The organism is Leptospira sp. B5-022, assembly GCF_000347035.1.
Taxonomy (GTDB): Bacteria; Spirochaetota; Leptospiria; order Leptospirales; family Leptospiraceae; genus Leptospira_B; species Leptospira_B cinconiae.
Genome location: NZ_ANIJ01000018.1, coordinates 114,339 through 227,159 on the forward strand (window position 1 = coordinate 114,339; position 112,821 = coordinate 227,159).

The following is a 112,821-nucleotide window of genomic DNA, read 5'->3' on the forward strand; positions in this document are numbered from 1 at the left end:
AATAATCTCATCAATTGAGCTAGTATTACGCTCGCAACGAATATAAATGCAATTTTGATGATTTCGGTGGAAGCGCTTATATTATAAGGAAGTTTCGCTTCTTCCGGATCCATTACGAAACCTGCACCATTTTTAAGAGCGCATACAAGAGCGACTATCGCACCCGCGGTGGAGAATGCCCCAACTACCAAAACAAAAATCCTTTCTCCCAATAGGCAGGAGTAGATCATTATATAAAAATAAATGAAGAATAATACGACGTTCTTCAAAGTTCCAGCCGCTACATCCGGAGAAACGAAAGTGTCCAAGATCAAGGTCGCACTTAGGACATTCACATCGAATAATACGAAAAGTTTATGAAATCCAATGGACATATTCTTTTTGCGATTTGCCACAAAATTGAAAATGCAGTATAGACCCATAAAAGCCGTACCGCCTGCGTGAACCATAAATTGTAAGGGTTGAAAACTCTTATAGGCTCCCGCCAAAGAAACGATAAAAAGTAAGACTAGCCCGAGCCGTATCCGGTTGATTACGATAGCCCCGTTCTTCCAGATTTGCAGGATCGTGGACTCCGCTTTTATATAGGAAATTTCCATTCTTACCTCGACTAAGAGCATTATCGGAGGCAGATGTTCATGTCTGAATATGAAGGGCCCCGAAAGATCTTTTAGAATAGACGGAATTTACCTAATCAGACTAACGTTGGGGGTCCGTTTATTCGTAAGAATGCCCGCTGAATATACGTTACATATCTTAAGAAAGGGAAGATCTTACTTCATCCAGGATACGATCCATTTCCAAGATACCGGCTTCGAATAAGGCAGGTCCCGGCTGTAAAATAATCGCAGGGTCCATCTCGAAAATTTTATCGTTTTTGATCGCCGGAATGTCTTTCCATTCTTCTCTGGTTCGAACCCATTCAAAATCCATTGGTTTTCCGCACCAGCTTCCGATGATCAGGTCCGGTTTTGTGTCCGCCACTTCATGAAGGCTAACGATCCTGTCTTTGGCTAAAGATTTTTCTTTTAAATGTCCGAAACAATCAACTGCTCCAACGATCTCTAATAGCTCGGAAACCCATCGGATCCCTGTTATGATCGGATGATCCCATTCTTGGAAAAAAACCTTGAGTTTAGGTTTAGAAGAAGAACGTTCTTTGATCTCCTTTAATTTTTTCTCATAAGATTTCACGAGTTTGGAAACCTGTTCCGACTTTCCTATCAGCGATCCCACCATTAATATGGTCTGAAAAATTTCGTCCAAACTTCTTTGGTTGGTGATCAATACATTCAGACCTTCTTTTACCAGATCATGAGAAAGTTGAGCCTGAATATCCGAGAAACCGATGATCAGATCAGGACCTAGATCTTTGATCTTCTTGATGTTTCCGTTAATGAAAGCGGAAACCCTGGGTTTTTCCTCTTTTGCTCGTGAAGGTCTCTCCGTATATGCCGAGATCCCTACGATTCTATCTTCTTCTCCTAATAAATAGAGAAGTTCCGTAGTTTCTTCAGTTAAACATACGATTCTTTGCGGACCAATTCTACTCAACTGTGATACTTCTTCTTATCTTCTATTAATTTTTCGACTACACTTGGATCCGCTAATGTGGAGATATCTCCTAACCCTTCGAATTCACCCGAAGCGATCTTACGAAGGATCCTTCTCATAATTTTTCCGGATCTGGTTTTAGGAAGTCCAGGCGCCCAGTGGATGACATCCGGTCTTGCGATCTTTCCGATCATTTTTTCGACAGTGGTTATCAGATCTTTTTTTAGAGAATCGTTTGTTGCTACTCCTTCCTTCACTGTGACATAGGCATAAATTCCCTGGCCTTTGATGTCATGTGGAAATCCAACAACTGCAGCTTCTGCAACGGAAAGATTTTCCACAAGAGCGCTTTCCACTTCTGCAGAACCGATTCTATGACCGGAAACGTTAATCACATCGTCTACACGACCTGTGATCCAATAATATCCATCCTTATCTCTTCTTGCTCCATCTCCCGTAAAATAATACCCTTTATAAATGGAGAAGTAGGTATCGAAAAATCTTTTCGAGTCTTTATACACTCCTCTCATCATAGAAGGCCAGGGAGATTTGATGGCCAGATTGCCTGAGACTTCTCCCTTAGAATTGATCTCTTTTCCTTCATCATCTAACAGAACAGGCTGCACTCCGAAGAATGGAAGAGTTGCAGATCCGGGTTTTTGTGCGATTGCCCCAGGTAGCGGAGAGATCATAATCGCACCGGTCTCCGTCTGCCACCAAGTGTCTACGATAGGACATTTGGACTTTCCTACATATTTAAAATACCATTCCCAAGCTTCCGGATTAATAGGTTCTCCTACCGATCCGATCAATCTAAGAGTGTTTAAGTTTCTTTTTTCGATAGGATCTGTTCCTTCTCTCATTAAAGAACGAATAGCAGTAGGAGCAGTGTAGAATATTGTAACACCGTGTTTATCGATCACATCCCAAAATCTTCCTACATCAGGATAGGTAGGAACTCCTTCAAACATAACGGAAGTAGCTCCATTAGAGAGAGGACCGTATACCAAATAACTATGACCTGTCACCCAACCGATATCGGCAGTACACCAATATGTATCCGTAGGTTTGATATCGAAGATATAATGAAAGGTCATATTGACCCCGAGAAGATATCCTCCTGTCGTATGAAGAACTCCTTTCGGTTTTCCGGTAGAACCGGAAGTGTATAGAATGAACAAAGGATCTTCCGAGTCCATTTGTTCCGGTTTACAATATGCAGGAAGTTCGGGATCGTTCATCAGATAATGCCACCAATGATCCCTTCCTTCTTTCCAATTCAGTTCCGTTTCTTGACCTGTCCTTCTCACTACGATCACATTATTTACTTTTTCAGAAGATTGATCCAAAGCGGTGTCGACCGCCTTTTTTAGATCCAGAATTTTGCCACCCCTATAACCTCCATCGGAAGTTACGATCAATCTCGGTTTACAATCTTCTATCCGGCTTTGCAAGGCTTCCGGGGAAAAACCTCCGAATACTACCGAATGGATCGCACCGATACGAGTACATGCAAGAATTGTAATGGCGAGCTCGGGAATCATGGGCAGGTATACCATGACCACGTCACCTTTTCTGATCCCGGAACTTTTTAGAACATTTGCAAGTTTGTTCACTTCCCGATACAAATCAAAATACGTATACGTTTTGGACTCGTGGGGATTGTCTCCTTCCCAAATGATTGCTGCCTTATTTTTTAAGGGTGAATCCAGATGACGGTCCAAACAATTGTAAGAGACATTGATCTTGCCTCCTTCGAACCATTTTACTTTTGCATTCTTAAAATCGTGATCTAAAACTTTGTTCCATTTTTTAAACCAGGTCAACCGGGTGGAAGCTTCTCTTGCCCAAAACTTTTTAGGATTTTCGATGGATTCTTTGTATAATGCCTTATAATCCTTGAGGTTGATATTCGCCGTTTTTTTAAAATGAACGAACGGCTGGACGATTCTTTCTTTCGACATGGCTTCTTCCTTCGCAATCGAATACCAAACTTTTTTATTTCCGTATTGTCCACTCATTCTCGAACCGACCATGGAAACATTGCGAAAACCGAGTTTTCTATGGGGCGCTCGAGATTCACTTGGGGTGTCTTCGATTACGCCTCTGGCTATCTCAGACAATCTCGCTTCCTATGGGGCGCTCGATTGGTTGCAAAAAAGTTGAACATTTGTTTTGAATTTTCAAATTTTATCTTACAGTTCTTGCTTAGGTTTTTCACATAAAATTATGATTGTTATGAAAAAAAGAATGCCCCCCGACCGTATTTTAGCAGGCTCGCCTCAATGTCAGAAAAATCGGATACCCGGGAAAGTTGGAAGCGTAGGTTTCTCGTATGGTTAGTACCTACTCTAGTAGTTTTTTTACAAAGGATCATCGGACTCACCTCAAGAAAGGTGGAATTGGGAAAGGAGCATTTTAATTCTCTATATCCTTTGAAGAAGCCGTTTATCCTTTCCGTTTGGCATACGAACGTTCTTTATTCACCGTACTTGAATAAGAATCGCAAGTTAGCCGTTTTAATCTCTGAGTCTAAAGACGGCGATTTTATTACCGGAGTGGTGCATAAATTCGGTAACGGAAGTATTCGTGGGAGTTCCTCCAAAGGTGGTTCGAAAGCTCTTAAGGCAATGATCGTTCATCTCAGAAAAAATCTTCCTGCAGCGTTTACTCCGGACGGACCGAGAGGTCCCGCTTGGATCGTTCAGCCGGGGGTCATCGCCGCCGCTCAGGTCTCTCAGGTACCGATCTTACCTTTTCATTATGAATGTACAAAACAATGGATTGCAGAAAAGTCTTGGGATAAACATAGGATCCCGAAACCTTTCACAACCTTTGTAATCTCTTACGGGGAGCCCATCATGATCCCTAGAGATCTGGATGAGGCCGGCTTCGAAAGAGAAAGACTGAGAGTAGAGAAAGCAATGCTCGAAAATAAACTTCGAGCAGAACAAAAGGCGGAAGAACTTAGAGGTAAAACCTCTCTTAGGTCGAACCTGTCCGAATTAGATCTAGAAACTCGCTCCTAGTTACCATATTCGTTTTAAATTCTCCGAGCATACAAGAAGTGAAAAGTTCGGAGTTTTGTTTTTCCACTCCTCTCATCATCATACAAAGATGTTTTGCCTTGATGACTACGGCAACGCCCAAAGGATCGAGGACTTCCATGAGGGCGTATGCAATTTGTTCGGTCATTCTTTCCTGAACCTGTAACCTTCTCGCAAATACGTCCACAATACGTGGGATCTTGGAAATCCCGATGATCTTTTTATTCGGAATATAACCTACGTGAGCCTTTCCAAAAAAAGGAAGAAGATGATGCTCGCAAAGAGAATACATTTCGATGTCCCGGACAAGAACCATACCTTGGCTGTCTTCTTCGAAAATAGCTCCGTTTACAATCGTATCAATGTCCGCCTTATAACCGGATGTCAGGAATTCGTAAGCTTTTCGGACTCTTTTAGGAGTGTTTAAAAGTCCTTCTCGACTCGGATCTTCTCCGATAGCTTTTAATATACTCGTTACTTCGTTTTCCAAGGTGTCTCTCCGTTCTTCGCTTTGAAAAATGTATGTAGTTAGACTCGTCTGGACAAGTCTCGGCAGTTTCCTTCTCTTTTCAAGGGGAAAAGCGATTGGCTTGCCATTCCGACTTCATCCTATACGATGGTTTAAATTTTCCATGAAGCTCAGTAGGATCAAAATCGGATTCGATGCAAGGATGATTGCCCATTCAGGGATCGGTTCCAGGATCAAAGGACTTTTACATTGGCTTGGAGATACCGCAGCTAAAAAAGGGATCGATATTGTTCTTTTGGGAAATCCCGATCTTATAAAAAAGAACCTATCCCCTAAGGTTTTATCTACTTACGAGATCTTAGAATATAATGCAGGGATCTATTCTATCAAAGAATGGTTCGGGTTCCCTGAGATGAAAGAATTCGATCTATTGGATATTCCCCATTTTAACGCTCCCTTAAAATTCATAGATCGTTGTGTGGTAACTATCCACGATATTATTCCGTTTAGAATGAAACAGTTTCATTCTTCCTTTTTGAAACAAGTCTATTTGAAACTTGTATTTTTGCTCATTCGGAAGAAGGCTAAAAGGATTATCACTGTTTCCGATTTTACCGCAAAGGATATTATCGAAGTTTTTTCTTTTTCTCCGTTTCAGATTCGCACCATTTATAACGGTTTGGACTCTAAAATTTTTTCTCCTAAAAGTGATCCGGAAAAGAAGAAGTTCCTAAAACGATATGGACTAAAACCCGGATACTTACTCAGTGTTGGGATCGGAAAGGAGCATAAAAATTTAGGATTTGTACTTCGTTCTCTCAAAAAACTTTGGTCCGAAAAAAAGTTCAAAATAGATTGGGTGATCGCGGGTTCAGGCGGAAAACTTCCGGAATATTTGGCGGAAGAAGCAAAAGGGTGGGAAGATAGAATTAAATTAGTTCCGTATTTGTCCGAACAGGAACTGGCCGCTCTATATTCTGCAGCCAAGTTACTTGTTTACCCATCTTTATACGAAGGATTCGGTTTTCCGCCTATTGAAGCTCAGTCTTGCGGTTGTCCTGTTTATTCTTCTAACTCGAGCGTTCTTCCTGAAATATTAGAAGATACTGCATTCTTCTTTGATCCCAAAGATTCCGCTTCTTTCGAAATAGGTTTGGTTCAGTTATTGGATTCCCCTAAACTTCTGAATTCCAAGACCAAAGCAGGATTAAAAAATTCTAAACGATTTGATTGGAAAAAATCCGCAACCGATATTGTAGAAGAATATTTGCGACTGATGAATAGCGGATCTAAGGATTTTTAAAACGAGATTTTCCGAGGGAAATTTTTCTTTCTTCTATTTCGAGTCGGATCGATTTTCTTTCGTCTTCCGAATACATAGTCCATCTTCCGATCTCTTCTAAGGTCCGATAACAACCTTCGCAGAGACCGGTTTCATGATCCATATTGCATATTTTTATACAAGGAGAACGAACAATCATCCTAAGAACTACTTGGCCTTTTGGACCTTCTTCTTATTGGACGTTGTTTTTTTAGGTTTCGCTTTTGCGGATTTTGCAATTGAGACGCTTCCATTTACGTCTACCATTCCGGACAATTCGGTAAATAGGGAAAGTCCTGAAATTTTTCCCGGAACGATCACGTGGGCCGCTCCGTTATTTCTGAGAACTTCCGCTTCTTTCGGGTCATCCGTAGTTAGAATGATCTTAGGCTGGTGATGTCGACAGATACTTTTCAAGGACTCAAGCAGCCTGCGGTTGGTAGTTCCTTTTAGGATCATATCGGAAACCGTACAGACAATATATCTTGCCTCTTCTATTCCTAAATGATGAAGGCTTTCAGGGTTCGCTAGATCTCCGTACGCCCAGCGGATACCTTTGGATTCCAAAGTTTGTCTATAGATCGGATTAAAATCCACAACCAATATTCTTTTTAACCAAGAAGGTTTATCTTCTTCTATCCCGTCGATCAAACCTTGGGCTATTCTGAAATATCCTAAGACTACGATATCCCTTTTGGTCTCTCCGGTGACTTGGGATTCTAATGGTTCTTTGTTTTCCTTTACCCCAAAGATGGATAAGAAGGAGATGATTCCTCTTGCGATCTTATCGTTAAATAGGATCACATAAGTGGAGATGATGGAAGCGATGATCATAGAAGTCAGAACAATCGCTTGTAGATCTTTTCCGATATGTTCTTTTTGCACTCCGAGCGCCAAGATCACCAAAGAGAATTCCGAAATTTGTGCTAAGTTCAGACCCGCAACAATTCCGGCTCTTAAACCTTTTCCGGAGAGGAATACGGTAGGCGCAATAATCAAAACCCGGCTCACTAAAACGAACCCAACCGCTAAGAATGCAAGACCTAAGTCGCTTGCACTTGGAGCTTGGATTTTCATCCCGAGAGCCACGAAAAATAATGTAATGAAGAAGTCTCGGATCCCGGAAAGTTTACTGATCACATCCGCGCCATAAGGGAAGGCGGCTATACTCACGCCTGCGATCAATGCTCCCATCTCTTTGGAAAGTTCTAACTTTTCCGCAACACCGCATAAGAAGAAACACCAGGCGATAGAAGTGATCAAAACCAATTCAGGCTTGGATGCAGCAAACAAGAAAAGTTTGGATAGAATAAAACGGCTGATTAAAAAGGAGAACGCTACAAGAGCTATACCTTTTACCAACGATGTAAGCACATTGAGTATCTGCGGATCCTGTAAATCGGGCTGTATTCCCATAAAAAGAATAGCCCAGATATCCTGTAAGACCAAAACCCCTATCGTAAGTCGCCCTGCTACCGTGCTGATCTCAAACTTATCGTGAAGCAACTTGACCACGATCATTGTGGAACTGAGAGAGAGTGCGATTGCAAAGTAGAGAAGATCAAAATTTCCGGGAGCAGGCGGGAAGAAGGAGCGGAATACAAACCAAGCGGCCGCAACTCCTAAGAAGAATTGTAGGACCCCCAATGCGAACATGGATTTTCCCATTCTTGCTAATTCTTTCAGATCGATCTCTAAACCGATGATGAATAACAAAAGGATCAAACCGATCTCGGAGATCAGTTCTATACTTTCTTCACTTTTAACGTAACCTATGGTCAGCTTTCCACCAACATAAGGTCCGAACAATGGGCCGATGACTAACCCGGCGACCACGTAACCTAAAACCAGAGGTTGTTTGAATGCTTTCGCTATAATTGCGAACATGGTCGCGAAAATGATACTAAGAGCAATATCAACTAATAAAGTAAGCGAATGATGTTCCATCTTGCCGGTCCGGATTCTCCTTAGATGATTTTTGGGGAAAGGATATTACAAAAAGAAATTATTAAATGAATATAGTCCATTCTCTTTTGGCACGGATTTTTACATCCAAATAATGAGGGAGACAGGCTTCTCGGAAAATTTCAGTCGTTGGACTTAAATAAGTCCTTCACTGCGTCTTTTGCTTTGGACAAGGTATAATCGTCCCTATCGATCAACACGAAATCCAAATTTTCTTTTTCTATTCGAGCCAAAACTTTGGCGATATCGGCGGGGGATTTTAAGTTGGTGGCCAGATATTTGAATTTGGTGCCACATTCAGGACAAGACTTATCCTTAGTATAATTTAAACCCAGATGTTTACACTTTCCGCAAGTCCCGTACAGATCATCGATGATCATTAACTGAGAAGAAACTTCGCTTACGCTCAGTTTTTTCCAGACCCGGATGTATTTTTTATCTTCGGCCGACATTCTTTTAAAAAAACGAATTCGAAGGATTAGTCAAGGGTTTTACGGATCGTTTGCAGAATGAGAGAAGTCGCTTCTTCCAATTCGGATTTGGAAATACAAAGAGGAGGAGCAAAACGGATCGTATGATCATGAGTTTGTTTCGCGAGAATTCCGAACTCTAAAAGTTTGTAACAGATCTTTTTCGCTCTCGGGCCAGTTTCATCCGGGAAAAATTCCACTGCGTTTAACAATCCTTTTCCTCGGATCTCTTTTATTTTACCGGTATATTCGCTCTTCAGGCTTTCCAGAGAAGAACGGAATTCTATCCCTCTCATCTCCGAGTTCTCCGAGAGATTTTCCTCTAATAATACTTGCACGGCGGTTTTGGCAACTGCTGCGGCTAACGGATTCCCTCCGAATGTGGAACCGTGGGTTCCGGGTTTTAATGTAAGAATGATCTCGTCGGAACCTAAAACAGCGGAAACGGGAAGCGTTCCGCCGGATAATGCTTTGCCTAATACGAGTAGATCCGGTTTTACATTCTCATGATCCGCTGCTAAAAGTTTTCCCGTTCTGCCAAGTCCGGTTTGTACCTCGTCTAGGATCAAGAGCACATTATACTCTGAACAAAGTTTGCGGACTTCTTTGAGATAACCTTCTTTCGGAACGATTACTCCTGCTTCTCCTTGGATGGGCTCTACCATAAATGCAGCTACATTAGGATCTTCTAATTCTTTTTTTAAAGTTTCCGTATCGTCGAATGGAATAATGGAAAATCCCGGAACAAAAGGCCCAAAGTCTCCTCTGCTAGTAGGATCAGTAGAAGCGGAAATCGCACCGATACTTCTTCCCCAAAAGTTTCCGGAAGCAAAAACGATCTTCGCTTTGTCCGTTGGAATTTTTTTGACTTGGTATCCCCATCTTCTTGCAAGCTTGACTGAAGTTTCGGCTGCTTCTACACCTGTGTTCATAGGGACCATTCTATCGAATCCGAATGTGTCACATAAAAATTTTTCCATAGGACCGAGTTGGTCATTATAGAATGCTCTGGAGGTGAGAGTTAGTTTTTCGGATTGGGTCTTTAAGGTTTCTATAATTTTAGGATGGCAATGACCTTGGTTCACAGCGCTGTATGCGGATAAAAAATCGAAATATTTTTTTCCATCCGTATCCCAAAGAAAGATACCTTTCCCTCTCTCCAACACAACGGGAAGAGGTTCGTAATTAAATGCTCCGTACTCTTTCTCGGTATCGAAGTAAAATTGGGATGTTTGCGTATGCATCGTACTCGATTCTAACCGGTTCAAGAGTCACACAAGGAGATTTCGGTATTTTACCTTGACTTTTATGTTTCAACTTGTTGAAATTTATTACATGCAATTCTCTTTTCGAAAAATATCCGCTTCTGTCCCCATTGTTTTTGCGATTATGTTCCTTACGAACTGCCTTTATACGAATATCAAATCTCCAGGCTGGTATTATTCTCAAAGTTATTCGGACGTAAGAGGAATGGAACCTGTAGGAAAATTGGAAGGCCTGTCCTGCGGAACTAGCTGGCTTTGGATGGTTTACACAGGGGATGAGAGTTATGAAACCGCAGTCCAAAATGCGATCAAGGACAAGGCGGATCTTCTTTTTGACGTTCAAACGGATTATAGTTATAAATCTTTTATATTCGCTCTTTATTTTGAAAAATGTACCAGGGTGACCGGGATCGGAGTGAAACTGCCTCAAAGACTTTTGAAAAAAGAATGAAACTCATTCCTTACAAACGGATCTTTTTTCTAATTCTGATCTTCGCAGAGTTGGTTGGTTGTATTCAAATGGGAGGGGCAAACAGGGCCTTGGTCCGCAGGAATCCGGAACCTTATCCTACCGGGATCGGTATTCCTCCAGACAACGATGTTCATCTGAACGGTGCAAATTTCAGGGACCCTTCCATCCATTATGGAGAATCCTCCACTAAGTTGCGAACAGGTGGTTTTGACGGTTATATCCGAGCTACTACTTCTCTTCCTCATAAGGATATGTTCCATGCATCGTTAGATGGTTGGGATTGGTCGGAACATAGGATCGTAAGATTCGTAGGAGAAAGTAAGGGATGCCAATTCGGGGTACGTTTGTTTCTTCCCATTAAACGAGGATCTAACGATGCATTCATTCCGATCCACTTTACTTTCGGGAACAAAAGTTTTTACGAAGAATTGGGTGAGCAGATGAAGTTGAATTCTATTGAAGCCTTATTCGATAGTAGGCTGGACGTAGAGTACACCGCCTATATTTTCGGATTATTCAGAAGAAAATGTCTGAGGTTTCAAAGTTATGGCATCCAAAAATTCTAATTCTATTCCATTATTCTTATCTTCGATATTAGGTTTTTTAGCAGTGGCAATTGGAGCATTCGGGGCCCATGGATTAAAATCAGTATTAGCTCCGGACTTGCTTACCATTTACGAAACTGGAGCAAGATATCATCTCATCCATGCGGTAGTTTTACTCGTATTAGCACTGAGCGGAAAACTTTCGGAATCCAAGTTCAGAAGGATCGGATTTTGGCTCATCTTCAGCGGGATCTTGGTCTTCTCCGGTTCCTTATATGCACTTTCCTTAACTGGGATCAGAGTTTTAGGTGCGATTACACCCTTCGGTGGATTAGCATTTTTAAGCGGCTGGGTATCCATCGCTTATTCCGCTTTTTCAGAGAAAGAATAAGTTCTATCTGGTAATATGGAAATTAAAATTCGTATTACCGAAAGTTCCGTACAATCTCAACCAGATGGGCAATAGCATTTCGGTTGCTCTTGCCCCTGTAATATCTCCGAGATCGATAATATTCTTCCAGCCAAAATCGTTCGCTAAAAGATCCGAGACTTCTTTCTTTGCTTCCGAGTCGTTTCCACAAACGAACACATCATGTTCTCCCGGAACTCCCGAAGCATTAACCATAATGGTACAATTCATCGTGTTTAATGTTTTGATCACTTTCAGGTCCGGAAAAGATTTTTGGATGGTCTCTCCTAACGAATCATTCGTTCCAAAAATTAAACCTGGCGGTTTTCCTTTGGAAAAATCGAGTGCGTTAGCAAGATCCACTAAAATTTTTCCTTTAAGGGTTTCTTCTCCGACGGATCTTAAAACTTCTACACTGATTTCACCTTTTGTACAATTGAATAGAATATCACCGAAAGATGCTGCATCCTTAAAGGTTCCTTGAGAAGCCTTGCTTCCGGATTTGGAAACCCATTGGGCCGCTTTTTCATTTGTGGCGGAACGAGATCCCATTTTTACCTCGTGCCCTTTTTCGATTAGTTTACTTCCGATGGTCTCTCCTACCATCCCGGTGCCTAAAACTCCGATTTTCATTTATTTCTCCGAAAGTACGACCTCAAAATCGTTAAACCGGATCAGTTTAACTGATCTTAGACAAAAGATCCAATGTATTGTTCTTTCTGTATTGGAAAAAAGAAATAAAACTGTCACTGTATTCCTTTTTAAAAATAGGGAATGATATTTATAAACATGAAAACCGAATATACGATTTTCCAAATAGATGCATTTACAGATTCCTTATTTAAAGGAAATCCTGCAGCGGTGGTTCCTTGGCAAGGAGAATGGTTGCCCGACTCCAAACTCATCGAGTTAGCAATGGAGAATAATGTATCGGAAACCGCATTCTTCCGTCCTAGAAAGGAAAAAGGGGAGTATGATCTAAGATGGTTTACTCCAAATGTCGAAGTCGACCTATGCGGTCATGCGACTTTGGCGACTGCATTTGCAATTCATGAAGTATTGGAGAATGGATCGGATGTTTCCTCTTTAAAATTTCATACTAAGAGTGGGATCTTGGAAGTGTTTCGGGAGAATGGAAAATACTATTTGGATTTTCCTGCAAGGCCGCCCGTCGAAACCGAATATTCTCCGGAAGATCTAATATCTTGTTTTAATATAAAGGCTAAAGAAATTTTAAAAGCCCGAGATATCCTATTCGTTTTTGAAAAAGAATCAGAGGTCCGCAATTTGCTCGCAAACCATGATGCTTTGACAAAACTTCCATTCTTTGCTGCGATTGTAACGGCTCCCGCCGATAGTGGGAAGTCCTACGATTTTGTTTCCAGATTTTTTGCTCCTGCTAAAGGAGTTCCGGAAGATCCAGTGACCGGTTCTTCTCATTGTACATTGATCCCCTTTTGGTCTGAAAGATTTAAGAAGAAAGAACTGAATGCATACCAAGCCTCGGCGAGAGGAGGTAATTTGGTTTGCGAGAATCGAGGAGAAAGAGTTCGTATCGGAGGGAACTGCAAACTATATCTGAAAGGCTTATTTTATCTGGAGTAAAATTTTACTTATAGGATTTATTCTTCAGGCCTGAATCTAAAATTTGTAATATCTTCTCCGCTTCTTGTAGAGCGTTATTCTTATCTATCTGCAATAAAGGGTTATTCAGTTGGCATTCGTTTAGAAGAACTGAATACCCATGAACCAAAGACCAGGCAGCAGTTGCCATTTCTCTTGCTTGGAACTTATTGATCTTTTGGGATTCACAGATCAGGATCGTTTCCCAAAGTTTTAAAAAGGAATTTTTACCTGCTTCCATAAGATCTTCCAGGTCGCCCACAGGCCCCAGATCAATATGCCACATGGCCCTGTAGTAGCCTACATTCTCCAAACAAAAAGAAATATAAGCGAGGCCTAGTCTTTTCAATCGATCGAACGGATCGGAAGGAGAAGAGGCCTTCTCCGCTTTCGTAAATTCTTCCGTTATTTTTATAAATCCGTCTTTGGAAATTTGAGCGAGAAGGTCCCTATGAGAAGGAAAATGTCTATAAGCGGCCGCATGACTGACTCCAGCTTCTCTTGCGATCTCTCTAATGGTAAAAGCGGAATCTTTGCTGCTCTCTAAACGTTTTAACGCCAGTGTTTTTAGGGTCTCCGCTAAATTCCCATGGTGATAGGAACCTTCCGGTTTTTTCATTTTTTTCTTTGCAGGCATAAAAATTTCCTAAAAAATGTTGACGTTGGTAACATTTGGTGTTACCAATAGTAACATTGTTGGACTGAGTCCAATATTTTTCAAGTAAATCCCGGAGTAGAACGGGAAAGGACGAGGTTTTATGACTCCAGAACTAACATTCAAGTTAGCCAGCAATTTTACGATTGTCGGCTGGTTATTGCTCGCCGGTCTTCCAAATGCGAGGATCACCAAACTATTGGTAAGAAACGGGGTTTGGCCCTTGGTACTTTCCGTATTGTACTTGTTGATATTAGCATTGAACACAAAGGGAGGTTTCGATTTCGGATCCTTGGAAGGTGTGACCAAACTATTTTCCGACCCTTGGGTCTTGCTTGCAGGTTGGGTGCATTATCTTGCCTTCGATTTATTCATAGGGATCTGGGAAACAAAAGAAGCGGAAACATTGGGAATATCCAGGTGGATCTTGATACCTTGTTTATTCTTCACGCTGATGATCGGGCCGGTCGGCTACTTATTATTTCAAATCGTTCGTTGGAAAAAAGGAGGAAGTCATGCAAGCATCTAACGTATTAAATCCGGCTAATTTTCATTCGGAAGGGTTTTTCTATACTTTAAGAAAGAACAGAGGCTTAAGTTTTTATACTGGGCTAGTATCTTTCCTTTTAATACCGGTCTACATTCTTCTTTCCCAAATCGATCCAAGGATGGTTGTGGGGGCGAATACTTGGATCAAACCATTAAAATTTGCTGTTTCTATCGGGATCTTTCTATGGACCATGGCTTGGTTTTTGGAATTGTTGGGAGATTTTCCGAAATTCAGAGATAGAGCAGAAAAATATTTTGTGATCTCTACCATAGTGGAGTTGGTGCTCATCACTTTACAATCAGCAAGAGGAGTGCAATCACACTTCAACCAATCTTCTGCACTTGATGGAGCGATCTACAGTATCATGGGAATGTTTATCTTCCCTATGATACCTGTTTCGATCTGGATGGATAAGAAGTTCAGACTTCTTGGTTCCAAATTGGATCCTCGTATATTAACTGCCGTTCGATTCTCTCTTTGGATCTTTGCAATCGCTTCCGTGGTCGGAGTTTTTATGTCTGCGAGATTAGCTCATGCTGTCGGCGTCCCTGACGGAGGTCCAGGACTGCCTATCGTGAATTGGAGTACGAACGGAGGAGATATCCGTATCGCTCATTTTGTCGGGATACATGCCTTACAAATTCTTCCTCTGTTTGCGTTTTTAACGATCAAACAAAGTTGGAATGTTTTAAGTGTTAAAATTGTTTCAATAGGTTATGCGATCTTGGTTGGGGCAGTTTTTGTAAATGCAATGCTCGGTCGTCCATTGATCTAAGAGATTCCGGATCCGAACCTGTCATATTTTGATTTGGTTCGGATTACTTTACGACTTATCCTCTTTCCGTTCCGAAATAAAATTTTCCTTGTTTACGAATCAGATTTCTGCTGATCAACCCGTCTGCAATAATGAGTAATCCTTGTGCTGCTGCATGTTTTTTTTCTTCAGGGACATCGTTCTGTTTGGACATCAACTCGTGAACATAAGCCCTACGTTTTGCATCCATAACTCCTAGCATGGAGCCGCAAACTTTTTTATCTCCGACCAAGAATGCTAGTGCCAAGGTTTGAGGTGGAGTTTCGTTACACAAATAAAACAACGCCAGGTTATCAAAGAAGGACAATTCTTCGAAAGATTTTAAAGTTAATTCTTCCTTATCTTCTCCGCTCATATTGCCTCCTGTTCTTTGATCTTAGAATCCAAATATTCCACTAAGTATTTGGAATTCGGTTCTTCTCCGGTTGCCTGTCGGATCAGTTCCTTTGCCTCTAGACTTCTGCCCTTACTATGAACATGTTTTCTGAGCCAATTAAGGAGAGAAGAAGTTTCTCTGTTTTTTAATTCATCCTTAAACTTAGGATTCTGTTTCAAGAAGGCCGAATAGAGTTGGGCCGCATAAATATTTCCCAAGGAGTACGTTGGAAAATAACCGAAGGCTCCACCGCTCCAATGAACATCCTGTAAAAATCCTTTGGAATCATCCGTAACGTCAACGCCTAGCAAAGATCTCATTCCATCTTTCCAAGCGCCTGAAAGATCCTTCAATACGAGTTCTTTTTTGAAAATCGCTCTTTCAATTTGAAATCTCAGGATAATATGAAGATTGTAAGTGATTTGGTCGGCTTCTACTCGGATCAATGAAGGTTTGGATCTATTCACAAAAGAATACAATGTAGGAAAAGGAAGAGAAGATTCGGAAATACCTAAGTTTTTCAAAAACAAAGGATAGATCCCTTCCCAAAATTCCTTGGACCTTCCCACTTGATTTTCCCAAAGACGGCTTTGAGATTCGTGAACACCCAAAGAAACGGAATCCTTTAAAGGAGAAGGACCTCCTGCAATCAACGAGATTCCCGCCTCATACAAAGCATGACCTGTTTCATGCAAAACCGAATACACGGAAGAAAGCGGATCCGATTCTTCATAACGTGTGGTAATCCTTTTATCAAAAGAACCTAAAGAAGTAGAGAATGGGTGTGCGCTAGAATCCAATCGAAATCCCGATTCAGGCAAGCCCAAAAGAACCGGAAGACTCTTATTAAAAGGAATTTGAGAATCGATCGGAAATTTTCCCTGAAAAGGAAAGTCCGCGTCTTTTGCCTTTGCGATGAGAGGCACTAATGATTTTCTGAGATCCACAAATAGGACTTCTAAGTCGGCAGCTTTTGCTTCCGGTTCGTATTCATCTAAAAGAGCGTCATACGCTTCCGTAGAATAACCGAAATAATCCGCCTTCTGAAAAACAAGATCCACGATCTTTTGTAAGATAGGAAGAAAGGAGGAAGCATCATTCTTCTTTCTGGCGTCGACCCAGATAGAATGTGCCTGGCTTGTTACCTTAGAAAATTCTTCCACCCAAGAAATCGGCAAACAAGAAGAACGATCCAGATCTTTGAATAATAAATTCAGCTCTCTTTCTCGGAGAGATTTTCCAGGAAGATCGGTGCGAGAATTTTCTTCCCTGGCTTTCTCCGCCAAACTGCGAAAAGATTCTCCGATAAAAGATTTATGGGCAAGTCCGGAAAGAAAACTAAGTTGATCGCCCCTTTCCGCTAAGCCGTCACTTGGGATACCGATTTCCATATCCCAATGCAATACACTGCCAATGTTTCTAAGATGATAAATATTACGGAATTCATCCCGGTAGGCCTTGAACGCCGGAAGGATATTTTCCCAATTTTGAAGCTCGGATTCCCACATACGTAAAAAACATTCTTTTCGATTGACATCTCGCCCACCAACCAAAAACTGACTTTTATCTATCGCGGGCATGGTGTAATGGCTAGCACCGTAGCCTTCCAAGCTTCTAGTGAGGGTTCGAGTCCCTCTGCCCGCAAAAATTTCCCCCTTAATTTAAACAGTAGAATAAACGAATCCCAGAAAATTTGAGGGACTCGAACGGTTTCATCTGTAAGCAAAAATAGCGACCCATAGGGAGCGTATATTTTTGCGCACGAGACACAAGGATGTGCCGAGTCGGATGAAACACGCCTCGGAGCCAAATTTCGCAGGATGCGAAATTACGAAGAGGTCGAGTCAACCTTCCTTAGTATTACACTGATCAAATTTGTAACAACGCTTGAGCGAAGCGAAAGTGCGCATCAGACAAACAAAAAAATTTCGTACTAAATAAACCAAAGATACAATCCTTCCGCAATAGAATTTCTAAATCTTTTTTTGTCGGAAAGTTTTTTCTGGACTTGTTTTTACTTCGGTTTTAGATCTGACCTCATTCTTTGGATTGGTGGAGAGTTATGGATCGAATTCCAAAATATATTTCTATTCTTTTGATTCTATTATTTGCGGGGATTTTATCCGCACAAAACGATACGTATACCGTAACCGCAAATTCTTGGCCTTCCGATTTTTCTTCTTTCGAATCGTTTAGAGATACAAATGCAAGTACTTCCCAAGGAGCGGTTATTGTTCTTTTGGCTGCGCTTTCTATCTATTCCAAAAATGCGGAAGAAGGTAAGAAGGCGTTGATTATCTGTTTGGACGCGAACTCTTTGATCGCAGATACTTCTCCGAATGGTTATAAAGGTTTTAATATCAATCGGAACACGATCGATTTAGTAAAAAGACAGTTAGAGCAACATCCTTATTTGATCGGTTCTTATCTTCCCGGTTCTTCTTTCCAAAACGGTTATAAACCTTCCAATCCTCCTTATACTTTTACTCTGACTTCCAATCGTTTCAGCGGAACGGAAGAGTCAGGGCAGAAAAAATTGTTTCTTCCTTCTTCCGGAGCCGATACTCCAAGGCCAGTGACAGTAAAAAGGAACGCGAAAGGTATATGGAAGGCTTCCGAGTTTTCCAGTTTGCTAGTCGGTATTAAAAAGCCCGCGACTTCTAATCCTGCGGACGATCTTTGATCGTCCTTAAGAAGCTTCTTTCTGCAGCATATCCGCAGCAAAAGCTTCTTCCAATTGACGGACTGCGTTTTTGGAATAGGCGATCAGTTCTTTTTCATTATGTCTGAGTTTGAATTGATCCTTAACCATTGCTTCATCGTAATCCCTGAATTTTTGGATGAAGTATTTTACTTCCGAAGGTAAAAATCCCAGATCTTTTAGAGTTTCTTCCGCAAGCTCTAAGGAAGAGGCGAAGGTATCTCTTCGTATCGTTTCAATCCCAAGTTCCATTAGATCGAAATAGTGGGATCTATTTCTGGCTCTTGCGATAATCCTTAAATTCGGAAAATTCTCCTTAGCCATCTTTGCGATCTTTAAAGATAATTCCGCGTCTTGGATCGCAAGTACAAGTATCTCCGCATGAGCTGCCCCTGCTGCGGTCAATAGATCCAATCTACTTGCATCACCGTAATAGATCTTATGTCCGAATTTTCTGGCTGCATTAACCTGGTCAGCATTATGTTCTAAGGCAGTGAATCTTATCTTATGCAGATATAACATCCTGGAAATGATCTGTCCAACCCTTCCGAAACCTGCAATAATAACGCGGTTTTTTTCATAAATCGGATCAGCCGGTCTTTCTTCTTCCTCGTGTATGTAAGGATCTATTATCTTTTCCTTAATAATCCCTATAAACGGAGTAAGAATCATAGAGGCAGTAACGATCACGATAGAATAATCGGTAGTTTCTTTGGAAAGAACACTCAGCTGTGCCGCTACATTCAGGATTACGAATGCAAATTCTCCACCTTGGGAAATACTAACGGCAAGATTGGAAGAAGAATCGGAAGTAAGATTTGCGATCTTTCCTAATACAAAAAGAACTATTCCTTTGACGGACATTAATCCGAGTGCAAGACCGAAGATCAAGAATGGATGATTGATAAGGATTTCCAAATTCATGGACATTCCAACTGCGAGGAAGAATAGACCTAAAAGTAATCCTTTAAAAGGTTCTAAGTTTGCCTCTAGCTCGTGTCTGTATTCCGAATCTGCGAGTAGTACTCCGCCTAAAAAAGAACCGAGTGCCATGGATAAGCCTACTTTCTCCATGGCAAAAGAAACTCCCAGTACCAATGCCAAAGAAAGTGCTACGAAAATTTCGTGATTACCCGTAGCAGCGATCATTCTAAAAAGAGGTCTCATCAAAAAACGTCCGCTTAAGATCACCACAATGATTGCCGTAATCGCCGTTCCTAATTTATAAAAATTGAATCCACCATGAGCGGCTTGCCCAGGCTCCAAAGCCGCTAAAGGAAGAATTGCCATAACGGGGATCACCGCCAAATCCTGAAAAAGAAGGATTGCAAAGGCGGATCTTCCGTACGAAGTGTTGAGTTGGTTTTTTTCCGCCAAAGACTGAAGAGCAAATGCAGTGGAGGAAAGTGACAAACTCACCCCTAATATAACGGAAGAAAGAAATCCTAATTGGAATAGATAACCGATCAATCCGCCTAACAAAAGTGAAGACACCGCTACTTGGAAAAATCCCATTCCGAAAACCGGTTTTCTCAGTACCCAAAGAGTTTGGGGTCGGAGTTCCAAACCTATTAAAAAAAGAAGAAGAACCACTCCGAATTCCGCAAAATGCATGATCTCAGTCCCGCCGGTCACAAGTCGGATCCCGTGAGGTCCGATCAAAATTCCTCCAACCACATAACCGATAATGGAACCGATCCCTAATTTTTTGAAAATCGGAACGCATAGAACTGCTGTGCTAAGTAAAATAATTGCCGTAACGAGTAAACTTTTCTCTTCCATCAATGCTCTTCCTTTCGATTCGGATCAATTTTCATTAGACATTTTGCGGATAGGGAATAAAACCACTTTTCCTAAGTATGATTCTTGTTCTTAAACTGGAAAATGCCATAATTATTTAGTATGGATGCGGGGAAAATCAGCTTTCTTAATAGGAACTTGCCGCAAATGTCTCCACTCTTGAAGCCCATTATTTGGTATCGATTGAAGACTTAAATTTTAGGATATACTGTAAGATTTGCGTTAAGAAATAACTTTCAGTCAAAAATGTGTGGATAATAATCAATTCTAAAAAAAACAAAAATTTATGATTCGCGAATTCAGGTTTTCCAAACTTATTTTTTTGCTCTGTGTTTATTCGTTTTCGGGGGCACTCTTTTCAGAAGAACCTAACACTCAAGAGACCTCAGGTAAACCCAGAGAGAAGATTATTCAAAGTAAAGAAGAGAATCTTAAAGCCGATACTCAAAAATTAACGGAAGCAAAGGATGAAGAGGAATGGGGTCTTAAAAAGGAAGAACTGACCCCTAAAAAGAAAGAAGATCGTGCTCCTCCGATCGAATTCGGTTTTTTTATAGATGGGTACTATAATGCAAGCTTAAACCGACCGTCATCAAAAGAACTATTATATACAACACAATCTACTCGAACGAACGAATACAATATCAACCTGGCTTATCTGGATGCTAAGGTAGAGACGGATAAATTTAGAGGACGATTCGCAGTTCAATTCGGTACTTCAGTTATAGCGAATTATTCGGGTGAAGGGACCACAGGAAAAACGTCTAACGAAACATCTATCCGGAACATGCAAGAAGCCTATGGAGGGGTTCGATTAGGAAAATCCACCTGGTTAGATGCAGGAATTTATTTCGGACATTTAGGATACGAGTCTTGGATCTCTCACGAAAATTTTATTTATACTCGAGCATTTTCTTCGGACTACGTACCATATTACGTTTCCGGAGCAAGATTGAGTGGAAAGATCAGCGATAAAGTTTCTTATCAACTTCATTTGAATAATGGATACCAAGTAGTAACGGATAATAATAAAGATATCTCGGGAGGTTTCCGATTGGAATGGAATCCTTTGAGCAACCTGATGTTCCGCTGGAATACTTTTATAGGGAATGAACAACCGACTCCTACTCCTAAAGAAACCAGATATTATAATAACTTTATAACAGAATGGAAACCGTTCCAACGACTGATATTGGCTTCTTCTTTTGATGTAGCTTATCAGGAAAGAGCGAGTAGAGAAGATTTAATCTATACTCCCGAAGGTCCGATCTACATTCGTCGAGATGGGGCTGCCTTTAGACAAACCTATGCAGGAAATTTTTGGGTAGCGTATCGATTCTTACCGGATTGGAGGATCGGTGTTCGTTTAGAAAGATACTTGGATCGAGAGCAGATGATCCTTGTAACCAATACTAAGGACGGTTTCCAAACAAGCGGTGCGACTGCCACTTTGGACTATCTTCCTGATCCTGCCATTTTGGTGAGATTTACATACCAATATAGAAGATCTATGGATTCTATCTATCCGCACGAGAATAATACTTCCAAACTAGACCGTATGTTCATTTTCTCCCTTTCTCTCAAGATCTGATTTTTTCGGAAGGTGTTAAATTTGGAACGAAGGAAATTTTAGAATTTTTCTAAAAAAGATTGAACAAAATTAAATTGTATGCAATCTATTTATTACGTAACCAGGAGGTGCCCACCGTGGCCCAAAATTTGTACGAGCTAACCGCTACCTTAAACAACGGAACTGAAAAGAAATTACAAGACTATAAAGGAAAGGTCTTATTGATCGTAAACACCGCAAGCCAATGCGGATTTACTCCTCAATACAAAGGATTACAGGAAATGTACGACAAGTACAAGGGAAAAGGTCTGGAAATATTAGGCTTCCCCTGCGACCAATTCGGTCATCAAGAACCAGGCAGTGATGCTGAGATCCAAAGTTTCTGCCAGGTGAATTTCGGGGTGAATTTCCCTCTTTTCAAAAAGATAGAAGTAAACGGCGACGGTACTCATCCAGTTTACCAATATCTTAAAAAACAAGCTCCCGGTCTTTTGGGGAAATCCATTAAATGGAATTTTACCAAGTTCTTGATAGATAAACAAGGAAATGTGATCAAAAGATTCGCTCCTATGACCCCTCCCGAAAAACTGGACAAACAGATCGAGGAACTTCTTTCCAAGTGAATTACGAATCCTTAAAGTTAGAGAAACAGATCTGTTTCCCGCTTTACGCTTCTTCCAGAGCGGTGACTGCTTTATACAGACCGCTCTTGGAAGAGTTTGATCTTACTTATCCTCAATATCTTGTTCTTCTGGTCCTTTGGGAAACCGATAAGATCCCTCTAAAAGAAATAGGGGAAAAATTATTTCTGGATTCAGGTACCCTAACTCCTCTTCTAAAAAAAATGGAATCATCCGGCCTTTTGACTAGAGATAGATCCGATCAAGACGAACGTTCTCTCGTGGTTAGCCTGACCACAAAAGGAAAAAAATTGCAAAAAAAAGCGGTTTGTATTCCGGAACGATTGTTGGAAGAATCAGGTCTTACTATGGAAAAAGTGCAAGGCCTGAAACGGGACCTCGACGACCTTCTAATTATCCTAGAACAAAAATTAAGAAATTCGGCGTGACAAATCCGTTTTATCAAAAACTATAGAGCGGCTTTTTTAAGTTGTGCACTTGCGCTAAGGAGTTAAGAATGAAACGCCAATTATCAGCAATATCGTTTGCTGCGGTACTTATTTTCGGAGCTTGTTCTTCCGAGCAAAAAAAATCGGAGGCTGCCTATGTTCCGAACTCGGATATTCGTGTTGTAGAAGCGAATATGATTAAAGAAGGAGATAAAAGGATTAAAGCCGAAGCAGTTTTGGGAACTCCTACTTTCGAAGAAAATACCCAAGATGGATCCGTTTTAGAATGGTACTTAGAATCCACCACCTACCAAAAAAATTCCTACAAAACTTTGTCAGAAAAACCTTCCAGAGTGGATGAAAGCACTAAGTATATCAAAGTGATCGTTGATAAAAAAGGTGTGATCAAAAAATACGAATACAAACTTTAATTCGAATTTAAGACCCGCATCTATAAAAAGGCCGTCTCTATAGCGGCCTTTTTTTTAGATATCGTCTTCCATCAGATCGATTCCCGCAAATCCTAATAGAAAATCCAGAAATTCCCCAAAATTAAATCCTAGTCTGATACCATATCGAATGGAGATATAAAGTTCTACTTCGAATAAAAACGCGGAAGGATAATCGTCTTTGTTTTTTGGATTTTGAGCCAGGAAAGTCTGAATTGCTTCATTTCTTCTTTGGGGGTCTAAACTTTCTAAGTATTTCCGAAAGAAGGCTTCCTTTTTCGCCTTTCTTCTTTCCGAAACCGGATTATTATAAAAACGTAGATATCGAATTTCGTAACTTTTAGAGTTTAGTCTTTCGTCGGAAAGTTCTGGGGTAGGATTCGGATCCTGTTCCGATTCGGGCGCTTCCGGAAGTAGTAAAAAATTACTATCCTTTTGCGAATTCGATCCAGGGGCTGTTTTGTTTCCTTCTTTTTGCGGAGAAGATTCAGTAGAAGGCATTGAGTGGAATTTCTCCCCGCCTAAAAATCCGAAAATCAATTGTTGGGATCTATAAGGTCCGTACGTTCCGCCTCTAAGTCCGTATCCTGTCCCTAAATCCCTTTTTCCGGGTTCCGATTCTCCACCTTGAAAAACAAATCCGGTTGCAAGAGGTCCTAATCTGACTCCGACTCCATATCCCGGAGTTTCAATTCCTGCGGTAAAGACGTCCGCTAAATCTTTTTTTCTATGAGACCAGTAAGTTGAACAATCGATCACGATCAGCCCCGGAAGTAAAATACAGAAAAAATGTATGCTGAGTTTTTTTTTCATTTCGGGATAAAGTCTGACTTTAGTCACCAAGATCGGCTTTCCGCTAAGCTCTCCGTTTCATCAGGAAACGCAATCGTAAAAGTGGAGAAATTTTATTGGTTTTCTTCCACTAGTCTTATTGAAAAGTATCCCCGATATAAGCGCCTGTCCCAATGATCCAGGCTCTTGAAGCCCGAAATTAGTTATTTATCGATAACTAATATTTTTATACGTACTATAAAAAAAATTGGAATGAAGAGATGAATGAATCGGAAGAAACTCGAGTCCATCATAAAAACATCGCTGTCTTCGGAGGCGGGCCGATGGGAGTTCATCTTGCCGTATCCTTAGCAGAAAGAGCGGATCGACTTTTTCTTTGGTATTCCGATAAAAAGAAGGCGGATCGTCTTCAAAAAGATAGGTCTGCAGAATTGTTGGAAGAATTTGTTCCGCTTGCGAATAACATTATCGTAACGAACGATTTCGATTTTTTATCGCAAGGCTCTTGGGTCATAGTTATCGCCGTTCCTTCCAGGCAAATGGAAAATGTGATCGATAGGCTCTCTTCTTATCTTTCCGAACAGGAAGAACATACTATCATTTCTTTTACCAAAGGTTTGGTTTCCACTTCGACCCGTAAAAAAACAAACGCTATTACTTTCTCAGACTATGTGATTAAAGTTAGGGAGATGAAAGAAAGTCTGAACATGGAATACGTTGCCGTGGCAGGACCTAACCTTCTCTCGGAAATGGCAAAGGGGAAACACAGCTTTTTTTCCATTGCTTCCACTGGAGAAAGAGCTTCCGAGGTCATGGAAGATCTTTTTTTCGGACCTAGAAATCATATTAAAACTTTTGAAGATATTCGAACTCTTGAATTATTCGGAGTGATGAAAAATCCGATCGCAATCGCCTGCGGTCTTGTGAACGGGATCCCGGAATGTGGATCCAATTTTGAAGGAGAGCTGATCAGCTTAGGCTTCTCAGAAATTCTAACTTTATTAAATATATTGGAACTTCCTGTAAAACCAGCGATGGAATTCGGGCTCGCGGATTTAATTACGACTGCAACTTCCAGATCTAGTAGAAATAGAGCTTATGGACAAAGATTTATCCGCAAGCTTATCTCCGGAGAAGACTCTCCGAATCTACTGGAACGGATCGAACTTTTCCTAAACCCGAAAGAATTTATCCAAAAAGAAGTGAGTCAGAGTGAAACACATGTAGAAGGAGCTTATGCTCTTTCCACTATTCTGGATTTAGCGGAAGAGAAAAAGGTAGAACTTCCGCTTTTTACTACACTCTTCGAAGTTCTCACTAGAAAAGTTTCTCCAACGGAAATGGTTCGATTTGTCTCCAAATCCACTAGTGATGATATACGAAATATTTCCAGAACCGCTCGTAAAAGATTCGGATTATCTTTAGCATCCGGGAAGGAATTCCAACAAGCGTTACGAAGAAGAGTACTTCGTCATGTTCATTCCCAACCTGGATTGACGGATCGGATCTTAAAACAATCCGGATTGCAGATCAAGTCGTTGGAAAAAAGATATTCTGAAGCAGTGGAAACCGGAGCCGGAACGGATTTGATGCTTCTTCCCAAAGAAATCGATCTATGGAAAGAAGCTGAGCTTGCGTATGAAAACGGAAAAAGTAGAAATCTCGATCGACTGGTTGAGTTTTATGTTTCAGAAATCGCGGACGAATACAGTCCGCTTTTTCGGGAATCTCTCATCCATTTAGTTGCCCCTGCACGTTTTGCGATCGGGGGTTTTAAACCGGGTGGAGGGCTTCCTAAGATCGGCGGTAATATAAAAGAGATCAAAGCGCTCGCTTCTAGATACGATATCCTATATACTCCGACTCATAGATCGCATTTGGATTCTATCGAAGTTGCTTTCGGTCTAAGATGGCTGGGGCTTCCGGTTCCGAGATATGCTGCGGATAAAAAAGTAATGGGGACTCCCGGACTTGCCCGGATTTTAAAAGCCTTAGGAGCCTACATGGTGGACCGAAAAAGAAATCGGAATCTTCTCTACTTGGAATGTTTGACCCAATATTCTACCATGATGTTGGAAGCTGGGATTCCTACATTGGTGTATCCGGAAGGGACTAGGTCGAGAACGGGCGGTATCATTCCGATCAAAACAGGAATTCTTTCCACATCTGTGGACGCATTTAAACATACAGGAAGCGAAGTGATCGTAGTTCCTATCGTTCTTTCCTATGAGAATGTTCCGGAAGATGTCGAGTTTGCCGGAAAAGACACACATCTTTCCTTTAAGGATTTTTTATTCAAAAGAACGGAAGTGTATATGGATCTTTGCGAACCGATTCCTGTTTCAAGATATATACAAGAAGATGATCCTACTCTTTCTATTTCCATGGAGATCTCGAGGGCATGGCAGGCGCATCATAAAATTCTTCCCAACCATATAGTCGCAAAATTTTTAATGGAAGCCGGAGGAGAGATTAGTTATTCAGATCTCAGCAAGATGATCGAAGAAATGATCCTGACTAGAAAAGGAAATTATTTGACCGAAGATGTACCGGAAATTTTAGATCGTGGGATCAAAGTTCTAATTTCCAGAAAGTTTATCAAAAAAGAAAACGGTCAGATTCAAGCCTTAGAGCCCGAACTTTTGCAATATTACGGAAACATGGTACCCGACCCGACTTGATCGGGCCGGACGTATATTAATCCACTTTGATCTTTGATGCGATCAGTACTGCTCTTTTTCGAAGCATGGAAATGGATTCTTCCTTTTCCGAATAAGTAAGTGCCACTCCCATTCTTCTGTATTTTTTAGTGATCGGTTTTCCGAAAATTCTCAGATCGGATTCAGGCATCTCGCATGCTTTGTCTAGTCCTTGGATATTCGGGACTTGGCCTTCCGATTGAGCAAGGATAACTGCGCTTGCTCCTCTTCTTACTAAAAGAATTTCAGGGATCGGAAGACCTAAAACGGTTCTCGCATGTAATTCGAATTCGTTAAAACTTTGTGTACCTGCCAAGGTTACCATTCCGGTATCATGGGGTCTGGGAGAAAGTTCGGAAAAATAAACATCGTCTTTCGTTAGGAAAAATTCAACTCCCCAGATACCTGCACCACCTAATTCTTTGGTGACTTTATCCGCCATTTCTTGAGCGGACTTAAGTTGAGAATCGCTAATCTCTGCTGGTTGCCAACTTTCTTGGTAGTCTCCTCGTTCTTGTCGATGACCAATCGGAGGACAGAATAAAGTTCTTCCTGACTTTTGTGTAACCGTCAATAATGTGATTTCGGATTCGAAAGAAATAAATTCTTCGACTATAATCTCGGAAGCGCCGGTCCTACCTTTCGTTTGGGAGGCGATCCAAGCCGTCTCGATATCGGATTCCGTTTTAATAACGGATTGCCCTTTTCCGGAAGAAGACATCAAAGGTTTTACAACACAAGGAATACCTATCGTTGAGATTGCTTCTTTCAATCCTTCCAACGTGGAAGCATATTTATATTTTGCGGTTTTTAAACCTAAGGTCTGGGAAGCAAGGTCTCTGATCGCCTTGCGGTTCATCGTAAAGTTAGCCGCTTTTGCGCTTGGAACTACTTGATACCCTTGTTTTTCGTATTCGTAAAATCTATCGGTTCGGATCGCTTCTATTTCCGGAACGATCAGGTCCGGTTTATGTTTTGCTACGACTCGATCCAATGCGTCTCCATCCAACATATCAATGACTTCTTGTTCATGAGCGACTTGCATTGCAGGAGCGCCGTCATAACTATCGACTGCGACCACATATTGGCCTATTCTTTGAGCTGCGATTACGAATTCTTTTCCCAGCTCACCGGAGCCGAGCAGAAGTATTTTTTTTCTCATAGGTTCTCTTGGGAGAATTTCCGGACTGGAAGAAGAATGGAAAGGAAAAAATGAGAACTCGGCCGATTTGTATAAATACAAACCGGCCTACAGAAGATTAAAGTTTAGTTTACTTTTTCTTTTTGGTAACTACGTCGAAGTTTTTATATTGAATATATTCCACTTCGGAAACATCCAAGCGGAAGATCCCTTTGGTAGAATGTACCAGCATCGTATTTCCGACCTGAGCTACGACAGCTCCGTGTAAAACGGTTTTGTCCAGCTTATGTACGGATTCCAGTACGCTGTAATATGTTTTGATCTCTTCTTCGGAGTTCAGTCTTTGAGAACCTGCTTCGGATTCTAATTTATCAAAAGCGATATTCAGTTTTTCGGTTTGGTCCTTCTCTATTTCCTTTGCTAGCGATTTATTGTCCAAACTTCCGGAAATAAGTTCCTCGTCTACTTTTACTAAAGTTTCCAGGTCCGCACGTTCTCTCGGGTCTTTTTCGAATTTTTCTTTTTGAACAGTGCGCACTAGATCGGTTCTGAAATTTTCAATACTTTGGGCAATGGCTGCATCATCGAGTCGATTCAAAATTGTTTGAGCCAGCTGGTCGAATTCAGGTTTAACTTCCGCTTCTTCTTGTTCCGAGATCACGATCTCGTTTTGTTCCAATAGTTTTTGGAGTTTTTGAAAGTTCGGATTTTCTGCAATTTTGTCCGCAGGGATTACCTGGCTGACAGGAGCCTTTAGAGTCATGGCCACCATACCTTCATACACTTTGATCTTTGGTAGCGTGCCCTGTACTACTTCGAAAGAGAATGCGGTTCCTCGAACACCGGCGATCGCGGTCGGTGTGGAAATTTTGAACTGCTCTTTCTGACTTAACTTATTCGTTTTTACAAGTAGAAGTCCCGTTTTAACTGCGAGGGAAGTTTCTTCCGAACCGTCTCCATGCAAAGAATCGATGCTCAAATTTGTATATGATTTTAAACGGATTACATGCCCGAGACTGGTTTGCAGATCCAAGGTCCCACTGTTCGTTTTAATAATATCGTCCTTTTGTAGGACACTCCCTAAAGATATAGGGATTAATTTTCCGTTTCTCTGCACCTCTACCTTGCCGGTTAGAAATATGATCACTAGTCCGGTTTTGGATTTAGTAACTTTGGAGCAGGAGTTTGAGGACCCAATGAATGTTACAATTAGTAACAAAAGGAAGAGTTTTCGATTCATTTGTTTATTCCGCCTGGAAATAAAAAATAGACGGTTCGAATAAATTTTTGACCGTATGAAATATATTTCCAGTCATATTAACAACTTGAAACTCTGTTTTTTTCATAAATATCGCAATTTCGTTTTTCTCTTCCTGTTTCCGATAATTCCCCTTGATTCGCTGGATACGGGAAAGATCAAATATAACGGCACCGCTTACGATCTGGAAACCGGCAATTTATTGTACAAGGATTTTCACGAGGAAACCTGGGAGAATGGCAGACATATCAGTTCCATAATCACATATAAGGATCCCGAAGGAAAAACGTTCGCGAAAAAAAGGATCAGTTTTTCAAAAAGCAGAACACTTCCCGAATTCCAATTAGAAGATTACAGAGACGGATATCTGGAAGGAGGGGCATTACGGAATGAAAACACCGTAAAATTATTCTTCCGCAGAAAATTTGAGGATTCCATCCAAGAAAAAACAATAGGTAGCGGAGGACTATCCGCCTTGGACGGAGGTTTTGATTATTTCGTAATCGATCATTGGGACGAACTTATGTCCGGCAAAAAAATAAAATTCAACTTTTTGGTTCCTGTAGAAAGGGATAAGTTCGAATTCCTTGCTGAAAAAACCAAGGAAGGGGAATACAATGGTAAGCCTGCTTTATATCTAAGGTTGAAAATAGCGAGTTCAATTCTCTCCGTATTCGTAAAACCGATCGATTTGGTTTACGATATCCAGTCGAAAAGAATTATGGAATTTCGCGGAACTAGTAATATCAACGACGAGAATGGAAAAAGTTATAAGGTAAAAATCGTTTATGGATTCAGATAAAATCCTAAAATCCCAGCCTCCAGAACGCCAATCCCTTTAATTTTACATTTTTTGCATATTCTTCCCAGAGTTTTAGATCCAGGATCAGACTACCTTCTCCTATTTCAGTACGAATCAGATAAATTCCTTCTTTTTCTTTTCCGTGCTGGATTACGAAGTTTTTATCTGAGGTTTGAGTTAAGAGCTTAGGTTTTTTCATATCCTTCTTCCAATAATAACCGTACAGAGGGAGACCGAGCCAGATCTGTTCCGGTTTATATGTTTTAAGTAGAAGGTCCATATTTCGTTTTGCCCAACCGAATTCTGTCACCGGCCCTGGAGAAGTTTTGGGAGAATGCAGATCATAAGCCATAAGTACAATCTCGTCTGCGAGATTTTCCCGATAAATTCCAGAATGAAAACCGGAAAGTTCTGGATTCAATCCTTCTTTAGGAAAGACCGCTAACGTAAGAAGTTTTCCTTTCTTTTTTAGGGCCGGTTGGAGTTCCAGCAACAGCTCTTTATAATGAATAGAATATTCGGGACCTAAACCTTCAAAATCCAAATGGATCCCCGAATAGAAGGAATGATCTTCCAGAAAGAGTCCTAAATTTCGAGCGAGAGTTTTTCGGAGTTGGGGAGACCTAAGGACCTTCTTCCCCGTATCAACTGAGCGAAAAGTGATGAGTGGAAACCATCTGGTCCCATTCTCCTTTGCGATTGTTTGGAGTGCAGAAGGAACCGAGGTCCCGGAAATTTCTCCATTCGCTCCGATAAAAGTCCCCGTAAAACATATACTGGTTCCGGGCTTGGAGATATTCTCCCAATAAGCCGAGGGTTTAGAGTTTAGATCCCGGCCTAGAGTATACTTCCATATTCTCTCTTGGGCCGATAAGGGACATAGGGAAATACATATTACGCAGAGAATAATGGCTCCAAGTCTGGAAAAGATCTTCATTTATCCGTCCTGTAATATTAAGGAAACCGATCCTTGATTTTTCTTCAATCCTGAAGGTTTGATCTCCGATTTTAATTACACAGCCAGGGTCGAAGACAAGTAGGATGCGAATGATGGCAATCACGAATACGGGAATGGGTGAGTTGATCCGGGACGGATTAGATCGTCTCGGTATTTTATCCTCCTCCAAAAAGGCGGAGATTACCCTCCATTCTACCAGCTTGTTCGAGCTATATAAGGCAAGGTTGCCTGACGGTTCTCAGCTAGCCATCAAGATCATTCCTAAAAAAGAAATGGCGGAAACGGAAGCGGAAGGTCTGGAACAACTTTGTAAACTGGGTGTCCGAGTTCCGGAATATCTGGGTACAGTTCATTTAGGAAAAGTTTCCCTTCTCGCTATGGAATTTATACAAACAGGTTCTTCCGCAGGGTTCAGGGAAGATTTGATCGCTAGTTTAAAAAATTTATACAAAAATGAATTCGGTTCTTGGGGTTGGAAAAGGGATAATTATATAGGTTCTCTCAATCAAGCCAATGGATGGTTCTCAACCTTTCGAGAATTCTATTGGGAAAGAAGACTAAAGCCGCAGATAGAGCTTGCACAGATGAGAAAACTTTTAACGGAAAAAGATTCTTCAGCCATCCGAGGAATCTTCGGTAAGTTTTCGGAAGAATGGGGGTTAGATCATATAAAGCCTAGAATGATTCATGGAGATCTTTGGTCTGGAAACGTTTTACAAGGTAAAAACGGTTTTGCATATTTAATAGATCCATCCGTGGCTTATTCTCATCCGGAACAAGACCTTGCCATGTTGCAATTGTTCGGAAGTCCTTTAAATCTGGAAGAGATGCAGGATATTCTAGCTACGGCAGGTTTGGATGATCCGGCTAATTTAAAGGACAGAATCCAATTCTGGCAATTGTATCCTGTCCTTGTTCATATCAATTTATTCGGTGCGTCTTACCTGACTAGCCTTCGGCACATTCTTCGCTATTACGGCGTGAAATAGTTTTCTTGATAGAATCCAAGTTTTCTGTTCTTTAGTAAGAAACCGACTTAGGACCGGGGAATGTCTTTGCCCAAAATAGCGAAAAAGAAAAAGCCAGCTTCCTCTAGGCAAAAAGAGAAAAACTCTAAGTTAAATCTGAGAAAATCACCTTCTCAAAAAAGAGCTATAGAGAGGGTTCAGTATATCCTGGATATAGTGGCGGATCTTTTGGACGAAGTCGGAACGGAAGGACTTACTACAAACCTGATCGCTCAAAGAGCAGAGATACCTATCGGTTCTTTATACCAATATTTTCCGAATAAACACGCAATCTTAAAGGCTGTGGGACAAAGACATTTGGAAAGAGTGAATTCCATGATCCTGAATTTTCTGGATACACATCCGAGCAAAACGGATTGGGAAAATCTGGTGGATAAACTCATAGATGCATTCGCTCAACTTTATAAATCGGAGCCAGGGTTTATCCCTATGTGGTCCAATAAAAATTTAGATCCCGAACTTGTGGCTATAGATAGGGAGAACAACCGAGCAATCGCTAATTTTATCGCGGAGTTATTTTTCGGGGTCATTCCTTGGATGAAGAAAAAAGAAGAAATGATGGTCATGTCCAGGATCATGGTAGAAGTATCCGATTCCGTTCTAAGTCGCTGGCTTCGAGAAAGACAGGACAAGGCTCTCGCGGACGGGATCTTACAAGAACTCAAGACCATGCTTAAAGCTTATATGAATTATTATATCCAGAGAGGATCTAAATGAAGGCCTTTCTATTCGAATTTCCTCTGACTGCTTTTGTCGTAGTGCTGATCAGTATCTCCCAGATCTTTCTTACGGTATTTGTTCCTGAAGAAATTCTAAATTCATTTTTTATCAGTCGTCCCGGAGAATTTTATCCTTGGAAATGGATCGGAATGGTCTTTCTTCACGCGGATATCACTCACTTGTTTTGGAATATGATCTTTCTATTTTTTTTAGGAAGGATCGTAGAGTATAAAGTAGGCCAAGCCGAATGGCTTCTTTTCTTTTTTATGGGAGCGCTAGTTTCAGGCGGTTTAGATTCTTTCGTAAGAGGATTGCTCTTAGGAGAAAGCCAAGCTGCTATCGGAGCATCCGGTGCAGTGTCCGGTTTATCCGCCGTCGCTGCATTACTTTCTCCTTTTTCTATTCGGGTCAGAAAGAGAAGTTATCCTTTTCCTGTTTTCGCAGTGGCTTGGCTTATGGTATATTCCGATATTACCAATTTGTTCTCCAAGGACCAAGTGGCACACTGGGCACACTTAGGTGGATTTATTTCAGTGGTCTTTACCGCATATTTTCTGAATAATAAGATCAAACGAGAATTGCATACCGGATTTGCATTAAACTTGGTATTTGTAGTTCTACTTCTGATTTTGGGATTTTTTGTCGGGGCAAGATAATTGATCGAAGTTCGTTTCACCGCTTACGAATATAACTCGAACGATTCTTTCACCAATTCAGTATATGAAATGAAAGGTTCGGAAGAATCCGGCTGGCAAATATTAAGAAATTCTTCACCTTATTTGGAACTTGGAAAAGGTTATCGACTTCTCAAAACGGAACTTTGCGGGATCTGTTCCACGGATTTAGATCGAAGATTTTTACCTTTTCCGCTTCCTCAGATCATCGGTCACGAAGTAGTCGCATCCGATTATCTTACCGGAAAAAAATACGTATTAGAGATCAATGATACCGTAGTTTCTAGAGGAGAAGAAGGGGACTCATTTTGCAAAGTTGGAATTCCAACACATAGCCCGACCAGAATGGTATTGGGGATCGACCGTCTTCCTGGCGGATTCGGGCCCTATATTCTCGCACCCAAAGGAAATTTAGTAGAAACCAAACAACTAGAAGATATGGAGGCGGTTCTATTGGAACCGTTTGCCGCTTCTCTACATGGGGTAGAAGTTTCCCTCAATCGGGCCGAAGCCGGCATCAAAAAGATTGCCGTTCTTGGTGCAAGACGATTGGGTTCCTTGGTGATCGCGGCCTTGGATCTATATAGAAAGAGAAACAAACTGAACTACGAAATTGTTTCTTTCATTCGCCATCAAAACTTAGCGGATCTATCTTTGAGAATGGGAGCCGATCGAATATTATACTTTTCCAACCTGGGAGAAGGTGAAGTTAAAGAAGGTCTTTTATTTGATAGGGATCTAGGAACCCCGACAAAAGCTTCTTGGTCCGATTACAAACAAACTTTCGATCTAACATTCGATACCACAGGTTCCGTTTCCGGATTGGAAACGAGTATGTATCTTACCCAAAAGGAAATTCATAGAAAGACAACGAATGGTCAGGCGTCTCTCGGGATTGCGCATCTCACTGAACTTGTCGTGGATGAGATCTCTATTACGGATCTAAGGTCCGATTTTTTGAATCTGGTTTGGGGAATTGAAACTTCTTCTCTTGCTTGGGTATTTATTTCTTCTCAGGTATCTCTAAACGAAGATGAAACAAAGTTATTAAATGATTTGGACAAGAAAGATCAAATCCGGATCTTTACAGGTTCGATAGAAGAAGGGATCAAATTTTTAGGATCGCAAGAATTCTCCGGGGCTCTACCTCGATTCGATTTTGCGATAGTAGACTCTTCTTCCGAACTGGATTTAGTAATCCGCCCGAATGTTAAGGAAGAAAAATCCTTAGTTCGACCAAGAGGTTTTATTCTGATCCCTAAGTCGGCGGAGAGTGGATCTAATTTATTTTTAGATTGGATTATGAGCGGCGGGATTTTGAGCACAAGTAGATGTGGGGACTTTGTTCGGACCAGGGAATATCTGGCATCCGAACCTGGATTTTTAAAATCCGTTTCCGAAAACTTGATCAACAAAGAATTCGATTCCAGATCTATTCCGGAAGCGTATACCGATGCGAGAAAACCAGAGAATATAAAAGTGATTGTCAGACATAAAGCTTCCTGAGCGAGTATTTAGTGACTTGCTTCCTACGGGTTGCTGTGAAAGGGAATGAAGACTTTGAGCAAACACGGTTTTTTTCAAATCACACAAAAGGTTTTTTTGAGAAAAGGAAAGGAACTTCTCATTCTTAGGGACCGCAAATCCGGATTCGGAGACCTTCCCGGTGGAAGGATGAATGAGGACGAATTTTATGGAGACTGGCTGGAAAGTTTATCCAGAGAGTTAAAGGAAGAAATGGGAGAAGCTTGTGAGATCAAGATCCACCCGCGACCCATCCTCATCCATAAACATAGAGTCAGTGATGGAAATCATCCTTGTGTGATCGTTGCATATCACGGAGAATTTGTATCCGGTGAGATCAAACTTTCCGATGAGCATGATTATATTGCTTGGGTGGATGCTGCGACTTACAATCCTAAACCTTTATTTTTCGAATACATGTTAGATGCTCTGCAATTGTACCAAAAAGAATATGTTCCGATGATCCCGGATGGTAAATTAGATCTTAAAGGTTGGCCTGTATGAGCCCATTCGTTAGGAATGCACTCGCTTCCTTAGTTTTAGTTCCGATCTTCGCATTTATCGGATGGCTTCTATCGGGGGTTTCTTTAAGCGAAGAAGAATTCCAAAAAAGGATCTCTAAAAAGGAAACCAAATCAATTTCTTTAGGCTGGGATAGAAGGTCCGGAAATTTACTTATCGTTCAGTTGGAATTCAAACCTGAATATTTCACTAGAGAAGATAGATTCAGGGCTTGGTTGGAAGAGCCTCTTGCTCTGGCAAAAGAAAAGGGCTGGCTACAGAATTCCACGATCGTTGTTTTTCCACCAGAGATAGGAAATTACTTTTTCCTAATGGATTCCAGAAAGGAACTTTTGGATTCGGAGAATATCGAATCTGCTTGGAATTGGGCTCTGTTCTTCCAAAGGATCTCATTTAAAAACTTCTCCCATATCCTGGACGGAGAAGCGGTATCATTTACGATCGCCCAAGATTCCAAAGAAAGATACGAAAGGATTTTCGGAAGTCTAGCAAAGATGTATGGAGTTTCTATCTTGGCCGGAACGATTTGTTTACCTTCTCCTGAAGTGAAAGAAGGAAAACTTACCATTAAACCGGGCGACTGGCAGGAAAGAGCATACATACTCGATTCTTCCGGAAAGTTTTTAGAAGGATCTTTGCTTAGAACTTCTGCTCTTAAAACGGAAGGCATTCGGATGGCAGGTTCCGAAAAAGAAGTTCTTCCAGAAGTTTGGGTAGCAAATTTGTCCTCGGGTAGACTAGGGATCTTATTTACGGAAGACCTGAAATCTCCTCAGATGGAAGAGATTGTTAAAAAAACATACGTAAGTAAATTGATCGGACTTGGCTCCGAGGAAGACGAAGGCAAGTTCAGAGAATGGATCAAAAATTCTTCTTTTGAATCCAGCGGACAGGTACAGTTTTCCGGCAAAGTATGGAACCATGAATTTCCTGCAAAAAGTTTTGCTAAGACACGTTATGGTTCACCTGAGCCGATTGAAGGCCAAAAGGGAAACCTGATCATCAATATCTTTTTCTAAGATTATTTATCTCTGGCTTCTTCGTACAATTTGAGAATTCTCCAATCTTCTTCCGGAAAATCCAAATTGGTAAGGTACAATCCGCCTTTTTCGTTCTCGCACAGAATCTTGTTTTGATCCACAAGCCATATCCTTTCACAAAGTAAAGGTAAAACTTGGCTTTTGCGAGAAGGTCCCCAAAGGTGTACTTTGCCTGAATAATTGGAAACGAATTCGTTTTTACCCGGAAGTTTCCAAGGATTGATCTCTTTTCTGCTGATAGTGAATAACTTACTGCTAGAAGGTTTGCCTTTTCCGAATTGTAACCTTCTTAAATGAAGTCTACCGATGGAGCCGCCCAAATAATATGCGGAATCTCCGGTGCCATAGTAGATCAATGGACTGATAACTTCTTGGTCTATTCTTTCTACCGATTTTTTTTCGGGTTGGAAATAGTATAAATAGTATGACCCAGCGTTTCCGGAGAAGAGTAGGAAATCCTTTCCGATCGGATATAAATAGAATCTGGCTTTGAGTCCTGAAAAAGGTGGAACGATCTTTTCTTTAGAAACGATCAACTTAGGAGTTCTGGGTTCCACAGTTTTCTCTTCATATAGTTGGTTGTCTACGAAGTAGTAAATTTTAGAACCGTCGTCCGAAATCCCACCTCTGTTGCGACAAGATATCTGCGCACCAGACTCATACAGAAGATCATTATTTTTTAATGATATAGCAAACAAGCGGCAACCGTTTGTCATCGGATATTCGGCCAATGCAAAGTTTGCATTTAAGGAAACGGCAAGAGAAGCAGGGACTTCGTCCAAACTTTTAGATCCGTTGGACCCGTCGCTTGTATCTCGCCAAACCAGTTTACTATCTTCCAAATATACTAATCTTTTTCGGTCGTGGGAGAGTTCGACTATTCTTGGAGTTTCCGGTTTTTCGGTAGAAAGAACTTCGTCGTCGGATTTGGGTTTTATCAGATAATCCTTTAACATGCCGGAAGCTTTTTCGTAATTCTGTTCTTCCAGTAGTTCTTGGATCTCTTCTATTAAACTTTCCTGTTTACTTTTGCAGTTCCAGGAAAGAAAAATCAGTAATAAGAAAGATAAGGCTCTGATCATTTTATAGAACTTAGATTTTGAGTTCAGGCAGTTTCCTCAGCCCAAGGCTCGTCCGATCGGACGCTGATGATATCTTTAGAAAATAATTTCTGAGCTCTTGAGGCAACGTTCTTAGTTTCCAAAAAGGAATATCCTCCGGAGAGCAAGGAACCGAAAATCGGGAGCCAAAATCCGTTTTTAGGTTTTGAAAACTTCTTCCCTTTGACGAGGTTTTTCGCGATCTGATAGGTCGCTTCTTGTAAGAGTTTCCAGGCAATTGGCCGGATCAAAACCCTAGCTCCGACATCTTTGAGAACGTTTCGAAAGAACGAGGTCTTGTCCTTGAATAAACAATAAGCCATAAGTTCCGGAGTCACCTGATGCTCTTTTCCATATAAAGCGGCGATGTCTTTTACCAATTTACTTTGGAGCCTTAAGACTAAAATAATTTCGGGGGCCAAGGTAACAAGTCCCAAACGGCCCTGAGGTAGGGCAAGAGCAGCACTCGCCGCTCCGGTTTGGAGAGAAGTTTTTTGGGTCAGTTCCTGTATGAGCTCTTCGGGAGAGCCTATGGTCTTTGCATAGGGGCTGCGATAAGAATGCAGACCGGATAAAAGATTCAGTATCTGATCGGAAACTGCGGAAAGAATCGAATTGTAGTTTTCCATGTAGAGGAGTAAGGTACCAAGGCAATGGGATACGGTTTCTATGTTAGATAGACTAGAAAAAATACAACAAAAATACCTCAAAATATCGGACGAACTTACTACCGCGTCCAACCCGGATGATTTGAAACGACTTTATAAGGAACGTTCCCGACTCACGCCCTTATTCGATAAAATTACCGAATACCAAAAAGTAATTCAGAATAAAAAAGACGCCGAAGAACTTTTAAAAACGGAAAAAGACGGGGATATGCGCTCCATGTACGAAGAAGAGCGCAAAGAAGCGGAAGAAAGGATAGAAAGTTTGGAGAAGGAGTTGGAAATCCTACTTCTTCCTCCGGATCCGAATTCCGGAAAAAACATATTACTCGAGATAAGAGCAGGGACCGGCGGAGAAGAAGCAGGATTGTTCGTATCCGACTTGTTTAGAATGTACACCAAGTTTGCGGATAAGCAAGGCATCCGTCATGAGATCATAGATTCTTCTCCCACTGGGATCGGTGGATTAAAAGAGATCATATTCGCAATGGAAAACGATAAAGCATACGATCTTTTTAAATTCGAAGCGGGAACTCATAGAGTACAAAGAATTCCAGCAACGGAATCCGGTGGAAGGATTCATACAAGTGCGGTGACAGTTGCAGTTCTGCCGGAAGCCGAAGAATCGGAGATCAATATCAACGAAAACGATCTAAGAATAGATGTATATCGTTCTTCCGGATCCGGCGGTCAGCACGTTAACACCACCGACTCTGCGGTTCGTATCACTCACATTCCGACCGGGATCGCAGTTGCTTGCCAGGATGAAAAATCCCAGCACAAGAACAAAGCAAAAGCGATGAGGATCTTAAGCGCTCGGATCTTAGAAAAGCAGGCGGAAGAAAAAAAGGCCGCAGCCGATGCTCTTAAAAAACAAATGGTTGGTTCAGGCGACAGATCCGAAAGAATACGAACATATAATTTTCCACAAGGAAGATGTACGGATCATAGGATCGGATTTACTAGTCATAATCTTTCTGCTATAATGGAAGGAGATCTGGACGACCTGATCAACGCTTTAACGGAAGAAGACAGAGTCAAACGTCTCGCAAATTCACAGGCAAATTAGAACCGTTTTAGACTTCTGCTCGTCCAACCGAATAAAGTTGATGTTTCTGCCTTAAATTTTGCGATGGTAATCAAAGTATGATACTAGAGATAGAAGAACCGCATCGAAGGATCTGCGGGGAAAGAATACCGTTTGAAAACATTCACGCGGTTTCCATGAGCCTTCCGGAAGTCGCCGATGTAATCGGATACGAAGAAAAAAGGACCGAAACTCTTTCTAGACTAAAAGCCGGATATCCTCGATTTGTAGCTCATGCTTATATAGAAAAAATTTTAGATTATAATCGTGAAACCAAAGGGGTGGATGGCCCTCAGTTTATCGTAAACTCTCGCAAAGCCGCCGATCATATCGTTTCCTTTTTTCAAATAGAAGACGCAAAGGTCATAGAAGATGAAGGTATCATTACTTTAACCATACCTTCCCATAAAGAAAACGAATCCAAAATATTATCATTCATCCAACATACAGGATGTTTATTATCTTCTCGTAAGGCGGAGGATTATTTATTCAAAAAAGGACTTATAGATTCCATATACATAGAAGAATCTAGAAAAGAAAAACCTTATGAAAGGGTAGAAGGATCACTATCCTCTTTGTATCCGGGCAAAAACCTACAAGTATATCTCGCAACTTCCGGAATGAATGCCGTTTATGCTGCATTTAGAGCATTGGACAAAGTCCGTGCCAAAGAAGGAAAAGATATCTGGCTCAGGCTCGGATGGCTGTACGTGGATAATATCAGAATATTAGAAAAATATTCTAGAGGCTCTCATATTTTCCACGATGTGGTCGATCTAAAGGAACTGGAAGAGTTCCTCATTAAAGAGGGCCATAGAGTTGCGGCAATCCTTACGGAATCTCCTACAAATCCTCTCATCCAAGTCCCCGATTATCCGGAACTTAAAAAACTTTTAGAAAAATACGGAATTCCATTGGTAGCGGATATTTCCGTAGCGGGTTCCGCAGTAGTGGATCTTTCTCCTTACGCGGATGTGATCGTGGAGAGTTTGACCAAGTTTGCATCCGGAAATGCGGACGTTATGATGGGCGCTTTATTTTTGAATCCTTCTTCTCCTTATTTCGAGACATTAAAAAAAGATTCTCCGGAGTTTTTGGAAACTCCTTACGTGAGGGATTGCGAACGTATGTCCTTCGAATTAGAAGGGTATATAGAAAGAGTGAGAGAGATCGGAAAAAATGCGGCGATACTTGCGAACTTCTTTTCAAATCATCCAAAGATCAAGGCGGTTCATTGGAGCGGTTCCGAAGAAAATCACGGAAACTTTTCCAAGATTGCAAGAGACAAGGATCTGCATTGCGGGGTGATTACGATCGAACCCGGAGTTCCTCTGGAACCGTTTTACAATTCTTTAAGATTGTTAAAAGGGCCGAGTTTCGGGACCGAATTCACCCTAAATATGTTATACATGTATTTGGCTCATTATGAATTAGTGTCCACGGAAGCGGGAAGAGGTTTCCTGCGAGAAGTAGGATTAGATCCGAGTCTTATCCGAATTTCCATCGGAAGAGAAAATCCGGAACTTCTAATCGCGGAATACAAAAAAGCTCTGGGAGATTAACTCGCCAGAGCCAAAAATTTGAACGGTTCTAAAGAAGGCGACCCTCGGGCAACTTAGGCGGCAGAACGAACACTTTGTAGTTTGCCGCTAGTCTCGGATTCGGACTGTAAAACATTCTTATACAAGATCCTGAATAATCCGAATTTAGAAATTCCTAATATATAGATCACTAAGCCGGAAACGATTGCCCCAAGGATCCAGCCCAGTTGATGCAGTATCACACTGGATATGATCGCAAATCCCAGGGCGCCTACGAACACAGTCGCTAAAAAAGCAATTGTAGAGGTTAAACCGGAAGGAGATTTTCTGACGGAAAATTCTCCCGAGCCTCCTAATACCCAACCTTCTTTTTCGATCCTCAAAAGAGAAACGATCAGAACAGGAATTAGGATCACACCCATTGCATATAAAGTGATCGCAACATCCGAGGTTAACCAGTTGATCGCCGTTCCCCAGGTCCAGTTCGTTTGGAATTGTTCCACAGATTCGGAGAAAAATCTTTTATAACCTGTCCCATCCCATCCATGAACAAGAATGAAGAACATACCGAAATATCCGGCAGGAACTTGTAGATAAGCTAAGAAATTTTTTCCTGCTTCCAATAATTTCCAAACGACCCAAAAACCCAAAATACCTTGAGAAATATTCGTTAAACCGAATAAAGCTACCAACCAACCCGGAATGGTCTTGTCTCCGGCGTGCATTGTTTCCCAGCTAGTAAACTGCCAAACAAGGTACAAGCCGGACGGAGCGAATAATAAACCTAAATAAAGAAGGTTAAAGATGAAGTAGGTATTTTTCCAAAATGGGACCTTCTCCTCTTCTTTTGTAACGGAAGGAATAGAACCGACGGTGCTTTCTCCTTCCTGCAATTTTTTAATTTGGCGAGCTGCGGCCATTGCATAACCGGCTCCCAGGCCGTAGGCCCAAAAAACATCCACTTGAACCATTGGATTGAACTCTCCTCACCTTTATTAAGCATAAGAATGACATGTCATTCAGTTTTTGTCAATAGAGAAATGAAAAATTTCCAAGAAAAACGGGTTTTACTTTAGCATCCGAATGACGTATCTGTCATTTCGATTGGGTGGGAATTTTCATTAAACAGGGAAATTATGAAAAGAACCACAATAAGCTTAATGTTACTTCTACTCTTTCTACTTGATTGTAGATTCTTAGGGATCGGCTCCGAGTCTCTAGAGGATTTGAAAGCGAAGTATACAAACTCTGAATCCAAGTTCGCTCCGATAGGAGACCTGAACATCCATTATAGGGACGAAGGCCAAGGACCAGTAATCATACTCTTACACGGTGTATGTTCTTCTTTACATACCTGGGATGTTTGGGCGGAGTTATTAAAGTCTCGTTATCGGGTCATTCGTATAGATCTGCCCGGCCATGGACTTACCGGTCCTCCGGAAGATCTAGAAAAATTGAATTTGGAGGAAGGTGTAGAAGTTCTGAACAAATTTTTGGAATATCTAAAAGTGGATTCCTTCTATTTGGTGGGAAATTCCATGGGCGGTTATATTTCTTGGAATTACGTATTAAAATATCCTAATAAAGTCCAAAAGTTGGTATTAATAGATGCGGCCGGGTATGCACAACCTATGCCTCCAATGATCGCCTTAGGAAGTAATCCTATCGTAAGTCCGTTTGCACGCTATATGCTGCCGAGTTTTATGGTGGAAAAAAGTGTGGATGAGGTTTACGGAGATCCTTCTAAGATCACACCTGAGATCAAAACAAGATATGTGGATCTTTCGAGAAGGGAAGGGAATCGACAGGCTTATAATTATTTTTTCAGGACGGCTAGGGAGAAGTTTACGGACCCTAAAATTTCGGAAGGGATCAAATCCGTAAAAACTCCAACTCTAGTTATGTGGGGAAAAGAAGATCATTGGCTAAAACTCGAATACGCCCAGAATTGGATTAAAGATATTCAAAATTCTAAGTTTATCACTTACGAGGGTGCGGGGCATATTCCTATGGAGGAAATTCCGGAAATAACCGCAAAAGATCTGGTACAGTTCCTTACGTTATAGGGATAAAATCTAACGTTTGCCCATTCCTTCCAGCATAAGGGTGGGCATTTCTTCCAACCAACGTTTTGCAAATTTAGAATCCACTTTAGAAGATAAGTTAATACGTATTCCTTCGAACATCATTGCGTTTACTGCTTGGGATGCAATGCGAGTATCCAATTCTTTCCTTAAAAATCCTTTTTTTACACCATTCTTTAGGTACAACTCTGTGAGCCTGGCGCTTTTATCGATGCCCAACTGCACCTTTCTTTTTACGGTTTCATCCAAGGCCATTGCTTCGAAAAAAACGATCTTTGCTTGCCTTGGATCCTTGCTGAAAAGTTGAAATAGTTCCCAGCCTATATTCTTGATCTGATTCCTATATTCTTCGATCGTGTTTGATTTTTCAGGGCTTTCTTTGCGCACCACTTCCAATAATCCGAGAAGGATACGGTCCACTAACGCATGTAGGATATCTAATTTATTCTTAAAATAGCGATAACAGGTCCCATGGCCTATATTTAATTTTCCGGCTATATCCGCAATACCTGCCTCATGGTACCCTTTTTCTGAGAAGACATCCAATGCAGCTTCCAGGATCTGTTCTCTTCTTGCTTCTGCCCTGTTGGCAATCGGACTAGGCGGAGTTGTTCTCATGTTCTCCTTACTCCGATTTGGAGAACTTGTCCGCAAGGAATTTTCCTAATTCGGAAGTTCAAAACGGATTTGGAAATTGGCTCCTTGATTTTTGGAGCTAGAAAAATCCAATTTTCCTTTTAATTGTTTAGTAAGAACCTGGACCAAAGTTAAACCGAAAGAATGAGTTGCGATCGGATCCAACTCATTTGGCAAACCGATCCCATTGTCCGAAACTTCTAAAAGAACGATCTTTTCTATTTTTTGGAGTTTAACTTGTATCTTAGGTCTTCCGTCGGAAGGAGAATAATTTTGGGGAAATGCATACTTGAAAGAATTCGTGAGAAGTTCGTTCAATGCAAGCCCTAGCGGAATTGCGATACTAATTTCCAAATGAATGGGACTGGATATCACATCCACTCTTGTTTCCGCTCCGATCTTATACGCAGTCCTAATCTTTTCCACTAGCCTTCTGGAATATCCGGAAAATTCCACATTGCCTAGATCGTTGGACTGGTACAATTCGTCATGGATGAGCGCCATGGTTTGGATCCTGTTTTGGCTTTCCGCAAATGCCTCGTGGATTTTTGGATCGTTTTCGTATTCGGACTGAAGACTAAATAAACTGGAAATCACCTGTAGATTGTTTTTTACTCTATGATGAATTTCTTTCAGCATCACTTCCTTTTCTTTTAAGGAGGATTTTAATTGTCTCTCGGCTTGTTTTTTGTCCGTGATCTCGGCGACTGTAACGATAGTAGAGGAAAATGTTTCCTCGAATTCCGGAGCCAAGGACCAACGTATGGATGCTTCGAATTGTTTTCCACTACAGGTGGATAACGTAACTTCCGTATGAAGTACTCTTGCTCCAAAATGGATCCGGGTTAGAAGTTTTTTAAAATAATGATCGTTTCCCTTTCTAAAAAAGTTTCTGGCAAGGAATAGGACTTCTTCCTTCGAGCTTGATTCGAATAGTCGAACGGATTCTTTATTAGCATCCACGACACTTACCGTTTCATAACATTCGGAAACGAATTTAGGATTTGTTTTTAGGAATTTAGTGAATTCCTTTTTAGACATCCTGGGTAATTCGCCGAGCATTCTTCGTACTTTGGAGTAATCACATTCTAAAATTGCGATCGGAACATTCTCGAATAATCCTTTATAGATCGCTTCACTTGCTCCTAAAAACCGATATGAACGATCCAGTTCTTGGGTCCTTTCAGCGACCAACTTTTCCAATTTTTGATGAGAGAGGAAAAGTTTCTCTTCAGTATCCATTCTCTCCTTTACAACTGCCAGTGCCAAAAGAGAAGCGATCGAGATCGCAGAAAGGAAACTTTGCAAAAGTAGAAGTGAAACTTCTTTGGACGCAGGGAAATTATAGGAATGCCCTTGTGCAGTCCCTATTATCGCAACGAAAGAAACGATTATCAGTACGAGAGAAGATTCCCTTCCTCCAAACCTGAGAGAAACAAGCGAAATGACAGCGATCAGAAGATAGGAAAGCGGAAAATAGGCAGGTACTTTGTTGATGGTAAAGAAGTAAAAGATCCCGGCCCCTAATAAAATTAAGAAGGAAACGAGCCCCGCACTCTCTTTCCAAGAATGTACACGGAATCTTGCTACTCCCGGCCCTAGCCAACTTAAGAAAAACGGAAAGTAAACGAATACTCCTAAAGAATCCCCCATCCACCAAATGATCCAGGTAGGAAAAAGAGAATTTAAATCGATGATCCCTAAAAGTAGAAGCCCTGAACATGCGATTGTTGCAGCGATAATACAAACGAACGTTTCTATCCAAAGAAATTTAAGAACGAAGGATGGGTTCTTTGTAAGGTCCAATTGTGGGATAAATTTTTTATATAAATAGGTTCCCGTAAAAGATTGAAGAGTACTGCCGCAGGCGATCAAAATCGCCGCCCAAAAGTATACGTTTAGTTCCTGTCCCGGAAAATTTTCGTGTCGGATCTGGCAGTTGTATAGAAAGGAACCTGTGAATATCCCGAAAAAGGAAACTTTTCCGAATAATAAAGGTGTGACCAGTCCCCAACCGGATGCGGGCCATATAGGAGAGGCGTAATCCGAAAAATTCCCAAAGGATTCTCCGAATTTTCCCAAAAGAAAATAAACGGAAGCCACTAGAAAAACTATGGCAGTTGATTGGACGTATTTTAGGGATCGAGATAACATTAATCTTAGAATCTTCTTCATTTCGCTTTTAGGATTCGGAAGCGGCTGAGAATAAGGTTTTAAGACCTTTTCCGATGATTTCCTATCTATTTCAAAACTCCAAGAAACCCTTTATTTATTTAGGAGAAGGTTTCTCTGAAGAGGGATGTCTAGTTCTAACAGAGCCGAATGAGATTCTTACTACTAATCGACGAAGTGAAGCAAGGAAATTCCTCTTAGAAATTCAAAACAAGATCTCCCAAGGGTATCATGCCGCGGGTTGGATTTCCTACGAAGCAGGAGAATTATTTTTAAACCCTGGTAATATGGAAGAAGTTTTCGAAAATCCTCTTTTTTGGTTCGGGATTTTTTCCGAACCAAAAGTTTTAGACCTTGGGGAAATTTCCGAGTGGGAATCAAAATATAAAGACAAAGGTTATTCCGCAAAAATCGGATCCGGAATGGATCAAAAGGAATACGAAAAGATCCTTCGTAAAATCAGGAATTTTCTCTATGAAGGTGATATTTATCAGGTCAATTTCACCTTTCCCTTGGAAATAGAATTAGAAGGTTCTCTCGGAAGATTGTTTTTCGAGCTAAGAAAAAAGCAACCTGTTCCGTATGAGGCTTGGATCCATACAGGAGATTCTATTCCGACACAAAGAGATATTCTTTCATTCTCACCCGAACTGTTTTGGGAAAAAAAATCCAATCAGATCAGGACTGTTCCGATGAAAGGGACCAGACCCAGAGGAAAAAATTCCGAGGAAGATCAAAAATTAAAACTGGAACTTTTCCGATCGGAAAAGGACAGAGCGGAAAATTTAATGATCACCGACCTTCTTCGCAACGATTTGGGACGGATTTCTTTACCCGGTTCCGTGGAAGTTTCTAAATTATTTTCCATCGAGGAATACCCTACCGTTTTTCAGATGACTAGTGAGATACGTTCCAAACTTTCATCGGATATAAAATGGACAGATATTCTGGAGGCATTATTTCCGGGAGGTTCGATCACCGGAGCTCCGAAAAAAAGGTCTTCGGAGATCATTCAAAGTTTGGAAAAAAAGAGAGGAGTTTATACGGGGGGAATATTCTATCTGTCTCCTCAAAAAGAAATTTCTTCCATTGCGATCCGCACGCTCGAATTTTTACAAGATTCTTCCGGACAAAAAAGAGGAAGAATGGGAGTGGGTTCCGGAATTACGATCAATTCCGATCCGAACGAAGAATGGGAAGAATGTTGGTCCAAGGCTAAATTTTTGAACGATACAAAGGAAAATTTTTACCTTTTCACCACTACAATCTGCAAAAGAAGAAAGATCTATTTTTTGAACGATCATAAAGAAAGAATGAGAACATCCGCGAAAGAATTCGGTTTCAGTTGGAAAGAAGAAGAGTGGGAATCCGCCGTTGGTGAAGCGACCGGCAAGATTAATTCCGATAATAATTATAAAGTGAAAATTATTCTTTTATCCAGTGGAGAGTTTAAATCCGAAGTTTCCGAATTTGATTCGGGCCCCAAAGAGGGGAAGATTTTATTTAGCGGAACTTCTACAGATAAAAAAAATCGGTTCTTTTACCATAAGACGAATATTCGGGAAATTTTTTCGGAAGGATATGAGTCTGCAACTTCTAAAGGTTATATTGATAGGATCTATACAAATAGGGAAGGTCATTTGACAGAGGGCGCTATTCATTCTATCTTTCTTTTTCTAAATAGGGAATGGATCACACCTTCCTTGGAGGAAGGAATTCTTCCCGGGGTGGCTCGTAAACGATGGATCAAAAAACTGAAAGCAAAGGAGAGAAGAATCTCCAAAGAGGACCTAATCCTCGCATCCAAGATCATTTTGGTGAATTCTCTTAGGGGGATTAGAAGAGTTACCGGGGTAGATTTCGAATGAGAAGTTTTTTAGGACTTACTCTTCCCGATCCTATAAAATCGGATCTGGAAAAGATCTGTTTCGGTTTGGAAGAGATCCGCTGGGTTTCTCCGGAAAATTTTCATACTACCTTAGTGTTTTTGGGCGAATTAAAATCCGAAGAAATTGAAAAGGTTTCCGAGATCTGCAACCAAATCTCCGAAAAAAGTTTTTCTTTAGAGATCAAAGGTGTAGGTTTCTTTGGGAATAAATTTCCCGAAGTTTTATACGTGGGTGTGACACTTTCAGAGGAATTGAAAAAACTACAAAAAGTTTTGGAATCCACTCTCAGAAGGGAAGGTTTCTCGATCGATAAAAGGGATTATAAACCCCATATTACTATCGGAAGATTCAAAAGGACCCCTGAAAAACGTTTGGATCTTTATTTAAACGAATTCTCCGGATTCCAAACCGACATAGTTCCTGTGTCGGAATTCCATCTATTTTCTAGTCGCAGTGGAGCGAACGGTCAGGTATACTCGGTCGAAGAATCGTACCCTCTGCTTTCGGAATAAATGGAAAACCCCAGACAAAATCAGTATTCTCCTATCCGGGACTTTTCCGATTTTTTTGCGGACCCTAGACATTCTGTGGAAGAGGTGGTCGGTATCGGTGGAGATCTAAAGCCGGATCGTCTTTTATATGCATATACTCGAGGGATTTTTCCTTGGGCCGACAAACCTTTACTTTGGTTCTCTTTGGATCCGAGAGCTATCTTTGACCTAAATGTTCTTCATATTAGTTCCAGGGTCCACCGAAGGATCCGACAAAAAAAGTTCACAGTCACTTTCAATCGGGCGTTTGAACAAGTTATGCGTTGCTGCGCATTTAGAACGGAAGAACAAACATGGATAACGGAAAACTTTTTACAAGGTTTTACCAACTTTCATAAGGAAGGTTATGCTCATAGCGTAGAGGTTTGGGATGAGAACGGACGGTTAGGCGGGGGATTATATGGGGTGGCTATCGGTAAATTTTTTGCCGGAGAGTCTATGTTCTCCTTTTTGCCTGACTTTGGGAAGATCGGACTCTATTTTCTGTTTGAAGCATTGAAGAAGGACCATTTTACATTATTCGATACCCAACAAATGAATCCGGTTACTTTGAACCTGGGGGCTTATGAGATCCCGAAGGATAAATTTTTGGACCGTCTGTCACTCGCTGTAGCCGTCCCGAACAAATGGGTCCCTCCTATGGATGAAATCTGATTTTTATGTAAAATGGATTTGATTTGCCTCGCATAATAATAAAATTACGACACAAACCAAAGTTTCTATAGGAAGATCATAATGAACCTATCCAAAAAAATTCTTGTTACCCTTCTTGTCTCTGCAATCGCTCTTTTCGGTTTCACCGGAGTGAGCGCACAAGAGACTACCGGCGATGCTCCTGCGAAGACTGAAGATGCCGGCGCTTCTAAAGCTGAGAAAAAAGAAAAAAAAGCTAAGAAGAAAAAAGGTAAGAAAAAACACCATAAGAAGCATAAGAAAGATTCCAAAAAAGGAAAAGAAGAAGGAACCAAGTCTGACGCTACCCCTGCTCCTGCAGAAGAAGGCGCTGGCGAAGAACAACAGTAATATTTTTCCTTTCTCACTCCGTTCGAGGTTTTCTCGAACGGAGTTTTCTCTTTTTACTCATCCTTTCTTCGATTTTGCACTGCACCTACACTTTGAGTAATTCTAAAATTTAGTTGACGGGTCGCCTTCTTACATTAACCTAAACGCGCTTTATGCCATAAGCGTAATATATCCCTTCTTCAAAGGAACAACTCCAATGTACAAAAATTTAGCAGACATGTACCTCAAGGCCGCCGAGTCTTTTGGGGACAGACCGGCGTTTTGGTCGAAGGACGAAAAGAAAGAATATCAGCCGACCACCTTTAAACAATTAGTAGATTTTGGCCTCTCTTTGTCCGAGGCGTTAATCGATTTAGGCGTAAAAGCCCGCGAACATATCGGAGTATTAGCGGATAACCGTTTGGAATGGATCATCGTGGATGCGGGGGTTCTTTTCTCCGGTTGTGCAAACGTTCCTCGAGGAACCGATGTAACCGATTCCGAGATGGAATACATCTTAACTCATTCCGAAGCTTCCGTAGTATTCTTAGAGAACGATAAGATGTATGAGAAGTTCGTTAAGAACAAATCCAAACTGAAAGGTGTGGAAACCGTTATCATTATGGACAAGGATAGCAAAACTAAGGCCAAAGGAGTTTTGCATCTTTATGATCTGATCGAAACGGGAAAACAGTTAAGAGCAAAAGGCGGACACAAGACGGAAAAAAGAATCGAAGGTATCAAACCTGATGATTTATTCACTCTGATCTATACTTCCGGAACGACAGGAATGCCTAAGGGTGTAATGCTTATGCATTCTAACATGGTCCACCAGATGGAATATGTCGTACCTTTGATCCTGAAAAAGTCATTACTGCGTGAAGATGACAGTATGTTATCTATTCTACCCGTATGGCATATTTTCGAAAGAGTAGTAGAATACTCTGCAATCTCTCTCGGGATCTCCACATTCTACACCAAGGTTGCCGACCTCAGAAACGACTTGGCAAAAGCCAGACCATCTTTTATGGCCTCCGCTCCAAGGGTTTGGGAGAGTATCTATACCGGGATCTATAATAAGATCAATGATCCTAAGCAGACTCCTCCGGTCCGTAAATTCCTCTTTAATACTGCTTATTTGTTCTCTAAGAACTATAACGCGGGAGTTCGATTCCTAACCGGAAAAGAAGTGGATTACGAAAACCGAAGTATCTTCAAATCGCTGGCTCTTGGGATCAAAGCACTCGGTCAGGTAATACTATTTGGACCGTTCACGGTTTCTTTGATCAGTGCGGTGGGATATTCTTATATCAAGATGTACAAGCCTGAGTTGGCGTTCTTAGCTCCAGTTCTGCTTACAATCGCGATTTTAGGATTGATCTTTAACTTTAAGACTTTGGATGCAGTTGTTCTCTCTAAGATCCGCCAAGCAACGGGTGGACGTCTGAGAGGGACCTTATCCGGAGGTGGGGCTTTACAACGTCACGTGGATAATTTCTTTAATGATATCGGGCTTCTGGTATTGGAAGGTTATGGAATGACGGAAAGTGCCCCTGTGATCTCGGTGCGTCATTACGATCATCCGATCATTGGTTCCGTAGGGTATGTCGTTCCTAAAACTGAACTTCAGCTAAGAGACGATCATGGAAACGTCCTGACTCATATTAACGATCAAAGACAACTTCTTGCCGGTAAGTTAGGAGTAAAGGGCATCGTTCATATCAAAGGGCCTCAAGTGATGAAGGGGTATTATAAAAATCCTGAAACCACTAAGAAAACGATTGTGGACGGATGGTTGAACACCGGAGATATCGGGTTCATCAACTACAAACATACTTTGACCCTTACAGGAAGAGCTAAGGAAACCGTTGTATTATTAGGTGGGGAAAACGTTGAGCCGGTTCCAATTGAGAACCGTATGGACGAATCTCCTTATATCAAACAATCCATGGTTTTCGGTCAGGACCAAAAAGTATTAGGAGCAATTATTGTTCCGGATCTGGAAGTTCTGGGTCCGTGGTTGGCTCAAAATGGTATCCAAGCTAAGGACATCAAGGATTTGATCGACAACCCTAAGGTAATCGAGTTCTACAAAAAAGAAATCAGAGAGTACAATAGTACTAAACACGGATTCAAGTCTTTCGAATTGATCCAGCATGTAGTAATCGCTCAAAAACCTTTTGAGATAGGCGACGAATTGACTAACCTACTCAAAATGAAAAGACACGTGATTACCGAGAAATACCAAAAGAGAATCGATAAAGTTTATAAATAAAATCTTCGATCCTGATCTATGTAATAAAAATCCCTTGGAGTTGAACCCGGGGGATTTTTTTTAATCTAATTTATAAATTCTCGGAAGAACTTCTTCTCCTAAAGATAAAACAGCTGGATCATGCATGGTCAAAATTTTTGTTCCGCTCGAAGATAGGACGGAAACATAATCTAAAAATTCTTTATTATTGGAAAGAGAAAAGGTTCCTTCCGAAGAAAGACTGTGGCCCTGCTTGCAAAATTCTACCCAATAACATTCGTCTCCGGTGATCAGGAATTTTTTACCCGGAGATCGTAGCCACTCTATCGCAATAGAGCCTTGCGTATGTCCTTTCGTTAATAGAATGCGAAAATTCGAAAAAACTTCGAAACTCGATTTTACAAATTGTACCTTTCCTGATCTTTCTTTGGCGAAAAGTTTGGAGCCTAATGTTCTATTTTTTTTAAGGGAATACCAGTCTTCCGGTGTAACATAAATTTTTGCATTTGGAAAAAGGTTTATTCCGCCTGAATGATCCGAATGAAAATGAGTGAGAATGATCTCTCCGATCATTCCCGGTTTTATGCCCGCAGATCCTAAAATTTGATCGGAAGAGATCCAATTTTGGACCGCAATCTCTGGAGTCGATATGGAAGAAGTCCCGGTATCGATCAAAATGTAACGTTTATCTAATTTTATTAGATAAAACAAGAATACGATCTCGGACTCACCTTCCTCTATTTCGGAATTCGTAAGACGATTCGGATAAAATGATTTTCCAGCCAGGATTACGTACAATCCGTCCTGTAATTCAGGAGGAGACATGGAGCCCGAAATTTCTGAAATTGGCTTTTTTACTTCTAGGGAAGAAGTCCCGCAATAGAATAATAAGGTCGTGACCAGCAGGATGAAAATTTTCAAAATTGAAGCACCAATCGATCTACTTTTTCTTGATTTCCTGACTAGCTCAACCGATTTTAAGTCTAATCATTAAATCTACGGGGACGAATTAGGTTTCGACTGTTGTAGTTAAGATGTGGTGGCATGTAGGGGTGAGGGGCCTCTTAAAAACCTTCAAAACAATAAACGCTAACAACGAATTAGCACTAGCAGCTTAATAGCTACTACGGAAGATAGGCTTACTCTCCCGGTGGTCTTTCTTCTGCCTTAAACGGGAGACTTTTTAGATCGGTTTTCGGTTCACGATTTAGAGAGTATTTGGACCGGATAGGAAGGACACGCCTGCTTATGGGCTAAGGCCTTTCGAGATTTAAAACATAAGACAAACATGTAGAGGCCCCATTAAGGCGCAATAGGACCCGGGTTCGAACCCCGGCGTCTCCATTGTAATCATTCAAATAAAATAAAATCTGAGGGGTTCGAAGCGAGACCGTGAAAGCGGAAGCAGCGACCCTAGAAGCGTCGCGAACGCGCCCGAGCTACAGGACGTAGCGCGGCACCGGTCGAGACGGCGTGGAGCTTAGTCGAACACGAAGTGAGACTGCGTAACGCCGAACCCCGGCGTCTCCATTGTAATCATTCAAATAAAATAAAATCTGATCGCTTGTCGACCAGATCCCAAGGCTCATAATTATCTGGACCAACAGAAGAATGGTCAATAAGGACCATAATAAGATACGTTTCGTAAAACCTCGTTTGCTATCCTTATATCAAACAAGGTTCTGGAAATCGGACAGCCTGGGAAAATTATTATTTCGGAAAAATCTTTTTGCCGAGTTCAATACCTAAACGAACATTTTCCCTCAGTAGGTTTGCGTTTGTGGTCATTCTTCCTGCAGGCAAAGTTTTTTCCGGAGCTATAATTTCAAAACGGATCCCTTTCGGCGGATCGTTCAGTATTTCCATAGCTCGATTATAACGACGATACCTTTGTTCTATAAATGCCTTTCCCATTTCCGGAAATTTAGGAAACGCTAAACTTCCGAGCAAAGGACTTGTCGGAGTTAATCTAAAATCCATTGGTTTTGTAAGAATAACGGTAATATCCTTATAACCTGCAGATAGCACAGCTTCGACAGGAATAGGATCTAATACTCCTCCATCAGTGTACTTTGAATTTTCCAAAAGTCCATATCCTTTGGTTGCGATCGGCAAAGAAGTGGCGGCTCTCAGTAGTGAAAAAAGATTTTGTGAGGTAGCCTTTATATATTCAGGTTGGAGCGTTTTAAAATTAGCGACTACGATATAGAATGGTACCGTCTTCCTTTGTTTCAGGATTTCCGCCTTAATCGGTACCTTCTCTTGGAAAATATGATCAATTAAATAATCTTGATCTAATATTCTTTTTCCTCGAAACAAATTCCAAAAAGAGATAAGATGATTTCCCGATAATTCTTTTCTCCAAATATCCAACGCTCTTTCGATATCTTCCGAAGATGGATTGGGTTCCGTAACATAATACGCGGAAGAACAGGAGCCCGAAGAGACTGCAACGATCAGGTCGAATTTGTTAGGTGGATAAGTAGGAGCCATGGAGGAAAGTACTCCTCCTGCAAAGGAGCCTCTCATTCCCCCGCCTTCTATGATCAGGGCTTTGCCTTTTTTCTTTTTGGTAAATTTTGGTAAGGATGACATGACTATGGATTATTTGGAATGATTCGGACGCTTTCTATACCAAAGCCAAACGATGACAATAAGACTGATCAATGCCCCTAAAAATTCTCTTCCGAGCTCTATGTAAGGTTTTTCGTCGGTCATTTTTGCGGTAATTAGGTTTTCATTTCCCATTCTCAACCAATCAAAGAACCCATCGATCGTTGCTGCGATCTCGATCCCCGCCATACCTATGATCGTATATAGTAAGGGAAGTTTATCCTTCTCTAATGCTGCAAGTACACATGCGAACGAAGAAGTGAAATACAGAAGCATCCAATGAATTGGATCGGGATCATTATATTGAACTGCACCTGCAAAAATGAAATAAGCGGCTAAAAGAAGAGAGACTATTTTAAAGAACATTATTTTGCCTTATGGTTCGGGTATTATCCGGTTTCTTTCACGTTCTTGCAAACCGGTTTTTTTATTATGTTTCTTCCGTAGACGGTAAACCGCTAAATACCAATTTATAAGCCTGGGTCTCTTCATCGATCCAGCTTTGGTGGAATTTCACTCTTTTTACTTTCCAACCTTTTTCCGTCATCATTTGGCGGAGTTGTTTATCCCGGAATACAGTCTCGGAGAACACAATTTCTCCTCCGTCCGCAATCGCTTGTAATTTCGCCGCAAAGTTTACTGTGTTCCCGAAATAATCTATATTGCTGTTCAGGTTCACTGCCAAACAAGGTCCGGTATGTAAACTGATCCGTATTCGAATTGGAGTCTCAGTATTTTCTTCCGAGAAAAATTCCTGGAGTCTTACGGAAGCTTCTACCGCTGCACTAGGAGAAGGGAAGGCGGCCATCACTGCGTCTCCGATCGTTTTGACCACTGCACCTTGGAATTCTCTCACTACTTTATAAACTTCTACGAAATGATACCTGACTTCGGAGAAAGCACCGGAGTCTCCTTTGTTATAATAGAATTTTGTAGAACCTACGATATCAGTGAACAGAATAGTCTGCATTCCTATATCTAATTGCAGATCTGTGGAAAGAGCTTCTTGGGAGAATAGATCTCGGAAGTCCTGGAAATTGAATAGATCCGTCGGTCTAAGACAATCCTGATCTTCTTTTCTTTCTTCGATTACAAAACCTTTTCGGGATGAAGAATGATTTTCCAAGACCAACTTAGGATGGTCTGCGATCTCTATCTGTTCCGGGATCTCATCGGTATTCCAAACTAGAGTTTCATTCGGCACTTCTTCTTTGATCTCTAATAGAGAATAATTTTTTTCTCCATTTACTCTCAGTCTATAAACTCCCGGAGAAAGTAGAAGTTTGGAATTGTACGTTTCTCCCGGATCCAAATATTTTTGGAAACGGATATGGCTTTTCGTTGCCGGCTCGGCTGCACAGAACATTCTTTTCTGAACTTCTCGGATTGAAGGATGTACATGGAAAGTGATCTCGATCGAATTTAACTGATTCGCTTCGAATTGTATATCGCAAACGTCGCAGGTATCTCTCGTGGGAAGATCTCCTAAATGTTGTGCTTCCGTTCTGACTCCTCTACAATGTGGACATACCACATCCCAACTCATTGTGAATAATCCCAATCTACATCCGTGTAAAAAAACGAGTAAAAGTTCCTTTTCGGGTATTTTCCAAGCTTTGGATAAGGACTTGATCCTGATCCTATAAAGGTCGGCCTCGTCTGCGTCTAAAATATAATTTAAAACTTTATCAACTAGTTCCCTGGATTGTCCTTCTCTGATATATCCTACCCGGATCTGTTGCATTCTTGCAGGGAAGACTGGATTTTTTTCCGATTTTGATTCTTTTATTATGCTTAATGCGCTTGGACCTAACCAGTTATATGCTCTCGTTTTAATTACGTCTTCTACTACACCCTTTAATCCTTTTATATAGGATTTTTCGAGTTGGATCATTCCGAACTTTAAAAGAGTTTTTCCAAGCCAACCTTTAGGGATCCAACCGAAGTATACGAATAATCTGGTAGAACTTTCTCCTAGAGGAAAAATAAGATATCTTGTTCTTACATAGTAAGCGAATCCCTTGGAATAGATGCGTGCATTATTGAGTTGTTTGCAATATTCCCATTCCCAGGGAACTTCTTCCCATTCCATTGGGATGCCTGCGTTCTTGGACTTTCCGAAAAGTCGTCCGTTAATCTCCTGAAATTTCATTTCAGGGACTTCTATCCTTTTATTAAAAGACGAGGTATCTATTAGCCAGGGCCAGATCTCTTGGGGAGAAACATCCAAGTCGAATTTCCAAAGTTTTTCAATAGGCTCTCCTAATGAGGTCCATTTTTCCTCCCAAGGATATTTTTCCAAGTAGGTCTGCAGATCCAAGGTGTTCGGATCCAACATATCTGTATCGTCGATGGAATCGATCGTTTGCATCGGTCTCTCCGGAGAGGTTGCTAGAAGAAAAAAATTCCTTCCTCTCTTAGATTATCTTTTCGGCAGTTTTGCCAAAAGAAAAGTGGAATAACCTTATGGACCAAGATTTCCTTTTTTCCAAATTCGGAGCCAAATTCCGTAACCAAACCGGGATCGGGCAATTGATGGAGGACCTGGGTAATCTTTCGCCCGGGGTCTCTATGTTGGGAGGAGGGAGCCCTTCCTTAATTCCGGAAGTGGAAGAAGTTTGGAAAAAGATCCTAAATAAATTCACCGCTACCGGGGCCTGGGATTCTATTCTGGGAAAGTATGAAACTCCCACAGGCAAAGAAGAAACTTTAGAAATCCTTGCTTCCTTATTAAGCTCCGAGACAGGGACCTCGATCTCCAAGGAGCAGATTGCGATCACGAACGGTTCCCAAAATGCGTTTTATCTTTTATTGAATTTTTACTCGGGAAAATTCGAGGACGGCAGTTTCAAAAAAATATTCTTACCGGTTTTACCCGAATATATAGGTTACTTGGACCAACCTTTAAATCCCGATTCATTTACGTATTCATTCGCTAAAGAGATTGTTACAGGGGAGGACGGATTTCGTTATGAGTTGGACTCTTCTTCTTTTGATACGATAACGGATGATCTTGGATGTGCGGTCCTATCCCGTCCTACAAATCCAACCGGAAGGGTAGCGAAAAAAGAAGAACTGGAACTGATCCTCAAATTTGCGAGAAGTAGGAAGATCCCATTCTTATTGGATAACGCATACGGGTTTCCTTTCCCTGGGATCGTTTATTCCGATGAGAGACTTTTTCATTCGGAAGGAATGATCCAAAGTTTCAGCTTTTCTAAAATAGGTCTACCTGGAGTTAGAACAGGGTTTGTTTTAGGAGACCCGGAAGTAGTAAAAACATTAAATAAAGCGAATGCTGTTCTAAACTTGGCCGGCGGAAATCTGGGTCAATACATAGCCTTAGAATTCGTAAGATCGGGAGAATGGTTCAGACTTTCTCGAGACATAGTAAAACCGTACTATCTCAAAAAAAGGGAAGTTGCAATTTCTTCTATCCGACGAGAATGGAAGGGCAAATTAAAATATAGGATCCATGATAGTGAGGGAGCCTTCTTCCTTTGGGTTCAATTTATCGGACTCCGTAAAAATATTTCCGAACTTTATCCCATATTAAAGGAAAAAGGGGTCATTATCGTGCCGGGGAAATATTTCTATCCGGTTACTAATTCGGGTGTGAGTTACGGCGAGGATTCTATCCGCATTAGTTTTGCCAGAGAAGATTCGGAAATCCAAGAAGGAATTCGAAAAATAGGCGAAATCCTAAGTACTTATTGTCCGTACTAAAACTTCGGCTATCTAATAAGTACCTCAGTTTCCGAGCTAATTTCGGTCGATTTAAAGCGGAATAAAATTGTTTCAATCTCTCTTTCCGTTAGAGATCCTGGTCGGAAGGAAACGATAGAAAATTTCCTAACTCGGATTGTTGTTCCGGTACGGTGCAAAACATGGAAACGTTGGAGCAGGAAATATCCTTCGAGGAGCTAGCTTCCAATCAAAACAAGGCCCCTGATCTGGAGGCCCTGGCGCCGGATTATATCTTCTTAAACGATGGAGCTGTTGGACTTTCTGCCACTGCGCGTTGTATCCTGGACGAACTTCGTGACTGGCATAAAAAGACCGAAAAACACGGCTCTAAAAGTGTTCATCCATCTTACCTTCTCACCCTCGATAAACTAGGGGAACTTCTGAACAAATATAGGAACTTAAGCGAGCAAGCTAAGTCTCCTCCTTCCATCGATATGGCTCTTCGGCAATTAATGGATATCGAAAAGAGGGGAAGGAATAAATCCGCTTTGATCTATCCGTTTTTGGTCCGAAACGGGAACAAGGTTTTAGCTAAGATCGCAGTCGCTTCTCCTCAAAAAGAAGCTAAGACCGATGTTACTCCTTTCCGAAAGGCATGCTTTTCTTTTTCGGAAGAGACCATCGATCTTATTTTAAATAATAGAGCAAAGAAGCCGCGTGTATTGGAAGAGGATCGTCCTGGGGCTATGCTTCTTCATAAAAACAAAAGTGGGCAGATCTGGCTGTACCCTAAACTTGCTTCCTTACAATCGGAGATGGCAAGTCTTCTTAAGCGAGGATTCCTACCGTATAGTTATATACCGATGAATGATTTCCTCGCGGACTTTGCAAACTACGCAAAGAACAAAGGTGCGGTAGTCGAAATTCTTCCGGATTATCATTTGATCTTGGATGATCTACAACTCAATGCGGACGGGACTTATCTGCACCAACCGGAAGTAATCGCACATTATAGGGCTCAAAGCGATGCTCTGGAAGTATTCGCTCTTACTTATTTAAAACAACTTGCCGAGAGAGCAGGTTACAATTTGTTCCGAGCTCGTATCCAAGATTTTGAAACTTTACATGGAAATGCGGAACCCGGTAAAAAACAAAATAGTGAAAAGATAGAAGCGCTCATTCAGCTTGTAGAAGATTTTCCTTTCGATAAAGAAAAAGATGATCTCGGAAAAAGGGTAGCCGAGACTTGCCAACAATCCATACGGATCATCCGAAAATTGATCCAAGAAAAATCTCTCTTGGGTGAAAGAAAGATAGAAGGCGCTTTCAAAAGTTTGAAGAATCGTCTGAACATTCAAATAAAGGAACATTCTCAAAACAATTTGACCCTTTACAGATTCGTACCTGAAAAACGTTTGGATGCCGTTGGTATCGCCGATCCTGAACTTGTTTCCAAATATACGAATGAGATTGTTGCAGATCTAAAAACCAAATTCGGTCTAAAAGAGGTCAAGAGAGAAGACGGAACTACTGAGGTATATGTAGTTGATCCCGGTTATATGGCTGCCGTTCTTCACAAGTTAACCGCTGATGCTAAAATAAGCCCGGCAGCAGAAAAGGAACTTAATATAGCGAAAGAGATCCATGCCTCGTTGATCAGTTCTAAAAATCCTGCACTCAATTCCATGCTCAAAGCGGATTACGTAGTGAAATTACAGCAAGATGCGGCTCTCATGGAGAGGGAAGTAGAAGATCGCCAAAAAAGCGAAGCACTCGCGAAGAAGATAAATCTTTCTATGGGACTTCTCGGATTTGTGGGGACTATGTTGTTCTTCCTGATCGCGAGTGTCCATTTTAATGCGGCGGGCGTGATCTTAGTTGGACTTCCTGTAGCACTTGTGATCGGTGGCTTACTCGCAGTATTCTTCAGAGATAGAGATAAATCTGATATCGGGCCGGGTGGAGTTCCGAAATCTTTCGGCGGTGGTGGAGGATTCGCTGCGAGTTATTCCGGAATTTCCACAGTAAGCGATTATTATCCGAGTGGTGACGACGATGATGCGGATGAACATTTCGGAAAGGCAGAAAGCCCAAAAGAAAAGAAAGTAAGTTTGATTGCGAAAGGCGCAGAACGTTTTGTATTTCCGAACAGATTCACCAAGATCCAGGATAAGATCCACGATTCCAAATCTCTTCGCAAAAAGATCTGGGACAATATAGATAATATCCGCCAATCAGTGGCTCATCTTAGGACCGAGTCGGATGACGATAAGGTAGCATCCACAGTCGAATATGCTCTTCTGCAAAACTCGGCCACAATTGCGATACCGGATGAGATCGTTCCGGTCGGAATGCCAAGCACCATCATTTTGAGCCATTCTGATTTAAAAGCGCCTTTGATCCGCGACCAGATTTCCGAGTTTCTAAGAAACGAAGCTCAAAAGAAAAAATACGATAAAAAACTCGTTAAATATTATACTTTCTTAATCAATACGATTGAAGTGGAATATTACAAATATCTTCCTAGCCGCAAAAAGAAATAGGAAAAACTATGCCCGAACTTCCGGATCTGGTAGTCATTCGAGAACGTCTTTTAAAAGAACTCCCGGGGGAGGTCATCCAAGAGATAGAGATTTTAGACCCTCTTGTAGTTCGCAATCTTTGCGGCGGGAAATCGGAAACGTCGTTTATAGGTTCTACTTTTGAAAGTTTGGAAAGGACTGGACCGTTTCTGAATTTTAAATTCGGTCCAAAAAATATCGTCATTCATCCGATGCTTGCTGGAAGATTTTCTTTAGATCCAAAATATAAGAAGAAGGACCTGGCGGTTCGGATCAAATTCCAGGATAAGATCCTGAATTATGCGGACGACGTGCATATGGGGAAGGTTTATTTTACGGAACCAGAATATTTTTCCCAAATCCCGAAGTTTACTGACCAAGGAGTGGATCTTCTTTCCGAAAACTTTACTCTGGAAGAATTTTTAAAAAGAATAGAGAAAAATCGGCAGCAAACCCGCGTTTTTCTAATGGACCAGACCAAACTTAGCGCAATAGGGAACGCTTACGCGGATGAAATACTTTTTGATTCCAAAATCCATCCCAAAACTCCATGCAATAAACTTTCGGAAGAAGAAAAGATCCAACTTTACCAGAGTATCAAATCCGTATTAAACGAATCTATAGATTACATTCGAAAAAAACAGGCACCTTTGGACTTTAAAGTTCGAGACCATGTGAAAGTTCGAAATCGAAAAAATGAAGCCTGTCCCCGCTGTGGAACCACGATTCGTAGGGCAAATGTTTTGGGTCACGATTCCTTCTTCTGTCCCAATTGCCAAAGAGTGCCTGGGGAACAGTTCATTGATTGGAATAAAACCCTCTGAACCGGAAATAAATCGCACTTGACAGTACAAGCAAATTTTTCAAACTGTCCATAGATTCTCGGTGATTATAGAGAGAGGGTCACACCCGTTCCCATCCCGAACACGGAAGTTAAGCCTCTCATCGCTGATGGTACTGCATGGTTCGCTGTGTGGGAGAGTAGGACGTTGCCGGGTTGTCATTATTTATTCCATTATATTTTATAGTGAAAATCCGCCAAAGAAACGGATTGACCCTTGGTTCTCCGGTAAAGATGGTAACCGGTAAGACTTACCCAGGGTCTTAAAATGCAATCTTAGAGATACAGGGAACCATATGAGAAGAACATACCAACCCAGCCGGATTAAACGTGCCCGTACCCACGGATTCCGCGCCAGAATGGCGACTGCCGGCGGAAGAAAAGTCCTTTCCCGCAGAAGAGCTAAAGGCCGTTACAAGTTGACCGTTTCTGACGAAAGAACTGGTAAAAAATTCTAACGAACCCATATAGAAGAGACACTTACATCCAAGAAGGACATCCGGGAACTTTTTGCTTCCGGAAAACGGGTAACCAATCCTCCTCTCACGGTGATTTATCGGGGAAACGGCCTGGAAAATAACAGGTTCTTATACTGCCCTGAACGTTCGGTCGGAAAAGCCGTTCGCAGAAACCGGATACGGAGAAGATTAAGAGCCGCCGTGGCCGAAACCGCAGGCTTTTTTCCAAAAGGATTCGATATCGCGATACTTGCGAAACCGGGCCTATTCGAAAAGGATCATACCGAACTTCTGGCTTGTTTGGGTCTACTCGCTCGTAGATTAAAATGAACCGACTCGCCATCTTTCTGATCCGATTCTACAAACGTTGGATCTCACCTATTCTTCCGCCTTCTTGCAGATTTCACCCTAGTTGTTCCGAATATGCAATGCAGGCCTTCCAAGAATACGATTTCTTGTCGGCAACTTATCTAAGTACAAAACGAATTTTAAAATGTAATCCCCTTTTCGCTGCAGGCGATGACCCTTTACCACCCAACCCTAGAAGGAATTAGGAATGGAAGATAGACAAAACAGACTTTTTCTCGCGTTAATTTTATCCATGGGAGTTTGGTTTTTAGTAACCTACTACTTCAACCCCGAATCGGGAAAACCGAAACAACAACAGAAGACCGAACAAACTCCCGTTTCGGAAAATAAAGAAAACGTAAAACAGGAAACCAAGGTTGAACCTAAACCCGCACCTGTAACGGCTACAAATCCTAAGGACATCAAAACGTTTACCTTTAAAACGGAAGCGCATATCGTTGTTCTTTCCAGCTTGGGGGGAAGGATCGAAAAATTCTATATCCGAAATTACAAGGATGTCGAAGGAAACGAGATCAATATCACCAGAGCGGACTTCCAAGAGATCGAAGTGGACGGTGAAAAGATCAAGGCGATCGAACTTTCCAGAGGAAAAGGTTTCGATTTCAACTTCTCTCATAGAAAAGAAGATGTAGCTACTTCGGCATGGAATCATCTGAATTTTAAAGCAGAAGAGAATAAAGAAGATCAAAGTATAACTTTCACAGCTAACGAAAAGGGCGTTCTTCTTAAAAAAGTATTTAGATTTTTCCCTCACGAAAATTATTTCAAAACCGAGATCTCCATCACCAATTTGGGTAAAGAAAAACTCTATTTCGGAGATCGTGACAAGCCGGCTTACCTAAGGACCTTCGGAAGTTTAGGACCTCTTCCTTTAGAGAGAGAAGCTACCGCTCAAGAATTGTCGAAATTTTTCCGTGTTTATAGAATGGACGGAAGTGAGAAGGACTTTGCTGACGGCGGAGACGCTTGGGGATTCTGGGAAGGCATTCGAAACTTCTTCTTCGGACATCCGAACGGAAACGAATTTTATAAAGAAGTTTGGAGTAGCGGAGAAGGTGTGGACTATATCGGTTCCGGCAGCCGTTACTTCTTGGCCGCAGCGGACACTTTGAATCATCCTGCGGAAGGAATTCTTTTAGATAATAGAAAGAAAAACGAAACAGGAACTATCTTAGCTTATTCTAATATCACTGTAGATCCGGGAAAAGAAGAAACTCTTGAATTCGCAAACTATGTCGGGATCAGAGAATGGGACGGGATGTTATTCAGAGATCCCAAACTGGATCCGTTTAAAAATCCTAAGTCCACTTTTGCAGGCTTGAGCGCCGATCTGAACAAATCCTTTAACCAAGGTATTTTCACTCCGATCCGAAACGGTATCGTTTGGTTCCTACAACAATCTTATAAATACACGATACCAAGTTACGGTTTCGGTATTCTACTCTTTGCATTAGTATTCAAATTAGTCTTCTATCCTCTCAACCAGAAACAGGCAGAGGCAATGAAGAAGATGAGTGCACTTTCTCCGGAACTAAAAAAGTTAAACGAGAAGTATGCGAACGATCCGGCAAAAAAACAAGAGAAGATGTTGGAATTATACAAAAAACATAATATGAATCCGCTCTCTCAATTGGGTGGTTGTCTTCCTATGTTGATCCAGCTTCCTATCTTCTTCGCATTATACGTTGCGTTTGCTGATACGATCGATCTTTGGAAGTCACCTTTTCTTTGGATCTCGGACCTGAGCGAGCCTGATTTTATCTGGACTTCTCCTGCGATCCCTTTCATTTCTGCGAGCGGGCTTTCTATCAACTTATTGGTACTTTTGATGGTGGGAACTCAGTTCCTCTCGATGAAACTGACTTCCGTGCAGACTGACCCGAACCAAAAAATGATGATGTATTTAATGCCAGTGATGATGGTGTTCTTCCTCTGGAGCATGCCGTCGGGGCTGACTTTGTATTGGACTGTGACTAACATCCTTTCCATTGCTCAACAGTGGTTGACCAATATTCGTAAGAAAGACGAGACCCCTGTAAAAGTGTGAATTCATATATCGAGGATACGATATGGAAAACTATATTTTCGAAGCCGAAGGAAAAACAAAAGCCGAGGCCGAAGAGATCGCGTTAGAAACCTTAAGACTGGAGCCCGGAGACATTCGTTTCGAAACTGTCGAATCCGGTAAGTCCGGGTTTTTAGGTTTAACACAAAAAAAACCGGCAGTTGTTCGAGCCTTCGTTTCGAACTACGATATTCCGGCTGAAAAGATCATCCATGGAGTTGTACTTACACTTCTCCGCAAGATGGGAGTGGAAGCGGAAGTCGTCGGAATGGGAGACGTGGACGGAAAGATTTATATCGAACTTACCAGCCGCGAATCGGGACTGATTATCGGAAAGAGAGGAGCTACTTTAGACGCTCTTCAATTTTTGGTAAACTTGATGGTGGATTCTAAGATCCGTCACGGTCGTAAGATCGTTTTGGATACCGAATCTTACAGAGACAAAAGAGAACTGTCCTTGATCAGATTGAGCAAGTCGGTAGCTTCTTCAGTCGCAAAATCCGGTAAGTCCAAATTACTTGAGCCTATGAATCCTTTCGAAAGAAGGATCGTTCATATGGCTCTACAAGAGAACGAAAAAGTTTTCACTAGATCGGAAGGGAACGGTACTTATAAGAAAGTCCGAATCATTCCGATGAAAGACAGACACAAGTACAAAGACGTCGTCGAAAAAAGCCCTAACGGGGACTTACTCGAGGAAGTAAACGACTACTGATCGGTCGTGGCTGATACGATAGCAGCTATCTCCACAGCTTCCGGGGCCGGGGCCATAGGCATTCTTCGGTTATCCGGACCGGAAGCGCTTCCTATCGCCTACAGGCATTTATCCTTTTTTGAGGGAGCCTTTCCTCTTTCTTCTATCAAACCTCGTAATGCATATACCTGTCGTTTTGTAGACGGGGGAAAAAAATTAGACCAAGTAGTTTTTATCTATTTTGCCGGACCGAATTCTTTTACAGGTGAAGATCTATGCGAGATCCACGCTCACGGAAATCCAATCTTACTTAGAGAAGCTTTAGAATGTTTGTTTCGTTCCGGAGCAAGACCTGCGAAGCAGGGTGAGTTCACAAAAAGAGCATTCTTAAACGGTAAAATAGATCTGAACGAAGCTGAGGCGATCGGAAGAATTATAGGTGCTCGTTCCAGATTCGAATTGGAACTGGCCCAAAAAAATGCGTTTGGAGAGATTTCCAGGCTCGCGTCAAATTTGAGAAGTCAATTGATCTCATTAAAAGCGGAATGTGAAGCCGAGATCGATTTTTCAACGGAAGATCTTACTTTCGAGTCATTCGAAGAAAGAAAAAAAAGAATTCGTTCTATTTCTAATATTTGTTCCAACCTGCTGAAAAGATCCAGTGAGACGGAAACTCTTTTGGAAAGAAGTAGGGTGGTCTTGTATGGAGAACCGAATACGGGTAAGTCCAGTTTGATGAACCTGATTTTGGGAAGAGACCGTTCAATTATTTCTGAAATTCCGGGAACCACCCGAGATTATATCAGTGAGGACTTTTTACTTTCCGGAGTTCCAATCAGACTCATAGATACCGCGGGTGTTCGAGAGACAGGCGATACCATCGAAAAGATGGGGATCGAAAGAAGTGAGAAGGAATTCTCCCAAGCAGACGTAAGACTTTTTGTGATCGATGTTTCTCAAAAGAACGATTGGGACAAGTTTGCGGAAGAGAACAAATCTAAGTTAGAAGGCGCTATAGTCGCGGCAAATAAATCGGATATAAGAGATCAAAGCTGGGATCCTCAATCCATCTTAAAGAAAAATTATCCCGGAACCGTTTTAGTCGAAGTTTCCTGCAAATCGAAACAAGGATTGGATACTTTGGTTTCCGAAATTTCCACCAAACTACAAGGTCTAGAAAGTTCTGAAGATTATGTCCTTTTGGAAGAAAGGAACAGATTTCATTTTTCTTCTATCACTAGAAGCCTGGAAAACTGTCTGACATTAATGGAAGAAGGGGCCCCAGCTGAGATTTACATCAAAGAAATTGATTCCGCTTTGGAACAAATCGGAGAAGTAAACGGAAGAGTGGACACGGAAGAAATTTTAGGAAGAATTTTTAGTAAATTCTGCGTTGGGAAATAAGCTCTTTCAGAAATAGAATAGAACCTAGGCCCGATCGTCGAAAAATTGGTTTTATCGTTATGAGAGAAAAATCCCTCGAATATCACTCCCTTCATCCAAAGGGTAAAATACAAGTTGTTCCGACAAAGCCGACTAGAGATTCCTTCGACTTATCCTTAGCATACTCTCCCGGGGTTGCCTATCCTTGTCTGGAAATTAAAGAGAATCCGGATCTAGTGTATGAATACACGAACAAAGGGAATCTGGTAGGAATCATCACTAACGGAACCGCAATCCTGGGTCTGGGAGATATCGGAGCTTCCGCAGGAAAACCTGTGATGGAAGGTAAGGCGGTACTTTTCAAAAAATTCGCCGGGATTGACGTTTTTGATATAGAGATAGATGCAAAAGATCCGGATGATTTTATAAAAGCGGTCAAAATGCTTGAGCCAACTTTCGGGGGGATTAACCTGGAAGATATCAAAGCCCCTGAAAGTTTTTATATAGAAGAAGAACTCATCAAAAGAATGAATATCCCGGTTTTCCATGACGATCAACATGGTACGGCGATCATCACTGTTGCAGGATTATTGAACGCATTTGAGATCAATAAAAAACGTCCTAGCGACGTAAAGATGGTGGTCTGTGGAGCGGGAGCCGCAGGGATCGCGATCGCGGAACTTGTCCAACATATCGGTATCCGAAAAGAACATATCTTCTTGGTGGATACAAAAGGTGTGATCCATACCGAAAGAACGGATCTAAATTCTACCAAACAAAAATATGCCCAAAAGACAAACGATCGTACTCTGGCAGACGTTATGCAGGATGCGGATATTTTTGTGGGAGTTTCCGTAGCTGATATGGTTACGGAAGACATGGTAAAATCTATGGCTCCGAATCCGGTTATCTTTGCTTTAGCTAACCCGGATCCAGAGATTCCGTATGCGATTGCTAAAAAGGTCCGTCCTGATATTATTATGGGAACGGGAAGAAGTGATATGCCGAACCAGGTAAATAACGTATTAGGTTTCCCATTTATTTTCAGAGGAGCCTTGGACATAAGGGCCAAGCATATCACTCTGGAAATGAAATTGGCCGCAGCTCGCGCTTTGGCCGAACTTGCTCGGATGGATGTTCCTGATGCGGTCAGCCTTGCTTACGGTGGCGAAAAATTCGTATTCGGTCCTGATTATCTGATCCCTAAACCTTTTGATCAAAGAGTATTGTACCATGTGGCTCCGGCGGTTGCGGAGGCTGCGGTCCAAAGTGGGACGGCAAGAAGACCATATCCTGGAAGGGAAAATTACGTTTCCTTCTTAGAAGGTTTGATGAGGTTTTAAAACCGAATTCTAAAGAAGTTCCGAATTTAGTCTAATACTCTTGGAACCTGCTCAAGAAAGCATGTATTCGTTTCCGAAAATATTATATTAGCTCGGCTTAAAAAAAAGCCAAATCAAGATCGGAGCAAAAGGGAAGAATTTATGCCCGAAATGGAAAATAATTCCACACCCCCCGCTTCGGATCCGCTCTCGGAGGGATTAGGCGTAATTCCGGTAGATCGTATCGATCTCATTCCGGAAGAGGAACTTCGTAATCTTCTTCTCCAAACAACTCCCAAAGCGATGAGGGATTTGGATATGATTGAGAAAGGAGTGGAGAACTTCTTCTTATTCAATTATTCTCCTTTTGCTCTCGCAAAATTCGAACAGTTACAATTTTTAAAACCCGCGGACCTAAAATACTTCGAAGATAAGAACGGTTTTGTTTTATACCAATATCTATTCGTTTCGGAAGAAACAAAAGAATTGGGACTAGCGAATGTTGCTATACGTCCAGCTTCGAGAAGAGCGGATCAGATCCAAAAGATCAAGTCCGCTTGTTTAGCCCAGTCCGCAGCCGCGTTTTTACAATTCCTTCTCCGAAGGGACATCAATCTGGCGGATAGAAGATCTGCCGGCGAATTAAGGGATTGGGTGATTCGACAGTATCTGAATACGGACGAGAAAGGAAATCCTTTGGATTTCCAAGATTCCAAAAATCTTCCTTACTCTATGAGAAACGTTAAGACACTTTCCGTAGAATCTTTTCTACAAAGGAATTTTAAGATAAGAGAAGATATACTGACTTCTTTAATTTCTATCTTAAGTAAAAAACCGAATGAGATTATCTCCTTTTTGGGACAGATCAAAACGGACCCGGACGCGTTACTCGCGTTAGAAAAAAGAGGAAGCCGCCCTCCTTTATTAAGATTACATTTGGAGTTCCACGTCATCCAACCTTCTTTGGAAGAGCTTGTGGGTGAAATTTCTATAGATACTAAAAAACCGAACGCGAACGAAGAGACCGAGATAGAGATCATTTTCGAATTATTTATAGGTTTGTCTAGGAAGATCTTAATGTCTCTTCTTCCCGGAGAACAAGCAGGATGGATCCGTCCTTCCGGAACCGAGCAAGGCCCGGATTATCTGAGAGAATTATCCAAACACCCTGCATTCACTTCCGGAAAAACCTGGGAAGGTTCGGACATATTTTTGCAGGCATTCGAAGTACTACTAAATTCTATGGATTCTCTTTCCAGCTTGAGAAAGGAATCCTTAATCAATTTAGCTTTTAGTGATATAGTGATCCGTGTCAGAGAATCCAAAGAACCTTTTGTTGTCGATTTGGGCGCTTTGAAGATCAAGGATTCATCCATCCAAGCAGCTGGTCTTACGAAAACGGAAGTTTTGGATCAGGTCTTGGAAAGATTCAAAACGAGAAACGATATTCTTACTAGAGAAAGAGTAACAGGCGGCGGTCCCGGGATCGTAGCGCTAGCTTTGGAAAATGTGATTTCTTCCTTTTTAAATAATAAGGAAAGAAGGACCTCTATTCACACTTTGATCCGTAAGAACGGGCAGCCGAAAGGAATTTACGCTTTTCTAAAGGATGTAACGGAAGGTGTGGATCCCGAGTTAGTGATAGACGAACAGATCCGCTTATCAAAGGCGATTGCAGATTGGGAAAAGGAAACCGAAAAGCAAAGACTGAAAGCGATCCAAGATTCAAAATCCATCTTGGTGAAACTTTTAGAATGGATACTTAGTTTGTTCGGTGTGAATCTTTCCCCTTCCGCTAAAAAGGACATTGAGCCGGCAGACGAATTTCAACCTTCCAAACAAAGTAAGAAGTCTCAAAGTAACTCTGGAAGTTCCGGGGAACCCGAAAAGGAAACCCCTAAAAAGAAAAAATCTTTGGGAGTACTTTTAGGTCCTAAAGAAAAATCCACTTTAATCCCGGCGAAGGTTCAGAAAGCGATCGATTACGTGGACCGAAAAAATAACGGGATTATTTGGTTGGACGAAGTTGTGAATGCTAGTTCTGCTCCGGAATTCGGAAAAGACAAAGTAGCCGACCTTATGTATTATGACCAGAAGCGGAGATATATCGAGATTCGCTCCATGAACTCAATCCGGCACGTGTTTATCCGGAAAGAGTTAGAATCCGATTCCGCCTGGTTGGATTCTACCTTGGAATATTTGGAGAATGTCACCGCCAAAAAACCGGAGTTTGCAGCCTTAGCGGATACTCTTCGCAGATTCCGAGACGAGTGATCAACTCCCGAGTTCTGATTAGGACATACGTTCCGAATCCGGAAAATCCAACCCGATCAATTCATTACTATTGAACGGAGGATTCATGAAAACTAGAATCGAAACCGACTCCATGGGAGAAATCCAGGTAGACGATTCCAAATATTGGGGCGCCCAAACCGAAAGGTCTCTTCATCACTTTCATATCGGGAACGATCGTTTCCCAAGGGAAATGATCCGTGCTCTTGGAGTTCTTAAAAAATCGGCGGCAATCGTAAACGCTCAGCTCGGGCTTTTAACCGAGGAGAAAAAAAATCTGATCGTCCAAGCTGCAGACGAAGTGATCTCCGGAAAACTGGACGAACATTTTCCTCTAAGCGTTTGGCAAACAGGTTCAGGAACCCAAACCAATATGAACTCCAACGAAGTGATCTCCAATCGTGCGATCGAGATCGCAGGAGGAGTAAAAGGTTCCAAAAAACCGATCCATCCGAATGACGATGTAAATAAGGCTCAATCTTCTAATGATACTTTTCCGACGGCTATGCATATCGCTGCAGCTGAACAATTGGTGAATAAACTTTTGCCAGCATTAGAACAATTGAAGAATACTCTTAAAAAAAAGTCGGATGAATTCAAAGATATTATCAAAATCGGAAGGACCCACTTACAGGACGCGACTCCTTTAACTCTCGGTCAGGAATTCTCCGGTTATGTAAAACAATTAGAGTACAATATTGAAAGAGTGAAAGCAGTTCTTCCTTCCGTATACAGATTGGCGTTAGGCGGAACCGCAGTAGGAACAGGACTGAACACTCATCCTGAATTTGCGGTAAAAGCGGCGGCTCAAATCGCTAAAGAAACCGGACTACCTTTCACTTCTGCGGAGAACAAATTCGAGGCTTTGGCCGCTCATGATTCTCTAGTGGAAACTCACGGAGTTCTAAAAACCATCGCAGCTTCATTTATGAAGATAGCGAACGACGTGAGATGGTTGTCCTCAGGTCCTCGATGTGGTATCGGTGAGATCTCTATTCCGGAGAATGAGCCGGGTTCTTCTATTATGCCTGGAAAAGTGAATCCTACTCAGTCCGAACAGATGACTATGGTGGCTTCTCAAGTGATCGCAAACGATGTAGCAGTGAATATCGGCGGTGCTTCCGGAAACTTCGAATTGAACGTTTTCAAACCTCTGATCATTCATAATGTTCTGAATTCTATCCGTCTATTGGCTGATTCCGCGGTTTCTTTCGAAGAACATTGTGCAAGAGGGATTGAGCCTAATAAGGAAAACATCAAAGAACATTTAAAGAACAGTTTGATGCTAGTGACTGCATTAAATCCGCATATCGGTTATGATAATGCGGCCAAGATCGCCAAGAATGCTCACAAGAAAGGAACTAGTTTAAAAGAATCCGGGATTGAACTTGGCTTATTGACTTCAGAACAATTTGATCAATGGGTCCTTCCGGAAAAAATGATCTCTCCAGGTGTGGATTGATAAAGTCTGAACGATTTCTAAAACCCTGAGGGTATAAAAAAGGCAGTGTGTAAACACTGCCTTTTTAATTCGGATCGAATACCTAGGTATTATTGTTGTGGAGCTGGAGCTGCCTGCACTTCAACAAACTTGAAGGTTACTCTGCGGTTTTTAGGATCTTTTGCATCCAGTCCGGAAACTGGAGAAGAAGAACCTGCACTCTTAGTAACGATACGGTTTGCAGGAATTCCTTGTTTAACTAAGGATTGTTTAACAGCTTTCGCACGAATTTCTCCGTAGAAAACGTTTCCTTTTTTATCACCTTCTGCTTCCTCAGGTCCTACTTGGTCGGTGTGACCGGTGATCTCTAAAGCCCAAGAATCAGGAAGTTTAGAGATTCCTTCTTTTAGAACGGAAATATTCACTTTTGCCCATTCGCTGAAATCTCCCGCGCTTACATCAGCTTTTTTGTAGCTGAATCCTGGACGAGTGATCCCGTCTGGATAGCGGAAGTCTTTAATTTGATTATTGAAAGCGTCTGCAGGAGAGTCTACGTTGACGTTACGAGAAGCTGCGGAATTTTGTTCTCCAGGCTCAGGAGCGGATTGCTCTTTATTGTCTGCGGAAGAGCAAAGAGCTAAGGAAAAAACCGTTGCACCGATGAGCAGGATATTGAAAATTTTTTTTACCATGTTGTATTCCTTCCTTAATTAGGGTAGGGGTTTATTTCGATGAATTTATCCAAAATATACCGATTCTCGCAAAATGGGAAATCTTTTTTAGACCTCTGTGCGAAAGGGATACGTTTTCCCCGCTTATATATTTCTTAGGAGAACTATTATGAATCTGGAACTTCATGCCGAAGTTAACGCTGACTCTGAGGGATCCAGACTTGATCGATTTTTAAAGGATTATCTGGGAGACGAGATTTCTAGAGCGTCTATCCAACATTGGATCGATTCCGGTTGGGTCAAAGATGGAGCCGGAAAAATTCTACTGAAATCATCCTATAAGGTGAGTCCGGGAGAAAACTTCCATATATCAGTTCCTCCTAAACCTCCCTTGAACTTAACTCCTGTAAAAATGGATATCGAGGTTTTAAAAGAAACTCCTCAGTATCTGATCATTCGAAAACCGCCGGGTATTGCGTCCCACAGTGGTCCAGGAGATAGATCCGCTACCTTGGTGAATGGACTTCTCTACAAATTTAAAGAGCTTTCAAGTATCGGTGGGGAATCAAGACCGGGAATTGTGCATCGATTGGACAAACCCACGGAAGGGATTATGATAGTAGCTAAGAACGATCAAGCACATGCAAAACTTTCCGAGTTGTTTAGAAGAAGAAACATTACTAAGAAATATCTTGCGTGGGTCCAAGGCACACTTCCGGAAGGAGAAGGCACAATAGACGCACCGATCGGAAGACATCCCGTAGAAAGATTGAAAATGACTGTGACTCCTAAAGGAAGAGCTTCAGTGACTCATTATAGGATTTTAAGAACTGCAGTCTCCAAAAACGGTAGAAAGTTCTCTCTTATCGAAGCTGACCTAGAAACAGGAAGGACTCATCAGATCAGAGTTCATTTTCAGAGTCTGAGATGTCCTGTGGTTGGGGATCTTCTTTATTCCAGAAACGCTGCACTTTTTGAGAATTACGGGCTTTTGCTATTATCCTATTGGTTAGAATTTAAGGATCCATTTACGGGAGAAGAAGTTCAGATCGTTCTAACCCCGCCTCCAAGATTCGAAAGTTTCGAAGCAAATTTGGAGAATTTCTAAACCGAAGACCTTGGTTATAAAAGGTCTTCGGATCTATAAGATAGATTATTGGAAAGTAACGGAAATTTTTCCGTCAGCAACATAGCCTGCCTTTCTTAATTCTTGAAGATATGCGACTTCGTTTTTTAGATCAATGGTTATATCCAATTTTCCGGTTCCTTTTTCGGTTGCAGCTTGGAATCTAAACTCGTATTCTCCCGGATCTAATTTTGCTTTCAATCCACTATAATCGAAGTCTTCATTGAAATATAGAATGACCTCTTTGCGTGCTACGGATAATTCCGGTCTAAAAACTCCTGCTTGTTTGGCGTTGGACCAGGAAGAATATTTTCCTTCAGGATTCGAAGTCTGTTTGGCATACATGACTATCCTGAACTTTTTACCATTTGCTTCTTGGGGACCTACTGGGTCTACCAAACAAAGTAAAGCCCACATTTCTCCCGAGAAATTCCATTTCGAGACTTCTCCAGGGAGGGCAGAGTCTCTTGAAATTTCTTTATCAAAAAAATAAATGTTACCTTTTTTCTTTCCTTCACAAAGATCCTTTGCCCAAGTTCCGGATGCCGCAAATAGAAGGACTAAAAAGGCCGCTATTCGAAAGAGTTTCATTCAAAGCTCCTGATTTAATTTACTAAGTCTAAGGTTGGGACGAAATTTTAGATTAAATATCATCTTTTGTAATGTAAAATTAAGGATTTTTTTTCGCTGGATGATCCTAAGTTATTCATCAAATAATTACACTTACTGATGCTTATGGAAGAAGATAGAATAGAAAAGATTAAACAAGGTTTTTGGCCTAAAGTGAAGAAGGTTGCGGGGAAGGTTCCTTTTCTTGCAGACGCGATCGCTTTATATTATGCGATGTTGGACCCTTCTACACCGCTAAAAGCAAAACTTACGATTGCAGGGGCGCTAGCTTATTTTCTTACACCTTTTGATGCCATCCCGGATATATTATTCGGCGCAGGTTACATAGATGACGCAGGTGTCGTCGCCGCGGTCTTAGCTGCCGCTTCCATGTATGTAAAGGAAGAACATAAGAAGAAGGCTAAAGATTTTTTGGATTCCAATCCTGAGGGTACTCCGGAGAATTGAAAAACTTCTCAAATGAGCTACCAAAACGAAATCAAGATTAGATACCAACATTTCCTCAACTTTGTCCCTACTATTTCAGAGTTCCTGAAAAAGACTCATGAAAGAGAAGATCTGCAAATCTCCTTTAAGGGAAGTATAGAATCGGACCTAGTCACGATCGCAGACAAAGGTTCCGAAGAGTTGATCGTCTCGGAGATAAGGAAGGCCTTTCCGAACGATCATATCTTAGGCGAAGAAGGAAGTAATTACGAAGGCTCTTCGCAGTTCAAATGGATTATAGATCCTTTGGACGGGACCGTGAATTATTCTCACCGTATTCCTCTCTATTGCTGTTGTATCGGGTTAGAAGATATAGAGAAAAAATCAGCAGTGATGGGAATCGTTCCTATGCCCGCATTAGGATATATCTATCATGCAATGCTGGGAGAGGGCGCATTCAAAGATAAAACACCCATCAAAGTTACTCAAACCAAAGAGATCAAAAAAGCGCTTCTTTGCACAGGCTTTCCTTATGATAGAGAAGAGAGGATAGAACAGCTTATGTTCAATCTGAAAAAATTCATCTTAAGATCTCGGGGTGTAAGAAGGACGGGATCCGCAGGTTTAGATATCTGTTGGGTAGCAGAAGGCAAGTTTGACGCATTCTGGGAAGAAGATCTAAAACCATGGGATATGACTGCTGCGGCCGCTATTCTCCAGGAAGCAGGCGGAAAGTTGAGTACGTACGCAAATAACACATTTCATCCGTACGTGACCAGTTTAATTGCGTCTAACGGAGTATTGCATGAGAAAATGGTAGAGATCTTGCAGGAGTATTTAGATATATGAGTTGGGTTTTATTGGTACTAGCAGGACTTTTCGAGGTCGGATTCACTACTTGTATGAAATTATCCGACGGTTTTAAGGATTGGAGATACGGTCTCGGATTTTTTGTGTTTGCCGTTTTAAGTTTTTACTTTTTGAATAAGGCTACTCAAAATATTTCTCTCGGGACAGCTTATGCCGTCTGGACAGGGATAGGCGCTGCCGGAACCGCGATTATCGGAATTCTTTCTTTTGGAGATTCTATCAATACATGGCGGGTCTTCTTCCTTTCCACTTTGATTTTGTCCGTAATCGGATTAAAGTTTTTAGGTGGGGAATAAACTTATTCAGAGTATCTTCTTCTGATACATCTCTCTACAATATGGGCGATCTTTTTTTCGACTATATCAGGATTGAAGTTCGCCTGAACGTATCTTTTTCCATTTAGTCCCATTTCTTCTCTTTCTCCGCCATGGTTTACGAGATAATCCGCTACCGCACAAAAGCTATCTAGATCCGAATAATATAAACCGCCGTTACTTCTTAAACAATGTCCTCTCAGAACATCCGATCTTCCGTTAACTAAAACCGCTTTTTTGCGGATCCAAGCCTCCATGATAATAATCGAAAAACTTTCCATTGGGGATGGATTGACTAGTATATCGGAAGACCGAATGAGTTCGTCCTTCGCTTCTTCACTTACGAAACCTAAAGGAGATACATGAGAAAACTTTGATATTCTTTGGAGAAGTTTGGAATCCCCCCTTCCTGCCAGAAGCAGTTTGTCGTTCCTGCCGCTTCTTTGCTGCCATTCGGAGAAGTATTGGGCCATCTCCAGCACACCTTTTCCTTCGTCTATCCTTCCCACGTATAAAAACTGAAAGGAGTCCTGGGGATTTTTTTTCTCGGAATTTTTCTTCTCCGATTCTTCGGGAATCGCCAAATGCATTCCGATCACATTCCCAAGACTTGGTTCGTATCCGTACAATTTACGAAAGAGAGCTTTCTCTTCAGGAGTATTAAAACAATATGCTGAGTCGTCTTTGAAAAGATTAGAATATACGGATAATTTTGCCGGAGGTTCATCATGCAATGTCGGAATTACAACGGACTTTTTTGCGACTAAGGGAAGCCCGTAAACCATAGGATAATACAGATAAGATACGAACACGAATACGTCGTAATCTCTTTCGTTGGTCTCAATGTATTGGATCAGGTCGGGACAGTATGGACCTTGCATGTCTACCCAGATCCTTTCTTTTTCTTCTTGAGATCCGACACTTTTTCCTGATTCGACATTTCGAAAGAGTTTGTTCGAAAACTTATTAAACTTAGAAATATTTCTTTCTTTATCGACGGAAAATCGAAGGACTCGAATTCGATTTCCGGGTTCCGGTTCCAACCATTCTCTGCTTACTTTCTTTTCTATATCCTTTCCAAGAAGTACGGGCTCCAGATCTTTTACCGGTATTTGGTTTTTCCAAGTGATATAATCGAGAGAACGGCTCGCAAGAACGGTTACTTCGTAAAATTTGGATAATATTAAAGTATATTGATAGATTAGTTTTTCGGAACCACCTGAAATATGATCCGAAAAAATAGGAGTTACGACGGCTAATCTTCTACGAGAGTCTAGCAAGGATAGGCCTCAATACTGTTTCCGTGTTGATCTGGGAGAATGAAGATAAACGTCTTTGTTGGGTTTCTAAGATCAGATCTTTCCAGTTTCGATCCGTTACCATTTTATGAGCAAGCTCCACGATCACATCCATTCTTTTTTCTTTGAATAAGATCCCGGCGCCGGAAAGAGTTTCTCCTACTGCGCCGCCGTCGAATGCTAGGATCGGAAGATTATGCACCATCGCTTCCAATAACGGAACACAAAATCCTTCGTGCTCGCTCATGGATAGGAAAAGATCGCAGTTCAGGTACATGGATTTTAATTCTTCGTCGGATAAAAAATCGGTGATGATCACGTTCTTTCTCAATTTATAAAAATCAAGCATACGTTCCAATTCTTCTCTATATAGATACAATTCTTTGGAGCTGAATCCTACCATAAAAAGTTGGAACTCAGGACCGTAAGCTTTCAGGTAGTGAAATGCGAATCGGATCAGATCGTCTTGTTTTTTATTCGGAGCGATTCTTCCTACAAATAAGAAGCGGGGAATATTGGGTCGATTCTTCGGGAAATTTTCCTTATAAGTTTGTTTTCCTTGAGGAAGTTGGTAAGTAATCGGAAGCACGTCCACATCTTCAAAACCCAGATCTAAAAGTTCCGATTTATTGTATTCCGAGACAGCGAACACTTTATCGAATTTATCCCGTAAAGATTCTAATTCTTCTCTTCCTTTGCGAAGAAGATAAGTGAGTTTCAGATCGTACTTTTCAAAAAAATGGCCCGGCGTTACATTATGATATATTAATATTTTTGAATTCTTAGGTTTGAGTACTGTTTCCAAAACGTCCGAATGGATAGAATGGTGGTATACCAGTATGTCTTTGCTATTCGAAGAATATGCCTTATACTTTTTTACAAAAGTATCCGTTCCGGGGCCGGTATTCTCCGCAAAAATTTCCGAAAAATATCCTATTCTTTTAAAAACGGATTTTAAGGAGTTCATCTCGTTTGAGATTGCATCCCCTAAATTAAAACCGGCTGCAAATTGATGAACTCCTCTTCTTCTGAAGATCATGAGGCAGCCGCTTCTTTAAAAGTGAATATCTGTTTCAAAACTCTTCCGTAAGGCATGGAATCGTAATCCATACAAACTTCTCTCCTTTTAGAAGAAGCATGAGGACCATCCACTGGATGAGTGGAAGATTGGGATTCTAATATGAAATGGATCCACTCAGCTAATTTTTCCAAACTTTTCAGATCTTTTTTTCTGAAAAGATATCCTGCATCTTTTAAAGTTTCGGGAACAGCAGTGCAAGCGTATGCAAATACGGGAATATCATAACTCAATGCCTCTACGAGAGGGATGCCAAAACCTTCGTGTTCACTCATGCTGATATAGGCGTCCATCTCTTCCCAAAACCTGGGTAGCTCGGAGTCTTGGACCCCCATTCTAAATTGAATGTTTCCACCGATGCCAAGTTCTCTGGCCATCTGCTTTAAATGCGTAAAATAATTTTCAAATATACTAGGAACATTTCCGATCAGTAGGATCCTGTATTTAGGTTCTATTTTTTTTAGAAAATAAGAGAGAAACAGAATGTCTTCTATCTTTTTACTCGGGACTAATCTTCCCACATAGCCAAGAGTATGACCGTTCTTGCGATTTCGTTTTTCACCCTTCCATCCATACTTTCTGACGATCGGTATAACGCTGGAATTTACTATATTCAGATCTTCCAAATTGGACGCGCTGTATCTGGAACTGGGAAGGAAACGTTCGGTAAATCTTTTAAGTTTATGTAATTCTAATATGGATTTCTTATAATCCAATTCGAAACTTCTGAATATATCCGTCGAAACAAAAGGTTTAAAGAATTTAGGAGGAGTGATATTCTGATAACGGACGAATTTCCTGCCTGGAAAGGATAGAAAAAAATCGATTGGATAACCGGAACCACCGTATTCCAGAATGTGCATGGAATTAGAGGATAGATCACTCTCGTTATGGAGTTCTTCCGTTTGTAAGGTTCGGATCGAACCGTCGCTAAGATCATTTTGGCAGACGATTTCCGTTTTGATCCCAGAAGAATTTAAAACTTCTCTTAAACCTTTTATATCGTTCCCGATCCCGTCCTTATCTCTGAATTCGGAAATATGGAGATAAGCGTTCATTTTCTGAAACTAAACACAGAGAAACCGTCTCCGGCCTTGGTATCCACTATATTCTTAAAACCTAATTTTTGTAAGAACTCTCTAAAAGCGGACTCGCTGATCTGAGTCAAAAGGATAGGCTGAAAAGGAGAGACCATTCTATTTGAATAATTGGAATATCTAAAGATGAACTCCGTTCCGCTCGAAGTTTTAGATGCTAAAGATTTAAAAAGTTTTTCCAATACCCAATTCGGCAAAAGACATAGATTCGAATTGGAAATAATTTTAGAAGGAAGCGGAGACTCGGGAAGAACTTCCTCGAAAGAAAGAAGGGAAATTGAATTGGTAATATGTTCTTTGATATAAGAATATTGGGACTTATTCCAAGTGACCGCTTTGAACTCGATCTGCGCTTTTAAAAGTTGTTTGAGGAATTTTCCCCATTCAGGATTGATTGTAAGTACCAAATCTCCAGGGTTCAGTCTGGAAAGAATCAGAGTTTCACTCTCTTCTAATGTTTCTTCTTCGTATAAAAACTCATTTGACCATACGAATTCAGGGCTGATCTCTTTTTTGAGAGCATAATTTAATTCTACAAACTCATTGTAAAACTTTTCGAATTTGCGTTTTAACTTTTCATGATCTCCCCTTAAGAGGATCAATTCATTCAAAACACTGTAGAATGCGCGAGTTCTATTCTCGGAAAGTTTTTTATCCAGGAAAGCGTAGAGCTCGATCAGTTTTATAAATAGCCAGCGGATCGGTCCGCGAATGTATTTGAATTTTGGATTCGTAAACTTAGGAGGGGAGATCCCTTTTTCGAATAAGTGGGCAGTTTCCGCAGCGTCGAACTCCCTGTATCCTTCAGGGGATTGAGGAGAAAACTTCCAACGAGAAAGACGTTCCAATTCTTCCTTGGAAACCGGTCTCCTGGCAAGCCGAGATTCTATCTCTTCCATGAGCTCGCGGACATTGACCGAGCTGTCCTTGATTTCTATAATATCTGAGGATCTTTCTTCCATGGGCGCCCGGACTTTTATTCGATTGTTTTTTTCTTATTCGACAAAACAATCGTATTTTTACTTCGATTTGTCGTAGTCCGTCCCAAAACGCCGGTTATCTACAAATACTTAGTTTCGGGCTTCAAGAGCTTGGAAGGCTCTTAAATATCAAACATGAAATACTTGGTCACAGGAGCGGAAGGTTTTGTAGGATCTTATCTGATTCGAGAACTTATACAAAAATCCGGGTCCGAACTTCTGGGCCTGGGAATGAATCCTAAAAACACAGAGTTTTCCTTTCCCTATAAAGTTTGCGATATTCGGGATATCCAATCACTCCAACAAGTATTCGAATCGTATTCGCCCGATGTATTGTTCCATTTAGCCGGACAAACATTCGTTCCAAGATCCATCGAAAATCCCGAGGAAACATTGCTCATCAACGTGGCCGGCTCATTGAATATTTTAGAGTGTTTTAAACGTTCCGGCAAAAAAGTAAAACTAGTATATGTATCTTCTTCCGAAGTATACGGGAATTTAAAGGAAGAGCAACTTCCCGTTTCGGAAAACCTTCTTCCAAGTCCTGTGAATCCGTATGCTTCTTCCAAACTTGCCGCAGAAACGTATTGCCTTCAATATTCCCGTTCTTATCCAAATATAGAAACCGTGATTGCAAGACCTTTCAATCATATCGGTATCGGGCAAAATCCGAATTTTGTAGTACCGAATTTTTGTAAGCAGGTGCTGGATAATATTTCTAAAAACGTTTCTTCCGAAATTTTAGTGGGAGATCTGACTCCGACTCGTGACTTCTTACATGTAACGGACGTGGTCAAAGCTTATATTCTTTTAGCAAACAAAGGGTTGAGCGGAGAAGTTTATAATATATGTTCCGGTACCGAGACTTCCATTTCTCAGGTCTTGGAATGGATTTTGGAGTTTGCGGAATCGAAACTAGTTTCCAAACAAGATCCAGCAAGATTGAGGCCTGCCGAAATGAAAAGGTCTTTGGGTAATAATTCCAAACTGAAGTCTTTAGGATGGTCTCCCGAAATTTCGGTAAAAGACGCTGTCCGCGAAATTTTCGAACATATTCGAAAAACAGAATATTCTTCTTAGATTACCGAACCTTTCCAGGTCTTGACTCCGCTACCTTCTATCGGAAACGGTTTACCCAAATATTTAGGCGCTGTATTGGTTAGATTCATATCGATCCAAGCTAAGGTTCTTGCGAAAAATTCCCTAAACCTGCTGGTCGGCCCGCTGATATAGATCCTTCTGTCCGACTCGTAGGATTGTAGATCTAATCCTATCTTTTTAGAAATGAATACCGCTCTAGGTTGATGAAATCTTTGGCTAACAAAGATCGCATCCTTGACTTGGAAAATTTCTTTCGCTCTTACTAAAGTGTCCAAAGTTCTAAAACCTGCGTGATCTACGAACACGTCTTTTTCATCCACTCCTCTTTCTAAAACGTACAACAGCATCGGCTTCACTTCGTTGTAATAACTGGTTCCGTTATCACCTGAGAGAAGAATTTTTCGGACCTTCCCTTGTTTATAAAGTTCGATCGCACAATCTAGACGGTCCTGCAAAACGGGTGATGGTATCCCCTTGTAAACGGAAGCGCCCGGTACGATTGCCACTGTCGCAGGCTTGAGAGAACGGTAATTTCCTGCATGGATACTTCTGTTTTCGTACTCCCACTCGATGGAAAGATCTATGGAAGCTGGAATTCCAATGCAGAAAGCGATGGCAAGTAAGAGTCCCAGTCTAATTCTTCCCTTGGAAAAGATTCTGGGGATTTTCTGGTTTTTTAGTCCAAAGTCCATAGCAGTTTAAGGGGAGAATACGCCAAAGAACCGGTTCCGGAAAAGGAATTTTCCCGGAAATTCGGGTTTTATCAGAAATTATGTTCTCTTTAAAGGACCGGATTTCTTTTTTTCGCGGACCAAAAATTTCAGTCGATATTTGGAAACATGGCGGCTACCTTGGGGTCTTAGGATAACACTAGGCTATGAACCGAGTAAGACTCATGAATCTCCTGAATTCATTCGTCAGAGTTGCTCTGGCCGGTGTTATTATAACACCGGCGTATCTTTTCTCGGAAGATTCCAAGACCGGTTTCCATACCGTCCGACCGATTCGCACTATCTCCTTTTACCGTAATGAAAGAGCTGCAGGTGTAGTTTTTGGTGACCTAGATTCCTTAAAAAATCGTTATATTCTTACAGACGCCCAACTCGAACGTATCGCTGAGCTGAACCGGAGATTTAAAAGCGAGCATGAAAAATGGCTTCGCAGGCTTTCTCCAAAACAAGTCGAACTCGAACTGGTACTCATGGATGAAAGTCCGGACCTCGTTAAAGTTCGAATTCTTGTGAACGCGATTGCAAGGTATACATCCGAGATCCGGATGAATCAAATCGCGCATCGGCTCGCGATCGAAAGGGTTTTGACCTCAGAGCAAAAAAAGAGGGGAAAGGAAAAGGGAATTGTTACCCTACCCGAGGAGCATAGGGAAGCTCCAGGGTTCCCCTTGAATCTGTTTGTTCCCGAGAGAATAATTTTGCCTGTGCCAGGCATCCTGAGATAAGGAAACTAAAATGGACCAAAGAGAATTTGCCGGACTAATAGACAGTACGAAACATATCGTACTCTCCGCCATTAAGAAGAATTTATACGAAGAGTTTTACGATACCATTGATGATGTTGTTCAAGAGACGTATATTCGGGCTTATAAAAGTTTAGCAGCCAATAAATTCAGGGGCGAATCTTCCCATAGCACTTGGCTGTATACGATTGCAAGGAACGAATCCTTGAGAATGAACCAAAAGCGTATGCGCCAAGCAAACCTGGCCATGAAGCTTAAGGAAAAAGCGACTCAAGACTCCATTTTGAATCCAAGGGAAGAATATAACGACTCCGGAATGGACATCGAGCTTCAGGATCTGATCTCCAATCTTCCTTGGAAATACAAGTCTGTGCTTGCATTAGTTTCCGAAGGATATAAAGAGCAACAGATCGCGGAAAAATTGGGAATTCCGGAAGGAACAGTGAAATCCCGATCTTTCCGGGGCAAACAGATGCTAAAGAAATTATTTTTTCAAGAGACCTAGAGAAGATCGGAAATGGAAGATAGAAACAGAGAAAAGTTAGACCAAGAGATTTTCCGTCGTTTAGAAAGTTACGAATGGAGCGATGATATTTCTGCAAAGATCATGAGAAGGCGAAAGATCGCTAGCTTTAAGCGATTTTTCATCTTCTCCTTTAGTGGACTTATTATCGTTGGTCTCGGTTTATCTTCTTTTTATTTTCAACCGGAGGGAGAATCCGAATCCGGAGATTGGCAGGTCCTGATAGAAGAACAAATCGAAGGAACCTTCGAAGAAGCGGAGACCAGTATGCAGACGCCGGGTCTAAATCAGGAGGATACTACCAGTTCTTCTTCGACCTTACCTTCTTCTTCCTTAATGGATATGGATGCGTTGATCGAAACTTCCTTCGAACGTAGATAGGTTTTTATACATAAATAGAAACTCGGCTTGCTAATATAGCGGTTGTTACATAGAATTGCGGCAAGGATTGGTTGGGTGAAACTAATCCAAACGTCCATCTCGGACTAGGAGTATACTCTTGTTTTCCTTGCATGAACCGACTTCGAGTCGCACCAATAAAAAACCGAATCTTCCTCCTGGAGTTTTCGGCATCCGGGCCCTTCCTTACGTTTCCAAATTGGCAAAAGATCCGATCGGATTTTTCCAATTGATGCAGTCCAAATTCGGCAAATCCTCCAGATTCGGTTTGAGGCAGGTTACCTTTCATTTAATTACTCAGCCGGAAGATATCAAAAGAGTCCTTCAAGAAAACAATCAGAATTACCATAAGGGAGTTTTTTATAAGGAACTCGGAAGGATTTTAGGCAAAGGTTTGCTGAACAGCGAAGGAGAATTCTGGAAAAAGCAGAGAAAACTTATTCAACCTTCTTTTCATAAACAAAGAATATCCGAGTTCGTTGAGATTATGGCCCAGGAAACCAAAAAGACTTCCGAGAATTGGAAGAATGTTTCCAGCTTGGACGTATCCAAGGAGATGATGCGACTAACGTTTGCGATCGTAGGCAGGACCTTGTTCAGGACCGAGGTGGAAAGTTATGCTGCAAGGATCGAAAATTCTTTAAAGATCGCGCTCGAGCTGGTTACTAAAAGGATCACTCGAATTTTTCCATTTCCATTCAGTTGGCCGACTCCAGAAAATCTGAAACTCAAACGTGCTTTGAAAGATATGCATTCCGTAGTGGATGAACTAATCGCGGAACGTAAAAAAAATCCTTCTAACGATTTGATCTCTATGCTCTTGGAAGTCAGGGATGAAGAAACCGGAGAGAGAATGAGCGAGGCTCAGGTTCGGGACGAGGCAATTACACTTCTTCTTGCCGGACATGAGACCACTGCAAATGCATTGTCTTGGGGATTTTATCTTTTATCCAAACATCCTGACATCTGTGAAAAAGTAAGAGAAGAAGCGAATCGAATTTTAGGCGATAAGATCCCTAGTTTGGAAGATGTTCAAAAATTGACATACACTCGCAAAGTATTGGATGAGGTTTTGAGAATGTACCCTCCTGCTTGGGTAATCGAAAGAACTGCAATGGGTCCGGACCAAATAGGCGGTTATGATGTAGAGACCGGTACCAATATCTCCATCTGCATTTTTAACATTCATCGGAACCCTGATTTTTGGGATAATCCTGACAAGTTTGATCCGGATCGTTTTGACGAGGAAAGATCTGCGGATCGACCTAAGTATGCTTATCTTCCATTTGGAGGGGGACCGAGAATCTGTATCGGTAATATCTTCGCACTAACGGAAGCTACATTGATCCTTGCAATGTTGGTCAAAAACTACAAATTCCAAACGGTTGCGGATCATCCCGTAGTTATGGAACCTTTAGTCACATTAAGACCGAAGTACGGAATTCTATTAAACATAGTTTCCACTTGACTTAGGTCTTTCCCGGCCGGAATCCTTCTACCAGAGGGATTTCGACCATGGAAAAGATGATAAAAAAACGCATCGACCAGGTAAAAGAAAAAGGTCACCAAAGGTTGACGGTTCTTTTGATCCCCCATGGATTCGATAAGTCCTTTCATTTCCAAATTTCCATCTTCACTATCTTCTTCTTAGTCGGATTATTATTCGCGATCGTCGGTATCGCAGTTTTAGGAATCGTTCGTTATAATAATACCAGAATACAGATTAATGCACTTGCTTCCGTTTACGGAAAATATTTCGACGAGTATATCGAATACAGCGAAAAGTTGGGAGATATCCGGGATGATTTTGCAAGTCTGAACGAAAATTTACAGGAAGTCCATTCTTTGATCGATGGAGAATCCGAAGAGCTACTTAAACTTCCGGATGAGGCAGACTCGGAAGACCTTGCTGCTACTGAATTAAAGGTAGAGGAAGCGGTGGATAAGGATCTAATGCTCGGAAGATCTTACCTTTCGGAAATTTACGGATACCGTGCAGTAAGAGTTTCCATGGAAAAAAACAAAGCTCTTGTGGATTCCGTATTTAACTTTTTAGATTCCAGATACGGTATTATGAATTCTCTTCCATTCGGCGAACCATTATTATCTTATAATTTAACTTCCTATTATGGAATGAGAAGGTCTCCTACTTTCGGATATATGGAATTCCACGATGGAGTGGACTTGGCAAACGTTCCCGGCACAGATATTACGGCTACCGGAGATGGAAAAGTTTATAGAGCCATCTATTCCAATCGAGGATATGGAAATCATATTGTGATCGCTCATGCTAACGGATATTACAGTTTATACGGTCATTGCACTTCTTTAAAAGTAAGAGAAGGTGAATACGTTCGCAAGGGACAAAGGATTGCGACTGTGGGTGCCACCGGGAACGTAACAGGTCCTCACCTTCATTACGAAGTTTGGATAGGGGAATCGAACCGTACCGATCCTATGGATTATATGAAAGTAGGTTTCGGCCAATATTAATTTTATATAATCGATTATGCCTAAAAAAGCCCCGGCTAAAAAGACCTCCCCTAAAAAAGTGGAGCCAACCGAAACGTCTAAAAAAGTTTCCTTAGATCTTCCAAAGGATCCTAAACTAGCGGAAAAAGAAATGCGCTCATTGGAAGAGCAGCTCCGCTATCACCAATATCTGTATTACGTAAAACATGCCCCAGTAATCACCGATTTCGATTTCGACCGGATGTTTAAGAGGCTGCAAGCTTTTGAGGAGGCATTTCCGAAATTAGCGGATCCTGCCAGCCCTACTTTAAGTGTCGGTTCCGATCTTGACAAAGATTTCGAGAAGTTCACTCATAAACTTCCGGTTCTCTCCTTGGAAAACACATACAATGAAGAAGAGCTTATGGAATGGGTCCAAAAAACGGGACCTGACGATCTATACTCCGTAGAATGGAAAATCGACGGGGCCTCTCTCATGTTATATTACGAAAATGGAATCCTTGTCAACGGTGTGACCAGAGGCACAGGAGGTATAGGTGATGATGTAACTGAGAACATTCGTACAATTCGTTCTATACCGCTCAGGTTATCCGAAAACATTTCCATCTATTTAAGAGGAGAAGTATACATGACTTTCTCCGACTTTGATGAATTTAACGAAGCTTCCGAAGGAAGATATGCGAATCCTCGCAACTTGTCCTCGGGTTCATTGAAACAGAAAAATTCTTCAGAGGTCGCAAAACGACCTCTACGAATATTTACGTATGACGCATTTTTCCCGGGCTCCAAAGCGAAATTTAAAACCCACCAAGAGGTAATGAAGAAAGCGGAGGATCTAAAATTCCCTCTTCCCCCCGATACTAAATTGTTAAAAGGGACGGAGATTCCGGCTGCGATCAAAGACTTTAAGAAGAAAAAGGAAAAAGTTGGATTTCCTACGGACGGATTAGTGATCAAATTAAACGATCTTTCAAAGAGGGAATCATTAGGTTATACTTCTCATTCTCCTCGTTGGGCCCGAGCTTATAAGTTCGATGCTTTGATGAAGGAAAGTAAGATCGTAGGAATCGATTATGCGGTTGGTAGAACGGGAAAGATCACTCCAAGAGCCGAAATCGAACCTATTAGTTTGGCTGGCACCACTGTTACATTTGCAACCTTACATAACCAGGATTATATCGACGAGCTGGGAGTAGGTATTGGAGCCATCGTAAGAATTTCCAAAAGGGGGGAGATCATTCCCGCGGTGGAAGAAGTAGTCACTCCAGGAAAGGAAGTTTTTAAGATTCCACTTCGTTGTCCTTGTTGTGGAACAAAGACGGAAAAGAAACAAGACTCAGTGGATTATTTCTGTCCGAATCCCGAATGTCCGGATCGGGTCAAGAACGGGATCATATTCTATTGTTCTCGCAAACAAATGGATATAGAAGGTTTGGGGGAGAAGCAGGTAGAATTTTTATACGATCAAGGGTATATTAAAGATATCGCCGATCTTTATTCCTTAAAAGACCATAAAGAAAAGTTAATGGAAGAAGAAGGATACGGAGAGAAAAGTGTATCTATCATCTTAAATGGGATCGAAGAATCCAAAAAGAAGGACTTTAGATTTGTGCTTTCTTCCTTAGGCTTGAGAGAGATCGGCCCCAAAGTTTCGGAACTTCTTACCGAACATGGATATGATACGATCGATTCAATTATCTCTGCGGCAAAAAATCCTAAAAAGTTGGAAAACTTCTTAGAAATTCCAGGTATCGGACCTTCTACCATCGAAGCGATCCAAGAGAATTTTACGGATAAAAGAATTCTTTCTCTTATAGATCGTTTGAAAAAGGCCGGGCTTAAGATGAAGGCGGATCCGATCGAAAAATCGGATAAACAACCTTTTGCGGGACAGACCTGGTGTGTGTCCGGTTCGTTTGAAAATTTCCAACCTAGAGATAAGGCAATGGATCTGGTAGTTTATTACGGCGGTAAAAAAGTAGGATCTATTTCTTCTAAAACAACTCACCTTTTGGCGGGACCTGGGGCCGGTTCCAAATTGGAAAAAGCCCAAGAGTTAGGGGTCCAGGTAGTTTCCGAAGAAGAGTTTTTAAAAATTCTAAATCAAAACGGAATTAAGATCTAATACCAAGTATAAAATTATACGTCGCGTATAGTTTTATACTCTCCTTTCTTTTTAAACTTTCATCGCTTAAGGATTGAAAATTCTGCATTTTCATTATCATACCCCTATGGCCCAAAAGAAATGCCCCCAATGTTCTCGCATTTTAGAATGTGGAGCGGACCAAGAGGTTTGTTGGTGCTTTGATATTAAATTAGATCCGGAAGCTTTGAAAAATATAAGAGAATTGTATGAAGATTGCTTATGCAAAGATTGTTTAACTCGTTTTGAAACGAACGTAGTTAATCAAAATTATTGAACAACAGCCGTATAATTAGTGAACTATTGTTCAGCCAGTTGCAGTTTTTTTGATCTAAATAAAAATCGATTGAAGCATAGGTCCTTCAACGTAAAATTTCCGTCGTAAGGAAAAATTTTAATATATAAGTGTTCTCAGGGGGAGTTTTTGGAAACTGATCAAAAGTATTTTTACGATATGCTGGAAAGGACGGCATCTAAATTTCCGAATAAGGAAAGTTTTTCCCGCAGAACTAAGGATGGAATTAAAGGAAGGACATTTTCAGAGATCAAGTCCTTAACGGATTCTTTAATTGCGGGGCTGATCGAAGAAGGAGTTCAAAAAGACGATAGGGTCTTATATCTTTGTGATTCCAGTCAGAACTGGATCATAGGTGATATCGCGATTATCTCTGCGGGAGCCGTTTCCGTTCCGAGAGGAACGGACGTAGTAGATGAAGATATATTATATATAGTTAATCATTCGGAAAGCAAGTATGCAATCGTTCAAAAAGAAAAAGACAAACAAAGATTGCTCAACCTCGGTCCCAAACTTCCGAGTCTAAAAAAAGTTTTTGTGATCGAAGATGATATCGGTGATCTGAAATCCGGAACTGATACGATCCAAGGTTTGATTGAAAAAGGAAAAATCAACTTTTCTAAAGATCCCGATATTGTTCGCAAAAGACTCCGAGAAAAATCTCCGAACGAACTTGCTACTTTAATTTACACATCCGGAACTACCGGCGCTCCTAAAGGAGTGATGCTCAATCAAACCGGCTGGATCTCCGCCGTGGAAAAAGTGATCGGATTCGTTCAATTGACTTCCGCGGATTCGGGTGTAAGTCTTCTTCCTCCGTGGCATGCGTTTGAAAGAGCGATCGAATATTGTATCTTGGAATTAGGTGCAGGATTTCTGATTTCCAATATCAACAATTTGAAAGAGGATCTGAAGGAATTCCAACCTACATTGTTCCCTTCCGTTCCAAGGATCTGGGAATCCTTGTATAATGGAATTATGAATAAGGTCTCCAAGGAATCCGGCTTAAAAAAAGCGGTATTCAAATTCTGTCTAAAGATCGGAAATCTTTGGGCTGTTCAAAAGGGCGTTCTATTCGGATATGATTTTAGGATAGATAAGCCGAACTTTATCGTTTGGACCTTCTCCAAAATTTCCTCTTTGACCCTTCTCATTTTATTATCACCCCTCAAGTTATTTGCACTTCTGGTCTTCAAACCGATTCATAATGCTCTTGGTGGAAAATTGCGAGTCTCCGTTTCTGCGGGAAGTGCCCTTCCTTCCGTAGTGGATAAATTTTTATCTTCTATCGGATTAATCGTATTGGAAGGATACGGAATGACGGAAACTTCTACAGTGCTTTCCATTCGAAAACCGAAACAACCGTCTCCTGGAACCGTGGGAACTCCGATACAGGGATATGAATGTATTCTGAAAGACGAGCATGGCAATCTTGTTCCCCAAGGCGGAAAAGGAAGTCTTTGGGTAAAATCCAAACAAGTTCTCATGGGATATTATAAACGTCCTGAATTGAACGATGTGGTTTTTGATAAGAACGGATTCTTTGATACGGGAGATATCATGCGCTTCAATTATAGGGGCGAATTGGTATTTGCAGGAAGAGCTAAGGATACTATTGTGCTTGCCGGCGGAGAGAATGTGGAGCCGGTTCCGATCGAGGACCAACTTTTAAATTCTCCTTATGTGAACCAAGTGATGGTAACTGGTCATGAGGCAAAACATCTTGTGGTCTTGATCGTTCCTGATTTCGAAAGATTAAAGGCTGAGTTTCCCGATCTACCGGAGGATGCGAATGTTTGGAATTCTCATCCTAAAATTAGAGAGATCTTTAAGAAGGAAGTTTCGGATAGAATATCCCGTAGAACAGGATTCAAATCTTTCGAGCTGATCCCTCAAAATGCATTCTATGTCATTCCAAGGCCTTTCGATCCGGATAAGGAAATGACTAGAACCTTAAAAATCAAAAGAAACGAAATATTAGAAAGTTTTAAAAAAGAAGTTTCCGATCTGACTAAAAATTAGAACGGAGTTGGGAGAAAAATTATGTTTTTAAATCCGTACTTAACATCATCAGATCTGGAATTTTACGAAACCGTAAAGGATTTTGCGAAAGAAAGAGTATTACCGTCTGTAGAAGATCGGGACGAACACGGCGTATGGGGCAACGATATCTGGAAGGAAATGGGAAGTATGGGCCTATTAGGTATCCCTGTTCCCGAGGAATTCGGAGGCCAGGGGGGTACTTGCCTTCAATGCTGTATTGCTCAAGAGGCATTTAACGCTGGTTCCCTTGACGGAGGATTTGGACTTTCCTGGGGAGCCCACATGATCATCGGGACTCTTCCTATTCTTTTTCAAGGAACGGAAGCCCAAAAGAAAAAATACCTCCCTAAACTCGCATCCGGAGAATGGATAGCTGGTCTTGCGTTGACTGAGCCTGATTCAGGTTCAGATGCAGCTGCAATGAATACATTCGCTACCAAGGTGGATGGAGGTTTTATTCTAAACGGAAGCAAGTTATACATAACCAATGGCCCGAACGGACAAGTATTCATCGTAATGGCGAGAACGACCAAGTCTAGAGGACCAATGGGAGTTTCCGCATTCATCGTAGAATCCAATATGAAAGGATTTCATGTAAGTAAGGTTCTCAAGAAGTTAGGGCATAACACTTCTATGACCGCAGAACTTTCCTTCCAAGATATGTTCGTTCCGGATGAAAATCTTTTAGGGCCTCTAAATTCCGGCTTTGTTCGTATCGGAAAGGGGACATTGGAATGGGAAAGAACAGTGCTAGTTGCTGCCGTTCCCGGGGGAATGGAATTCGGATTGGAACTTTGTTTGGATTATGCCTGGAAGCGTCACCAATTCGGAAAACCGATCTTATCCTTCTTCGGAGTACAGGAAAAGATTGCACGTAATTGGGTGTATCTTTGCGCTTCCAGAAGATTGATCTATTTCGTAGCGAATAAGAAGGACCAAGATCCGACTGCGAGCCTTCCATTCGAAAGTTCCGCATTAAAAGTTTTTGTAACGGAAACTGCGGAAGAGTTAGCAAGCGATGCGGTTCAGATCCACGGTGGAATGGGTTATATGAGAGAATGTCATGTAAGCCGCCAGTACAGGGACGTGAGACTCGGCACAATCGGTGGAGGAACTACCGAAGTCCAAAAAAGTATTATATCTTCTACCTACAAAGGTTTCGACAAGTTGATGGAAGTCCTACAACAATCCCAGCCGGAAGAGATAAGAGCTAAGGCAGAGAAGATCCTAACAAACACTCCGGAAGAAAGAATACTCACTGCGGCAAAAGAATTATTAAAAGCAGCTGGAGAACATTCCGACAGAAAGAAAAAACAAGCTTTGGAATTCGGATTTGCCGATCTCGCGGTTTTCGTTACCACAGTTCAGTTGGGATTCTGGGACACTGCCAATTCCACTTCCGAATACAAATCGGAAGAAAGGCTCAGAGATCTAAAAATACTTACCTTCTACGCTGGATGCAGATTTTTCAAAAGTGTACATTTCTTAAAAGAACTGGACGCAGAAAAAACTAAAAACCTGATGAGACTTTTCTCCGAACTTCCTTCCGTGGAAAAAGAAGTGGCTGATTGTGTGGAGTTCCTGAAAAACGGGGTCTTAGGCGCACAACTCGCTTAATCCACAAAAAAGAATAAGGAAATCGGAATGTACGAAAGAGGAAAGACTTACGACGAAATACAAATAGGGGATAAGGCGAGTTTCACTAAAACGATCACTGAAACGGATATCTATATATTCGCAGGGATCAGCGGGGATTTTAATCCTTTGCATGTGGACGAAGAATATGCAAAGACCACAGCGTTCGGTACTAGGATCGCACATGGTGGACTTGCCGCTTCTCTATTAGCTCCTGTGCTCGGGATGAAACTTCCCGGATTAGGGACAGTCGCTTTAGAAACATTAACAAAGTTCCGCAAACCTGTGTATCCTGGAGATACGATTACTTGCACTGTCACAGTGAAAGAAAAGATCCCAAGACTGAAAGCCGTTGCCATGAACATTGAGTGGACCAATCAAAAAAAAGAAACGATCGGCAAGGGAGAATGTAAAGTTCTACCTCCTTCTGCCCAAGCTTAGAATTTTCAGGAGTTATACATGAATTTTCCCGTTCTATTAGGAGTTGCCGACAGTACGACCAAGGATTTTTCGGAAGAAGAATATAAATCGTGGAGCGGGTCTCAAAAAGTTTTTCAACATTATAAAAAATCCATAGCTACACTTTTGGATTTTCTTGGTATGAAGAATGAGACATTGGCCTCTGAGATCACCGACTTTGTAAGTATAGAAGCAGCTTCTTTGGGAAAACAAGGTTACGGACACACCGTACGTATAGCGAATGAGCTCGGCTATACAGGGATGAAAGCCCATGTGATCGACTTGGGAGGAGCAAGCGTTACCGGAGCAATCGGACAAGCAAGAACCGTCTTAGTCGATAATCCCGATGCGGTCGTTTTAGTCGCTGCAGCAGATATTCCTAAATCAGCATTCCGTCAAGTTTCCGATTTAAAGATGGTAAACGAAACGGTATGTCATCCTGAGTTCGAATTAGATAACGGTGCCACTCTCATCGCAATGTACGGACTCTTGATGAAAAGGATGATGTTTGAAGAAGGGATCAGCCTGGACGATCTGAAAGAGATTACTCAAAAATTCAGATCGAATGCGATCGGAAACCCAAGAGCATTCTATTATGGACAAGAGATCACCGAAAAACAAATGTCTCGTCCGATTTCCGACCCATATCCGACTCCGATGATCGCAATCGTTACGGATCATGGCTTTGCTACTATTTTGGTTTCCGAAAAAAAAGCGAAGGAATGGAAATCCAAGGGTTGGATCCGAAAAGATCTGAAACCTTTGCATCTTGTAGGAGCTTCTCATACTGCTCATAGCGAATATTTTATTCTAAAAGGAGGATTCGATTCTCCTGCTAGAAATTCCGCGGAAAAACTTTTTGCTCAATCAGGTTACCAAAGAGAAGAAGTGGATTATGCTTGGATCTACGATTGTTTTCCCGGACAGGTAATCCAACAGTCCGCTCAATATTTTAAATTGGGCAAAAAGGAAGTAGTCAATTCTCTCAAGACTTCTTCATTAAAACTTTCTAATGGAAAGCAGATCCCCGTTAATCAGATGGGCGGGATATTGAATTACCAAGCTGCAATGTCCATCTCTGCTGCTACAGGTCTTGTGGATATAGCGGTTCAGTATGGATTGTACGCCCAGGTGGCTGATTCAGGGAAGATCCCGGCTCATTCTCCGAAGTTGGCTCTCTTGGGAGGGAATGGGGGAATCGATAGTATCAATTCGATCGCCTTATTCTCTTCGGAACGTCCTTCGAGAGATAGAAAATCGAGAACCCCGGAACTTTCTCCTCTTACTTTAAACAAACCGGGAGCGGATATCGGAGAAGAAGGTGTCGTCTGGTCTTCTACAACTGTTAACATGAATCCGGGATTTTCTTGGAAGCCTCCTTATTCTTTAGCTCTGATCAAGCTGGCAGAAAATCGTTTCGTTCTGGCAAATATCCACGAGAAAGATGGGACGATCCGCAAGTCCGGGGACGAATTGCAATACGACAGAACTCGGGTAAAAATAGAAAAAGAAGGAAGAAGATGGAAGGCGGTACTTTTATAAACCGATCGTTCGTCTTGCAAAACTAAATAGATTTTTTCTAATATTCTCCCCAGAAATCCGAAAAAAAATTGATTAGAATTGTTTTAGGAAGAAGAACTTTTACTTTGTTTTTGGAAAAAAATTTCCGAACTTGAAATACGTTCCGATTCCCTTCCGTCAGATTTTTTCTCGGAATGCGAAAGCGGCGTTGGATCAGAAGTAGAACTAAAAACAAGGCGGTCAAAATTACAGTCTAATGGTTGAGGCCGTATAACTTCCGGATAAAACCGGAAATCTGAAAAGAAAATGCGAGAACCGTTTCCGTGATTTGATTTAGATGTAGGGGACGATAGTCTTGTTTATCACTGCGGAGAACATTCGAACTGGAGAAGTTAGGACCTTTCTTGGAAAAGAAAGGATCTTAGTGCCTGATTCCAAACATACAGAAGAGACCCGTTCCCTTTATGCGCACTGGGAAACGGTGGAAGAATGTTTGGACCTACGAAAATATTCCAAATTTTTCTATGTCTCCGAAACGGAAGGTAAATGGCAAAGAGGAGAAGAAGTTTTAATCTCTACCGAAAGGCCTATATCCGACAGACCCGGAAGTAAAAGTTTATCTATGGATCGTTTGGATAGTTATAGAGTACTCGGAATTTTTTTAGAAAAGGAATAAAATCCGAGTAGAATACGAATCGGGAGAAGATAAGGTACGGACCCGAAGCACTCAGTAACAATGGTCCAAAAAAAGAAAAAGAAACCCTTGCCTAAGAAGAAGGTAGTTAAACGGGCAAAATCCTCTTCTACCGGGACAAAAAATGTGCGTATCCCTAGGGATAACGACGTAAAAATGAGCGAAATGGTGGATCTGGCCGCCGAAATATTCGTTCAGACCTTAGAAATCTCCACTAAAATTCCAGCCAAGCTCAGAACCAGATTGATCAAACAATTGAAAGAAGCCGCAAAAGAAGCCTTATCCTGATCATTATTTCCCTGCCTCTCAGGATAAATTTTCGATTGATACGGAAATTTTTTTCCAAAAACCTCGCTCGAACGAGGTGGGAATCCGTATTTATGTCCGTCGAAATTAATATGGAAACGATGTTTTTAGCAACAGCCCTTTTCTTGATTCTTTTCGAACAATATAAGGAAAGAAAGACCCGAGAAAAGGTTTTTGTAGAACCTTTACGTAACTTCCTTCACCGTTAACCTACGGTCCAAGTGCCGGGCGAAAGGATGCGCCGGCCTTCGTTTTTCTCGCCTCTTTAATGTTGGAACCGACTTGAATCCTTCCGGATACCAGGGATAATGGCCTTGGGCGGATTTCAACTTCTATGAAGAACAAATTACTCACACCTATCAAAGCGATAGATACCTTCGTAAAATGTAAAAAAGAAGGGGAGCGTATTCCCGTTCTGGTTTGGGACAGCTTAAGGACTTACCAAAAATGGGATCAGGTGGAGTTGACAGGTCTTTTAAACGCCAGCGCCTATTTTCCCGATATACTTTTCGAAAAGGATATGGAGAAGAAGATCCAGAACCGTCTGGACGAATTTAATTCTAGGATCGTGGACATTCCTATTAAATGAACCAAACTGCTGAACCTAATATTTTATACCAAGAAGCAAATCCTTATGGATCCTTGACCGCTTTTTTGGAAGACGACGGAAGGACCGTTTATCTGTATTTACAAGCGGAAGAAAGTCCGGACTTTGCGATCAAATCCGTTTGGGTATGCAATCGTATAGATGCACCTAAAACAAGGACAGATGCCGATCTAAGATCAGGCCTTGCGCCATTCTTAACGGAAGAGGAAGTTACCGATCCTAAAGGCCAACCTGAGTTCGATCCTAAAGAGATCCATTTTATCTGGTCGGAAGAAGGAAACGGAGTCTCTTTATTTTATAAAGAAGAGCTGATCGCATACCTACCTCCTTGGTCGGGCATTAAAGGATTCCATGGATATTCAAAATTTGCAAAAGCGGATACGATTACAGCCTACCCTTTAGGAAATACAGAGTTTGGAGTAATTCCGGATCGTATCAACCAAGACCGAAGTTTTTGGGAATACAGATCTACCAAAGGAATTTGGAAGAATATACAAGAGTCCAGACTTGCTTATCTAGAATACGTATTCGGTAAACATGATAAGTATTGGTCTGCTGACGGCGGTAAATACCCTCAACTAGGGATCGTAAGGTTTGCTCCTAAGAACATGCCGGGAGTTTATGTATATTCTACCATTGGAATGAGTGCACAAAACCTTCCTTCAGTCGAATTATATAGAAAAGATTATGAAAACTATGCGAGAGTAGAGTTAATCTGTGCCGTAAAAGTTTCAGACGAGGATAGGTCCGAAAGCTGGGTGCCTCATCAGATCGGTGAGATCATTCGTTATCCCTGGGTTATGAGCAAATGGTTTGGCCATGGACATTCGATCGCGATGAGCAGAAGAGATCCGGAAGCTTTGTACTTAAGTTTTAGTTCTCTTGTAATAAGAGAGATCGGAAAGGAAGAAGGATTCCCTGAATTGACGGATCTTAAGTCCGAAAGAGGAAATCCGATCAAATTTCTGGCTTTAATTCCTGTTTCCGAGGAGGAAAGGGTCTTTATAGAAGAAAAAGGCGCAGAAGAGTTCTTTTCCTTATTGGATTCTACTCAATCCAAGTGGATTCATAATCCCGAAAGACAATCCACGATCTGATCTAAAAGTTTTTGGAATGAAGACCTTTATCTCAAAACAAAATTTAATTCTTTTCGGTATAATCTTAGCATTTAGCTTTCTAAACATAAACTTAAACGCTCAAGAGAAGAGTTCTGGGGCGAATATCGAAAAAATTTGGGAGAATATATACTCTCAGGACTTTATTTCCGCTAAAAAACTAGTCCAAAAAGAACTTCAATCATCCAATTCCGAGTCTTTGCAGTTACTTTCCTTAATGGAAATCTGTTTAAATGGACTGGAAAGATACAAACAAGCGGATGAAAGCCGAAGAAAGATATTAAGTGTTTGGGAAAAGAACCACAAAAAGGCTTATCTAGAAGAGAATTATCCCTTAAATCTCGCAACTTGGACGAGAATGGCGGTGGTTACTCCGAATATTTTAGTTTTAGGAGCGGAATATTACCTTCCTTACCCTGTAAATTCTAAGAAAGAAGGTTTCTATTACCATAAATTCACTGCTTATAACCGTTATAGCAAGCGCGCAGTGAAGTTTTTTAAATTAGAGAACTCCCCCAATACGGAAAAAGAGTATAGATTATTCGAAATTTCGGAAGAAGGAGAGGCTAAGCTCGTTAAAAATTATGGAAATGCACTGCCGGACTTCAGAGATGAGATGAAAGACGTCCTTAAATATCTAAATCTTTAAGTGCTCGTACCTAAAGTGTTGTATTTTTACAACAGATCCCGTTAGAAAATCGGAAAATACTAATAAAGAAGGGTTATAAAAGAAAAAACCCGCCTCAAAGAAGCGGGTTTTAAGCTTCATTTCTTCCATAAACTAATATGGAAGAGATGTTGTTGAAGTTAGTTATTTCTTTTTCGCAACTTTCTTCTTAGCAGCTTTTTTCTTTGCTACTTTTTTCTTAGCTGCTTTCTTGACTGCTTTCTTTTTTGCAACCATTGACGTCCTCCATATATTAGAAACTTTATTGCCCGTCATATAATATGAAGGATCAAGAAAGCTCTTGGATAGTGACATAATTAAGCAATTTACTTTTCATTGTAAAGTATTTTAATTAATTTTAGGAAAAAAATTTTAATAAGTTGATTTCACACTAAGTGATACTTATTCGGAAACTTCTAGACAAACAAAAGAGATATCATCGCTAGGTTCTTTATAATTTCTAAACTCTTCTAGCGTTTTTTTGATAAGGTCAGCTAATGATTGGGCGTCTTTATCGTGATTTAAGGATAATATTCTTAAAAGATTCTCTTCTCCGAAGATTTCTTCGTTATCATCAAACGTTTCCGTCACTCCGTCGGTGAACAAAACTAATTTATCTCCGGGATTCAAATGAATAGTTAAGATTCTATAATCGGTTGGTAGAACACCTAATACTCTTTGAGTTTCGTTTCTAAGTTCGATTTTTCCATTCTTTCGAATACAAATCGGTGGAGTATGACCTGCATTCACGAAAGAGAATGCTCCATCGCTAGCGTTATATATCCCTGCGATAGAAGTCATGAATTCACTTCCTCTATATCTCTCTATCAAGAACAAGTTAATCGCTCTAAAAATATCCGGAAGAGAGGAAGAATTGCCCAATTGACGGCGAATAATTCCTCTTACTGCAGAAACTAGATAACCTGACCCAAGTCCATGTCCTGAAACATCTCCTAAGAACAATAACTGCTTTTTAGGAGAAAGTTTGAGAATATCTAGGTAATCACCTGAAATTCCGACTGCAGGAAGCGTAAAATAGCCCAATTCGACCGATTTTATCGTTTCTAACTCCGGTAAATGAAGAGTTTTATCCAAGACTGCCGCCATATTCAGGTCGCGAACGATCCTTTTCTTCTCCACTTCATCCACAAGTAGTGAATAGTTTCGGATGAGTAGGGATGCTAATCTTGTACATTCTTTTAAGAATCTTAGTTCTCCCAGAGTGAAATTCTTACGATTGATCTTCTCTCCAACTAAAAATACTGCGATAACCTCTTTCCCTTTTTCAAAATTGAATAAAGGATAGGCTAATTGGACTTCCATCTGGTTTAAAAATTTGAAAACGGATTCCCTTATACCTAATCCATAAGCAAGGTGAGAAGTAATGGTAACTTCGGTATGATTTTCGAAATACGTCCAAATTTCGGATCCATAGGGAATTCGAATGAAGTTGATATTTCTTAGATCGGTTCCGGAAAATTTATCCGCTGGGATGAGTATTTGGAGTTTTTTTACCTCTAACGCGTCTACAAGCCTGCGAATTAGATTATTGATAGTGGCTCTCATAGAAATTGGAGCACCGATCATTACGGATAATTCTTCCAATGCGGTATGAAGTTTTGGATTATTCCTAAAACTCCAATAATCTATCCACTTATACAATTTGTTGTTCAGTGAACCTAAAAAGTAAGCGGATACAACTACGTAGAACAAATTCCATTCTCTTTGATGCTTTCCTAAAAATCCCGGGTTCCATCTTACAAAAAACTCCAGACCGAACAAATATCCGAAGGTTAAGATCAAGATGGAATAGATAGAAGTTAAGGATGAACTGAACGCAATCTGTACCGGAACTAATGAATATGTGTAAGTCCCGAATATGATCAGAACGGGGAATAATATCAGAGCCACTATCAGATACGGACGGATCATGAAAAAACTTTTTGTGGCTCCTAACTCGGCCATTAAAAAAGGAACGATCGTAATTAAGAAAAATGCTAGTACTATGCTTAATTTTTTGGAAACTTCCTGAAAGTTCCCTTTATTCCTAAAAGTATGGAATACCAACTGCAAGATACAAATTCCGGAGGAAAATACGTTGAAGTAAATTCCGTTCACGGACAAGAATTGGAACAGATCCGGATTTTCCTTTTGGGAGAGTCCGACAAATCCTGCGACCAAGGAAAAAATTACTTGGGGAGCGAACCATCTGGAAGGGATCTCTTTTCCTCTTAATCTAAAGGAAACATCTAAGATCAAAAATCCGGTAAAGTATAAGAAGAAAAAGAACGGAAAAAGAAAATCATGGAACGCTAATAAGAAAAAGTTAAATAAGAATAAGGAGGATAGGGATCCGAATAACAAGAAAATATATAAGTCTCTGGTATAAAAGAAAAACCAGATCGCCACTAAAAAGTATAATAAAGATAAAAATATATCGGGTAAAAAGTCCTTCAGCACTTCGAAGGAGGACCTCATATCTAAGGAAAGGCTTTTGACCATACTTCCTTCTTTCGCAAAAAAATGGAACGAGTGTCCGGATAATCCGTAATCCTTTCCGAGTTTTCGAACGATCTCGTATTCGATAAGGTCTATTCTCATCCCGACTAGATCCGTATGAGATCCACTCGAAACCGCGATCTTTCCGTTCGGATAAAAATAAAAAGGAAGTCTTGCTTCTTTTGAATACGAGTTCAATAATCCTGAAAACAGGATCAAGCTGAATAGGATCACGGAAAGAAATACGATTAGAATATTTCTCACGGTTGTATCCCCAAGTGTTGGAAAGAAATAATATTACGATCATTCCAAGTTAAAAAGAGCGCATCTTTTCCGGGAGTTTCTATATTCTCCCATCCGATGGATGCCAAGTTTCGATCAGGTTTGGAGGCATCGAACAATTTAAATTTTTTACCTACGAATCTAAGGGAGATCTTACCGGTTTCCTTTGCGACCATTCCTACCGCGAGATCGTACCTTTCAGTCCATGAGATCTCTTTTAAGTTGTCTTCAACTAAGGATTTGATCTGAAGAATGTTCTTTAATTCTCCGTTTAATCTGGAAGAATATAAGGTTCCCAATATATAGCAAAGTGCTAAAACGGAAACGGCGTTGGTTACACTTAGGCGCAAGAATACGAAATAAAAATCACCCGAAGGGCTTTGAAAAAACTCTAAAAGTTCTCCAGGTTCTCTGGATAATAGATCTATTTTGATATCTCCCACCATAGGCGGTTCGGGAGATTCCAAAAACTTACGGATCTTACCCGCATTCTCCAATTCTTTTCTGTATTTTTTATTTTCTGCGATCTGCGAAGATAGGATCTGATTATGGACCGCTAATGCACATTTTCCCGCCAAAAAACCGAGTTCATGTCGTACATTGTCTTTTGGAATATTAGAAACGGCTAAAAAGCCGAAAAGTTTTTCTCGGAATACGAAAGGCAGAATGAAATTCGCTCTTAAACTTACAAAGTCTTCGTTGATAATTTTATTTTGGTCCGGTTCTCCGATCATGGCTCCTGATCTTTTGTTCAGGATATAAGTAAGAAGGGCCGCTCTTGGATTGATTCCTTCGAGAGTATTTACCTTTCTTTGTTTTTTGTGCGCATAAGTATATAATTCGTAATGGACTAAATCGTTCTTTAAAATAGCTAATTTTCCAAAATTACTATTGGTCAATCTTACTAGTTCGGGAAATACGTTTTTAATCAGTCCTTCCGAATCAAATCTTCTGTGAGCTAATCTGGAAGAACCCGGATCGTCGCTTAAATATTCTGAAACGAATGTGGACTTTAAGAAACCTGAAATTTTTTCTTGGATAGGTAGTATCGCGAAAACGCCGAATACCAAACAGGTTAGGACTGCGATCTCGCTTACATATTCAATTTCTTTAGGAAGAAGATAAATGCTGAGTTCATACAAACCTAGGATTACGAATACGGAAAGTAATCGTACGGCTACAGTGATAACCGAAGAGATAAGTCGTAGATCGGAAAAATAGGTCTTCACGTTTCAGGGATTCGATACGGATTCGACAAACTTAGGTTGTGTAGTATGCGTTTTCCTTCACGTAACCCTCGGTCAGGTCGCATCCCCAGAACACCATCTCTTTGTTTCCGGTATTCAATATCACATCGACAAAGATCTCGGAATTCTTTTTTAGATAGTCCGATAATTTTTTGAGAGTTTCCGAGTCTGCACCCTTGACCGGAAGTCCTCCGAAATAAATTTCCAAAGAGTCGAAAGGGATAGGTTCGTCAAAAACTTTTCCGACCGCCATAACCATTCTTCCCCAATTCGGATCTCCACCGTAAATTGCGGTCTTGATCAAGGGAGAATTCAGGATGGATTTTCCGATCTTTCTGGCTTGGGACTCATCTTTGGATTTTTTGATACGGACTTCTATCAATTTGGTAGCACCTTCTCCATCTCTTGCCACTTCTTTGGCAAGGTCGGTACATATTTCCAAAAGTGCTGATCTGAATTCTTTAGCGTCCACTTGGCCTGCAAGACCATTGCTAAGTAAAGCGACAGTATCGGATGTAGAAGTATCGGAATCGATCGTGATACAGTTAAAACTTAGATCCACACAATCTTTCAGGATCGGATAAACATCACCTTCGATCTGCGCGTCTGTGAGAATATAAGAAAGCATAGTCGCCATATTCGGCTCAATCATTCCCGCCCCTTTTGCCATACCGAAAATCACTGCTTCTCCGTTAGAAGATTTGATCTTTCTTACGGAAATTTTTCTGCGAGTATCAGTGGTCATGATGGCTTCAGCTACTTCTTCCAGATTACCCGGTTTTAAATTCGATTTTGCTTGGACACATGCCGGAAGAATAACCTGCATTGGAAGCGGAACTCCAATCACTCCTGTGGAAGAAGGTAGTACGGAAGTTTCGGCGATACCGAGAGACTTTGCGATCTCGGAACAGATCTGCCTGGAGTTGGAGATCCCTTTTTCTCCGGTTGCAACATTCGAGTTTTTAGAATTGATGACTACAGCTTGTAGAATTCCGTCTCGGATATGCTCTCTACCTACGATGACTGGAGCGCCCGGAAAATTATTTTTAGTAAATACCGCAGCTGCCTTGCAGGGTATTTCGGAATAGATCACTCCGAAATCTTTCGTCTTGTCCTTAATACCTATATTTGTACCGAATGAAAAAAAACCCTTGGGATAATCCATGTTCTAACCTCGACCGATGGTCCGGGATCTCGGCAATGCGAATTGCAGTACCGATTTTTATATATAGAATCTCTATAATCGCTTTGGGGCTGTTTTAGGAAAAGCGTATTACGAGCTAAAGCACGGATTTCAAACTTCGGAAATTTCGGAATACACTAACGGAAGAGTTACGGAGAAGATTGTCCCACCTTCCGGGTTATCGAAAACTTTGACAGAACCGTGATGTAATCTAACAATATGTTTCACGATAGAAAGTCCGAGGCCTGTTCCGCCTTCTTTTCTGGATCTGTTCTTATCCACTCGGAAGAATCTTTCAAAAATCCTTTCCTTATCCTCGTCCTTGATCCCGATCCCCTGGTCGATTACCTGGAAATTCACCGAGTCAGGTTCCACCTTTGTGATCTTCAGAGTGATTGTTTTATCATCCGGAGAATACGAAGACGCATTCGAGATCAAATTTAAGAGCATATGCTCCAAGAGAACCCAGTCAGCAGAGATTGTTAGAGAGGAAGGCATTTCCACTACGAGCTTTTGCCCTTTGGGGGAAATGACACCGTCCACAGTGAAGGAAAGATTTTCTACCAGCGATTTTAAGGTAAATTCCTCCGGTTGTGCGATCGCACTTTGATTTTCGATCCTAGTGATCGTAAGCATGTCTTCTACGATCCGAACCATTCTGTCCGTGTTGCGAGAGATCGCATCTAAAAATCTTTTTTCGTGACTTTCTTCTAAAAGTTTTAAACGGCCGAGTAATGTTTCCGTATAACCTTTGATGGAAGTGATAGGAGTTTTTAATTCATGAGAAGCGTTCTGTACGAACTGTTCCCGTATTAAGTAAGACTGTTTTTCTTCCGTGATGTTTCGTATGACTCCTATGAACATCAGGATATTTCCGTTCGTTCTAAGAGGATACATTTTGATTGCGTAAAAATTTTGGCTAAGATCCAGTTCCGTTTTAGGTTCTCCCTTTCCGGAGAGATTCTTTTTAATAAAGTCCAGTAGTCTTGGATCTTTGACCGCGTCTTCTACCTTTCGGGAACCCGAATTAGGTTCTATCAAAGAACCGGGAATACTTCTGTTTTGAAAAACGATCGAACCTTCCAGATCTACGGAGAAAACACCTTCTTTCAAATTTTGTAATACTGAGTCGAACTTTTCCTTTTCGATAGTAAGGTCAACGAATTGGTGTTTTAAACGTCCTGACATCAGATTGATGGAGACTGCAAGATCCGCTAACTCTTGGATATCCGGAAGACTCAACTCGGAACCGAAATCTCCGGCGTTGATCTCTCCCGTTTTCATTTCGATCTGGTTGAGCGTTTGAGTTACACTTCTTGCAATGGAGAAGGACATGTAAAAAGTCCCGAACATGGCTAATAGTATATAAGCGGAGAATAAAAGTATTTTTAAGTCAGGATGGATTAGATCCTCTAAAAAAAGGACAATCCCCGCGACAGCCATGAGGAAAACAAGTAGAAGCCAGTTACTTAAGAGTAGTTTAGAAAATAAGCTACGCCTCATTGAATCTGTAACCGATCCCGCGGATGGTTTCCAACCTCTCCTTCTCTTCTCCTAGTTTGTCCCGGAGTCTTTTGATATTAACATCCACGGCTCGATCCGTCACGTAAATATCCTTTCCCCAAACCTTATCTAAAAGTTTATCTCTGGTAAAGGCGACACCTGTGTTGGTCATAAACAGATAGAGTATCTTGTACTCGATCAATGTAAGATCGATTTCTTCGTTGTTGATGAATACTTTATGAGCTTTAGGATTTAGGAAAATTTTACCGACCGTAATGTTTCCTTCTTGGTCTTGCTCGTCTTCTCCTTCTCCGGATCTTCTCAATACGGAACGGACTCTTGCTATAAGTTCTCTAGTGGAGAACGGTTTTCTAACATAGTCGTCCGCACCGAGTTCCAGTCCTAAAACGGCATCGGTCTCTCCTGATTTTGCGGTAACCATGATGATCGGCAGAGAATATTTTTCTTTGATCCTTTTACAAAGATCCATTCCACCGATACCGGGGAGCATTAGATCCAATACTACCAAATCAGGCAGATTTTTTTCGATCCTTGGAAGCACCTCTAAACCGTTTTGGCAGGTGTCCACTTGGTAACCGTTTTCTTCTAAATGAAATTTGATCAGTTCTGCAATATCCTCTTCGTCATCTACTACGAGGATTTTTTGGCCTGGGCTGCCGGAAGCATTTTTCATAAATTCGCTGAAGCTCTTTCTCCTACGCCTCGGAGGATTTTTATCGTTAGTCGTCGGGGTGGAGGATCCTTGGATTTGGATAGGTTCCATCCCATTAGATTGTCAGAAAACCGTTACAAAAGGTTTACACAAACATTACAATCGCCGGAAAAAGAATATTCCGCGCTTAATCTTATGACAACCAGTAAACAAAAAGGAATATGTTCCTTTTCCGAGCTATACTTTAGACAGGATTTTCGTTCAGTCTTTATCCTGAATCATTTCATTTAACTCGTTGATCAGCTTTCTTTGACGGAAGAGGACATAAATAACAAATCCGGAAAATAAACCCAGGCCCAAAACATAGACCCAGAGAAGTCCTTTCAGTCTACTTTGTTCTTCTTCGATTGCTTTGATCGTAGTTAGGTGTTCGACTAAGAAAAAATAATTATCGGATTGGGCCCAGGATTTTCTGGCTTCTTCCCTGATCTGGGTGATCAGAACATCTGCTTCTTGTTTGCTCATGTTTTGAATGAGCGGAAAGACGGAGTCTAATTTCATTTCTAAGAATTCTTTTGCAGTGAGTTTGGTCTCCGGCAGATTTTCTTGCGCGGAGATTTGGCTTCCTAAGGTAAGCAGTAAAGAAAGAATGATCCCAAAATTGAAATATTTCATTCGTCGAATCCTAACTTGTTTTTCCATTCCTTGGTATAAGGACTCTTATTTTGCACAAGATAAATCCCTATTAGGACCGCAAAAAGCAGGAACAAAAAGCCGCTAGTCGCTAAAATCGCATGTAAAAGTCCCGTTTGGAAGAGAAAATTCCAATCCGTAAACAGAAGAGCGGTAAGAGGAGAAAACGCCAAGATCAAAATTGTGATCAGAATGAGCCGGATATGCTTCAGATGGATCAAATGAAGCATTACTTTTTTCTTAAGCATGGGTGGTACATCATCGTTCACCCTGCCTTCCGGAGGTTTAACAAAAAAATCCAATTGTTCCCGCAACTCGTCGGGAAGTTTATCTTTTTCCGTGCTCATCGTCTTTTTTCAGCCAATCGCGTAGGATTTCTTTCCCTCGAAATATATAACTCTTTAAAGTGTTCATTTTCAAGTTTAAATTTTCGGAGATATCTTTATAGGACATATTCTCGAAGTAGTGTAATGATATAGGTTTCCGATAAAGTTCAGGCAATTTATCCACTAGGGACCTGATCTTTTCCGTGGTTTCTTTTTCGAGTACTTCGGATTCTTGAGAGGAGAAATTATCCCCTAACTTCCCGCTGGATAAAGTATCTACGGGAGCATCAATCTCCGGATGTTCCTTTCGGTATCGGCGAATGATCTCGTTTCTTGCTATGGAGAAGATCCAAGTGGAAAATTTGGACTTTCCTCTGAATGTAGATAGTCCTTCGAACGCTTTTAGAAAAACGTCCTGCGTAAAGTCTTCCGCTTCCGCTTCATTACGGAACGCTTTTTTTGCCTGTGAATAAACCATTGCCTCGTACTTCAATACGAGTTGTTCGAATGATTCGAAATCTCCGGCTAGAACTTTTTGAATATTGGCCCAATCCTCCGGATCGCATAGGATGGGTTCTTCCGGTTTCATGGGATTAATAATAAACCTAATCCGGGAATGACCGATTCACTTTCTAGGAGACCATTTATAATAACATAGAAGACCTAAGCCCGTCCCGAGAGGGACTAATCCCCCGAGCATCGCTAAAGATTTTCCTAATACTAAAATGAAAGTAACGGATAACGCTACTCCGACAAATGTGAGGATTAGACCTAAGAAGAAAGAATAAAGACGCAGATCGAACTTTTCTTTTTGATAAAGACCTGCTTTGATGATCGCCATTCTTTGACGATACCACCAAAAGAATAGGAAGAATAATAATAACCATCCGAAGATGATCCCCACGATCGGAATACTGTACAGGATCGCTTTGTATTCTCCACCCAAGTGACTTGCTTGGATGGCAATCCTGATTTCTTCTAAACTACGAAAGAGGGCTTCCTTTTCTTCCGGTGTCATCTGCTAAGAACCGCCACCTTCAATGAAGAAGTTTCTCCCTTCTTGAAGTAAGGGATTTTTTGTTCAATGCCAGGTCGGCCGGCAAGAGACTCGTACCAGTCCTCTTCTTTCCAGCTTTCTTTTAGATAACTTGTGCGGATGTCGGAATTAAAAAGATCCTTAAATTTGCTCATTGGAATTCTCCTATGTAAAATGCCTTTTGAAGTTCGAATACGAACTTTAAAACTCCCGGTAAAAGGATTTTAAATTATGTCGTATATAATTTCGGTCCACTTTTGGGATCCCTAAAGTGGAAAACCTCGTAGGACTACATTTTTTAGAGACGTAAGGGTTAGAAGAAAAATCGGAAGATAAGACAAAAAAATAGAAAGAAAGAAAAATCAAAAAACTTGGATCTTAGGTTTTTGCGGAAACTATTCGGACTTTTTCACGTCCAAGAACGGCGCAGAATTCAGGTTGGGAGCTCTTAAAATGGGAGAACGATCGAAACCCGCATGTTCCCTTAAGAAATCCACTATGATCCTTGCAGTGGCTCCCCATAAAAGTCCTTCGTCTATATCAAAGTAAAAAACTTCCAACAAAGGTGAGTCGGGTTTTCTTCTTCCCTTGATACTGTAAAACGGAGCTTCCCAAAGTCTGTCTAGTTCCAGTATGATGATCTTTTCTACCTCTTCCGGGTTGAATTCGAATTTGAAATCCCCCGAATATTTTGCCAAGAAGGGAGTGATATGAAAACCGGTATGTGTAAGTTGCCCTCTATAATTTCCGATCACGGATAATTCCTGATTAGGAGCTCCCATTTCTTCTTCCCATTCTCTGAGGGCAGTGAATAAAAGATCTTTGTCATCCGGATCTTTTACTCCACCAGGGAAAGAGATCTGTCCCGGATGAGAAGCAAGGTTCGGATTTCTTTTTTGGAGAAGGAATCCGTCTTGCCCATTTTTCTGGAATACGGGCATGACTACGGAAGAATGGGCCACATCCTCCGGCAAATTCGGTTCTCCTTCCGGAAGAAAGGGAAGTTTCTTTTTTAGTGTATCTAATTCTAATCTAATCAAATTTCTTTTTGATCGGGACCAAACCGGACAAAGTGGTCTCGTACGGTTTGGATTGGATTGCTGCCAAAAGAGAAGGTCCGTAATTTTCCACTTTCCAGTTGGAAAAGATTCCAAGCTCTCTTAACTCTTCGATGGACTTAGGATTTTTTTTTGCAATCTCCGCGATATTCTTATTAGACGGCATCAAGTTGTGACCCATCCGGCGAATGGACATGATTGTTTCTCTCCATTGCCTTAATCTTTTGAATCTGTCCGCTTCTTCCCCTGTCAGATCCTCGATGGATCTTTTGAATAGATCGTTCTTTTGGATAGGAGGGCCGCTTGGATTTTTATAAACCTGGTATAAATTTTCGGCGTCTTTTTTGCCTACAATGTCTATAAGTTTATTCAATTCTCCTCTGGCCTTGACTAATTCCAAAACCTTATCGTTATTCCAAACTCGGAAAGGAGCTTTGTTTAATTTTTTAGCCTTCTCATCTCTAAAGCCTAGAGTATCGTGAAGTGCCCTTCTTTCGTCGGAACTCAATTCTAATACATTTGGGAATTTTTCCAAATTGATGGAAAATCCCTCGAAAGGTTCAGGCTCTTCTTCCGCGATCTTAACGAACTCCGAAAGCGCTTCGTCTAACAATTTCCGTTTTCCGAGTTCTTCTCTCATTCTGTCCCAAATGGATTCTAGGTAAACCGTATCCAAGGCGGCGTATTGGAGCTGACTTTTTTCCAGAGGGCGCTTTTCCCAGTTGGATTTTTGCTCCTTCTTGGAGAGTTTGACCTTGTGGTAATGTTCCACAAGATACAACAAAGAGTTCTGTTCTAAGTCTAATAAACGAGAGCTGAACATCGTGTCAGCGATGTTGATAAACTTGAAACCGAAGTCTCTTTTCAGGGCTTTGATATCGTCCGAAGCGGAATGAAATATTTTTAGAATGCCGGGATTCTCGAATAGAGGTCCTAACCCGGTGAGATCATCCAAACGAATAGGGTCAAAGATATAATTTTTACCCTTAGAGGATATTTGGATGAGACAAACTTTGGAATAGTAGGTGTAATAACCGCTGGATTCCGTATCAATTGAGAGGCAATCGGATTGAGAGAGAGTAATCAATGCCAACTGTAGGCTTCGGACGTTGTCTACGACAATATAATCGGATTGTATTTGCATCTAAAAGGCGACCTGGGAGACTAGCGTCGGAAGGGGGACCATGAGTTCGATTCCCAATACGTCCAGTCTACGGACCCTAGTCCGAGATGACAAACCAAAAGAAGAATGTGCCATCTTCGGGATTTTTAATTCTCAAGAGGCGGCCAATTTTACTTACCTCGGTCTGTATTCCATGCAGCACAGAGGCCAAGAATCGAGCGGGATCGTTTCCTCCGATGGAGAACATCTCTACCGCTACGCCGGTATGGGATTAGTAGCCAATATTTTTACCGAAGGCAAAATCCGGGAACTAACCGGAACCGCTGCTATCGGGCATAATCGTTATTCTACCACCGGTGCGAGTTTCTTAAGGAACGCTCAACCTCTCAGAGTCGAGTCCCATTTAGGACCGATTGCTTTGGCCCATAACGGAAACCTGGTAAATTCCTGGGAAGTTCGTTCCCAATTGGAAAAAGAAGGTTCCATCTTCCAAACAACAATCGATTCGGAAGTGATCGTCCACCTGATGGCTCGTTCCGGAGAGACAGATCTACTTTCCGCACTTTCTTCCGCTTTGAAAAAAGTAAGAGGTGCTTATTCCCTAGTCGTTCTTACCAAAAACCAATTGATCGCCGTTAGGGATCCAAACGGTTTCCGTCCTTTGGTCATGGGAAGAAGGGAGGATGGATCCATTGTATTCGCGTCCGAGACCTGTGCATTCGATATCACCGACACCACTTACGAAAGAGATGTGGAACCGGGCGAGATGATCGTTGTGGACAGAACAGGAACCCGCTCCTTCTATCCTTTCCCTCCTGCAAAACCCGCTCTTTGTATTTTCGAATACATTTATTTCGCAAGACCTGATTCCAATATTTTCGGTGAGTCGGTGTATAAGGTCCGCAAGGCTCTCGGAAACCAACTTGCTCAAGAACTTCCTGTGGAAGCTGACGTCGTGATCCCGGTTCCGGACTCTGCAAATATCGCAGCTTTGGGATATTCGGAAGCCTCCGGAATTCCTTTCCAATCGGGACTGATCCGTTCTCACTATGTGGGCAGGACTTTTATCGAACCGGACCAGAAAATCCGGGACTTCGGTGCTAAGATCAAGTACAATGTAGTGAAGAATGTAGTGGATGGAAAACGTGTCGTGATCGTGGACGATTCCATTATGCGAGGAACCACTAGTCGAAAGATCATTAAGATGATCCGAAATGCGGGTGCTACCGAGATCCACTTAAGAGTTTCCGCTCCTCCTACAATTTCTCCTTGTTATTACGGAATAGACATTCCGACCCATAAAGAACTGATCGCTGCTACTCATACGATCGAAGAGATCCGAAAGTATTTGAGAGTGGATTCTATCGCTTATCTATCAGTCGATTCCATGCATAAAGCGGTTAGTGAACATAGGGGTGGAGGTTTCTGCAACGCTTGTTTTACCTCGGATTACCCTGTGGAATTCCAAAGCGATATGGGAAATCAAAAGAGTTTATTCAAGGAATACGAGGTAGAAGAAAGGGTCTAAAAGTTTCCGCCTTATTGCCGGCTTTTAGATCTTTATTTTACTTTGAAAACTTGCGCCCTTCTTCCGAAGGTGATAAAGTCGGATTCTTCTCCTTTAATATAAGCGGACAATAGGCTTTTTTCGGAAAATCCAATATGATTCTGCTCTTCTAACATTCCTAAAATTTCCAAGGCAGCATCCTTATCCAAAGTATTCAGATAATTTAATACTTCTTGGTGAGAATTCTTTTTGTCCGACTCTTCTATAATTTTGATGACTTCTTCTCTTGCACGTAAAAGGGATTCCTTTCTTTCTACAAGTCCTTCCATCGTGGAAAGTATGATATTGATCTCGGGATCTTCGGAGAATAATTCCAGTAGATGAGGATAGATCCCTGGGAATCGGATCGGGAACTCGTACAAGGATTCTTCTAGTCCTTTGTAGAGTTCTACTTCTTCTGCTTTACTTAATCCCAAGGATTCCCCAAGCATAAGAAGGGTTTCGATCGGCATAAGTCCTAAAAATCTGGCTGCAAAAATATTATCGTTTTTGGTCCTAAGGCAGAATAATATAAATTTCGAGATCCTTTTCGGAGGAAGTCCGTTCCAGAATTGGGCCGCTTTTGAATCCAAAAAGTTGGTTTCCGTTCCAAAGATCTTCTTCTCTTTTTTAAGTTTTTGGAATATTTTAAAGTCTTCTTTTACGATCCTATACAGTAAGGAATCGTCCATCTCCAGGATTGTGGACATGACCTGGTCTGGAGAAGAGATAGAAAGAAAGTATCTAACTAGATCGAAACCGATTTCGGACCGAGTGGAAAAGTTTTCTAAAATATCTGCGGGAGCTTGTTGGAACGCAGTTGCGCCGACCGAGAAGGAGTTGACTCCTTCTAAAAATTTCTCTAATTTTTCGAAGGCAAAACAAGCCTGATCACCGGAACCATTCCAATTCGATTCCCTGTAAAAGTCCCTACAATTTCCGGGACAGGGTTTAGATTCGGAGACTCCAGCTAGACAGGTTCTTTCGTGTTGTTTTTTATCTTTAGGGAATAAGATCACCGCAATCACGCATATCCGGAGCATACGGGTTCAGGATTTTCATACCGGAAAACACCCATGTCTTTTTGACCATCGGACAATAGAAACGGTTTCTTCCGGATTGTAATCCGTGGACCTTCATAGTTTTTGCTAAAACTTCGCTGAACTTGGAATATGCCTCGAATGATATTTTAACGTCGGAAGATTTTGCTCCTTCCAATACATTCTTCATTTCTAACGCGGAAGATTCTAAGCCTCCTTTTGCTTCTCCCAAAGAATTTAAGGTAGAAATTAGTCCGCTTACATCGGGAGATATATCTTCCGTTGTTAAAAGACTTTGGATTATTTTATCGTTTTCCGACAAAACTTTTTCGAAGAGAGGTTTTTCGGTCTCTAATACGGGCTTATCTTCCTTTTTGCAAAAGGAAAGGAAGATGAAGAATGAGGTTAATAAAATTAGTATTACGGATCGTTTCATATTATTCTCCAAATATGAGTAAAATACTCGGGAATCGAGGTTCTAAGACCATAAAAAAATCTTTTTTCGGTTCTGGCAACCGTTAGAGCTTCAAACTAATCTCCGAAAAAATGGGTTCAAAGCTTTTGCCTATATAGGAAACTAGGAGGAAAGGCAAGGCTCGAATGTATTTTGATAAGCATGTTTTTGTCTGCGAGAATGTCAGAGCGGAGGGAGAAAGGCCCTCTTGTGGTCCGAAAGGATCTCCTCAATTGCTCGCTTATATGAAAAGGAGAGCGCAAGAACTCGGATTAAAAGGTAAGATCCGTATCCAAAAATCCGGATGTCTGGATCGCTGTGAGTTGGGTCCTGTGCAGGTTTCTTATCCGGAAGGTCTTTGGTTCTCCATCAAGACGCAGGAAGAAGCAGAAGTATTCATTCAAAATTATATACTAGAAAATAAACCGGAAGCGATCCGGCACCTGATGTTAAAGGATGAAGAGTGAGAGGGTAATCAAATGGCAAAAAAATTCGAAATACCAAAAACGTATCTTGCATACGAATTGAAAGAATACAGCAACGAACCCGGAAGAGCAAAGATCGTAGAAAAAGAACTTAAGCCTCTTAAGAAGGGAGAGGTTTTACTTAAAGTCCATTCCGGTTCCATCAATCCCTCCGATCTCATGTTTATGAGAGGTTTGTACGGAATTAAGAAAAAACTTCCTGTCGTTCCCGGATTTGAGGGAAGCGGTCTGGTGATCGCAAGCGGCGGCGGATGGAGAGCGAATTCTCTTGTAGGAAAACCTGTCGCATGTGTGGCTCCGAATAAGGGTGATGGACCGTATGCAGAATACATGATCACCGACGCCTATTCTTGTTTTACTTTAGGAAAAGATGTAAGCTTGGAACAAGGCGCTTGTTTATTCGTGAACCCTATCACTGCTTGGGCATTGTTGGACCAAGTCATTCGTGAAAAACATAAGGCTTATGTTCAGACTGCTGCCGCTTCCGCTCTGGGAAAAATGTTATTGAGACTTTCCAATAAAAAAGGAATTCCCGGCATTCATGTTGTAAGAAGAAAGGAACAGGTTGATCTTCTTAAATCTTTAGGTGCAGAACATGTATTGGATTCGAGCTCTCCGAATTTTGATCGTGAACTTAGGGTTCTTTCCAATAAGCTGAATGCTACTATTATGTTGGATGCGGTTGCCGGAGAAATTACGGGAAGAGCGTTAGCCGCTATGCCTTACGGAAGTAAATGTGT

112 protein-coding genes, 1 tRNA gene, 1 rRNA gene and 1 other RNA gene (2 of these 115 running past the window's edge) are annotated in these 112,821 nt (G+C 41.2%); 68 read left to right on the forward strand and 47 right to left on the reverse strand.

Features of this window, described 5'->3' with window-relative positions; all coding sequences use genetic code 11:
- The 3 genes from LEP1GSC192_RS08490 to acs all read right to left on the reverse strand — a co-directional run.
- On the reverse strand, nucleotides 1-599 hold the beginning of the coding sequence (locus tag LEP1GSC192_RS08490; protein ID WP_020769705.1) for a methyl-accepting chemotaxis protein. 991 nt of this gene lie to the left of the window's left edge; only the first 599 of its 1,590 coding nucleotides appear in the window; its start codon is at nucleotides 597-599; its stop codon lies beyond the left edge, outside the window.
- A gap of 157 nt (nucleotides 600-756) precedes the next feature.
- On the reverse strand, nucleotides 757-1,554 hold the full coding sequence (locus LEP1GSC192_RS08495; protein WP_020769585.1) for a cobalamin-binding protein: 798 nt from the start codon (nucleotides 1,552-1,554) through the stop codon (nucleotides 757-759).
- Nucleotides 1,551-3,518 (reverse strand): acetate--CoA ligase, encoded by a 1,968-nt coding sequence (acs, locus tag LEP1GSC192_RS08500; RefSeq protein WP_036089601.1) that lies wholly within the window; start codon nucleotides 3,516-3,518, stop codon nucleotides 1,551-1,553. The genes LEP1GSC192_RS08495 and acs overlap by 4 nt, the downstream gene beginning before the upstream one ends.
- A 321-nt stretch (nucleotides 3,519-3,839) precedes the next feature.
- Here acs and LEP1GSC192_RS08505 point away from each other — a divergent pair, with 321 nt between their 5' ends.
- Nucleotides 3,840-4,583 carry a lysophospholipid acyltransferase family protein gene (locus LEP1GSC192_RS08505; protein WP_020769584.1) on the forward strand — a complete coding sequence of 248 codons (744 nt, stop codon included), beginning with the start codon at nucleotides 3,840-3,842 and terminating at the stop codon, nucleotides 4,581-4,583.
- On the opposite strand, the gene folE is transcribed toward LEP1GSC192_RS08505, so the two are convergent.
- A complete protein-coding gene (gene folE, locus LEP1GSC192_RS08510) occupies nucleotides 4,540-5,091 on the reverse strand; it encodes a GTP cyclohydrolase I FolE (protein ID WP_020769478.1) in 552 nt (183 codons plus the stop codon). The two genes, LEP1GSC192_RS08505 and folE, sit on opposite strands and share 44 nt — an antisense overlap.
- Before the next feature lie 142 nt (nucleotides 5,092-5,233).
- Here folE and LEP1GSC192_RS08515 point away from each other — a divergent pair, with 142 nt between their 5' ends.
- Nucleotides 5,234-6,373, forward strand: coding sequence for a glycosyltransferase family 1 protein (locus LEP1GSC192_RS08515; RefSeq protein WP_036089467.1), 1,140 nt, complete (start codon nucleotides 5,234-5,236; stop codon nucleotides 6,371-6,373).
- Here LEP1GSC192_RS08515 and LEP1GSC192_RS19435 read toward each other — a convergent pair.
- The 4 genes from LEP1GSC192_RS19435 to rocD form a co-directional block, all read right to left on the reverse strand.
- Entirely contained in the window at nucleotides 6,360-6,551 is a 192-nt protein-coding gene (locus tag LEP1GSC192_RS19435) for a DUF1289 domain-containing protein (protein WP_081603582.1), read from the reverse strand. The genes LEP1GSC192_RS08515 and LEP1GSC192_RS19435 overlap by 14 nt on opposite strands.
- A gap of 8 nt (nucleotides 6,552-6,559) precedes the next feature.
- On the reverse strand, nucleotides 6,560-8,338 hold the full coding sequence (locus LEP1GSC192_RS08520) for a cation:proton antiporter (protein WP_036089469.1): 1,779 nt from the start codon (nucleotides 8,336-8,338) through the stop codon (nucleotides 6,560-6,562).
- Between the two features lie 140 nt (nucleotides 8,339-8,478).
- Nucleotides 8,479-8,808, reverse strand: coding sequence for a hypothetical protein (locus tag LEP1GSC192_RS08525; protein WP_020769888.1), 330 nt, complete (start codon nucleotides 8,806-8,808; stop codon nucleotides 8,479-8,481).
- Between the two features lie 26 nt (nucleotides 8,809-8,834).
- A complete protein-coding gene (gene rocD, locus LEP1GSC192_RS08530) occupies nucleotides 8,835-10,070 on the reverse strand; it encodes an ornithine--oxo-acid transaminase (RefSeq protein WP_020769785.1) in 1,236 nt (411 codons plus the stop codon).
- Nucleotides 10,071-10,215: 145 nt separating this feature from the next.
- Here rocD and LEP1GSC192_RS08535 point away from each other — a divergent pair, with 145 nt between their 5' ends.
- Genes LEP1GSC192_RS08535 through LEP1GSC192_RS08545 form a run of 3 tightly spaced genes read left to right on the forward strand, consistent with a single transcriptional unit; the run spans nucleotide 10,216 to nucleotide 11,499 of the window.
- Nucleotides 10,216-10,542 carry a TRL-like family protein gene (locus tag LEP1GSC192_RS08535; protein WP_369750127.1) on the forward strand — a complete coding sequence of 109 codons (327 nt, stop codon included), beginning with the start codon at nucleotides 10,216-10,218 and terminating at the stop codon, nucleotides 10,540-10,542.
- The gene (locus LEP1GSC192_RS08540; RefSeq protein WP_020769513.1) at nucleotides 10,539-11,129 is read left to right on the forward strand and encodes a hypothetical protein; all 591 of its coding nucleotides are present in this window, start codon (nucleotides 10,539-10,541) and stop codon (nucleotides 11,127-11,129) included. Before LEP1GSC192_RS08535 ends, LEP1GSC192_RS08540 begins: the two co-directional genes overlap by 4 nt.
- Entirely contained in the window at nucleotides 11,110-11,499 is a 390-nt protein-coding gene (locus LEP1GSC192_RS08545) for a DUF423 domain-containing protein (protein ID WP_020769720.1), read from the forward strand. The genes LEP1GSC192_RS08540 and LEP1GSC192_RS08545 overlap by 20 nt, the downstream gene beginning before the upstream one ends.
- Nucleotides 11,500-11,502: 3 nt before the next feature.
- Here the strand turns inward: LEP1GSC192_RS08545 and LEP1GSC192_RS08550 are convergent, their stop codons facing one another.
- Nucleotides 11,503-12,150, reverse strand: coding sequence for an NADPH-dependent F420 reductase (locus tag LEP1GSC192_RS08550; RefSeq protein WP_020769616.1), 648 nt, complete (start codon nucleotides 12,148-12,150; stop codon nucleotides 11,503-11,505).
- Between the two features lie 156 nt (nucleotides 12,151-12,306).
- Here LEP1GSC192_RS08550 and LEP1GSC192_RS08555 point away from each other — a divergent pair, with 156 nt between their 5' ends.
- Nucleotides 12,307-13,122: a PhzF family phenazine biosynthesis protein gene (locus LEP1GSC192_RS08555; protein WP_020769736.1), complete on the forward strand. Its 816-nt coding sequence runs from the start codon at nucleotides 12,307-12,309 to the stop codon at nucleotides 13,120-13,122.
- 4 nt (nucleotides 13,123-13,126) lie between these two features.
- On the opposite strand, the gene LEP1GSC192_RS08560 is transcribed toward LEP1GSC192_RS08555, so the two are convergent.
- A complete protein-coding gene (locus LEP1GSC192_RS08560; protein ID WP_020769618.1) occupies nucleotides 13,127-13,777 on the reverse strand; it encodes a TetR/AcrR family transcriptional regulator in 651 nt (216 codons plus the stop codon).
- Between the two features lie 121 nt (nucleotides 13,778-13,898).
- Here LEP1GSC192_RS08560 and LEP1GSC192_RS08565 point away from each other — a divergent pair, with 121 nt between their 5' ends.
- Together LEP1GSC192_RS08565 and LEP1GSC192_RS08570 are read left to right on the forward strand one after the other, a co-directional pair.
- Entirely contained in the window at nucleotides 13,899-14,324 is a 426-nt protein-coding gene (locus tag LEP1GSC192_RS08565; RefSeq protein ID WP_020769485.1) for an ABA4-like family protein, read from the forward strand.
- Nucleotides 14,311-15,120 (forward strand): hypothetical protein, encoded by an 810-nt coding sequence (locus LEP1GSC192_RS08570; RefSeq protein WP_020769751.1) that lies wholly within the window; start codon nucleotides 14,311-14,313, stop codon nucleotides 15,118-15,120. Before LEP1GSC192_RS08565 ends, LEP1GSC192_RS08570 begins: the two co-directional genes overlap by 14 nt.
- Nucleotides 15,121-15,175: 55 nt before the next feature.
- Here LEP1GSC192_RS08570 and LEP1GSC192_RS19935 read toward each other — a convergent pair whose 3' ends face one another.
- A complete protein-coding gene (locus tag LEP1GSC192_RS19935; RefSeq protein WP_020769806.1) occupies nucleotides 15,176-15,514 on the reverse strand; it encodes a hypothetical protein in 339 nt (112 codons plus the stop codon).
- The gene (locus LEP1GSC192_RS08580) at nucleotides 15,511-17,043 is read right to left on the reverse strand and encodes a carboxypeptidase M32 (protein WP_020769437.1); all 1,533 of its coding nucleotides are present in this window, start codon (nucleotides 17,041-17,043) and stop codon (nucleotides 15,511-15,513) included. Before LEP1GSC192_RS08580 ends, LEP1GSC192_RS19935 begins: the two co-directional genes overlap by 4 nt.
- Nucleotides 17,044-17,107: 64 nt before the next feature.
- On the opposite strand from LEP1GSC192_RS08580, the gene LEP1GSC192_RS08585 reads away from it, so the two are divergent.
- Both LEP1GSC192_RS08585 and LEP1GSC192_RS08590 read left to right on the forward strand, forming a co-directional pair.
- Nucleotides 17,108-17,179: transfer RNA gene (locus LEP1GSC192_RS08585), tRNA-Gly, on the forward strand.
- Between the two features lie 418 nt (nucleotides 17,180-17,597).
- Complete coding sequence (locus LEP1GSC192_RS08590) at nucleotides 17,598-18,218, forward strand: hypothetical protein (protein ID WP_020769543.1); 621 nt, start codon at nucleotides 17,598-17,600, stop codon at nucleotides 18,216-18,218.
- A gap of 6 nt (nucleotides 18,219-18,224) precedes the next feature.
- Here the strand turns inward: LEP1GSC192_RS08590 and LEP1GSC192_RS08595 are convergent, their stop codons facing one another.
- Nucleotides 18,225-20,018: a monovalent cation:proton antiporter-2 (CPA2) family protein gene (locus tag LEP1GSC192_RS08595; RefSeq protein ID WP_020769447.1), complete on the reverse strand. Its 1,794-nt coding sequence runs from the start codon at nucleotides 20,016-20,018 to the stop codon at nucleotides 18,225-18,227.
- 304 nt (nucleotides 20,019-20,322) lie between these two features.
- Here LEP1GSC192_RS08595 and LEP1GSC192_RS08600 point away from each other — a divergent pair, with 304 nt between their 5' ends.
- The 4 genes from LEP1GSC192_RS08600 to LEP1GSC192_RS08615 all read left to right on the forward strand — a co-directional run bounded on the left by LEP1GSC192_RS08600 (nucleotide 20,323) and on the right by LEP1GSC192_RS08615 (nucleotide 23,106).
- Nucleotides 20,323-21,627 carry a porin gene (locus LEP1GSC192_RS08600; protein ID WP_020769739.1) on the forward strand — a complete coding sequence of 435 codons (1,305 nt, stop codon included), beginning with the start codon at nucleotides 20,323-20,325 and terminating at the stop codon, nucleotides 21,625-21,627.
- Between the two features lie 116 nt (nucleotides 21,628-21,743).
- Entirely contained in the window at nucleotides 21,744-22,229 is a 486-nt protein-coding gene (locus tag LEP1GSC192_RS08605) for a glutathione peroxidase (protein ID WP_020769676.1), read from the forward strand.
- Nucleotides 22,226-22,675 carry a MarR family winged helix-turn-helix transcriptional regulator gene (locus tag LEP1GSC192_RS08610; protein WP_020769440.1) on the forward strand — a complete coding sequence of 150 codons (450 nt, stop codon included), beginning with the start codon at nucleotides 22,226-22,228 and terminating at the stop codon, nucleotides 22,673-22,675. The genes LEP1GSC192_RS08605 and LEP1GSC192_RS08610 overlap by 4 nt, the downstream gene beginning before the upstream one ends.
- A 68-nt stretch (nucleotides 22,676-22,743) precedes the next feature.
- Nucleotides 22,744-23,106 (forward strand): hypothetical protein, encoded by a 363-nt coding sequence (locus LEP1GSC192_RS08615; RefSeq protein ID WP_020769735.1) that lies wholly within the window; start codon nucleotides 22,744-22,746, stop codon nucleotides 23,104-23,106.
- Between the two features lie 54 nt (nucleotides 23,107-23,160).
- On the opposite strand, the gene LEP1GSC192_RS08620 is transcribed toward LEP1GSC192_RS08615, so the two are convergent.
- Nucleotides 23,161-23,937 carry a hypothetical protein gene (locus tag LEP1GSC192_RS08620; RefSeq protein WP_369750129.1) on the reverse strand — a complete coding sequence of 259 codons (777 nt, stop codon included), beginning with the start codon at nucleotides 23,935-23,937 and terminating at the stop codon, nucleotides 23,161-23,163.
- Nucleotides 23,938-24,176: 239 nt separating this feature from the next.
- Between LEP1GSC192_RS08620 and LEP1GSC192_RS08625 the strand changes: the two genes are divergently transcribed.
- On the forward strand, nucleotides 24,177-26,597 hold the full coding sequence (locus tag LEP1GSC192_RS08625) for a 1-acyl-sn-glycerol-3-phosphate acyltransferase (RefSeq protein ID WP_020769817.1): 2,421 nt from the start codon (nucleotides 24,177-24,179) through the stop codon (nucleotides 26,595-26,597).
- Nucleotides 26,598-26,613: 16 nt separating this feature from the next.
- Here the strand turns inward: LEP1GSC192_RS08625 and purT are convergent, their stop codons facing one another.
- Nucleotides 26,614-27,777, reverse strand: a complete 1,164-nt coding sequence (gene purT / locus LEP1GSC192_RS08630; RefSeq protein WP_036089605.1) for a formate-dependent phosphoribosylglycinamide formyltransferase — start codon at nucleotides 27,775-27,777, stop codon at nucleotides 26,614-26,616.
- 109 nt (nucleotides 27,778-27,886) lie between these two features.
- On the reverse strand, nucleotides 27,887-28,996 hold the full coding sequence (locus LEP1GSC192_RS08635) for a FecR domain-containing protein (protein ID WP_020769759.1): 1,110 nt from the start codon (nucleotides 28,994-28,996) through the stop codon (nucleotides 27,887-27,889).
- Between the two features lie 55 nt (nucleotides 28,997-29,051).
- Here LEP1GSC192_RS08635 and LEP1GSC192_RS08640 point away from each other — a divergent pair, with 55 nt between their 5' ends.
- Nucleotides 29,052-29,816, forward strand: coding sequence for a hypothetical protein (locus LEP1GSC192_RS08640; RefSeq protein WP_020769581.1), 765 nt, complete (start codon nucleotides 29,052-29,054; stop codon nucleotides 29,814-29,816).
- A gap of 4 nt (nucleotides 29,817-29,820) precedes the next feature.
- On the opposite strand, the gene LEP1GSC192_RS08645 is transcribed toward LEP1GSC192_RS08640, so the two are convergent.
- Nucleotides 29,821-30,753, reverse strand: a complete 933-nt coding sequence (locus LEP1GSC192_RS08645) for a glycosyl hydrolase family 18 protein (protein ID WP_020769450.1) — start codon at nucleotides 30,751-30,753, stop codon at nucleotides 29,821-29,823.
- A 113-nt stretch (nucleotides 30,754-30,866) separates the two neighbouring features.
- On the opposite strand from LEP1GSC192_RS08645, the gene LEP1GSC192_RS08650 reads away from it, so the two are divergent.
- The 6 genes from LEP1GSC192_RS08650 to LEP1GSC192_RS08675 all read left to right on the forward strand — a co-directional run bounded on the left by LEP1GSC192_RS08650 (nucleotide 30,867) and on the right by LEP1GSC192_RS08675 (nucleotide 36,261).
- Nucleotides 30,867-31,763 carry a fructosamine kinase family protein gene (locus LEP1GSC192_RS08650; protein WP_020769631.1) on the forward strand — a complete coding sequence of 299 codons (897 nt, stop codon included), beginning with the start codon at nucleotides 30,867-30,869 and terminating at the stop codon, nucleotides 31,761-31,763.
- A gap of 66 nt (nucleotides 31,764-31,829) precedes the next feature.
- On the forward strand, nucleotides 31,830-32,519 hold the full coding sequence (locus LEP1GSC192_RS08655) for a TetR/AcrR family transcriptional regulator (protein WP_036089609.1): 690 nt from the start codon (nucleotides 31,830-31,832) through the stop codon (nucleotides 32,517-32,519).
- Nucleotides 32,516-33,178 carry a rhomboid family intramembrane serine protease gene (locus LEP1GSC192_RS08660; RefSeq protein WP_020769846.1) on the forward strand — a complete coding sequence of 221 codons (663 nt, stop codon included), beginning with the start codon at nucleotides 32,516-32,518 and terminating at the stop codon, nucleotides 33,176-33,178. Before LEP1GSC192_RS08655 ends, LEP1GSC192_RS08660 begins: the two co-directional genes overlap by 4 nt.
- A complete protein-coding gene (locus LEP1GSC192_RS08665; RefSeq protein ID WP_020769724.1) occupies nucleotides 33,179-34,702 on the forward strand; it encodes an alcohol dehydrogenase catalytic domain-containing protein in 1,524 nt (507 codons plus the stop codon).
- A gap of 54 nt (nucleotides 34,703-34,756) precedes the next feature.
- Nucleotides 34,757-35,224, forward strand: a complete 468-nt coding sequence (locus tag LEP1GSC192_RS08670) for an NUDIX domain-containing protein (protein WP_020769740.1) — start codon at nucleotides 34,757-34,759, stop codon at nucleotides 35,222-35,224.
- Nucleotides 35,221-36,261 (forward strand): hypothetical protein, encoded by a 1,041-nt coding sequence (locus LEP1GSC192_RS08675; protein WP_020769602.1) that lies wholly within the window; start codon nucleotides 35,221-35,223, stop codon nucleotides 36,259-36,261. The genes LEP1GSC192_RS08670 and LEP1GSC192_RS08675 overlap by 4 nt, the downstream gene beginning before the upstream one ends.
- 2 nt (nucleotides 36,262-36,263) lie before the next feature.
- Here the strand turns inward: LEP1GSC192_RS08675 and LEP1GSC192_RS08680 are convergent, their stop codons facing one another.
- Together LEP1GSC192_RS08680 and LEP1GSC192_RS08685 are read right to left on the reverse strand one after the other, a co-directional pair.
- Nucleotides 36,264-37,364 carry a hypothetical protein gene (locus LEP1GSC192_RS08680; RefSeq protein WP_020769497.1) on the reverse strand — a complete coding sequence of 367 codons (1,101 nt, stop codon included), beginning with the start codon at nucleotides 37,362-37,364 and terminating at the stop codon, nucleotides 36,264-36,266.
- Between the two features lie 23 nt (nucleotides 37,365-37,387).
- A complete protein-coding gene (locus tag LEP1GSC192_RS08685; protein ID WP_020769880.1) occupies nucleotides 37,388-38,011 on the reverse strand; it encodes a hypothetical protein in 624 nt (207 codons plus the stop codon).
- A gap of 40 nt (nucleotides 38,012-38,051) precedes the next feature.
- Here LEP1GSC192_RS08685 and prfA point away from each other — a divergent pair, with 40 nt between their 5' ends.
- Nucleotides 38,052-39,116 carry a peptide chain release factor 1 gene (prfA, locus tag LEP1GSC192_RS08690; protein ID WP_020769727.1) on the forward strand — a complete coding sequence of 355 codons (1,065 nt, stop codon included), beginning with the start codon at nucleotides 38,052-38,054 and terminating at the stop codon, nucleotides 39,114-39,116.
- Nucleotides 39,117-39,193: 77 nt separating this feature from the next.
- Nucleotides 39,194-40,696 carry a PLP-dependent transferase gene (locus LEP1GSC192_RS08695; protein WP_020769619.1) on the forward strand — a complete coding sequence of 501 codons (1,503 nt, stop codon included), beginning with the start codon at nucleotides 39,194-39,196 and terminating at the stop codon, nucleotides 40,694-40,696.
- 53 nt (nucleotides 40,697-40,749) lie between these two features.
- Here the strand turns inward: LEP1GSC192_RS08695 and LEP1GSC192_RS08700 are convergent, their stop codons facing one another.
- Nucleotides 40,750-41,646: a hypothetical protein gene (locus tag LEP1GSC192_RS08700; protein WP_020769811.1), complete on the reverse strand. Its 897-nt coding sequence runs from the start codon at nucleotides 41,644-41,646 to the stop codon at nucleotides 40,750-40,752.
- A 165-nt stretch (nucleotides 41,647-41,811) separates the two neighbouring features.
- Between LEP1GSC192_RS08700 and LEP1GSC192_RS08705 the strand changes: the two genes are divergently transcribed.
- Nucleotides 41,812-42,741, forward strand: coding sequence for an alpha/beta fold hydrolase (locus LEP1GSC192_RS08705; protein ID WP_232420992.1), 930 nt, complete (start codon nucleotides 41,812-41,814; stop codon nucleotides 42,739-42,741).
- A 9-nt stretch (nucleotides 42,742-42,750) separates the two neighbouring features.
- On the opposite strand, the gene LEP1GSC192_RS08710 is transcribed toward LEP1GSC192_RS08705, so the two are convergent.
- Both LEP1GSC192_RS08710 and LEP1GSC192_RS08715 read right to left on the reverse strand, forming a co-directional pair.
- Complete coding sequence (locus tag LEP1GSC192_RS08710; protein WP_020769653.1) at nucleotides 42,751-43,377, reverse strand: TetR/AcrR family transcriptional regulator; 627 nt, start codon at nucleotides 43,375-43,377, stop codon at nucleotides 42,751-42,753.
- Between the two features lie 45 nt (nucleotides 43,378-43,422).
- Nucleotides 43,423-45,549 (reverse strand): histidine kinase dimerization/phosphoacceptor domain -containing protein, encoded by a 2,127-nt coding sequence (locus LEP1GSC192_RS08715; RefSeq protein WP_232420993.1) that lies wholly within the window; start codon nucleotides 45,547-45,549, stop codon nucleotides 43,423-43,425.
- A gap of 74 nt (nucleotides 45,550-45,623) precedes the next feature.
- On the opposite strand from LEP1GSC192_RS08715, the gene pabB reads away from it, so the two are divergent.
- From pabB to LEP1GSC192_RS08740, 5 genes are all read left to right on the forward strand, one after another.
- Complete coding sequence (pabB, locus tag LEP1GSC192_RS08720) at nucleotides 45,624-47,435, forward strand: aminodeoxychorismate synthase component I (protein ID WP_020769662.1); 1,812 nt, start codon at nucleotides 45,624-45,626, stop codon at nucleotides 47,433-47,435.
- On the forward strand, nucleotides 47,432-47,968 hold the full coding sequence (gene thpR / locus LEP1GSC192_RS08725) for an RNA 2',3'-cyclic phosphodiesterase (protein WP_020769533.1): 537 nt from the start codon (nucleotides 47,432-47,434) through the stop codon (nucleotides 47,966-47,968). Before pabB ends, thpR begins: the two co-directional genes overlap by 4 nt.
- A gap of 33 nt (nucleotides 47,969-48,001) precedes the next feature.
- A complete protein-coding gene (aat, locus tag LEP1GSC192_RS08730) occupies nucleotides 48,002-48,661 on the forward strand; it encodes a leucyl/phenylalanyl-tRNA--protein transferase (protein ID WP_036089612.1) in 660 nt (219 codons plus the stop codon).
- A gap of 81 nt (nucleotides 48,662-48,742) precedes the next feature.
- Entirely contained in the window at nucleotides 48,743-49,030 is a 288-nt protein-coding gene (locus LEP1GSC192_RS08735; protein ID WP_020769682.1) for a hypothetical protein, read from the forward strand.
- A gap of 196 nt (nucleotides 49,031-49,226) precedes the next feature.
- Nucleotides 49,227-51,284: a long-chain fatty acid--CoA ligase gene (locus LEP1GSC192_RS08740; RefSeq protein ID WP_020769654.1), complete on the forward strand. Its 2,058-nt coding sequence runs from the start codon at nucleotides 49,227-49,229 to the stop codon at nucleotides 51,282-51,284.
- A 60-nt stretch (nucleotides 51,285-51,344) separates the two neighbouring features.
- On the opposite strand, the gene LEP1GSC192_RS08745 is transcribed toward LEP1GSC192_RS08740, so the two are convergent.
- On the reverse strand, nucleotides 51,345-52,184 hold the full coding sequence (locus tag LEP1GSC192_RS08745; protein ID WP_020769522.1) for an MBL fold metallo-hydrolase: 840 nt from the start codon (nucleotides 52,182-52,184) through the stop codon (nucleotides 51,345-51,347).
- Between the two features lie 79 nt (nucleotides 52,185-52,263).
- Here LEP1GSC192_RS08745 and ssrA point away from each other — a divergent pair.
- Nucleotides 52,264-52,610, forward strand: a transfer-messenger RNA (tmRNA) gene (gene ssrA, locus LEP1GSC192_RS19440).
- A gap of 363 nt (nucleotides 52,611-52,973) precedes the next feature.
- On the opposite strand, the gene LEP1GSC192_RS08750 is transcribed toward ssrA, so the two are convergent.
- The 3 genes from LEP1GSC192_RS08750 to LEP1GSC192_RS08760 all read right to left on the reverse strand — a co-directional run bounded on the left by LEP1GSC192_RS08750 (nucleotide 52,974) and on the right by LEP1GSC192_RS08760 (nucleotide 56,247).
- Complete coding sequence (locus LEP1GSC192_RS08750) at nucleotides 52,974-53,858, reverse strand: patatin family protein (protein WP_020769794.1); 885 nt, start codon at nucleotides 53,856-53,858, stop codon at nucleotides 52,974-52,976.
- A gap of 9 nt (nucleotides 53,859-53,867) precedes the next feature.
- A complete protein-coding gene (locus LEP1GSC192_RS08755; RefSeq protein WP_020769694.1) occupies nucleotides 53,868-54,242 on the reverse strand; it encodes a transmembrane 220 family protein in 375 nt (124 codons plus the stop codon).
- Between the two features lie 64 nt (nucleotides 54,243-54,306).
- Nucleotides 54,307-56,247 (reverse strand): adenylate/guanylate cyclase domain-containing protein, encoded by a 1,941-nt coding sequence (locus tag LEP1GSC192_RS08760; protein ID WP_020769865.1) that lies wholly within the window; start codon nucleotides 56,245-56,247, stop codon nucleotides 54,307-54,309.
- A 95-nt stretch (nucleotides 56,248-56,342) separates the two neighbouring features.
- On the opposite strand from LEP1GSC192_RS08760, the gene LEP1GSC192_RS08765 reads away from it, so the two are divergent.
- From LEP1GSC192_RS08765 to fumC, 13 genes are all read left to right on the forward strand, one after another.
- Nucleotides 56,343-57,602: a pyridoxal phosphate-dependent aminotransferase gene (locus LEP1GSC192_RS08765; protein WP_020769731.1), complete on the forward strand. Its 1,260-nt coding sequence runs from the start codon at nucleotides 56,343-56,345 to the stop codon at nucleotides 57,600-57,602.
- Between the two features lie 161 nt (nucleotides 57,603-57,763).
- Complete coding sequence (locus LEP1GSC192_RS08770; protein WP_020769465.1) at nucleotides 57,764-60,106, forward strand: hypothetical protein; 2,343 nt, start codon at nucleotides 57,764-57,766, stop codon at nucleotides 60,104-60,106.
- 8 nt (nucleotides 60,107-60,114) lie between these two features.
- A complete protein-coding gene (locus LEP1GSC192_RS08775; RefSeq protein WP_020769721.1) occupies nucleotides 60,115-60,948 on the forward strand; it encodes an Fpg/Nei family DNA glycosylase in 834 nt (277 codons plus the stop codon).
- A 57-nt stretch (nucleotides 60,949-61,005) separates the two neighbouring features.
- Nucleotides 61,006-61,122, forward strand: a 5S ribosomal RNA gene (rrf, locus tag LEP1GSC192_RS08780).
- Nucleotides 61,123-61,261: 139 nt separating this feature from the next.
- Complete coding sequence (gene rpmH, locus LEP1GSC192_RS19445) at nucleotides 61,262-61,423, forward strand: 50S ribosomal protein L34 (protein WP_020769764.1); 162 nt, start codon at nucleotides 61,262-61,264, stop codon at nucleotides 61,421-61,423.
- Between the two features lie 9 nt (nucleotides 61,424-61,432).
- Nucleotides 61,433-61,753, forward strand: a complete 321-nt coding sequence (gene rnpA / locus LEP1GSC192_RS19450; protein WP_081603583.1) for a ribonuclease P protein component — start codon at nucleotides 61,433-61,435, stop codon at nucleotides 61,751-61,753.
- Complete coding sequence (gene yidD, locus LEP1GSC192_RS19455; RefSeq protein WP_020769645.1) at nucleotides 61,750-61,977, forward strand: membrane protein insertion efficiency factor YidD; 228 nt, start codon at nucleotides 61,750-61,752, stop codon at nucleotides 61,975-61,977. Before rnpA ends, yidD begins: the two co-directional genes overlap by 4 nt.
- Before the next feature lie 2 nt (nucleotides 61,978-61,979).
- Nucleotides 61,980-63,839, forward strand: a complete 1,860-nt coding sequence (gene yidC / locus LEP1GSC192_RS08795) for a membrane protein insertase YidC (RefSeq protein WP_020769501.1) — start codon at nucleotides 61,980-61,982, stop codon at nucleotides 63,837-63,839.
- A 22-nt stretch (nucleotides 63,840-63,861) separates the two neighbouring features.
- Nucleotides 63,862-64,572, forward strand: coding sequence for an RNA-binding cell elongation regulator Jag/EloR (jag, locus tag LEP1GSC192_RS08800; protein ID WP_020769621.1), 711 nt, complete (start codon nucleotides 63,862-63,864; stop codon nucleotides 64,570-64,572).
- A gap of 6 nt (nucleotides 64,573-64,578) precedes the next feature.
- A complete protein-coding gene (gene mnmE / locus LEP1GSC192_RS08805) occupies nucleotides 64,579-65,955 on the forward strand; it encodes a tRNA uridine-5-carboxymethylaminomethyl(34) synthesis GTPase MnmE (RefSeq protein WP_020769530.1) in 1,377 nt (458 codons plus the stop codon).
- 59 nt (nucleotides 65,956-66,014) lie between these two features.
- The gene (locus tag LEP1GSC192_RS08810) at nucleotides 66,015-67,277 is read left to right on the forward strand and encodes a malic enzyme-like NAD(P)-binding protein (protein ID WP_020769629.1); all 1,263 of its coding nucleotides are present in this window, start codon (nucleotides 66,015-66,017) and stop codon (nucleotides 67,275-67,277) included.
- Between the two features lie 141 nt (nucleotides 67,278-67,418).
- Nucleotides 67,419-69,530, forward strand: coding sequence for a hypothetical protein (locus LEP1GSC192_RS08815; RefSeq protein WP_020769725.1), 2,112 nt, complete (start codon nucleotides 67,419-67,421; stop codon nucleotides 69,528-69,530).
- A gap of 85 nt (nucleotides 69,531-69,615) precedes the next feature.
- Complete coding sequence (fumC, locus tag LEP1GSC192_RS08820) at nucleotides 69,616-71,010, forward strand: class II fumarate hydratase (RefSeq protein WP_020769780.1); 1,395 nt, start codon at nucleotides 69,616-69,618, stop codon at nucleotides 71,008-71,010.
- A gap of 89 nt (nucleotides 71,011-71,099) precedes the next feature.
- Here fumC and LEP1GSC192_RS08825 read toward each other — a convergent pair whose 3' ends face one another.
- On the reverse strand, nucleotides 71,100-71,681 hold the full coding sequence (locus LEP1GSC192_RS08825; RefSeq protein WP_020769511.1) for an OmpA family protein: 582 nt from the start codon (nucleotides 71,679-71,681) through the stop codon (nucleotides 71,100-71,102).
- Between the two features lie 148 nt (nucleotides 71,682-71,829).
- Between LEP1GSC192_RS08825 and LEP1GSC192_RS08830 the strand changes: the two genes are divergently transcribed.
- Entirely contained in the window at nucleotides 71,830-72,768 is a 939-nt protein-coding gene (locus LEP1GSC192_RS08830; protein WP_020769702.1) for an RluA family pseudouridine synthase, read from the forward strand.
- Between the two features lie 45 nt (nucleotides 72,769-72,813).
- Here LEP1GSC192_RS08830 and LEP1GSC192_RS08835 read toward each other — a convergent pair whose 3' ends face one another.
- Nucleotides 72,814-73,377, reverse strand: a complete 564-nt coding sequence (locus tag LEP1GSC192_RS08835; RefSeq protein ID WP_020769831.1) for a hypothetical protein — start codon at nucleotides 73,375-73,377, stop codon at nucleotides 72,814-72,816.
- 144 nt (nucleotides 73,378-73,521) lie between these two features.
- On the opposite strand from LEP1GSC192_RS08835, the gene LEP1GSC192_RS08840 reads away from it, so the two are divergent.
- From LEP1GSC192_RS08840 to LEP1GSC192_RS08850, 3 genes are read left to right on the forward strand one after another with little or no spacing between them, the layout of a single operon-like run.
- Nucleotides 73,522-73,863 (forward strand): YkvA family protein, encoded by a 342-nt coding sequence (locus LEP1GSC192_RS08840; RefSeq protein WP_036089619.1) that lies wholly within the window; start codon nucleotides 73,522-73,524, stop codon nucleotides 73,861-73,863.
- A gap of 12 nt (nucleotides 73,864-73,875) precedes the next feature.
- Nucleotides 73,876-74,691: an inositol monophosphatase family protein gene (locus LEP1GSC192_RS08845; RefSeq protein WP_020769487.1), complete on the forward strand. Its 816-nt coding sequence runs from the start codon at nucleotides 73,876-73,878 to the stop codon at nucleotides 74,689-74,691.
- Nucleotides 74,688-75,008 (forward strand): multidrug efflux SMR transporter, encoded by a 321-nt coding sequence (locus LEP1GSC192_RS08850; RefSeq protein ID WP_020769612.1) that lies wholly within the window; start codon nucleotides 74,688-74,690, stop codon nucleotides 75,006-75,008. The genes LEP1GSC192_RS08845 and LEP1GSC192_RS08850 overlap by 4 nt, the downstream gene beginning before the upstream one ends.
- Before the next feature lie 2 nt (nucleotides 75,009-75,010).
- Here the strand turns inward: LEP1GSC192_RS08850 and LEP1GSC192_RS08855 are convergent, their stop codons facing one another.
- Genes LEP1GSC192_RS08855 through LEP1GSC192_RS08870 form a run of 4 tightly spaced genes read right to left on the reverse strand, consistent with a single transcriptional unit; the run spans nucleotide 75,011 to nucleotide 79,461 of the window.
- Complete coding sequence (locus LEP1GSC192_RS08855) at nucleotides 75,011-76,306, reverse strand: glycosyltransferase family 4 protein (protein ID WP_020769473.1); 1,296 nt, start codon at nucleotides 76,304-76,306, stop codon at nucleotides 75,011-75,013.
- Nucleotides 76,290-77,363, reverse strand: a complete 1,074-nt coding sequence (locus tag LEP1GSC192_RS08860) for a glycosyltransferase family 4 protein (RefSeq protein WP_020769837.1) — start codon at nucleotides 77,361-77,363, stop codon at nucleotides 76,290-76,292. The genes LEP1GSC192_RS08855 and LEP1GSC192_RS08860 overlap by 17 nt, the downstream gene beginning before the upstream one ends.
- Nucleotides 77,360-78,460, reverse strand: a complete 1,101-nt coding sequence (locus LEP1GSC192_RS08865; protein ID WP_020769700.1) for a glycosyltransferase — start codon at nucleotides 78,458-78,460, stop codon at nucleotides 77,360-77,362. The genes LEP1GSC192_RS08860 and LEP1GSC192_RS08865 overlap by 4 nt, the downstream gene beginning before the upstream one ends.
- Complete coding sequence (locus LEP1GSC192_RS08870; protein ID WP_020769564.1) at nucleotides 78,457-79,461, reverse strand: hypothetical protein; 1,005 nt, start codon at nucleotides 79,459-79,461, stop codon at nucleotides 78,457-78,459. The genes LEP1GSC192_RS08865 and LEP1GSC192_RS08870 overlap by 4 nt, the downstream gene beginning before the upstream one ends.
- Nucleotides 79,462-79,614: 153 nt before the next feature.
- On the opposite strand from LEP1GSC192_RS08870, the gene LEP1GSC192_RS08875 reads away from it, so the two are divergent.
- A complete protein-coding gene (locus tag LEP1GSC192_RS08875; RefSeq protein ID WP_020769866.1) occupies nucleotides 79,615-80,559 on the forward strand; it encodes a GDP-mannose 4,6-dehydratase in 945 nt (314 codons plus the stop codon).
- Here LEP1GSC192_RS08875 and LEP1GSC192_RS08880 read toward each other — a convergent pair.
- Entirely contained in the window at nucleotides 80,556-81,272 is a 717-nt protein-coding gene (locus LEP1GSC192_RS08880; RefSeq protein WP_020769854.1) for a vancomycin high temperature exclusion protein, read from the reverse strand. The genes LEP1GSC192_RS08875 and LEP1GSC192_RS08880 overlap by 4 nt on opposite strands.
- 185 nt (nucleotides 81,273-81,457) lie before the next feature.
- Between LEP1GSC192_RS08880 and LEP1GSC192_RS08885 the strand changes: the two genes are divergently transcribed.
- The 16 genes from LEP1GSC192_RS08885 to LEP1GSC192_RS08960 all read left to right on the forward strand — a co-directional run bounded on the left by LEP1GSC192_RS08885 (nucleotide 81,458) and on the right by LEP1GSC192_RS08960 (nucleotide 96,915).
- A complete protein-coding gene (locus LEP1GSC192_RS08885; RefSeq protein WP_020769496.1) occupies nucleotides 81,458-82,036 on the forward strand; it encodes a Spy/CpxP family protein refolding chaperone in 579 nt (192 codons plus the stop codon).
- A 10-nt stretch (nucleotides 82,037-82,046) separates the two neighbouring features.
- On the forward strand, nucleotides 82,047-82,559 hold the full coding sequence (locus LEP1GSC192_RS08890) for an RNA polymerase sigma factor (protein WP_008590268.1): 513 nt from the start codon (nucleotides 82,047-82,049) through the stop codon (nucleotides 82,557-82,559).
- Between the two features lie 12 nt (nucleotides 82,560-82,571).
- Nucleotides 82,572-82,958, forward strand: coding sequence for a hypothetical protein (locus LEP1GSC192_RS08895; protein WP_020769556.1), 387 nt, complete (start codon nucleotides 82,572-82,574; stop codon nucleotides 82,956-82,958).
- A gap of 118 nt (nucleotides 82,959-83,076) precedes the next feature.
- Entirely contained in the window at nucleotides 83,077-84,444 is a 1,368-nt protein-coding gene (locus LEP1GSC192_RS08900) for a cytochrome P450 (protein ID WP_020769637.1), read from the forward strand.
- Nucleotides 84,445-84,491: 47 nt separating this feature from the next.
- Complete coding sequence (locus tag LEP1GSC192_RS08905; RefSeq protein WP_020769499.1) at nucleotides 84,492-85,469, forward strand: M23 family metallopeptidase; 978 nt, start codon at nucleotides 84,492-84,494, stop codon at nucleotides 85,467-85,469.
- Nucleotides 85,470-85,599: 130 nt separating this feature from the next.
- A complete protein-coding gene (gene ligA, locus LEP1GSC192_RS08910; RefSeq protein ID WP_052005219.1) occupies nucleotides 85,600-87,573 on the forward strand; it encodes an NAD-dependent DNA ligase LigA in 1,974 nt (657 codons plus the stop codon).
- A 106-nt stretch (nucleotides 87,574-87,679) separates the two neighbouring features.
- Nucleotides 87,680-87,868, forward strand: coding sequence for a cysteine-rich CWC family protein (locus LEP1GSC192_RS20195; RefSeq protein ID WP_020769439.1), 189 nt, complete (start codon nucleotides 87,680-87,682; stop codon nucleotides 87,866-87,868).
- A 147-nt stretch (nucleotides 87,869-88,015) separates the two neighbouring features.
- The gene (locus tag LEP1GSC192_RS08915) at nucleotides 88,016-89,908 is read left to right on the forward strand and encodes a long-chain fatty acid--CoA ligase (RefSeq protein ID WP_020769512.1); all 1,893 of its coding nucleotides are present in this window, start codon (nucleotides 88,016-88,018) and stop codon (nucleotides 89,906-89,908) included.
- 21 nt (nucleotides 89,909-89,929) lie between these two features.
- Entirely contained in the window at nucleotides 89,930-91,546 is a 1,617-nt protein-coding gene (locus LEP1GSC192_RS08920) for an acyl-CoA dehydrogenase family protein (protein WP_020769664.1), read from the forward strand.
- A 27-nt stretch (nucleotides 91,547-91,573) separates the two neighbouring features.
- On the forward strand, nucleotides 91,574-92,005 hold the full coding sequence (locus LEP1GSC192_RS08925; protein WP_020769545.1) for a MaoC family dehydratase: 432 nt from the start codon (nucleotides 91,574-91,576) through the stop codon (nucleotides 92,003-92,005).
- An 18-nt stretch (nucleotides 92,006-92,023) separates the two neighbouring features.
- Nucleotides 92,024-93,565, forward strand: coding sequence for an OB-fold domain-containing protein (locus tag LEP1GSC192_RS08930; protein ID WP_020769630.1), 1,542 nt, complete (start codon nucleotides 92,024-92,026; stop codon nucleotides 93,563-93,565).
- A gap of 334 nt (nucleotides 93,566-93,899) precedes the next feature.
- Nucleotides 93,900-94,220: a hypothetical protein gene (locus LEP1GSC192_RS08940; protein ID WP_020769769.1), complete on the forward strand. Its 321-nt coding sequence runs from the start codon at nucleotides 93,900-93,902 to the stop codon at nucleotides 94,218-94,220.
- Nucleotides 94,221-94,280: 60 nt separating this feature from the next.
- A complete protein-coding gene (locus tag LEP1GSC192_RS08945) occupies nucleotides 94,281-94,526 on the forward strand; it encodes a hypothetical protein (RefSeq protein ID WP_020769679.1) in 246 nt (81 codons plus the stop codon).
- Between the two features lie 352 nt (nucleotides 94,527-94,878).
- On the forward strand, nucleotides 94,879-95,133 hold the full coding sequence (locus LEP1GSC192_RS08950; RefSeq protein WP_020769436.1) for a hypothetical protein: 255 nt from the start codon (nucleotides 94,879-94,881) through the stop codon (nucleotides 95,131-95,133).
- Nucleotides 95,130-96,248 carry a suppressor of fused domain protein gene (locus LEP1GSC192_RS08955; protein ID WP_020769767.1) on the forward strand — a complete coding sequence of 373 codons (1,119 nt, stop codon included), beginning with the start codon at nucleotides 95,130-95,132 and terminating at the stop codon, nucleotides 96,246-96,248. The genes LEP1GSC192_RS08950 and LEP1GSC192_RS08955 overlap by 4 nt, the downstream gene beginning before the upstream one ends.
- Nucleotides 96,249-96,264: 16 nt before the next feature.
- Nucleotides 96,265-96,915, forward strand: a complete 651-nt coding sequence (locus tag LEP1GSC192_RS08960; RefSeq protein ID WP_020769600.1) for a hypothetical protein — start codon at nucleotides 96,265-96,267, stop codon at nucleotides 96,913-96,915.
- Between the two features lie 420 nt (nucleotides 96,916-97,335).
- Here LEP1GSC192_RS08960 and LEP1GSC192_RS08970 read toward each other — a convergent pair whose 3' ends face one another.
- From LEP1GSC192_RS08970 to LEP1GSC192_RS09020, 12 genes are all read right to left on the reverse strand, one after another.
- Complete coding sequence (locus LEP1GSC192_RS08970) at nucleotides 97,336-99,696, reverse strand: PP2C family protein-serine/threonine phosphatase (protein ID WP_020769823.1); 2,361 nt, start codon at nucleotides 99,694-99,696, stop codon at nucleotides 97,336-97,338.
- Entirely contained in the window at nucleotides 99,693-100,943 is a 1,251-nt protein-coding gene (locus LEP1GSC192_RS08975) for a hypothetical protein (RefSeq protein WP_020769464.1), read from the reverse strand. Before LEP1GSC192_RS08975 ends, LEP1GSC192_RS08970 begins: the two co-directional genes overlap by 4 nt.
- A 31-nt stretch (nucleotides 100,944-100,974) precedes the next feature.
- Nucleotides 100,975-102,126, reverse strand: a complete 1,152-nt coding sequence (argJ, locus tag LEP1GSC192_RS08980) for a bifunctional glutamate N-acetyltransferase/amino-acid acetyltransferase ArgJ (protein ID WP_020769627.1) — start codon at nucleotides 102,124-102,126, stop codon at nucleotides 100,975-100,977.
- 129 nt (nucleotides 102,127-102,255) lie between these two features.
- Complete coding sequence (locus LEP1GSC192_RS08985) at nucleotides 102,256-103,647, reverse strand: HAMP domain-containing sensor histidine kinase (RefSeq protein WP_020769898.1); 1,392 nt, start codon at nucleotides 103,645-103,647, stop codon at nucleotides 102,256-102,258.
- A complete protein-coding gene (locus LEP1GSC192_RS08990) occupies nucleotides 103,637-104,341 on the reverse strand; it encodes a response regulator (RefSeq protein ID WP_008590830.1) in 705 nt (234 codons plus the stop codon). The genes LEP1GSC192_RS08985 and LEP1GSC192_RS08990 overlap by 11 nt, the downstream gene beginning before the upstream one ends.
- A gap of 240 nt (nucleotides 104,342-104,581) precedes the next feature.
- Nucleotides 104,582-104,995 (reverse strand): hypothetical protein, encoded by a 414-nt coding sequence (locus LEP1GSC192_RS08995; protein ID WP_020769550.1) that lies wholly within the window; start codon nucleotides 104,993-104,995, stop codon nucleotides 104,582-104,584.
- Nucleotides 104,992-105,360 (reverse strand): hypothetical protein, encoded by a 369-nt coding sequence (locus LEP1GSC192_RS09000; RefSeq protein ID WP_020769902.1) that lies wholly within the window; start codon nucleotides 105,358-105,360, stop codon nucleotides 104,992-104,994. The genes LEP1GSC192_RS08995 and LEP1GSC192_RS09000 overlap by 4 nt, the downstream gene beginning before the upstream one ends.
- Nucleotides 105,341-105,928 carry an RNA polymerase sigma factor gene (locus LEP1GSC192_RS09005; RefSeq protein ID WP_020769778.1) on the reverse strand — a complete coding sequence of 196 codons (588 nt, stop codon included), beginning with the start codon at nucleotides 105,926-105,928 and terminating at the stop codon, nucleotides 105,341-105,343. The genes LEP1GSC192_RS09000 and LEP1GSC192_RS09005 overlap by 20 nt, the downstream gene beginning before the upstream one ends.
- Before the next feature lie 36 nt (nucleotides 105,929-105,964).
- A complete protein-coding gene (locus LEP1GSC192_RS09010) occupies nucleotides 105,965-106,357 on the reverse strand; it encodes a hypothetical protein (protein WP_020769432.1) in 393 nt (130 codons plus the stop codon).
- Complete coding sequence (locus tag LEP1GSC192_RS19940) at nucleotides 106,354-106,530, reverse strand: hypothetical protein (RefSeq protein ID WP_020769516.1); 177 nt, start codon at nucleotides 106,528-106,530, stop codon at nucleotides 106,354-106,356. The genes LEP1GSC192_RS09010 and LEP1GSC192_RS19940 overlap by 4 nt, the downstream gene beginning before the upstream one ends.
- A gap of 240 nt (nucleotides 106,531-106,770) precedes the next feature.
- Nucleotides 106,771-107,415, reverse strand: a complete 645-nt coding sequence (locus LEP1GSC192_RS09015) for a CoA pyrophosphatase (protein ID WP_020769734.1) — start codon at nucleotides 107,413-107,415, stop codon at nucleotides 106,771-106,773.
- On the reverse strand, nucleotides 107,408-108,577 hold the full coding sequence (locus LEP1GSC192_RS09020) for a ribonuclease D (RefSeq protein WP_036089480.1): 1,170 nt from the start codon (nucleotides 108,575-108,577) through the stop codon (nucleotides 107,408-107,410). The genes LEP1GSC192_RS09015 and LEP1GSC192_RS09020 overlap by 8 nt, the downstream gene beginning before the upstream one ends.
- 40 nt (nucleotides 108,578-108,617) lie before the next feature.
- Here LEP1GSC192_RS09020 and purF point away from each other — a divergent pair, with 40 nt between their 5' ends.
- The gene (gene purF, locus LEP1GSC192_RS09025) at nucleotides 108,618-110,084 is read left to right on the forward strand and encodes an amidophosphoribosyltransferase (protein WP_020769873.1); all 1,467 of its coding nucleotides are present in this window, start codon (nucleotides 108,618-108,620) and stop codon (nucleotides 110,082-110,084) included.
- 32 nt (nucleotides 110,085-110,116) lie between these two features.
- Here the strand turns inward: purF and LEP1GSC192_RS09030 are convergent, their stop codons facing one another.
- Together LEP1GSC192_RS09030 and LEP1GSC192_RS09035 are read right to left on the reverse strand one after the other, a co-directional pair.
- Nucleotides 110,117-111,145, reverse strand: coding sequence for a hypothetical protein (locus LEP1GSC192_RS09030; protein ID WP_198289305.1), 1,029 nt, complete (start codon nucleotides 111,143-111,145; stop codon nucleotides 110,117-110,119).
- Nucleotides 111,105-111,578 (reverse strand): DUF3347 domain-containing protein, encoded by a 474-nt coding sequence (locus tag LEP1GSC192_RS09035; protein WP_020769752.1) that lies wholly within the window; start codon nucleotides 111,576-111,578, stop codon nucleotides 111,105-111,107. Before LEP1GSC192_RS09035 ends, LEP1GSC192_RS09030 begins: the two co-directional genes overlap by 41 nt.
- Before the next feature lie 164 nt (nucleotides 111,579-111,742).
- Here LEP1GSC192_RS09035 and LEP1GSC192_RS09040 point away from each other — a divergent pair, with 164 nt between their 5' ends.
- Together LEP1GSC192_RS09040 and LEP1GSC192_RS09045 are read left to right on the forward strand one after the other, a co-directional pair.
- Nucleotides 111,743-112,063, forward strand: coding sequence for a ferredoxin (locus LEP1GSC192_RS09040; RefSeq protein WP_020769877.1), 321 nt, complete (start codon nucleotides 111,743-111,745; stop codon nucleotides 112,061-112,063).
- A 12-nt stretch (nucleotides 112,064-112,075) separates the two neighbouring features.
- Nucleotides 112,076-112,821 carry the 5' portion of a zinc-binding dehydrogenase gene (locus LEP1GSC192_RS09045; protein ID WP_020769488.1) on the forward strand. It continues 283 nt past the right edge of the window, so only the first 746 of its 1,029 coding nucleotides appear in the window; its start codon is at nucleotides 112,076-112,078; the stop codon falls past the right edge of the window.

What these genes read in the sequence shown, in the direction of transcription:
- acs (WP_036089601.1), bottom strand. Translation starts at nt 3,518, where the DNA reads ATGTCGAAAGAAAGAATCGTCCAGCCGTTCGTTCATTTTAAAAAAACG.
- LEP1GSC192_RS08505 (WP_020769584.1), top strand. Translation starts at nt 3,840, where the DNA reads ATGTCAGAAAAATCGGATACCCGGGAAAGTTGGAAGCGTAGGTTTCTC.
- LEP1GSC192_RS08515 (WP_036089467.1), top strand. Translation starts at nt 5,234, where the DNA reads ATGAAGCTCAGTAGGATCAAAATCGGATTCGATGCAAGGATGATTGCC.
- LEP1GSC192_RS19435 (WP_081603582.1), bottom strand. Translation starts at nt 6,551, where the DNA reads ATGATTGTTCGTTCTCCTTGTATAAAAATATGCAATATGGATCATGAA.
- LEP1GSC192_RS08520 (WP_036089469.1), bottom strand. Translation starts at nt 8,338, where the DNA reads ATGGAACATCATTCGCTTACTTTATTAGTTGATATTGCTCTTAGTATC.
- LEP1GSC192_RS08525 (WP_020769888.1), bottom strand. Translation starts at nt 8,808, where the DNA reads ATGTCGGCCGAAGATAAAAAATACATCCGGGTCTGGAAAAAACTGAGC.
- rocD (WP_020769785.1), bottom strand. Translation starts at nt 10,070, where the DNA reads ATGCATACGCAAACATCCCAATTTTACTTCGATACCGAGAAAGAGTAC.
- LEP1GSC192_RS08535 (WP_369750127.1), top strand. Translation starts at nt 10,216, where the DNA reads ATGTTCCTTACGAACTGCCTTTATACGAATATCAAATCTCCAGGCTGG.
- LEP1GSC192_RS08540 (WP_020769513.1), top strand. Translation starts at nt 10,539, where the DNA reads ATGAAACTCATTCCTTACAAACGGATCTTTTTTCTAATTCTGATCTTC.
- LEP1GSC192_RS08545 (WP_020769720.1), top strand. Translation starts at nt 11,110, where the DNA reads ATGGCATCCAAAAATTCTAATTCTATTCCATTATTCTTATCTTCGATA.
- LEP1GSC192_RS08550 (WP_020769616.1), bottom strand. Translation starts at nt 12,150, where the DNA reads ATGAAAATCGGAGTTTTAGGCACCGGGATGGTAGGAGAGACCATCGGA.
- LEP1GSC192_RS08555 (WP_020769736.1), top strand. Translation starts at nt 12,307, where the DNA reads ATGAAAACCGAATATACGATTTTCCAAATAGATGCATTTACAGATTCC.
- LEP1GSC192_RS08560 (WP_020769618.1), bottom strand. Translation starts at nt 13,777, where the DNA reads ATGCCTGCAAAGAAAAAAATGAAAAAACCGGAAGGTTCCTATCACCAT.
- LEP1GSC192_RS08565 (WP_020769485.1), top strand. Translation starts at nt 13,899, where the DNA reads ATGACTCCAGAACTAACATTCAAGTTAGCCAGCAATTTTACGATTGTC.
- LEP1GSC192_RS08570 (WP_020769751.1), top strand. Translation starts at nt 14,311, where the DNA reads ATGCAAGCATCTAACGTATTAAATCCGGCTAATTTTCATTCGGAAGGG.
- LEP1GSC192_RS19935 (WP_020769806.1), bottom strand. Translation starts at nt 15,514, where the DNA reads ATGAGCGGAGAAGATAAGGAAGAATTAACTTTAAAATCTTTCGAAGAA.
- LEP1GSC192_RS08580 (WP_020769437.1), bottom strand. Translation starts at nt 17,043, where the DNA reads ATGTGGGAATCCGAGCTTCAAAATTGGGAAAATATCCTTCCGGCGTTC.
- LEP1GSC192_RS08590 (WP_020769543.1), top strand. Translation starts at nt 17,598, where the DNA reads ATGGATCGAATTCCAAAATATATTTCTATTCTTTTGATTCTATTATTT.
- LEP1GSC192_RS08595 (WP_020769447.1), bottom strand. Translation starts at nt 20,018, where the DNA reads ATGGAAGAGAAAAGTTTACTCGTTACGGCAATTATTTTACTTAGCACA.
- LEP1GSC192_RS08600 (WP_020769739.1), top strand. Translation starts at nt 20,323, where the DNA reads ATGATTCGCGAATTCAGGTTTTCCAAACTTATTTTTTTGCTCTGTGTT.
- LEP1GSC192_RS08615 (WP_020769735.1), top strand. Translation starts at nt 22,744, where the DNA reads ATGAAACGCCAATTATCAGCAATATCGTTTGCTGCGGTACTTATTTTC.
- LEP1GSC192_RS08620 (WP_369750129.1), bottom strand. Translation starts at nt 23,937, where the DNA reads ATGAAAAAAAAACTCAGCATACATTTTTTCTGTATTTTACTTCCGGGG.
- LEP1GSC192_RS08625 (WP_020769817.1), top strand. Translation starts at nt 24,177, where the DNA reads ATGAATGAATCGGAAGAAACTCGAGTCCATCATAAAAACATCGCTGTC.
- purT (WP_036089605.1), bottom strand. Translation starts at nt 27,777, where the DNA reads ATGAGAAAAAAAATACTTCTGCTCGGCTCCGGTGAGCTGGGAAAAGAA.
- LEP1GSC192_RS08635 (WP_020769759.1), bottom strand. Translation starts at nt 28,996, where the DNA reads ATGAATCGAAAACTCTTCCTTTTGTTACTAATTGTAACATTCATTGGG.
- LEP1GSC192_RS08640 (WP_020769581.1), top strand. Translation starts at nt 29,052, where the DNA reads ATGAAATATATTTCCAGTCATATTAACAACTTGAAACTCTGTTTTTTT.
- LEP1GSC192_RS08645 (WP_020769450.1), bottom strand. Translation starts at nt 30,753, where the DNA reads ATGAAGATCTTTTCCAGACTTGGAGCCATTATTCTCTGCGTAATATGT.
- LEP1GSC192_RS08650 (WP_020769631.1), top strand. Translation starts at nt 30,867, where the DNA reads ATGGCAATCACGAATACGGGAATGGGTGAGTTGATCCGGGACGGATTA.
- LEP1GSC192_RS08660 (WP_020769846.1), top strand. Translation starts at nt 32,516, where the DNA reads ATGAAGGCCTTTCTATTCGAATTTCCTCTGACTGCTTTTGTCGTAGTG.
- LEP1GSC192_RS08675 (WP_020769602.1), top strand. Translation starts at nt 35,221, where the DNA reads ATGAGCCCATTCGTTAGGAATGCACTCGCTTCCTTAGTTTTAGTTCCG.
- LEP1GSC192_RS08680 (WP_020769497.1), bottom strand. Translation starts at nt 37,364, where the DNA reads ATGATCAGAGCCTTATCTTTCTTATTACTGATTTTTCTTTCCTGGAAC.
- LEP1GSC192_RS08685 (WP_020769880.1), bottom strand. Translation starts at nt 38,011, where the DNA reads ATGGAAAACTACAATTCGATTCTTTCCGCAGTTTCCGATCAGATACTG.
- prfA (WP_020769727.1), top strand. Translation starts at nt 38,052, where the DNA reads ATGTTAGATAGACTAGAAAAAATACAACAAAAATACCTCAAAATATCG.
- LEP1GSC192_RS08695 (WP_020769619.1), top strand. Translation starts at nt 39,194, where the DNA reads ATGATACTAGAGATAGAAGAACCGCATCGAAGGATCTGCGGGGAAAGA.
- LEP1GSC192_RS08700 (WP_020769811.1), bottom strand. Translation starts at nt 41,646, where the DNA reads ATGGTTCAAGTGGATGTTTTTTGGGCCTACGGCCTGGGAGCCGGTTAT.
- LEP1GSC192_RS08705 (WP_232420992.1), top strand. Translation starts at nt 41,812, where the DNA reads ATGAAAAGAACCACAATAAGCTTAATGTTACTTCTACTCTTTCTACTT.
- LEP1GSC192_RS08710 (WP_020769653.1), bottom strand. Translation starts at nt 43,377, where the DNA reads ATGAGAACAACTCCGCCTAGTCCGATTGCCAACAGGGCAGAAGCAAGA.
- LEP1GSC192_RS08715 (WP_232420993.1), bottom strand. Translation starts at nt 45,549, where the DNA reads ATGTTATCTCGATCCCTAAAATACGTCCAATCAACTGCCATAGTTTTT.
- pabB (WP_020769662.1), top strand. Translation starts at nt 45,624, where the DNA reads ATGATTTCCTATCTATTTCAAAACTCCAAGAAACCCTTTATTTATTTA.
- thpR (WP_020769533.1), top strand. Translation starts at nt 47,432, where the DNA reads ATGAGAAGTTTTTTAGGACTTACTCTTCCCGATCCTATAAAATCGGAT.
- LEP1GSC192_RS08735 (WP_020769682.1), top strand. Translation starts at nt 48,743, where the DNA reads ATGAACCTATCCAAAAAAATTCTTGTTACCCTTCTTGTCTCTGCAATC.
- LEP1GSC192_RS08740 (WP_020769654.1), top strand. Translation starts at nt 49,227, where the DNA reads ATGTACAAAAATTTAGCAGACATGTACCTCAAGGCCGCCGAGTCTTTT.
- LEP1GSC192_RS08750 (WP_020769794.1), bottom strand. Translation starts at nt 53,858, where the DNA reads ATGTCATCCTTACCAAAATTTACCAAAAAGAAAAAAGGCAAAGCCCTG.
- LEP1GSC192_RS08755 (WP_020769694.1), bottom strand. Translation starts at nt 54,242, where the DNA reads ATGTTCTTTAAAATAGTCTCTCTTCTTTTAGCCGCTTATTTCATTTTT.
- LEP1GSC192_RS08760 (WP_020769865.1), bottom strand. Translation starts at nt 56,247, where the DNA reads ATGCAAACGATCGATTCCATCGACGATACAGATATGTTGGATCCGAAC.
- LEP1GSC192_RS08765 (WP_020769731.1), top strand. Translation starts at nt 56,343, where the DNA reads ATGGACCAAGATTTCCTTTTTTCCAAATTCGGAGCCAAATTCCGTAAC.
- LEP1GSC192_RS08770 (WP_020769465.1), top strand. Translation starts at nt 57,764, where the DNA reads ATGGAAACGTTGGAGCAGGAAATATCCTTCGAGGAGCTAGCTTCCAAT.
- LEP1GSC192_RS08775 (WP_020769721.1), top strand. Translation starts at nt 60,115, where the DNA reads ATGCCCGAACTTCCGGATCTGGTAGTCATTCGAGAACGTCTTTTAAAA.
- rpmH (WP_020769764.1), top strand. Translation starts at nt 61,262, where the DNA reads ATGAGAAGAACATACCAACCCAGCCGGATTAAACGTGCCCGTACCCAC.
- yidD (WP_020769645.1), top strand. Translation starts at nt 61,750, where the DNA reads ATGAACCGACTCGCCATCTTTCTGATCCGATTCTACAAACGTTGGATC.
- yidC (WP_020769501.1), top strand. Translation starts at nt 61,980, where the DNA reads ATGGAAGATAGACAAAACAGACTTTTTCTCGCGTTAATTTTATCCATG.
- jag (WP_020769621.1), top strand. Translation starts at nt 63,862, where the DNA reads ATGGAAAACTATATTTTCGAAGCCGAAGGAAAAACAAAAGCCGAGGCC.
- LEP1GSC192_RS08810 (WP_020769629.1), top strand. Translation starts at nt 66,015, where the DNA reads ATGAGAGAAAAATCCCTCGAATATCACTCCCTTCATCCAAAGGGTAAA.
- LEP1GSC192_RS08815 (WP_020769725.1), top strand. Translation starts at nt 67,419, where the DNA reads ATGCCCGAAATGGAAAATAATTCCACACCCCCCGCTTCGGATCCGCTC.
- fumC (WP_020769780.1), top strand. Translation starts at nt 69,616, where the DNA reads ATGAAAACTAGAATCGAAACCGACTCCATGGGAGAAATCCAGGTAGAC.
- LEP1GSC192_RS08825 (WP_020769511.1), bottom strand. Translation starts at nt 71,681, where the DNA reads ATGGTAAAAAAAATTTTCAATATCCTGCTCATCGGTGCAACGGTTTTT.
- LEP1GSC192_RS08830 (WP_020769702.1), top strand. Translation starts at nt 71,830, where the DNA reads ATGAATCTGGAACTTCATGCCGAAGTTAACGCTGACTCTGAGGGATCC.
- LEP1GSC192_RS08835 (WP_020769831.1), bottom strand. Translation starts at nt 73,377, where the DNA reads ATGAAACTCTTTCGAATAGCGGCCTTTTTAGTCCTTCTATTTGCGGCA.
- LEP1GSC192_RS08840 (WP_036089619.1), top strand. Translation starts at nt 73,522, where the DNA reads ATGGAAGAAGATAGAATAGAAAAGATTAAACAAGGTTTTTGGCCTAAA.
- LEP1GSC192_RS08845 (WP_020769487.1), top strand. Translation starts at nt 73,876, where the DNA reads ATGAGCTACCAAAACGAAATCAAGATTAGATACCAACATTTCCTCAAC.
- LEP1GSC192_RS08850 (WP_020769612.1), top strand. Translation starts at nt 74,688, where the DNA reads ATGAGTTGGGTTTTATTGGTACTAGCAGGACTTTTCGAGGTCGGATTC.
- LEP1GSC192_RS08860 (WP_020769837.1), bottom strand. Translation starts at nt 77,363, where the DNA reads ATGATCTTCAGAAGAAGAGGAGTTCATCAATTTGCAGCCGGTTTTAAT.
- LEP1GSC192_RS08865 (WP_020769700.1), bottom strand. Translation starts at nt 78,460, where the DNA reads ATGAACGCTTATCTCCATATTTCCGAATTCAGAGATAAGGACGGGATC.
- LEP1GSC192_RS08870 (WP_020769564.1), bottom strand. Translation starts at nt 79,461, where the DNA reads ATGGAAGAAAGATCCTCAGATATTATAGAAATCAAGGACAGCTCGGTC.
- LEP1GSC192_RS08875 (WP_020769866.1), top strand. Translation starts at nt 79,615, where the DNA reads ATGAAATACTTGGTCACAGGAGCGGAAGGTTTTGTAGGATCTTATCTG.
- LEP1GSC192_RS08880 (WP_020769854.1), bottom strand. Translation starts at nt 81,272, where the DNA reads ATGGACTTTGGACTAAAAAACCAGAAAATCCCCAGAATCTTTTCCAAG.
- LEP1GSC192_RS08885 (WP_020769496.1), top strand. Translation starts at nt 81,458, where the DNA reads ATGAACCGAGTAAGACTCATGAATCTCCTGAATTCATTCGTCAGAGTT.
- LEP1GSC192_RS08890 (WP_008590268.1), top strand. Translation starts at nt 82,047, where the DNA reads ATGGACCAAAGAGAATTTGCCGGACTAATAGACAGTACGAAACATATC.
- LEP1GSC192_RS08895 (WP_020769556.1), top strand. Translation starts at nt 82,572, where the DNA reads ATGGAAGATAGAAACAGAGAAAAGTTAGACCAAGAGATTTTCCGTCGT.
- LEP1GSC192_RS08905 (WP_020769499.1), top strand. Translation starts at nt 84,492, where the DNA reads ATGGAAAAGATGATAAAAAAACGCATCGACCAGGTAAAAGAAAAAGGT.
- ligA (WP_052005219.1), top strand. Translation starts at nt 85,600, where the DNA reads ATGCGCTCATTGGAAGAGCAGCTCCGCTATCACCAATATCTGTATTAC.
- LEP1GSC192_RS20195 (WP_020769439.1), top strand. Translation starts at nt 87,680, where the DNA reads ATGGCCCAAAAGAAATGCCCCCAATGTTCTCGCATTTTAGAATGTGGA.
- LEP1GSC192_RS08920 (WP_020769664.1), top strand. Translation starts at nt 89,930, where the DNA reads ATGTTTTTAAATCCGTACTTAACATCATCAGATCTGGAATTTTACGAA.
- LEP1GSC192_RS08925 (WP_020769545.1), top strand. Translation starts at nt 91,574, where the DNA reads ATGTACGAAAGAGGAAAGACTTACGACGAAATACAAATAGGGGATAAG.
- LEP1GSC192_RS08930 (WP_020769630.1), top strand. Translation starts at nt 92,024, where the DNA reads ATGAATTTTCCCGTTCTATTAGGAGTTGCCGACAGTACGACCAAGGAT.
- LEP1GSC192_RS08945 (WP_020769679.1), top strand. Translation starts at nt 94,281, where the DNA reads ATGGTCCAAAAAAAGAAAAAGAAACCCTTGCCTAAGAAGAAGGTAGTT.
- LEP1GSC192_RS08950 (WP_020769436.1), top strand. Translation starts at nt 94,879, where the DNA reads ATGAAGAACAAATTACTCACACCTATCAAAGCGATAGATACCTTCGTA.
- LEP1GSC192_RS08955 (WP_020769767.1), top strand. Translation starts at nt 95,130, where the DNA reads ATGAACCAAACTGCTGAACCTAATATTTTATACCAAGAAGCAAATCCT.
- LEP1GSC192_RS08960 (WP_020769600.1), top strand. Translation starts at nt 96,265, where the DNA reads ATGAAGACCTTTATCTCAAAACAAAATTTAATTCTTTTCGGTATAATC.
- argJ (WP_020769627.1), bottom strand. Translation starts at nt 102,126, where the DNA reads ATGGATTATCCCAAGGGTTTTTTTTCATTCGGTACAAATATAGGTATT.
- LEP1GSC192_RS08985 (WP_020769898.1), bottom strand. Translation starts at nt 103,647, where the DNA reads ATGAGGCGTAGCTTATTTTCTAAACTACTCTTAAGTAACTGGCTTCTA.
- LEP1GSC192_RS08990 (WP_008590830.1), bottom strand. Translation starts at nt 104,341, where the DNA reads ATGAAAAATGCTTCCGGCAGCCCAGGCCAAAAAATCCTCGTAGTAGAT.
- LEP1GSC192_RS08995 (WP_020769550.1), bottom strand. Translation starts at nt 104,995, where the DNA reads ATGAAATATTTCAATTTTGGGATCATTCTTTCTTTACTGCTTACCTTA.
- LEP1GSC192_RS09000 (WP_020769902.1), bottom strand. Translation starts at nt 105,360, where the DNA reads ATGAGCACGGAAAAAGATAAACTTCCCGACGAGTTGCGGGAACAATTG.
- LEP1GSC192_RS09005 (WP_020769778.1), bottom strand. Translation starts at nt 105,928, where the DNA reads ATGAAACCGGAAGAACCCATCCTATGCGATCCGGAGGATTGGGCCAAT.
- LEP1GSC192_RS09010 (WP_020769432.1), bottom strand. Translation starts at nt 106,357, where the DNA reads ATGACACCGGAAGAAAAGGAAGCCCTCTTTCGTAGTTTAGAAGAAATC.
- LEP1GSC192_RS19940 (WP_020769516.1), bottom strand. Translation starts at nt 106,530, where the DNA reads ATGAGCAAATTTAAGGATCTTTTTAATTCCGACATCCGCACAAGTTAT.
- LEP1GSC192_RS09020 (WP_036089480.1), bottom strand. Translation starts at nt 108,577, where the DNA reads ATGCAAATACAATCCGATTATATTGTCGTAGACAACGTCCGAAGCCTA.
- purF (WP_020769873.1), top strand. Translation starts at nt 108,618, where the DNA reads ATGAGTTCGATTCCCAATACGTCCAGTCTACGGACCCTAGTCCGAGAT.
- LEP1GSC192_RS09030 (WP_198289305.1), bottom strand. Translation starts at nt 111,145, where the DNA reads ATGCTCCGGATATGCGTGATTGCGGTGATCTTATTCCCTAAAGATAAA.
- LEP1GSC192_RS09035 (WP_020769752.1), bottom strand. Translation starts at nt 111,578, where the DNA reads ATGAAACGATCCGTAATACTAATTTTATTAACCTCATTCTTCATCTTC.
- LEP1GSC192_RS09040 (WP_020769877.1), top strand. Translation starts at nt 111,743, where the DNA reads ATGTATTTTGATAAGCATGTTTTTGTCTGCGAGAATGTCAGAGCGGAG.